The sequence below is a fragment of the Enemella evansiae genome, assembly GCF_002250705.1.
GTDB classification, from domain to species: domain Bacteria; phylum Actinomycetota; class Actinomycetes; order Propionibacteriales; family Propionibacteriaceae; genus Enemella; species Enemella evansiae.
Genome location: NZ_NMVP01000023.1, coordinates 1 through 115,343, shown reverse-complemented (window position 1 = coordinate 115,343; position 115,343 = coordinate 1). Strand labels below are relative to the sequence as shown.

Sequence of the window (115,343 nt, the reverse complement as noted above, 5' to 3'; positions counted from 1 at the left end):
TGACGCGGGCCGTCGACTTCTGCACCGCGCACGTCGAGGCGGGCGGGCTCCCATTCGTCGGTGTCGTGGTGAATGCGGACGGTGTGGCGATCTCGGGTTTCGGCGTGAACCGGGTCGCCGAGACCGGGGATCCGATGGCGCATGCCGAGGTCGTCGCGATCCGCGAGGCGATGGCCGGGTCGGATCTCACCACCCTGGCCGGTTGCACGTTGCTGGCGACCGGCGAACCGTGCGGGCTGTGTTACCGGTACGCGATCGAGCGCGGTATCGATGCGATCCTCGTCGCTATCGACCGCGACGAGGTCGCCGGGTTCGGCTTCGACTATCGCGCCAGCTATGCCGCCTTCGGCATCACCGAGGCGCAACGCGCCGACCTGTTCCACCCGCTGCGCGTCGCGCACGGTGACACCCCGTTCGCCCGCTACCTGCACCTGCGCCACCCCGCACATCCAACCCTGAAAGGAACATCGACATGAGTTGGCTCCACCTGGCCGTCGCGGTCGTCTTCGAAATCACCGTCGGCATCTCGGCCGGCAAGGCGAACGGCTTCAAGCATCTCGGGTGGACGATCGCGACCCTGGTCAGCGGCGCGATCGCCACGTTCTTCCTCAGTCTGGCGCTGCTCACCTTCGACGTCGGCGTCGGGTACGCCCTGTGGACCTCGCTGGCCGGGGTCGGGATCGTCGTCGTCGGCGCACTCTTCCTCGCCCAGAAACTCACCTGGCGCAAGGCCCTCGGCATCGCCATCGTCATCGCCGGCGTCGTCGGGCTCAACCTCGCCGGCGCCTGACCTGCCGGAATCACTGTTCAGAAAGGAAATGTATGAGCACCACATCCACACCCACCGCTACCGTCGAATCCGCGAGGAAGGGCCGCGCCTGGCTCGCGCTGCTGATCGCGGGCGCCTTCGAGGTCGGCTATGCCCTGTCGGTCAACGGCAGTGCCGGATTCACCAATCCGCTCTGGTCCGCCGTCGCTGTGGTGTTCTTCCTGTGCACGCTGTTCTTCCTCAGCGTTGCGCTGAAGCGGATCGACGTCGGCATCGGGTACGCCGTATGGGCCGGCATCGGCGCCATCGGCGCCGCCGTGTTCGGCCCGGTCTTCTTCGAGGAGACCCTCACCTGGGTGAAGGCGTTCTGGCTCGCCGTGATCATCGGCGGGGTCGTCTGGCTCAAGCTCGCCGACAGCCCGAAGCTCGAGGCGGCGTCGAGCTGAGCGCCCGCGGGGTCGCCGATCGGATCAGTTGGTCCGGTCGGCGAAGCCGGCTGGCAGGTCTGCGGGTGCGACGGAGATGAGCGAGTCGTCGTCGGCGCCCACTTCTTCGAAGAGCGTGATCCGCGCGAACTCGGGGACGACCCAGATCGGGTAGGTGGGGCCCTGGTCGCGAAGGGTGCGCATCTGGTCAAGGTGGTCGTTCTGGAAGACCACGGTCTTCGAGCCGTCCTCCTCGATCCAGTGGGGGAAGAAGATCGTGCCGTGTACGCGGTGCTTCTCCGGCATCACGTTCACCACGACACAGGTGCCGGTCGGTTCGTTCCAGGAGACCTTGTAGACACCGTCGTCGATCTGGGCGAGGTCGACCTGCTGGTCCTTCACCCATCGTCCGCCGACGATGCCGCTGTGGATGCGGTAGTCGATCGTCGTCGCGTTCTTCACATACATCTCGTACTGCCAGCCGTTGGCGTACCACGCGGAGCCGGCGCGCAGCACATGCCGAGACGAGCGGACCGGGAAGGACCCGGACGGGAAGCCGCAGCCAGAAAGGAAAGACGAGAAGGAGACAGATCAATGTCTGATCAGAACATCAATATCAAGCTGGATCGCGGTCCCGACAACCACGCCTGGACGGTTCTCGGCACGCTGCTCGCCTGCGGCGCGGCGGGCATGGTCGCCTGGGTCGTCAGCGCGGCCGGGATGCTCGACCTGGCCGCCACCGGCCTCACCTTCTTCACTCAGCTGCTCTCGATGATGTTTAAGGTCGGCCTGCTGGTCCTGCCGGAGAAGAAGAGCAGCGACTTCAGCGAGACCTCCGGCCTGCTCAAGACGGCCTGGCGCGAGTTCCAGGAGTTCCAGGCCAAGTCGCCGATCTGGCGTCTCGCGGTCCTGGCGCTGGGCTTCACCATCGTGTTCATGATCGCCCGCCTGGGCCTCAGCTTCGCACTGGGCGTCTTCGGGAACATCTGGATCGCCGGCGCGGCAGCGGCGCTTCTCGCCTCGCTCATCGTCGCGCCGAACCTCTTCAGCGGGTTCTTCTCGCGGCTCAAGTCGAAGAGCGGCGTGCAGATCAAGCCCCGCATCGACGACGAGCCGGAGTCCGGGAAGGAGGCGGCGTGATCATGAGCGCCACGACCAAGACCATGAGCACGGTCGCCGGCCTCGCGCTGGCGGCGGTGGCCCTCAGTGGCTGCGTCGTCGTCGAGCCCGCCCCGAGCGAGGCGGACGGCAAGCCGAAGGTCAGCGCTCCGGCCGACCCGGTGCCGACCGAGAAGCCCCAGCCCTCTGAGACGGCAACGCCCAGCGAGTCGCCGGAGCCGACCAAGAGCGGCGGCCCCATCGTCGACCTCGAGCCCGAGACCGGCACCAGCTACGTCAAGGCGATGAAGCCGGGAGGCCTGCTGTCCCCCAGCAAGGTGGTGGGTCCCTGGCTTTTCCAGTGGCACGTCGACGGCGACAAGGTCGTCTACAAGGAGGTCCTCTGCACTGGCACCGCCGCTCGAGAGGCGACCGCGACCCTCGAGGGCTCCGGCAAGGACCGGACCGTGCGCTGGGTGGACAACGGCGACGGCGAAGCTGACGATCCGTGGGTCGGAAATGCTCCCACGAAGACCACCCGCGCCGACGTGACCGACACGACGATGCGCGTCGGACTCCTCGACACCGCGACGACCGACGTCGCCGACGAGAAGTCGAAGTTCAAGCAGTACTGCATCGACTCCGGCGAGGACGTCGCCGGGTATTTCAAGTGACGATGCTCGAGCACGAGGTCGAAGCCCATCTGCGGGCGCGGTGCCGACAGATGGGCTTCCTCTGCATGAAGTTCACCAGCCCCGGCCGCGCCGGCGTCCCCGACCGGGTCGTCGTCACGCCCGCGGGCACCGTGTTCGTCGAGACCAAGCGGCCCGGCGGGAAGCTGCGCCGACTGCAGGAGGAGGTCACCGAGAAGATGCGGCGCGCGGGTGCCGAGGTCCACGTCGTCGACACTGTCGCCGGCGTCGACGAGCTGGTCGAGCGCCTGGCAGAGAGAAGGGCAGCAGCATGACCAGGTACGGCTACACGCGCACGTCCACCAAGGACAAGCAGGACGACGACCTCCAGCGCCGCGCGCTCGTCGAGGCAGGCGTCGACGAGAAGCACATCCATTCGGACCAGGTCTCCGGATCGAAGGCCGCGAGGACGCGCACGGGCTGGTCCGCGCTCGACGCCCTTCTCCAGGACGGCGACGAGCTCGTCGTGTGGCGCATCGACCGGATCGGGCGCTCCATGATCGACATCATCAACACCGTCCACGACCTGCTCGCCCGCGGCGTGAGCATCCGGTCCGTCTCCGATGGCATCGACCCCAGCACGCGCGAGGGCCGGATGCAACTCAACCTCATGGCGACGTTTGCCGAGTACGAGCGCGAGCTGATCCAGGAGCGCGTCCAGGCCGGCGTGGACGCTGCAAAGGCACGCGGCGTGAAGTTCGGCCGCCCGGCACCGGACGCAAAGATGGTCGCCAGGAACCTGAGGACCGTCCAGCACCTCATCGACGCGGAGGGCCTGGGCGTGGTCGAGGCGGCGAAGACCGTGGGCTGGTCGAAGGCCACCTACTACCGCCACCGGGCAGCGGCCGGTCCGTAGGAGCCCGTCGTCGGCTCCCCGTGCTAGAGTTGAGCCATCACGATCAGCCCGTTGCCGCAAGGCGCGGGCTGATTTTCTTTACCGGGAGGACGATGGTCGAGTACAGCAAGCCGTGGCTGCCGGTGGAAGGGCAGGTCGACCGACTGGTCGAGCACGGGCTCGATGTCGGCGATCGAGAGCATGCGGCTCGGGTGCTGGAGGCGATCGGCTACTACCGGCTCACCGGCTACCTGTACCCGTTCCGCGAGTCCGAGGAGCACGTCGATGACGACGGCCGGACCCGCATCCGCGTGCTCGGCGACTTCCGGCCGGGGACGCGCCTCGCGCACGCCGAGGAGATCATCGACTTCGACCGAGAGCTGCGCATGCTCGTCCTGGACGGCTTGGAGCGGGTCGAGGTCGCCGTGCGCATGCCCATGGGCTACGTGCTCGGTCGTTCGGCCGTCTTCGCCTACGAGGATCCCTCCCTCTTCATGACGGCCTTCACCGCCGACGGCACCGACGTCCGGGATCCGAAGCCGAGCAAGCACGTGCAGTGGCTGCAACGGGTCCGCGATCGGCAGGCCGGCTCCGACGAGCAGTTCGTCGAGCACTTCCGCACGAAGTACGACGACCGGATGCCGGTCTGGGCGCTCACGGAGATCCTGGAGCTCGGACACCTCTCCGTCCTCTACCGCGGGATGAACCAGAAAGACGCCGAGGAGGTCGCTCGGGCTTTCGGAGTCCCGGGCAAGAGGATGATGGCCAGCTGGCTCGCGAGCCTCAACTACGTCCGGAACGTCTCGGCCCACCACGCGCGGCTGTTCAACCGAAAGCTCCAGAACGCGCCGTCACGACCCAAGATCGGCCAGATCCCCGTGCTCGATCACCTCCGAGACTCCGAGAGCGCCAAGCAGGTTTACGGCACCTATAACGCTCTCGCCGTCATCGCCTACCTGCTGCCGTCGATCGAGGCCCGCTCGACCTGGTCGGCGCAGCTCGCATCGCTGCTCCGCAGGTTCCCGGCCACGGAGGCGCTCACGATCCAGTCCTTGGGCGCGCCCGAGGACTGGGCGTCGCTCGCTCTCTGGCAGTCCTGAATAGACGCGGTCTCAGGAACCCCGTCTCGGTCGGGCGCTCAACGAGACAGGGTTCTGAGACCGAGGCCCCCGCAAGACTGCGGGGGCCTCGGTCGCGTCCCGTCAAGGAGATGTCTACGAGACCGACGCAGCCGAGCCGGACGCGGAACCTCGTGTCGGGCCGGGGACGACCTTCGGGACCAGCCGGACGAAGATCACCATGGCGACCAGCTCGGCCAGGGTCTGGGTGACGACGACCAGCGGAGCGAGGTCGAACGCCGCGGGCAGGGCGAGCACCAGCGGCAGCACGACGAGCGAGTTCCGCGTCGCGCCGCTGAACACGACGGCCCTTCGTCCGGGCGCGTCCAGTCCGGCGATCCGGCCGGCCGCCGCGCCGATGGGCACCATGACGGCGGCGAAGAGGACGTAGACCGGGACGACGAGGAGCAGCGAGCCGAGCCGCGCGCTCACACCGGCGACCTGGGAGGCGACGACCACGGCGAGGGTGAGCATCATCAGCGGCACCATCGCGCCAAGGACGACCTCCTGCACGACCCGGCCCGCACGGGTGCGTAGGGCAGCGAACTGCGTGATGCCGGCAGCGGCCAGCGGCAGGACGATGAGCAGCGCGAACGCCTCGACGAACGGCGCGAGGTCGACGGCCTGGACGAACTCGGCCCCGACGAACAGCCACAGATAGAGCGGCAGGAACAGCATCTGCGCGAGCATCAGCAGCGGCGCTGCGGCCAGCAGCCGGTCCTTCGCACCGCCGGCGATGCCGGTGAACACGATGACGTAGTCCACGCACGGGGTCAGCAGCACGAACAGGACGCCGACCAGGAGCACCCGGTCGTGGGCGACGATCCTGGAGAGGGCGAGCACGACGACCGGGACGACGACGAAGTTCACCGCCATCACGGAGGCGAGGAACCGCCAGTCGCGCAGCGCCCGGCCGATCCTGGCGAACGGAACGCCGAGGAAGGTCGCGTAGAGCAGCAGGCCGAGAACCGGGCTGATCGCGGACTCCGCGGGGTGCGCGACGGCGGGTACGACGAGGCCGAGCGCCGCCCCGGCCGCGAGGGCGGCGAGGTACAGCGGCACCTGGTGCCGCTCCATCCACTCCGCTCCCGAACGCATGGCGTCCATTCTCCCGGACCTCCCGATTAGTCAGCAACTGCTGTATAGTTCAGTGCATGCTGACCATTGCTTCGCGCCTCGACGTTTTGAACCGGCTCGGCCGGGCGATGGCCGACCCGACGCGCTCCCGGATCCTGATGGCGCTGCTCGATGGCCCGAGCCACCCCGCCGTGCTGTCGCGCGAGCTGGGGCTGACGCGTTCGAACGTGTCGAACCACCTGTCCTGCCTGCGCGACTGCGGGATCATCGTCGCCGAGCCCGAGGGACGGCAGACCAGGTACGAGATCGCCGATCCGCACCTCGCGGCGGCGCTGACGGCGCTGGTGGAGGTCACGCTCGCGGTGGACGAGGACGCGCCGTGCATCGACCCGCACTGCTCGGTGCCCGGCTGCTGCGCCGCGAACGGCTCGGGGAACGCCTCGTGAGCGACGCCTGCGGCTGCGACGAGCCGACCACCAGCGCCGTCGAGGAGGTAGAGGAGACCGAGCGCCCGAGGTGGCGCGACCCGGGCTTGGCGGTGCCGATCCTCTCCGGGGTCGGGTTCGGCACCGGCCTGGTGCTGGAGTGGTCGGGGCTGCACGTCGCAGCGCTGGCCGCGTTCTGGGCGGGCCTACTGCTCGGCGCGTACACGTTCGTCCCCGGCGCGATCCGGAACCTGGTCGTCAAGCGGAAGCTCGGCATCGCGCTGCTGATGACGATCAGCGCCGTCGGCGCGGTGATCCTCGGCTACGTGGAGGAGGCCGCGGCGCTGGCGTTCCTCTACTCGATCGCCGAGGCCCTGGAGGACAAAGCGATGGACCGGGCCCGCGGCGGCCTGCGCGCGCTGCTGAAGCTCGTGCCGGAGACCGCGACCGTACTGCGCGACGGTGCCTCGGTCGAGGTCCCGGCGAAGGAGATCGCCGTCGGCGACGTGCTGCTGGTCCGCCCCGGTGAGCGGGTCGCGACCGACGGTGTGGTCCGCGCTGGCCGGTCGAGCCTGGACACCTCGGCGATCACCGGAGAGTCGATCCCCGTCGTGGTCGCCCCCGGCGAGGAGGTCTCCGCCGGCGCGATCAACACCACCGGCGTCCTGGAGGTCGAGGCGACCGCCGCGGGCACCGACAACTCGCTGACCACCATCGTGGAGCTGGTCGAGCAGGCCCAGGCCGAGAAGGGCGACCGGGCCCGCATCGCTGACCGGATCGCCCGGCCGCTGGTGCCCGGCGTGATGGTCCTCGCGGTGTTGGTCGGCGTGCTCGGTGCGCTGCTCGGCGACCCCGAGACCTGGATCACCCGCGCCCTGGTCGTGCTGGTCGCGGCCAGCCCGTGCGCGCTGGCGATCGCGGTGCCGGTCACCGTGGTGTCCGCGATCGGGGCGGCGACGAAGTTCGGCGTCGTCATCAAGAGCGGGGCCGCCTTCGAGCGCCTCGGCGGCATCCGCCACCTCGCCGTGGACAAGACCGGCACCCTGACCCGCAACCGGCCCGAGGTCACCGCCGTGGTCGCAGCCGACGCCTTCGACGAGGCGCAGGTGCTGGCTTGGGCCGCCGCCGTCGAGCAGCACTCGACGCACCCGCTCGCCGCCGCCATCGCCGCCGCAGGCCAGGGAGCCCCCGCCGCGCAGGACGTGACCGAGGAGGCCGGGCACGGTATCGGCGGCCTGGTCGACGGCCGCCGGGTGAGAGTGGGCAGCCCCCGCTGGATCGACGCGGGCCCGCTCAAGGCCCGGGTCGAGGACCTGGAGGCCGAGGGCCAGACCTGCGTGCTCGTCACGGTCGACGGCCAGCTGGCCGGGGCGCTCGGCGTCCGCGACGAGCTGCGCCCCGAGGTCCTCGACGTCGTGCGCACGCTGCAGGCCCAAGGCGTCGAGGTGAGCATGCTCACCGGCGACAACGCCCGCACCGCGCACGCGCTCGCGCAGCTCGCCGGGATCGGCGACGTGCACGCCGAGCTGCGCCCCGAGGACAAGGCCCGCATCGTCGCCCAGCTGGCGGAGAAGTCGCCCACGGCGATGATCGGCGACGGCATCAACGATGCCCCCGCCCTGGCCGGGGCGACCGTCGGCATTGCGATGGGCGCGACCGGCTCAGATGCCGCGATCGAGTCCGCCGATGTCGCCTTCACCGGCCACGACCTCGGCCTCATCCCGCAGGCGCTGCGCCACGCCCGCCGCGGCCGGGCGATCATGAACCAGAACATCGTGCTGTCCCTGGCCATCATCACCGTGCTGCTGCCGCTGGCCATCACCGGCGTGCTGGGCCTGGCCGCTGTCGTGCTCGTCCACGAGGTCGCCGAGGTCGTCGTCATCGCCAACGGGCTGCGCGCCGCGCGTGCCAAGCGTCCTGCGGCGGCTGCGTCGCGTGAGACGACGTCACCGGCAGCGGCAGCGGTCCGCGCGGGCAGAGACTGAGAGGAGTTGATCATGGAGATCACGCTGCAGTACTTCGACGGGTGCCCGAACTGGGAGGTCCTCGACCAGCTGCTTGCGAAGGTGCTCGACGGCCGACCAGACGTCCGGGTCGGCCATGAGCGGGTCGAGACCGCCGAGGACGCCGTACGCCTCGGGTTCCACGGCTCGCCGACCGTCCTTGTCGACGGCGTCGACCCCTTCGCCGACGAGCACGCGCCCGTCGGGCTCGCGTGCCGCGTCTACCGGACACCCGACGGCCTCGCCGGTTCGCCGACCGTCGACCAGCTGCACGCTGTCATCGGTGGAGCGCCGATGACAGCGGCGACGCGAGTCGAGTCGCCCGTCGGGCCACTGCCAGGATTGCCGATCGCCTGCGCGCTCACGCCCAGCGCGGGCAAGGAGCAGGTCCAGAGGTGGCGGGCGTTCGACGACGAGCATCTCCTCGCGGTCGAACGCGGCGAGACCAGACTGGTCGTGCACTACGCCAGAACCGACGACTCCGCGCAGCGGCTGCGCGACCTGGTCGCAGTCGAGAGTTCCTGCTGCTCGTTCGTGGACTGGCGGATCGACGACGACCACGACGATCTGCGTCTCGTCGTCACCGGCACCCCGGACGAGCTCGCCGCGCTCAGCGTCGGATAGCTCGGCGCGCCGCTTGCTCGGGCGCGTCACCGCACTGCGATGGGCTGTCATCGCCGGTTGCACGCTGAATCGAAGAGTGTCAATATAGAGGCATGTCTAATCAAGCGGCGACCGCTGCGCCTCCGGCGACCCGACGGCTCTCGACCCTGGACCGGTGGCTGCCCGCCTGGATCGGCCTGGCGATGGTCGCCGGCCTGCTCCTCGGCCGTCTTGTCCCCGGCCTGTCCGGCCTGCTGTCCCGACTCGAAGTCGGCGGGATCTCAGTGCCGATCGCGCTGGGACTGCTGGTGATGATGTACCCGGTGCTCGCAAAGGTCCGCTACGACCGGGTCGCCGCCGTCACCGGCGACAAGAAGCTGCTCATCTCCTCGCTGGTTCTGAACTGGCTCGTCGGACCCGCGGTCATGTTCGCCCTGGCCTGGGCCTTCCTGCCGGACCTGCCCGAGTACCGCACCGGCCTGATCATCGTCGGGGTCGCGCGGTGCATCGCGATGGTGGTGATCTGGAACGACCTCGCCTGCGGCGACCGCGAGGCCACCGCGGTGCTGGTGGCGATCAACTCGGTGTTCCAGGTCGTGATGTTCTCGGTGCTGGGCTGGTTCTACCTCGCCATGCTGCCCGGCTGGCTGGGCCTGGACACGCAGGGTCTGGACGTGTCCGTGGGCCAGATCGCGCTCAACGTCCTGGTCTTCCTCGGCGTCCCGCTCGTCGCCGGCTTCGCCTCCCGGTGGATCGGCGAGAAGCGCCGCGGCCGGGAGTGGTACGAGGAGAAGTTCCTGCCCCGGATCGGGCCCTGGGCGCTGTACGGGCTGCTGTTCACGATCGTGCTGCTGTTCGCGCTGCAGGGCGAGGCGATCACCTCCAACCCGCTCGACGTCGCCCGGATCGCGCTGCCTCTGCTGGCCTACTTCGCGATCATGTGGCTGGCCGGGATGCTGCTCGGCCGCGGCCTCGGCCTGGGCTACGCCCGGTCGACGACGCTGGCGTTCACCGCTGCGGGCAACAACTTCGAGCTCGCCATCGCCGTCGCCATCGGCACCTTCGGAGCCGCATCCGGGCAGGCTCTGGCCGGCGTCGTCGGCCCCCTCATCGAGGTGCCGGTGCTCGTCGGCCTCGTCTACGTCTCGCTCTGGGCGGCCCGCGCCTGGTTCCGCACCGACCCCTACGCCGAATCGAGCCCATCATGACCACTGCCGAAGTCGTCACCGACGCCGGGGCCTGCGCGCCGTCCGCGACGCACGCGATCGGCCAGGACGCCGCCGCGACCGTGGCCGGCGCGCTCAAGGCGCTCGCGGAGCCGCTGAGGCTGCGGATGCTCTCGGCGATCGCGACTGATCCCCGCGGCGAGTCGTGCGTGTGCGACCTCGCCGAGCTGGCCGACGTGTCCCAGCCCACCGTCTCCCACCACCTGAAGGTGCTCAAGGAGACCGGCCTGCTGCTGTCCGAGCGCCGCGGCACCTGGGTCTGGTACCGGATCGCCCCGGCGAGGCGGCGCGCCGTCGCCGCGCTGCTCGACGCATTCGCACCGGCCGCGGTCGCCGACGCCACCGAGCAGACCGTGCCCCGCGCCGCGGCGCTGCCTGACATGGACGGCCGGGTCACCCGCCTGGGCGAGGAACTGGCCGACGAAGCAACGAGCCTGGACCGCGACCTCGTGATCGCGATCGTGCGGGAGTCCTACGCGGGCCTCGCGCGCTCAGCCAAGCTGACCCAGCACATGATCCCGCTCACCGAGCGCTTCGCCCGCCAGCGCCTCGCCGACCTGACCCGGGACCGGGAGACCGGGGTGCCGCAGGTGCTGTTCGTGTGCGTGGCCAACGCCGGCCGCTCCCAGCTCGCCGCCGCGATCGTCAACCGGCTCGCGGACGGCAAGGTCATCGCCCGCTCCGCGGGCTCGAGCCCGGCTCCCGACGTGCACCCGCACGTCCGATCCCTCCTGACCGACATCGAGGGAGCGAAGGAGGCGGAGACGGCGTTCCCGAAGCCGCTCACCGACGACGCCGTCCGCGCCGCCGACGTGGTCGTCACCATGGGCTGCGGCGACGTGTGCCCGATCATCCCCGGCGTCCGCTACGAGGACTGGGCCGTCGGCGACCCCGCGCTGGCCTCGCCCGAGGGCGTCGAAGCGATCCGCGACGACATCGAGCGCCGCGTCCGCACGCTCATCGCCGCCCTCACCGACTGAAAGAAAACATCGAAAATGCCTGAACAGAATCCCTCCGCACCGAAGCCTTCCGTGCTCTTCGTGTGCGTCCACAACGCCGGCCGCTCCCAGATGGCCGCCGGCTTCCTGCGCCACCTGGCCGGTGACCGCATCGAGGTCAGATCGGCGGGCTCGACGCCCGCCGACCAGATCAACCCGGTCGCCGTCGAAGCGATGCTCGAGGAGGGCATCGACATCGCCGCCGAGCAGCCCAAGATCCTCACCACCGAAGCGGTGCAGGACTCCGACGTCGTGATCACCATGGGCTGCGGCGACACCTGCCCCTTCTACCCCGGCAAGCGCTACGAGGACTGGACCCTCGACGACCCCGCCGGCCAGGGAATCGACGCCGTACGCCCCATCCGCGACGAGATCCGCGCCCGCATCGAGAGGCTGGTCGACGAACTGCTCGCGCCCGCCGACGCCGAACAGGCGTCCGACCACGCGCCGTCGGTACTGTTCGTCTGCGTCAAGAACGGCGGGAAGTCGCAGATGGCCGCCGCCCTCATGCGCCAGATCGTCGGCGACGCCGTCGAGGTCCACTCCGCGGGCACAGCCCCCGGGTCGTCGCTCAACGCGCTATCCGCCGCCTCGGTCGCCGAGGTTGGCGCGAGCATGGCCGACGAGCACCCCAAGCCGATCGACCCCGCCCTGCTGCGCACCGTCGACCGCGTCATCGTCATCGGCGACGAGGCCGTCATCGAGCCCGCACAGGGGATGACCGGCACCATCGAGACGTGGACGATCGACGAGCCCTCGGGCCGCGGGATCGACGGCGAGGAGCGGATGCGCATGATCCGCGACGAACTGGCCGAGAAGGTCCGCTCCCTCGCCTCGGAGTTTGAACTGGTCGACTGACTGAGCTGCTTACTGAACCCGCGGCGACAGTCGAGCAGCTCGACGCCGCTTCTCGTCAGCGCGGCGCTGACCCTGCGCAAGGGCGACGCCCTCCCCGGCTAGCACAGGGAGGGACGATCGCATCAGCAGCAGTCGCATCCGCAACCGCAGTCGGGCGGGCAGGACGGGTCGTCGCAGCAGCACCCGTCGGCCCTGATCTCGAGAACAGTGTCGGTCAGCATGGTCATGTCACCTCCCCTCGACGCTCTGGAGCGCTTCGCCAGGCGGGCACCAGCTGGTGCCCGGCGCGGGCGGAGCGCAGTCCTCTCCGGGCAGCGCCGCAGCCATCTCCTGCATCTGGCGTCGCAGCGCCGCGAGAGCGGCGATCTCGGCATCGACCTCGGCGATCCTGCGGTGCAGGAGCTCAGCGGCAGGCTCGCAGGGGCACGAGCCCGTGTCCCTGATCGCGAGCAGGTCGGCAATCTCCTTCAGCCGCAGACCCAGTCGCTGGCAGCCCTGGATGAACAACAGCCGCTCGACCGCCGACCCCTCGTACTGTCGATAACCCGCCGCGGTCCGTGCCGGAGCGGGCAGCAGCCCTTCACGCTCGTAGAACCGCACGGTGTCCGACGACACCCCAGCGCTGGCGGCCAGTTCGGACACCCGCAGGCCGCGCCCGCCCTGCACGGCAGTGGCCCGGCCCGCCTGCCGCGTGGTGATGCTCATGCCTTGAGCGTAAACCTTGGACCTGACTCCAAAGTCAAGCCTCGGGGGCCCAGAAGCCGCACTCGAAACCGAGCCTCCCGATGGCTGCGCAGAGGTGGCCGCAGTCGCAGGCCCCCAGCGGTCGGTGATCGCGTTCACCTGCAGCAGCGTCTCGATTCCCGCGCCCGATCTCGGCACCGCGGCCAGGCGAGCGTGCTCGCAGTCACCGATCCGCGGGGCGAGCACCGGGAACGCGTAGTACAGCAGTCCCCAGGAGACGATCTCGGTCACGCACAGCGCCGCAAGCACCGTGCCCAGGGAAGGGCGCGTCGCAGACTCAGGCAACGGCGGCACCCCGCGCCTGCCTGGCGAGAGCGCCGACGACGTAGTCGGCGTCGCGGTGCACCCCGCGCAGCGTGTTGGAGGAGAACGAGCGCTGGAACTCCAGGCCGAGGAAGCCCACCCCGGACAGCCCGGTCGCCACGCCGCGCTCGTGCTTCGGCGACCCGGAGCCGTCGAGGACCCCGAGGGAGCGCAGGTACGGCAGGTGCGGCCGGTAGCCGGTCGCGAAGACCACCGCGTCGATCCGCTCCCGCGAGCCATCCGGCCACACCACACCGTCGGGGGTGAACGCGGTGAACATGGGCCGCTGGTCGGGCCGTCCGGCCTCCAGCGCCTTCTGGTACTTGCCGGCATCGATGACCGGGGTGCCGGTGACGAGCCGCTCGAGGACCGACGGCGGCAGGAGGTCGGCGCGGGAGACCCTCAGCCACCAGTGCAGATCCCTGCCGGCGATGACCTGGGGCGCGAACCGGACCCGGTCCCGCACCGCCAGCGAGGTCTTGGCGTGCTCGGCCAGCTCGTGGGCGACCTGGACCGCGGAGTTGCCCGCCCCGACGACCACGACCCGCTGACCGGAGAAGTCCTCCGGTGACCGGTAGCCGGCGACGTGCAAGACGCTGCCGCCGAAGGCCTCCAGGCCGGGCATCGTCGGCACGTGCGGGTTGCCGAACGAGCCCGACGCGGCGACCAGCGCGTCCCCGACCAGACCGCTGCCGTCGGCGAGGTCGACCGCGAACGAGGGACCGTCCGCGGCCACGTCGACGACCCGGGCACCGGTGCGGAACTCGACATCAAGACTGCGGGCGTAGCCACGGAGGTAGTCGACGACCTCGTCGCGGCCCGGGTAGCCGTCCGGATCCCCGGGGAACGAGTGGCCCGGGAAGGCGCTGAAGCGGCGCGGGGAGAACAGGTGCAGACTGTCGTAGTACCGGGGCCAGGACCCGACCGGCTCCTGCCCTGCCTCGAGGACCACCGGCTCCCAGCCCTTCTCCCGCCAGGCGCGGGCGGCGGCGAGCCCGGACTGCCCCCCGCCGACGATGATCAGTCGGCCGCGGCTCATCCCGCTGTCCTCGCACCGAGCTGGATCAGCTGCGGCGCGGGCGCGCAGCAGCCGCCCGACGACGCCGCCTCGGGCGCGTCGAACAGGCCCGACCCGCCGCACACCCCGGTGTCGGGCAGCTCCAGGTCCACCCGCGACGCCGCCTCGTGGTCGCCGGCGAGCTCGGCGACCACGCTACGGACCTGCTCATAGCCCGTCATCGCCAGGAACGTCGGTGCCCGGCCGTAGGACTTCGCCCCGACGATGTACAAGTCCGGCTCGGGGTGTTCGAGGTCGGCCGCACCCGTGGCCCGCATCGAGCCGCAGGAGTGGACATTCGGGTCGACCTCGGCGGCGAGCTTCGCCGGAGCCTGCAGCCGCACATCCAGGTCGAGGCGCACCTCGGACAGGAACGACAGGTCCGGGCGGAACCCGGTCGCGACCACCACCCGGTCAGCGGGAGCGAGCCGGCGGCCGTCCTCGGCCACCAGGACCGCCTGGCCGTCCTCGACGACGACTTCTTCGGTGCGAAACCCAGTGACCAGGTCGACGAGGCCGTCCTCGACGGCCCTCCTCGCCCGCTGCCCCAAGGCCCCGCGCTCGGGCAGCTCGTCGGCGACCCCGCCGCCGAAGGCGTTGCCGACCGCGCCGCGGCGCAGCGCCCAGGTCACCCGGGTGGCGGGTTCACGGCGCACGACCGTCGCCAGGTCCCCGATCACGGTCGCCGCCGAGTGGCCGCTGCCGACGACCACCACGTGCCGCCCCGCCAGCGACGCCGCCTCCTCGCGGCTCGGCGTGCGGTGGCCCAGCAGGCCCGCGTCGACCGCGGCGAGCTCGCCCAGCGCAGGCAGGCCGTCCGCGCCCGCTGAGCTCGGGGCCCGCCAGGTGCCCGAGGCATCGATCACCGCACGGGCCTCCAACCGCTCCTCGCCCTCGTCGGCGCGCCGGACGTGAACGACGAACGGCCGCTCGGCGCGACCCGCGTCGACCGAGAGATCGCGACCCTTCCTGCCCACCCCGACCACGCGCCAGCCGTACCGGACGCGGTCGCCCAGCGCCTGCGCGAGCGGGGCGAGATAGCCCTCGACCCACTGCGCGCCGGTCGGGTAGCCGGTCTCCGGCGCGGTCCAGCCGGACGACTCGAGCAGGCGGCGGGCCGCCGGGTCCACGAGCTCCGACCACTGCGAGAACAGGCGCACATGACCCCACTCCGCGACCGCCGAGGCCGGGCCGTCGCCCGACTCCAGGACCAGCGGCTTCAGCCCGCGCTCGAGCAGATGTGCGGCGGCGGCCAGACCCTGCGGACCGGCCCCGATGACGACGACGGGATTCACTTCAACCTCCACGTATTGACGTTCTTCGATGAGTCGAGCCTGCCTCACGTATCGACAGATGTCAATACGTGAGGCAGAATGGAGGCATGAGCACCACTCCCTCCCTTGAGGCCCCCGTCACGACCGACATCGCGCCCTGCTGCGTCCTCGGCGAAACGATCGACGACGCGGTCGCCCACGACCTGGCGAAGGTGTTCAAGGCCCTCGGCGACCCCACCCGGGTCAAGCTCATGGCGATGATCGCCGGCAGCAGCGACGGCGAGATGTGCGTATGCGACCTCACCGAGCCCGTCGGCCTCTCCCAGCCCACCGTCTCCCACCACATGAAGCTGCTCGTCGAGGCCGGGCTCGTCGAGCGCGAGCAGCGCGGGCGCTGGGCCTACTACCGACCCACCATCGACACCCTCGCATCCGCCGCCAAGGCCCTCATCGCCTGATGGGAATGTTGACGACCAGGCCCATGACGCCGGCTGACTGGCCCGCCGTCGAGGCGATCTACCGCGCGGGCATCGCGACCGGGCACGCCACCTTCGAGCCGCAGCCACCGCCGGACTGGGAAGCGTTCGCCGCCGGCAAGCGCCACGACCTCATGATCGTCGCCGTCGACGCCGACGACAGTGTGCTCGGCTGGGCCGCCGCCGGACCCGTCTCGGCCCGCCCCGTCTACCGGGGCGTGGTCGAGCACTCGGTCTACGTCGACCCTCTCGCGGCCGGGCGCGGAGTCGGGGCGCAGCTCCTCGGGGACTTCCTCGCCCTCACCGACCGCTCGGGCGTCTGGACGGTCCAGTCCTCGGTCTTCCCCGAGAACGCCGCCAGCCTGAAGCTTCACTGGCGCGCGGGTTTCAGGGTCGTCGGCCGGCGCGAGCGCATCGGGCTGATGCCGTGCGGGCCGCTCGCCGGCCAGTGGCGGGACACCGTGCTGATCGAGAGACGGACACTCCCGGTCATCGATTGAGCGTCTTCACTCGGGTTTATTCCGTCGGAACCGAACTGCTCGAATTAATTCGCCGACCCCGGTTCGGCCACGAAATGGCCGGCCAGCCCGTCGCAGACCAAGTCGTGTGCACAGAGCCTTGGATACGCTCGTCGGCCTCCGAGTCCAAGCGCTGATTCGGCGCGCTCCCGTAAAATCGAGGCATGGAGGGTGAGCCCGTGCGAGGCCGTCGAGTCGGGCGCTCGGGTCGCCGCGGAGATCGCCGTCCGCCGAGACCGGGAAATGCCGGCTCCAATCTGGACGGGACGAGGGGGACCGTGATGGACAGTGATCACCGCTCCGCGGCCGCGCCGCTGTGGTCGACTCCGCCCGAGGACCTCGCCCGGGCGATCGCCAAGCGTCCGGGCATGTACCTCGGCGGGGCATCGTACGAGCGCGCCATCGGCTTCCTCACAGGCGTGGCCAGCATCGCCTCCGCGCCGAGCTCATCAGCTTCTACCGGCGTTGCTCCCGAGGAGTTCAGTGCCGGGAGCACCTCCGATCTGCTAGTGCGCATCGCGGCTCTCCGCCGCGACCCGGACATCAACGAGCGCGAGGCGATCCTGGCACTCGAGCCACTGCTCGCAGAGACACTCGCTTCACTGCAGGAGTCGGACGGGGCCTAGCCTCGTCGCTGCTCGGTGAGCTACGGGAAGCGCTCCTCCCACGCCTGCTGGATGCGCTACGGCAGGCCGAGCTCCGTCCAGAGCCGCACGAGGCTGTCGCGGTCGACGTAGTCGCGCAGGTCGTCCTGGGTACGGGCCTCACGCAGGAAGATGCGGATCATCGAGCGCAGCCGGGCCTCGTCCGAGAGGTCGAACGGCCGCGAAGGATTCCACAGCAGACGGTTCAGCAGCTCGACGGTGCCGGTCGCCAGCCCGCGGAGGTCAACGAGCGAGTCAGGGAGCACGAACAACGACGAGAAGGGCACAGCGTCGGAAGAACTCGACCCGTCGGTGCCACTTCGCCTCCTGCACTTCGGTCCGCTGGCAAGCCATGCAGACTTTCTTCGGGGATCACGCCGCGGTCGGCGACCCCGGAAGCCGTTCTCGCGGTCGGCCAGCCGCAGGTTCCCCTATGCCGGATGAGCTCCTACTCGTCCGAGGCCATGCCGAGCTGCTCGCGCAGGCGCTGCGCCTCGGCCTCGATCTTCGCGAGCCGGGTCTCCGCCTTCCTGCGCTTCAAGCCCTCGTCCGGATCCGCGCCCGGAGCGGCCGGCGGCTCCTTCGGGACCAGCCACCCGACGCGCTGGTAGCCGGTGATGCGCCTGGCGTAGCGGCACGTGCGGCACTCCTGCTCCGGCTCGGGTCGTGGCCACCGCAGATCGAGCATCTTGCGGACGTGGTCGCGCTCCGGGCCCTCCTCGGGCCATCCCGTGTGCCCCTCGACGGACCACATGCTCTCGAAGTCGCTACGCATCTCGGCGGCGCGCTCCGCGGTGCACAGCCTCGGTCCGTGCTCAGGCTTCCACTCAACGTCTGCGATGACGTGATCGCAGACGTGCCCGCAGGAGAGCCGGACGCGCCAGAACGCCGAGGAGTGCGGCTCCGGGTTCCGCATCCTCGCCCAGGTCTCGGCGTCCACGCCCTCGTGCGGGCACTCCTCCGGGTCCGGCGGGAACTCCCTGATACGCGAGTCGATCCACTCGACGACGTCGCGGTAGGCCTTCTCCACTCCGCCGTGGTCGCCCGAACACCAGATCTCGCCGACGGGCAGAGGATGCCGGGTGATCGGGTCGAGCCAGGCGTGGCCGTCCGGGTAGTCGTCCGCGCCGCGCAAGAAGATCTCATGCACGCAGCCGCACTCCAGCTGCACTCGCCACCGGAACGCTTCCGTCGCCTCCGGGATGAAGAACGGCCAGAATTCGGGCTTGTACCGGCGACGGAGCGCCTCGACGTGCTCCTCGAAGTCCTGGAGCGCCTGCTTCCGGGGCCGGGCGCGTCCCGGCAGGCGCGCCAGGAGAGCGCCCCGCGTGGTGTCGACCGGGTCAGGCTCCACGTCGTTCTCGTTCACGATGCCGCCTCCGCCCGGGCGTCGACGTACGCCCGGTAGATCTCCTTGGGAATCATCCCGCGGTCGGCGAGCTCGAAGCCGTTCTCACGGGCCCACTTGCGGATCGCGGCTCGCTCCTCGGCGGTGGTCACGGGGATGTCGCGGTTCGGCTTCGGCGCTGCCTGCTCGGCGCGGCGGCCGGCGCTCAAGTAGGGCCGGAGCAGGTCGTCCAATTCGGCGCGCTCCGCCTCGGTGAGGTCGACGTCGCGTCGCTCCGAACCGAGGGCCAGCTGGACGGTGGCGGCACCGGGCTCGCCGGAAAGGTCGGAGACCGTGAGGTGCTTGGTGGCCATGAGGTGTCCTCTCGACAGTGGTCAGGGTCTTCGCCGGCCCGGACCCGCCCAGCCGCCAGCAGGCATCCCCTGCTCCTGTCCGATGCCGTTCATCCGAACTGCTCCTCGCAGTACTTGTCATGCTCCGCCTCGATGTCGGCGACCTCAGGCTGCCCCTCGCGGACGAACGACTTGTCGGATTCGAACTGGATGCGGTTCTCCGTAACGGTGAGGTGTGACTGGTTCACCAGATCACCGCCGTCGCCCCAAACGATCACGGTCCTGTCGTCGTCGAGCTCGCCGTGGCTGGTCGCGCCCTCGTCGGGCCCTTTGCACAGCTCGACCGTATAGGTCGCCTGGTTCCCGTCGATGACGAGCTTCTTGATCTTCCCGTGCGATCCGTCCGTGCCGTAGTAGGTGCCGTCAAGGCCGGACGCCGCCGCGGGAGCCGACGAAGAAGCGGATGAGGCGGAGGCCGAGGCCGAGGGTTCAGACGACCCTCAGCAGCCGGTGAGCGCCAGCAGCGCGGCCAATGCCAGCGCTGCCGAGGCGATCGCCGCAGGGCGAGCAGTCCTTCGTCTCAAGGAGGTTGGCATCATCAGCAGCTCATTCCAATCCACATCGGCTCGCCAACCAACCTACAGGAAGTCATAAGTACCTGGTACTGATCGCTTCCGTTCGCGAGCGTTGAGAGGTGGCGCACAAGGCACTCAAGAAGGTTCTCGGAGAGCAGGTCCGCGCCATTCGACTCGCACGGGGACTCACCCAGGAGCGGATCGCCGAGCAGCTCGGTGTGACCGTCCGCTACTACGCGGGCCTCGAGCGCGGCGAGCGGAACCTCTCGCTCTCATCGGTCGACGCACTGGCCGAGCAGCTCGGAGCAACGGTCACGCTGGCGTTCGACGACGTTTGAGGCCAGAGCCAGCCCACTTCAGTTGCGGTTCAATCCGTGCCTGCGGGTGTCGAGGGCGTTCTTGAAGTGGCTCTCGGCCTCGTCGATGACGCGTGTCGGCGTCGCCGGGTCGAGGACCCTCAAGATCGAGTAGCGGAAGCCGGTCGGATCGACGTTAGGCAGCTCGACGTTGCCGCCGTGGCCATTGGCCGCAAAGGCGCTCCAGCGCTGCCGGATGCTCTCAGCGCCGTCGGCCTTGCCGACGTACTGGCGGCCGTCGCGGGTGTCGGTGATGAGGTAGACGCCGACCACGGACGAGAGCGCTGTCCTCCATGCCGCGTACCTGTGCTCGCGCATCACCGCCTGCAGCTGCGGGCGGTCGAGGACGAGGCGGTCGAAGCCGGGGAACGGCACCGGCTGCGCGTCGGCGATCTCCATGACCGGGTAGCCGGCGGCCGTCGGGCCGTTGAGCCTCCAGGTGCGCGGAGACCTCCAGCCGATCACGAGCCGGTTCCTGAGGTCGGCGAGATGCTCGGAGGCGACCAGGTCGAAGGTGCGCAGAGCGCCGTCGTTCGAGACCTCGCCGCGGTTCTCCAGCACCGACCAGAGGCGAGCCCTGTCGCCGCCCTCGCGGATGAACACCACCCAGATCGGCGGAGGATCGACCGGGAAGATCCGCGGCTTCGCCGACTGCTGACTCGTGTACGCGAGGATCTCCTGGTCGGTCGAGTCCGCATGGATTCCGGGCAGGCCAGTGTCCTCGTGCTCGCGCACGAAGGCGTGGCGGATGGCATGGGCGTCCGCAGGGTCGATGCCGGCACTCCGGAGGATCGCGTCGAGTGTCAAGGGCATCGCAGGTTCCTGCTCTTCGAGGGGCTCAAGTGGGCAGTCCCAGCTTGTCGAAGAACGCCCTGTTGCGCTCAGTGGCCGCGTTGACCAGCCCGTCGAAGCTCATGACCTCGATGTAGGCCTTGGCGGCATTGTTGTAGCCGAAGTACCCGAGGCCGTCGTGGGTGGGACGCAGGTCGGAGATCTCGCACCGCTCGATCATCTTCTCCGTGAGGTCGGCGATGATGTAGCAGAACGCCGGCGGCTCCTGGGTCGGCGGGATCGGCCGGCCCGTCGCGGTCATCACGCCGCCGGCGCGGATCCGCTTCACGTAGTCGAGGCACTGCTGGATCGGGTTCTTGTCCTCGGTGGCGTCCTTGCGCATCGGGCGCTTGATCTCGACCACGACGATCGACGGCAGCGGTAGCTTCTGCCCCTCCGCGGCGAGCACCGGCGAATCGATGAGCCGTGTCGAGAGGACGTCGGGCTCCTTCGTCGACTCGGACCCGGTGACCGGCATGCTCTTGAGCGTCTTGTCCGATGCGAGGTAGTCGTGGAACGCCAGCCTCTCGTCGATGATCCACAGGTTCGATCCGTCGGAGGCGAGGTCGTTCGACTCCGTGCGCATCGGGACGATCAGCGAGTGGATCGCGTCCTCCCGGCTGTACTTCCCGTCCTGGTCGGCGCGGATCAGGCGACCGAGCAGGTCCAGGACCGTGCGGCGGCGCGAGACGTAAGCGGCCAGGTCGGACTGGTTGATCTCGCTGACCGTCGCGAGGTAGCCGGCGAGCCGCTCCGCGAAGTCGTCCGAGGGGTCTGCCTCGGCCTCCGCGAAGATCTCCTGCCCCTTCACGAACGCCTCGGACTCGATCTTCTGCAGATGCTTGTGGAGCTGCAGCTCGAGGTCCTGGTCCTTGACCGACGGGTCGACCGTGATGCCGCGCTCCTCGATCTTTGCCAGCACCGGCCGGTACCGCGGGGCCCGCTTCGCCACGTAGTCGTGGATCCGCTGCTTGCCCTGCTCGCGGGCTGACTCGAGCGGATCCTTGAGGATCTTGGCCACCTCCTCGAGCACGGCCTCGCGGATATCGTCCAGCGAGAGGTCGTCGACGAGCGGCTGACCGGGTATCCGGTCGCTGATGTCGAATGCGGTCCGGTCGGAGCGCACGCGCTCGTCGAGGAAGTCCGACGTCAGGTAGCACGCGTAGACGAACTCGCCGGAGGCCTCGTCCGCGAGCCTGCCGTGGAGCCCCGGCACCTTGCCGCTCAGGTTCTCCTCGATGACGACGCGGCTCGCCGCGCACCAGTGCAGGCGCGGGACGGAGTTCCGCGCGGTCGCCTTCAGCCGGAGGTTGAGCATGTCGAACTTCTGGCCCTTGACCTCGATCGTCGACGACGTCATCGCCGAGTCGACGAACTCGTCCATCAAGTCCGCCAGGGACACCGACTCGTCGTCGTCCGCGACCGTCACGACGGGGGCACCTCCGGGGCGGAGGAAGTACCAGATGCAGTGCTCGAAGATCTCTCGCGCGATCGCGTCGACGCCCTTCGGAGCGTTCTGCTGGAACGACTTCTTGAAGCCGTCGAGACTGATGACCGCTCCCGGGCGCGCGAAGCCGTCTGCGTCCCCATCGTGCTCGACCTCCTGAGCTACGGAGAACCTGAACTGGCGACCTCGGAGCTTCCCGTCGCCGTCCTCGTACGCGCTGCGGACGGACACCATGTCGAAGGCTTTCAGCCAGAGCAGTCGCCCCACGCCGCGGCAGCCGAGGTCGGCCTTGAAGTCGCTGTCCAGCGTCTCGAACGAGGACATGTTCTGCGGCGTGAATCCAACGCCGTCGTCCGAGACGGTGAACCCGATGATCGGCTTCATGGGGGCGCGCCCGGGGCCGGCAGGGCCGAAGTCGAACTCGGCCTGGGAGTCTCGGTGCACCCTCACGTCGATCCGTCCAGGATCGTCGGAGCCGGGCCGCGCGTCGATCGCCTGGATGCCGTTGACGATCGCCTCGAGGAGCGGCAGGAGGGCATGGCTCTTGGGCAGGCTCGTGTTCCGGACTCTGCCCGCCAGGGACGTCGTCAGCGCCATGATCCATCCCTTCCCCGCCGTCGAGGCGACCCTAGCGTCGGCCACCGACACGAACGGTGCGCAGGCGCGATCGGAGCTGCTCCCACGGTCAGCCGCCGTCCCGGAGCTCGAGCTTCAGACCGAGCGCCTGCGCGACCTTCGCGATGGTCGCAGTCGTCACGTCGTTGTTCGCCTCGACGCGCGCGATGGTCGGGCGCGACAGACCGGACTTCTCCCCGAGCTCCGCCTGCGACCATCCCTGCTTCTTCCGGGCCTCGCGGATCACGTCGCCGAAACCGTGCTGCTCCGGTTGGTCCATGCTCACTGGCGTTCCTTAGATCCTGGGTGAGGGTGGCGATTCAGGGCGGCGTCATGCGAAGGTGTCAGGCCATCGGCTTGACGCGCGACTCGATGAACTCGATCTCGGCATCGTCGAGGCCGTACTTCGCGTACAGCCGCTGATCGATCTCGGAGATCGACAGCGACCAGTCGATGTCAGAGTCCGTGGTGAAGTCCTGGTTCGGGACGTGTCGCCAGGTGTGCGCAGCGGTGTGCTGCGTCACCTTGAGGACTCCGAGCATCGCGCGAGCGAACTTCGACTTCACGTACTTCAGCAACGCCTCGGCCTCGGCCTCTGACGCAAAAGATCCGATGGTGAGGAACGTGCTGGTCACCGCCACTCCTGGACCGAGCACTGTCGGGTTGTTCAGCGCTACGCCGAAGAAGTCTGTTGTCGCTCCCGTCCCGTTCGCTTCAGGGAGGGCAACCTTAAAAGCATCAAACGATGAAGGGCCCGTGATGTATTCGCGGCGAAGCCACCGGGTTGTGCGCTTCCGCTCGTAGAGACCGAGCACTTCGACGTAGTCGTGCTCGTCAGAAGGCTTGTGCTCGTGGAAGAGGAACGGGAGCCGTCCGAAGGCGCTGGCGTCAAGCTTGTACGGATTGTCTTTCGACATCAGCGCCCGTGCACCAGGGTTCTCTGAGTGCATCTTGTCCGTGTAGCGATGCTGACGGTCGTTGGTGATGCCCAGGTTGGTGAGAGAGGAGTCGTCCGAGGCCTCGACCTTCAGCAGGATCGCGTTGAGTTCGGGGAACTTGGTGAAGAAGCCGATCGGGCCGAGCTCGCGCTCCGAATCACGGTAAGTGACGGCGATGCCACCCTTGATCGGGTCCGCGAGCCCCGGAAACAGGCGGTTCGAATCGGGTTCGAAGTGAGCCACGGTCAGGTGCTCATCAGCGAGCATCTTCTTGTTCCACGGCTTCGGCGTGAAGCCCGCGTTGGACAGGAATCGTGCCGGTGTGATGAGTACGACTTTGGTGCCGACTTCGTAGACCGCGTCCATGAACAGGTGGTAGATCGGCATATTGTGCGTTGATTCGCCGACCGAATCTTCTTGGTATGGCGGGTTGCCGATCACGACATCGAACTTCTTCACCATGGTCAGTCGCCTTCCGTCAGCATGTCGTCGACAATCTTCGCGCGCTGGGCGCTGGTCATCTTCGCGATGTTGCCCCACCGGAAGTGCCCGGAGGAACGCAGCCAGTCCTTGCGCTCCTCGACGCCGCCCGAGACGGCTTCGAGCGTGATCTCGTGGAAGATCCGGCTGTGGCTCATCTCAAACAGTTGCTTGGTCAGGATGTGTTTGAGCCGCTCCTTCGGATCCGGCATCCGGCTGGCCAACCCCGTCTCAAGACGGCGCACCAGCTCCATGAGGAAGAGACCCGCTGTGGAGAACAGATCAGCGAAGGTCTTCTCGGGGTCGGAGAAGATCCCAGGGTTCTCCTGCTCGAGGATGTCGACCATCATCTTGACCACGGGCTGTGGCGTGAAGACGAGCGAGGTCTTCTGCTGCGGGATGTAGGCGAAGATGTTCTCGGTCTGCGTGTCGTCGAAGTAGTCCGCCAAAGCTTCCTTCTTGTCGAGGAACTCTTGGATTGACTGATCGAATACGGCCTCGTCGAAGAGACCCGGGATCATCGTGACCGTGCCGTCTTGCTCGGTGACCTGCTGGCCATCGCGCAGGAGGCGGAACTCGACCTCACTGATGCCAGTGATCTCTTCGAACACGTCGTCGGGCGTGTAGTCGTCGAAGTTCGACAGCCGAGTGTCCCGGTCACCGTAGGCCATGAGGAACATCGGGATCGTGCGGGCGAAGCCGCGTAGGTGCGAGCGCGCGTCGTCCATAGTCTTATCGGCCCGCTTTTGCTCCTTCTTCTCCTCCTCCCGCTCGACCACCGTCCTGGTGATCGACTCGGACGTCTCCATCAAGATCTCGGCGACGCTGTCGTGGAAGGCTTTGTCCTGCTCGGCCTTCTTTGCCGCGATCGCTGAGGCTTCTGCTTCGGTCGGTGCCTCGGCCAGCTCGTCCTGGAGGTGCTTCGATGCGATTTCGTGCTCGACGCGCACACGCTCGTACTTCCGAGCGACCTCTGCTTCAGTGGCCTTCTCGTCGCGCTCAACCTGCTTCTTGGTCAGCCCATACTCGGTCTGCAGCTTCTCGCGGGTATCGCGGGCCTTCTCGGTCACGAGCTTAGCCAGCTTCTTGGCCACCTCAGCCGTGGAAGCACCCGGATCGGTCGGCGGGATGTCCTCGACCCGCCACACCGGAGCGCCGAGCTCGGCGACCTTCGGGTTGATGACAGTCTCCATGTCGACCTCGGCGTTGCCGTCCCGGTCCACGTTCGGCATCGGCTCGGGCAGCTCGAGATCCTTCTTCTTGAGCTTCCCCTGCTCGGCGGTCGGAAGCTTGTCGAGGATCTTCTTGACGTGGTCGGAGTACCGGAAGATCCCGGCGACGTTCGCGAACAGCAGGTTCGAGAGGAAGCCACGGCGCACGACTTCGCGGGCCTTGAACACCTTGGGGAACGTAAGGACCTGGGAAGCGTCCAGTTCGACCATTCTGCCCTCGGCGTCCTCGCCGATGACGGGAAAGAAGTTCAGGAGTGTCTTGATGTTCTCGCGGCGCACTCCCTCGTCGCCAGAGGGGTTCGGGCGGAGGTTGTTCGCGAACTCGTCGAAGATCGTGAGCGTGCGCTCTGGCGCGAAGTCGAAGATGTAGGCGTTCTTCTTTTGGTAGACCTGTCCGTCGCGCTCGAAGGTGCACGGATTCTGGGCGCGGAACGCCGCCTGCATGTACAGCGCAGGTGAAGTCACGTTGGAGAGCATCACGACGGCAGTCCACTCGGGGATCGTCACGCCGGTGGTGAGCTGGCCGACCGAGAGCGTGATCGTCCTGCCGCCGGTCTCTTCTGCCTCGGCAATGGCCTCGCGGACCTTGTCGAGGGACGCCTTCGACTGCACGAGGTCGCTGTCGTCGTCCGCACCGCGGCCGTCGCCGGCGGCCAGCACGACTGTGTACTCCTTGAACACCTCGTGCTTGTTCAGCATCCGCTGGAGAGCCTTCGCCGAGGCGACGCGGTCGAGCAGCCAGAAGGAGTGCCGGATCTCGTCACGAAGCTCAGGAGTCGAGAACGGGTACTTCTCGTTCACCGAGAGGCGGTCGAGAAACGTCTGGACGTCGGCTTCGTGCTCGAAGTATCCGTTGTCCTTGGTCCGGAAGAACTCTCCGAGGTCGAAGGCGTAGTCGATGTTCGCCTCGTCCTCGGCGATCGCGACGCCCTCAGCGAGGCGATCGCTGATCATCCGCGACACCTGGTAAGTGAGCAGGTTGAGCGTGGGCAGCGCCTCGTACGGGTTCTCCAACTCGGGGTCGTCCCACTCGGCGCGCGCGGTCTGCTCATCCTCATAGGTCCAGTTGAAGATCTGGTCCTGGTCGAACTTGCCAGCCGCGAGCGCCTTGAATGGCGTGCCCGACAGGTGCAGCGTCCGCCGACGCTTGATCTGGTCGAAGGCGACGTCGGTCTTGGTCGTGTCGACGCCCTCGTGCGCCTCGTCGATGACGAGCAGGTCCCACTCGAACTGCGCGATGTGCTTCAGCTTCTCGTGGCTGCCGCCGAAGTACACCGAGCCCTTGAGGTCCTGCAGGGAGAGGAACTCGACGATGCGCGGATCGTCGTCGTTCGTGTGCGAGACGTATGCCGACCACTGGTCGCGCGTCATCGTCGGGCGACCGTTGAGGGATGCCGACTCCGAGACGAACCGATAGGTCGTCTGGTGCCCAATGAAGCGCAGAAAGTCGTCGAGCCATGAATTCGCGATCGCGGGCCGGTTCGTGACGATGAGCACCCGGCGCGCGTCGAGTCGCCGCATGAGGTCGTAGGTGGTGAGGGTCTTGCCGAAGCGCGGCTTGGCGTTCCAGAGCACCTCGGTCTTGCCGGCTCCGAACGCCTCGAGAGCCTGCTCCACGGCCGCACTCTGCTCCGGACGAAGCTCGTAGTCCTATTCCAGGATGCCCGAAGCGTCGATCGAGAAATCGCCCGATGCGAAATCCAGAAAGTACTGCCGAGAGGTCTTCGGTGCGCCGTCGAACCGGTGCCACTCCGTGCGCTTCGGCCGCTCAGGCGTCGCCGGGACGCCGTCGCGTTTGATGCCGTGCTGCCTGAGGTAGGCGTGGAAGTCGTGGTCGGTGAACCGCCCGCCGTCAGGCGTCATGTATGTCGCCTTGAAGACCCAGTTGACCGTCTTGCTGATCGACAGCTGCGACGCCTGCTGGTCGATGCGCGCCTTCGCGCCGCCCTCCTGCTCGGTGTACCCGATCTTCTCCCAGCCCGCGTACTTCGGGATATCGGTCGTGGTCCACGAGTAGATCTGCGGTGTGATCTTCCGGAATGTGCTGATCTTCGGGCTAGACATCGGAGTTCGCCATCTTGTGGACGTGGCGGATCGGGCACGGCTCGTACGAGGCGTACACGCTGAAGTCAAAGGCTCCGACCTCGCGCAGCGCGTTAAAGGTGAACGGCTCTCTCTTGACCATCGATGGATCATTTGCTTGCCGGGTCCACCACGAGAACTCGATCTCCTCGCCGCCCGGCGTCCGCCCGGTGAGCGTGTTGCCGCGGACGATGTTCGTCGCGACGAGGAAGGTCGCGGCGCGATAGAGGTCAGTGCGAGGGCTGCAGCGCGTGCCGTGCGACTCGTGGAACTTCACGAACTCGTTGACGAGCGCCTCCTGCGCGTCTCGGTGGTTGTCCTCGAGCAGCTCGATCGCGTAGATCGAGGCAAGCGCGAACAAGGACTCGCGCGGCCAGACCGATGGGTCGAGCTGCCTCTCGATGGTGGCAAGCTTGCGCTGCACGATCGCGACCAGGAAGTTACCGTCGCCCGCCGCGGGTTCCAGGAACGTCTTGTCGACGAAGCCCTCTCCAGCCTCGAGATCGTCGCTGACGAGATCAAGCATCTGATCGACCATCGCGCGCGGTGTGAAGACCTCGCCGTACGTCTTGACGCGGTGCCGCGACTTCATGAAGAGGCGGTCTGCATCAGGGGAGCTCATGGTGATCGTCCGTCGGTAGGAGGTCAGCGGAACCGGGGCATCGTCGTACGGCGAGAGAGCGTCCTCGTCGACGTCGGATGCCGCGAAGGAGTTCGTGCTTCGGCGCGCCGCACGCATGGGGGCCATCGCCGGCGGAACTGCCGAGGGTGCGATTGCCGACTCGGCCATGTTCACCTGTTCCTTCTCGATCCGTACCCTGTATCAAGGACTTTACATCGCTTCGTGTATCAGGAACGTGGCATTTCGTCTCGTGTCAAGGGCCCGCTCGTTACGCAGCCGAGGCTCAGACGGTGCAGAGCGCGTGTATGAAGCCGATCGCCGACTCGACGCGGATGCGCAGCGCGTTGAGCTGGGTGATGGTGAACCGGCCGGCGTGGCCATGCGTCCCGTTGTTGAACTCGCGAAACAGCCCGAGGACGTTGTCCATGTCCTCCTCGACCAGGGTCTCGATCGATTCTTCCTCGATGCCCTTGCGCCTCAGGAGGAAGCCGACCTTGGCTCGCCGGGTTGGCACCCCCTTGTCCGTACGGTCACAGCTAGGCTCGACCTCCGCGACCCGGGAGTCTGGCGCTGCGCCATCAATCATCGCGATCAGCACCTCTCGGGCGCTGGTGCAGAAGTGGCGTGCGGCATCAGGGTTGCGCGGGCTAAGGGAGAACAGTGCTCCCGTCCATCGGTCGACCAGGTCCTGCCCAAACGTCGCGAGTTCGGTCTGCATGCTCGGGCTCCGCAGCTCGTCCTCGGTGGGGTCGTCCTCGGGCGTGCCGTCGCCCTCCATCGCGTTTAGAAAGTAGGCGCTGTTGGCCGCCTCCTCGCTTCCGAGGTCGATCAGCTCGCGTCCCGCCGGTGCGACCGGCCGTCCGGCCAGCCTGTCCTCGGTCTCGGCGTACGTCCGAGTGAGAGACTCGACTGACGCGCGATAGGTGACGAAGGTCGTCGCTGGGCGGGAGTTCAGGCGACGAATCTCCTGCTCGAGCCGTCGGCGCTGGTTCTCGACCCGGGCGTTGTGGGCGCGCGCCTTGGCGTTGTAGGCCCGCACGTCGCGGTTGTAGTCGTCGAAGGCCCTCTTAACCGCGGCATTGTTCCGCCGGGCCTCGCGGTTGTACTTGTCGATCGCCTGCTTCTGCTCGCGCTGCGCCTTGTTCACTGCGGCCTTGAACTGCGCGGGAGTCATCTTCCGGACCATGCCCTGAGTATGGCTACTGGCACCGACAGTTCCGGCCACAGTTGTCACGCCGGGCACACCGGTCATGTAGGTGATGGGCACTGTCGCTCAGCCCTCCTGGAGCCGCTGCGCCTCCGCCTCCAGTTCCCGAACTCTTGCCTCCAGCTCGGCCTTCGTCGGCTTCGCCGACCGCTTGGACTTCGCAGCCTCGGCGGCAGGTCCACGTGCGCTCGGCCCCTCGGCCTTCAGCCCGATGGCCTCGCCGTCGACGATGGTCGCGGGGTCGAGGCCGCACTCTGGACAGGCCCTCGCGCTCATGAACGCCGCGTGGAGGGTCTTGTGCGTGTAGTGCGCGGTCCGCTCCACGACGTGGCCGAAGTAGAGGCGGAGCCGCCACCTCATCAGTTGCTGGGGTGGCGTCGGTCGTCCGAGCAGCCGCGCGATCTCATCCCTCTGCGAGGGCGACATCGGCGGAGGCGGGCAGCACTTGCCGCAGTGAGTGGTCAGCGACCCCGAGACCGGGTGCCGATGAGAGCCGCAGGCGGGGTGGTCCCGCTTGTAGCGCTCTTGCTCGGCGTCATACCGGGCACGTTCCTCGTCGGTGAAGTACATCGTCCCCTTGGACTCCCAGTGCTCTTCGTCCCGATACGGCCGCCCGCAGCCAGGACACGGCTCCCCGGCGACGTATTGCTCCCAGGTCAGCGAGGGGACCTCACACCTGACCGCATCACGAATCTGCTCGCTCTGCCTCTGAGCCCACTCGGCCTTCTTGGTCGGCTCGAACGGAGCGTCCAGGTCCCCGCGCCGCTCGTAGTCCGTGATCTCCACCATGCATCGACGCTAACCCACCTCAAGGGACCGCCGTGGACGGCGGAAGTCGTGGTCGACGACCTGAATCTGCTAGGGCGCACCGGGCGCACCAGGTCAGATCGGTGTGGGAGCCGCCTCGTGTTTCCGCAGGTCGAGGGGGGCGCACAAGACGCACGCAACTCAACACGGATTACTACCAAGATTCATTATATCGCTACTAGTAGTCGAGGCACCTGCCGAGCCGCCGAGCAACGGAAGAGGCCGTCCCCACCTCGTGGAAACGGCCTCTGACCTGCGGTTTTGTGGAGCGTAGGGGAGTCGAACCCCTGACCCCCGCCTTGCAAAAGCGGTGCTCTACCAGCTGAGCTAACGCCCCGTATTGAGTTGTAGCAGCCTGCTTGCAAAGCAGGTGCGCTACCAATTGCGCCATAGCCCCAAGGCTGGTACCGCGCGGGCCGAAGATCAAGCGTACCGGCAAGGCGAAGGGGGCGCCACCGCGATGGTGACGCCCCCTCGGTTGCCGAAGCGGTGGCTCAGGCCTGGGAAACGGGCTGCGAGCCGTCCGGGTTGTCGTACTGGACGCCCTCCGGCTTGGACTCGCCGGCCAGGAGGACGAGCAGGATGATGCCGCCGACGAACGGGATCAGGCTCAACAGGTACATCCAGCCGGACTTGCCCGTGTCGTGCAGTCGGCGCACGGCGCTGGAGAGGCTCGGGATCAGGGTCGCGAGGGCCCAGAGCCCGTACAGCCCGATCAGTGCGGTCGCCATGCCCGGCGCCGTGTCACCGCTGCTTGCCGCGTTGGTGGTCATGATCGTCGCCGGCAGGTAGAGGACCAGGCCCACGATCACCTGCAGCAGGAACGGCCACCAGTACTCGGACTTCGAGGCGCGGCCGTAGAACTGCGCGTAGTTCTTGAAGTAGAGCTTGATCGCCTGGCCGAAGCCGACGCTCGGACGCGGCGCACCGGCACCCGCGGCGGCGCCGTAACCCGCACCGTAGGGCTGGGTCTCGGTGCCGTAACCACCGGCTCCGTAACCGCCCTGGTCGTAACCCTGCTGCTCGTAGCCGCTCTGCTGCTGGCCGTAGTCCTGCTGCCCGTACTCCTGCTGGCCGTAGGCCGCCTGCTGCTGGCCGTACTCGTTGGCCGACTGCTGGCCGTACTCGTTGGCCGAGGGCTGACCATAGCCACCGGACTGCTGGCCGTAATCGCTCTGGCCGTAACCACCGGACTGCTGCCCGTAGTCGGCGCCCTGCCCGTAACCGCCGGACTGGCCGTAGTCGCCCTGGCCGCTCTGCCCGTAGCCACCCTGCTGGGGGTACTGGCCCTCACCGCCCTGGCCCTGGCCGTAGCCGCCGCCCTGGCCGTAATTGTTGTTGCCGTAGCTCATTCTCTCCCCTTCATTGAGTGGCAGATGCCGCTGCGCTGACGAGCCTGCCGTATCCCAGGTTCCATTTCCACCGATTCGACCCCATCAGCCGGGCAACAATCCGGTGACAACTTCGCCGCCCAGTGAATCGCTCGGTCAGTCCACCGCCGGCTGAGTGCCGTCCGGGTTGTCATAGCGGACGCCCTCGGGCTTGGATTCCATGCAGCACATCACCAGCGGGGCGATCCAGCCGACGTAGGGCACCATCCCGATGAGCGTCATGAAACCGGAGAAACCGGCGTCGTGCAGGCGGCGTACCTGCAGCGCCAGCAGCGGGACGAACACCGCCAGCATGCCGACGAACATCACCAGCATGAGCACCACGCCCGGTCCCTCGGTACCCGATCCGGAGTTGCCGCCGATCGTCACCACCGCAACGACGGCAGCCGTGAACACCAGGTAGACCACGAGCAGGGCCAACTGCACCCACCAGTACTCCGACCGGGATGCCCGGCCATAGAAGTTGGCGTAGTTCTTGAACATCAGCCTGATCGCGGTGCCGAAACCGACCGAGGGTCGCGGCGGATGCGCCGCGTCGTAGGCGTACATCCCATAGCCCGGTCCGTACGCCCCCGGGGCCGGGTAGGGCTGCCCGTACGGCTGCTGCTGGTAACCCTGCTGCTGCGGCGCGTAGGGATCGTGGCCGATGTAGCCGCTCGGTTCGCTGGTCTGCTCCTGGCCGTACGCCGACTGCTGACCATAGCCCGACTGCCCATAACCGGACTGCCCATAACCGGACGGCTGCTGCCCGTGACCCGGCCCGTTCTGGTATCCGTTCGGGTCGTGACCCTGTCCGTAACCCTGCTGGCTCACGTCGACCTCTCTCATTCGGTACGCCAATGGCTGCGTCTGCGACCGTGGTCCAGTCTTTCACGGCAGGGGTCCGACAACGGTGCCGAACCTGCCCCCCACGCGGTTCCGCGGCAGGCCAGCCATGGATCGGCGACGTACCCTAGAGCCCATGTGGTCCCGCAGGGAGGTCATCGACTACTCGCTGCAGCGCCGGAACACCCTCTCGGCGCTGCGGTCGCGCGTGCGTACGCTCACCCCGAACGACGCCTGCGACGCCGACCCGATGTTGATCCGAGCCGCCCTGCACCACGGCGAAGAAGCCGACGACCCGTGCCCGATCTGCCGGCACCAGCCGATGGTCCACCTGAACTACGTGTTCGGTGACCAGCTCGGTCAGTACTCCGGCCGGATCAAGAACACCCACGAACTCGAAGCCATGCAGGACGAGTTCGGGGAGTTCAAGGTGTGCGTGGTCGAGGTCTGCACCGAGTGCGGGTGGAACCACATGATCCAGTCCTATCTGCTCGGGGACGGCCGCAAGCGTCGTCCACCGCGCCGCCAGCAAACCGTTGAGGATATCTATGGCTGAACCCGCCAAACGCTCTGCCAGCTCGAAGTCCACGGGTAGCAGCCCACGGAGGTCGAACCAGAAGCGCGGGGGCGGCGGTGCCAAGCCACGCAGCAGGGGCAGGACCATCGCGCTGCGCGTGCTCACCGGCGCCCTCGTGCTCGGCCTGGTCGGCGCGATCGCCGGCATCGTCGGCGTCGCCTGGGCGTACCAGCGCACCACCATCCCCGACCCGAACGCCGAGTTCCAGACCAACACCTCCTACGTCTACTTCAACGACGGGGAGACCAAGCTCGGCAATTTCATGATCCAGAACCGGCAGTCGATCGACTACGACAAGATGCCGGCCTCGATCAAGGACGCCGTGGTCGCCGCCGAGAACCGCACCTTCTGGACCGACGGCGGCATCTCGATCTCCGGGATGATCCGGGCGGCGTACACGATCGCCCGCGGCGGGGAGATGCAGGGCGGGTCGACGATCACCCAGCAGTACATCAAGATCCTCTACCTGAACTCTGAGCGCACCCTGAACCGCAAGTTCAAGGAGCTCTTCCTGGCCGTCAAGCTCGGCCGCGAGGTGCCCAAGGAGCAGATCCTGCAGGGCTACCTGAACACCATCTACTTCGGTCGCGGCGCCTACGGCATCCAGGCCGCCAGCCGGGCGTACTTCAACATCGACGCCGAGAAGCTGAGCGTCCCGCAGGCCGCGGTGCTGGCCAGCATCGTGAACAACCCCTCCGCCTTCGACCCGAGCGACCCCGACGACCAGCAGCGGCTGCTGGACCGCTACCGCTACACCCTCCAGGGGATGGCCGAGCTGGGGAAGATCTCCCAGGCGCAGGCCGCCGAATACGGCCAGCAGCTGCCGGAGTTCCCCGACGTGCCGAGCAACCAGCGGTACGCCGGGACGAACGGCTTCCTGCTCAAGATGGTCGAGCAGGAACTCGCCGCCAAGGGTCTCAGCCAGGCCGACATCGCCGGCGGCGGGCTGAAGATCGTGACCAGCTTCGACAAGGCCGCCCAGGACGCCGCCGTCGCGTCCGCGCAGAAATACACCCAGCAGGCCGCCAGCCGGGCCAGCAAGAAGCAGGACCCGAACAACCTGCACGCCACCATCGCCTCGGTCGACAACGCCTCCGGTGAGGTGCTGGCGCTCTACGGCGGCCCCGACTATCTGAAGAGCCAGAAGAACTGGGCGACCACGCCCCGCCAGACCGGCTCCACCTACAAGGCGTTCGCGCTGGCCGCCGGGCTGCGCGACGGGTTCAACCTCTACAGCACCTTCCAGGGCGACACGTTCACCCCGAAGGGCGACTCGGTGCCCTCCCGCAACGAGTTCTCGATGCAGTACGGGCCGGTGAACCTGATCGAGGCCACCGCGCAGTCGATCAACACCGCCTTCGTCGATCTGACCACCCAGCTCAGCGACCGCGGCCAGAGCAATGGCCCGGAGAAGGTGCTGAAGGCCGCCGAGGACGCCGGTGCCCCGCGCGGCGCCGGCTGGGATCCGGCCTCCAACCGGATCACCCTGGGCATCCCGGAGGTCAGCCCGCTGGCGATGGCGGGGGCGTACGCCACCTTCGCCAACGACGGCAAGCAGATCACCCCGCACGTCGTCCGCGAGGTCTTCGACGCCCAGGGCAACTCGATCTACAAGGCCGACACCGCCGGCAAGCAGGCCTTCGACACCGGTGTGGCCCGGGACGTCACCTACGCGCTGTCCAACGTGGTCGAGCAGGGCACCGGCCGCTCGGTCGGCACCCTGGACCGCCCGGTGGCCGGCAAGACCGGTACCGCCGGTGTCGAGGACGACGTGATCTCGTCCTGGTTCGTCGGCTACACCAAGCAGATCTCCACCGCGGTGATGTACGTCGCCGGGGACCAGGGCACCGGTGACCTCGACCCCTACGCCCGGCCCGGGGACCAGACCTTCTTCGGCGGCTCCTATCCGGCGATGACCTGGGCGGACTACATGAAGACCGCGACCAGGGGCCAGAAGGTGCTGGACTTCCCGAAGCCGGCCTTCGTGAACCGCAACAAGGCCCGCAACACCGCACCCACCAAGTCGAGCGCGGTGACCGCCCGGCCCACCCCGCAGGCCTCCAGCGCGGCCCCCTCGACGACCCGTCCGCCGGAGACCACGCGTCCGCCGGAGACCACCCAGCCGCCCACCACCACCCAGCCGCCGACCACGACGCGGCCGCCGGAGACCACCCGGCCGCCGGAGACCACCCGGCCGCCCGAGACCACCCGGCCGCCGACCACCCAGCAGCCGACCTTCGGGGGTGGCAACAACGGTGGTGGATCCGGCGGGTCCGGAGGCTCCGGGGGCTCCGGGAGCGGCGGTTCCGGCGGTGGCCAGCAGGGCCAGCGGGAGACCCAGGCGCCGTCACAATCGGCCCCCTTGGAGCAGATGGCCACGCCGTAACCCGATTCCCCCTAGTCTGGCTCCTGCGCACGCGCCCGCGTGCGCCCAGCCACCTGGTGTGGAACGGCGGAAAGGAGTGGCGTGGCACGGTCAGGCCCACCGACGACGGTCGAACCCTTCGGCCAACTCGTCACCCGATTCGTCGGCGGACCGCTCGGCCGGCACGCCCAGCTGATCTCGGGCACCGCCCGCAGGGCGTACTCCTGGTTCAACCCGGCGACCGTCGCACTGGCCGTCGCCACCTTCATGTGGGTGCTCACGGTGATCCGCCAGGACCCGTGCCGACAGACCGTGCCCGGGGTGCAGCCCAACGGCTTCATCGAGCAGTGCTATTCCGACATCCCGGCGCTGTTCCGCAGCCGCGGGCTGATGGACGGCAACACCCCCTACTTCGACACCGGCAACTACCAGGTGCTCGAGTACCCGGTGCTCACCGGAATGTTCATGGAGCTGATGCGGCTGATCACCGTCGCCCTCGGCGCCCCGGTCGGCCCGGGCCTCAACGAGCAGCAGGTGATCGACTCCACCAACCTCTACTACTCGGTGAACATGGTGGTGCTGTTCGCGCTGCTGGTCGTGCTGGTGCTCGCGCACATCGCCAGCACCCCCGGCCGCGGCTGGGACACCCTGATGATCGTCGCCTCCCCGTCGATCATCCTCACCGGGCTGATCAACTGGGACATGCTGCCGGTCGCGCTGACCACGCTCGGCCTGCTGTTCTGGCAGCGGAAGAAACCCGGCTGGGCCGGGGTCATGCTCGGCCTGTCGATGGCGGCCAAGTTGTACGCCGGCTTCCTGCTCGGGCCGCTGCTGCTGCTCTGCCTGCGGACCGGCAAGTGGCGCGAGTTCCTGCGTACCCTGATCTGGTTCCTGATCGCCTGGGTGGGTGCGAACCTGCCGGTGATGATCGGCGCCCCCGAACAGTGGATGGCGTTCTGGACCTTCAACTCCGACCGGGCCGGTGACTTCGGGTCGATCTGGTATCTGTTCGTGCTCGGTGAGAACCCGGTCGTCGACCTCAACCTGGTCTCCACCACCTTCTTCCTGATCGGCTGCGCCGCCCTCGGCGTACTGATCCTGCTCGCCCCGCAACGCCCCCGGATCGGCCAGGTGTCGTTCCTGGTGCTGATGGCGTTCCTGCTGACCAACAAGGTCTACTCGCCGCAGTACGTGCTGTGGGTGCTGCCGTTCCTGGCGATGTGCCGCCCCAAGTGGCGCGACTGGTTGATCTTCGGCGTCGGTGAGGCGCTCTATGTGATGGCCATCTGGGGCCATCTCGGGCAATACCTCAACCCGGCCGGCGGCGGCCCGGACAAGATCTTCTGGGCCGCCACCATCCTGCGGATGCTGACCCAGCTCTGGGTGGTCGGCATCGTGATCCGCGACATCCTGCAGCCGCGCTTCGACCTGGTCCGCAACGGATCCCTGCCCGGTGACCGCTCCGCCTACATCGACGACCCGACCGGTGGCGTGCTCGACGGCGCCGCGGACACCCCGTTCTGGTCGATGGTGCAGCGCCGCGGCAGCGAGGCGCTCGCCGGCGTCCGCTCGCTGATCCCGCCGCGTACCGTGCCGGGCACCCCGATCCCCGGCCTGCGGATCCGGATCGATCGCTGGGACTCCGCCGGGGCCCGGTGGACCGCCGCGGTCTGGGTGCTCAGCCGGGGCCTGCTGATCGCCGTCGCGCTGTTCGCGATGTCGGAGAGCGGGCGCACCTTCAGCCAGGTGCTGATGAACTGGGACGCCGAGCACTACGTCGGGCTGGCCCGGGACTGGTACCAGTACACCGGCAATCCCGAGATCGACAAGCGGATGGCCTTCTTCCCCGGCCTGCCCGCGCTGCTCAAGGCGGCGATGGTCGTCGGCATCCCGGGGGAGTACGCCGGGATGGCGATCTCGCTGGTGGCCTCCGTCTTCGCCGCCGCCGCGCTCTACCGGACGGGCGGCTTCTGGGCCGCCGCGCTCTGGCTGACCGCGCCCACCGCGATCTTCACGATGATGCCCTACACCGAGTCGCTGTTCTGCGCCTTCGCCTTCTGGGCCTGGGAACGCGCGCGCTCGGACAAGTGGTGGCAGGTCGCGATCCTGGCCTCGGCCGCCTGCTCGGTGCGGGTGTCGGGACTCTTCCTGATCGGCGCGCTCGGGATCATGATCCTGACCTGGAAATTCCCCAGGGGCACCAGTGTCCCCGAGCGGATCATCGGCTGGCTGCAGCGGGCGATGTATCTGCTGCCACCGGCCGGGGTGATGGTGCTCTACGCGGCGTACCTGAAGAAGCTCACCGGCTCCTGGATGATGTGGTACGAGGCGCAGGCGATGGGCTGGTCCCGCGGCTGGACCGCGCCGTGGCAGAGCGTGCGGACCACCTTCGATGTGATCCTCTCGACCCAGTACGACAACAGTCCCGGCTGGGATCTGGTGTTCAGCTTCGAAATTCTGTCGATGGCCTTCGGGCTGCTCGCGGTCGGTTTCCTGCTGCGCCGCCGGATGTGGGCCGAGGCCGCCTGGGTCGGCGTCCAGGTGCTGGCGTTCTCCACCTCCGAGTGGTTGTTCTCGGTCAACCGGGCGGTGCTGCTCTGGTTCCCGCTCTGGCTGATCGCCGCCGAGCTGATCGCCTGGAAGCCCGCCACCCGGCGCGGGGTGATCATCCACCGGGTGGTGCACATCTCCTGGATGATCGGCTCGGTGGTCATCATGATGTGGTGGGCGCGGATGTTCTATCTGGGGCAGTGGTCCAGTTAGACCTGGTCACCGCGATCCTGGAGGATCTGGCGGCGGCCGCGGACCCCGAACGCGCGGAATCCCTGCGGGCGTACCTGAAATCGGAGCTGCCCTGCCACGGCATCGGCAACGCTGCGGTCCGCCGGCTCGTGGCTGCCCGGGTACGCGGGGTGGCGCTGACGGTCGGGGAGTGGGAGGCGCTGATCCGCGCGCTCTGGGACCGGGCGAGCCATCGCGAGGAGCGGTTCGCGGCCCTGTCGGTGGCGCGGGCGCGGGAGTTCCGGGCGTACGCCGAACGGCCGGAATCGCTTGTGCTGTATGAATATCTGATCCGCACCGGGGCCTGGTGGGATCTGGTCGATGAGATCGCACACCTGGTCGAGGAGGTGCTCGTCGCGCATCCGGACGAGTCGGCGGGGGTGTTGCGGCGGTGGGCGGTCGATGACGATGTCTGGGTACGCCGGGTCGCGATCACCGCACAGCTGCACCGCGGCGCGCAGACCGATCTGGCGCTGTTGAGCGAGGCCATCGCCGGATCGGTGGACGACCCGGATTTCTTTGCCCGCAAGGCGATCGGCTGGGCGCTGCGGCAGTACGCCCGCACCGACCCGGACTGGGTGCGTGGCTATCTGGCGGCCCATCCGGAGCTGTCGCCGCTGTCGGTCCGCGAGGCCAGCAAGCACCTGTAGCGGCTGTTCACCGTGCACAAGCCGACCCGCGGAGTTGTCGCCTCGGCACATGGTTCCGCGGGCCGCCCCGCCAGCACACTGGCTGCACCGAACCGAGACGAGGGAGGCCGGCCCATGGCGCACGACTCGACGATCACCAGCCACGACGACGACAGCATCTGGATCACCCTGGCCCGCGGCGAACGGAACATGCTCGATGCCGAGCTGACCCGCTGGCTGGTCGATGCGATCCGGGAGGCCGACGGCGCCGAACCGGTCGCGATCGTGCTCACCGGCGCGGGCACCGCGTTCTGCGGAGGCGCCGACGGGCCCCACCTGCGCGAGACCGGCACCGCGCGCGAGTTCGCCGACGCCTGCATCGACCTCTTCGAACTGCTGAACGGCATGGGTACGCCGGTGATCGCGGCACTGAACGGGGACGCGCTGGCCGGCGGGTTCGCGCTGGCCTGCTCCACCGACATCACCCACGCCGTCGCCGATGCCCGGATCGGCACGATGGAGGCGACACTGGCTGGCTGGCCGTGGATCGCCCAGGCCCCGGCGGTCGCGCGGCTGCCGGCCAAGGCCGCCCTCACCAATCTGCTCACCGGCATCCCCTTCGACGCCGCCCGCGCCCGCGAGCTCGGCCTGGTCGATGAGGTGGTCGACCCCGCGCGGCTCACCGAACAGGTGCAGGAGACCGTCGAACTGCTGCGCCCCGGCAGGGCCGCCGCCCGGCGCGGCCGGCCGATGCTGCGCGGCATGCTCGCCCCGAATCTGGCGGCCGACCTGCGCGCCGGTGCCGAGGAGTTCGTGGTGGCCTTCGGCTGAGCACCGGGCCCGCCGGTCACTCGTCCTCGATGAGCACCCCGGGCATCCACTCCACGATCGTCAGGGCACATCGGATCCGGGTCTGGTCCCAGTCCCCGCCGAGCAGCTCCTCCAGCTGACGCAGCCGGTAGCTGACGGTGTTGCGGTGCATGTAGAGGGCCTGCGAGGCCGCGGCGACACTGCCGCGGCAGTCGATCCAGGCGGCCAGGGTCTCCCGCAGCTCGGCCGAGCGGGCATCGGTCCCGGCGATCGGGCCGAGGGTGCGGCGTACGAACGAGCGGGCCCGGTCGAAGTCACAGGTGAGCAGGGAGAGCAGCTCCACCTCGGGATAGGCGATCACCCGGCGGCTCGCCGACGGACCGTGCCGGGCCACCCGGGCGGCTGCGGTGGCCTCGGCGTGGGTGGCCGCGAAACCGCGGATGCCCGGCTGCGGCGTACCCACCGCCGCCCGCAGCGCTGCCGGCCAGCGCTCGCTGGCCAGCACCTCGCCCACCGGAACCCGCGGATCGCCCAACCACAGTTCCAGGGTGATGCCGTTGCCGGCGAGCAGATGGTCGGTGCTCTCGGTGGCCGTGCTGATCTCCCGCGCGATCGCGGGGAAGTCGAAGAGCCGCACCGCATCCAGATCGACGCCGTCGAACCAGAGCACGCAACCCACGTGCGGGAGCTCGAGGTCGTAGCCGAGCGCCTGGCTGGACTCGGCCACATCGCCCTGGCCGAGCTGCACCAGCCGTCGTGCCAGCCGGGCCCGCTGCTCGTCGGCATCGCCGAGCCAGGCGTCCTGCTGCCGGTGGTACTCCTCACCGATCCGGCCGATGAAGCTCGACCAGGCCGAGGTCACGTCCCGGGTCATCCGGCTGATCGCGGCGACCCGCTCGCTCTCCGGCACCAGTTGCGCGATCGCCTCCATCAGCTCCTGGATCAGGAATTCCTGACCCGCATGCATGTTGCGGACCACCTCGGGCAGCGGGATCTGGCTGCGCACATATGAGCCGACGTTCTCGATCGGTTCGAAGGAGGCGAACAGATGGCTCGGTTCCCCCGAGACCAGTGCGGCCAGGGTGTCCAAGGTGGTCGCCTCGGTCGCCCGCCGCAGGGTCTGCCGCTCCTCCTCCGAGCGCGAGCCCGGCCAGTCGGTCAGCGAATCGAGGATGTAGGTCGCCATCCGGGCGCCGACCTGGATGCCCCACGCGGTCGCCCGTTCCCCGATCACCCTGCTCACCCGGCGACGCACGCTGAGCGAGGTCACACCGAGCATCGTTCCGGTCGAATCGAGACGGTGCACCCAGTCGTGGGCAACGGCGGTGTTGCTCATGAGGTGAGCCTAAGGCCGCCATGACCCCCGACAAGCCCCGCGGACAAGGCATGTGCTGGGCGTACCAGCGGTTGTGCACCGGTACCAACTGTGAGCTGGGTCACCACTTCGGATGTGTACCGGCTCACAATCGGGGCCGTCGATGTCGTTCCGGCCGCCCATTCCGCTCGACCGGGTGGGCGCGGAGGGTGAGGGAATCCTCTGATTCACCTCACTGTCGACGGGAGTCACGCATGACCACCACCGTGAACGATGCCGGAACCGACACCACCGCGCCCGATGAGGAACTCATCGCCCGCGCCACCGGCCTCAAACAGGTGATCGCCGACGGAGCCGCCGAGGGCAGCGAACTGGGGCATGTGCCCGACCAGGTGATGCAGGCCATCCGCGATGCGGGGTTGCTGCGGCTGACGGTGCCGCGGCGCTACGGCGGTTTCGAGACCAACCAGCGCACCTTCACCGCGGTGCTCACCGAACTGGCCCGCGCCGACGGCTCGACCGGCTGGTCGGCGATGCTGCTGAACATCGGCAACTGGTTCGCCACCACCTTGAGCAAGCAGGCCCAGGATGATGTCTGGGGGACCGACCCGGATGCCACCACCTGCACCGTGCTCGCCCCGCAGGGCAAGGCGATGCGGACCGAGGGCGGCTACCGGGTCAGCGGGAAGTGGGGGTACGCCTCCGGCTCGTTCGCGGCGACGCACGGCCTGCACGGTGTCCTGGTCGAACAGCCCGACGGCAGCATGCGGCACGCGCTCGCGCTGATCTGCCCGGGCCAGTGGCGGATCGAGCGGTCCTGGAATCCGATCGGGATGCGCGCCACCGGCAGTGACACGGTGATCGTCACCGACGAGTTCGTCCCGGCCCACCGGATCCAATACTTCGACGACATGGTCGAGGGCCGGTACGCGACCGAGTTCCAGGCCACCGAACCGCGCTCCCGGGCCCCCTTCCTGCCGACCGGGACGATCATCTTCGCCGCGGTGCTGCTGGGGCTGGGCAAGGCCGCCTTCGAGCAGTCGGTGGAGCGGATGAAGAACAAGGGTGTCGTCGGCACGGCGTACACCCAGAGCAAGGAATCCCCGACCCACCAGATCTCCGTCGCCCGCGCCGCCGGCCTGATCGACGCCGCCGAACTGCTGATCCAGCGCTCCTGCTTCGACATCGACGACCATGCCCTGCACGGTGCGGGGCAGATGCCCGAGCTGAACCGCGCCCGGATCCGGCACGACACCGGCATGGTCGTCGAGCTGGTCACCGAGGCGGTGGACCTGCTGCTCAAGGCCGCCGGTTCCAGCGCCTATCTGGAGGGCACCCCGCTGAGCCGGGTCTTCTGCGACCTCGGCATGGGTGGCAGTCACGTGCACGCCACCCCCGGCATCGCCAACGACAACTACGGCAAGCTGCTGCTCGGTTCCAGCACGCCGATCCCCGCCCACGTCTGAGGCCGGTGCGATGACCGCCCTCGCGACCCGACCGATCAGCCATCCTGGAGGGGAATCCGTCGTGGAACCCGGAACCATGCGCCAGGTGCTCGGCCACTATCCGACCGGTGTCTCGGTCGTCACCGCGCTCGGCGCCGACCAGTGCCCCGTCGGGCTCACCATCGGCACCTTCAACTCGGTCTCCCTGGACCCGCCGCTGGTGGCGTTCTATCCGATGCGCAGCTCCCGCAGCTTCACCGAGATCCGCGCCCACGGGGCCTTCGTGGTCAACGTGCTCGGCTCCCGGCAGGACTACTACTGCCGGGCCTTCGCCCGGGACCGTGATCAGCGGTTCGCCGGCATCGACTGGACACCCGGCCGGTCCGGTGCCCCGGTGCTCACCGCGGCCGCGGCCTGGATCGACTGCACCATCGAGCGGATCGAGGAGGCCGGCGACCACTACTGGGTGCTGGGCCGGGTGCAGGCACTCGATATCGGCACCGGGGAGGAACCCCTGGTCTTCTTCAAGGGCGGTTACGGCCGGCCCAGCGACCTGTCCGATCCGCGCAGCCGTTGGCACGTGGATGTCGATCTACCGGAGGAATCATGACCACCGACACCACCGCGCCCACCCTGGCCCGGTCCGCCGAGCAGCTCGCCCGCCGGATCCGGTTGCGGGCGGTGCAGATGATCAGCCCGCACGGGTTCGGCTATCTGGGGCAGGCACTGTCCTCGGCCGAACAGCTCGCCGTGCTGCACAGCGGCCACCTGCGCCAGGGCATCGACCGATTCGTCGTCTCACCGGGGCACTACATCATCGGGGCGTACGCCGTCGCCCGCGAGACCGGCCGGTTGAGCGATGCCGACCTCGCCGACTACGGCAACGACGGTGCGCTGCTGGAATCCATCGGCACCGAGACCAGTCCCGCGGTCGACCTCACCTGCGGGTCGCTCTCCCAGGGCCTGTCCGGTGCGCTCGGGTTGGCCCTGGCCGACCGGTTGCACGGTTCCGAGGGCGACCGCAAGACCTATGTGCTGATCAGCGACGGCGAACTGGAAGAGGGCCAGACCTGGGAGGCGGCGATGTTCGCCGGACATCACCGGCTCGGTGATGTCGTGGTGCTGCTCGATGCCAACGACTCCCAGGTCGACGGACCGGTCAGCTCGATCACCACCGTGGAACCGATCGCGGACAAGTGGCGGGCGTTCGGGTGGTACGCCGAGGACGTCGACGGGCACTCGGTGGAACAGCTCGATACCGCGCTGAGGAGGGCCATCGACGACCCGCGGCCCGCGGTGGTGATCGCCCGCACCTCCACGGTGCACGGGCTGGACTGCCTGCCCGCCGACGCCGACGGCCACTTCATCAAACTGCCCGCCGACCTGGCCGCCCGGGCGCTCGCCGAACTGGAGGACGACGACGATGCATGAACCGCCCTATCCCACCGTGCTGAAACCCTACGGCCGGGCCCTGGTCGAGCTCGCCGCCAGGCGTCCGGAAATCCTTTGCCTGTCAGGGGATCTGACCCGCCAGTGCGAGGCGGACCTGTTCGCCGAGGCGTATCCGGATCGGTTCATCCTCGCCGGGATGGCCGAGGCGAACATGATGTCGATGGCCGGCGCGCTGGCCCGTGAGGGATTCCAACCCTGGGTGCACACCTTCGGGGTGTTCGCCACCCGCCGGCCCTTCGACCAGATCGTCAACTCGATCGCCTACCCGAACCTGCCGGTCCGGCTGATCGGGTTCATGCCCGGCGTCTCCACCCCCGGTGGGCCCAGCCATCAGGCCATCGAGGACGTCGCGATCATGCGCGCGCTGCCGAACATGACCGTCATCGATGTGGCCGACGCGGTCCAGATCGAACAGGTGGTGCCCGAGATCGCCGACCTGCCCGGTCCGGTCTATCTGCGGTTGAAGCGCGGTGAGATCCCGGTGATCTTCGACGACACGCACCGGCTGCGGGTCGGCCCGGTGCAACCGTTGCTCGACGGTTCCGAGCTGTGCCTGGTGACCAGCGGGATGATGCTGCCGGCGACCCTGGCCGCGGCCCGGGTGCTGCGCGAGCACGGGGTGGCCGCGGGGGTGGTCAATGCGCCCACCCTGAAACCCTTCGACGCTCCCGGTCTGCTGGCCGCGGTCGACGGGACGCGCGGGGTGATCAGCATCGAGAACCACACCATCGTCGGTGGACTCGGCAGCTGCGTCGCCGAAACCCTCGCCGAGGCCGGTGTCGGCGTACCGCTGCGCCGGATCGGGCTCGACGACACCTTCGCCGAGGGATCGAAGACCGCACCCTATCTGTTCGAGAAGTACGGACTGTCCAGTCAGCGGATCGTCAACACCGCTTGGGAACTGCTCGGTCTGGCCGGCGCCGCACCGACCGTCGTCCAACCCGAGACCGAGGCCGGCGAATACGCGCCGGTGTGAGAGGAGATCATCATGACCACCATCGCATCCCCGGGTGCCGTGCTCGGCGTGGACTGGGAGGAGCGCGTCGACTTCGCCCGGTTGCGCACCGAACGGCTGGCCCGGGCCAGGGCGGCACTGGAGGCGTCCGAGTTGGGCGCGTTGATCCTGTTCGACCAGAACAACATCCGCTACACCACCGCCACCCACATCGGAAACTGGGCGCGGGACAAGCTGTTCCGCTGTGTGCTGCTGATGCGCGATGCGGACCCGATCCTGTGGGACATCGGCTCGGCGGCGCGTCAGCACAAGATGCACGCCAGCTGGCTGCCGGAGAGCAGCTGGCAGGCCGGCATCTCGTCCTGGCGCGGATCGATCCCCGAGGACGTCGGGGTGGAGACCGGCAATGCGAAGCGATTGGCGGATCACCTGCGGGAGAAGGGATTGCACGGGGAGCCGATCGGCGTCGACGTGGTCGAGATCCCGGTGCTGCGGGCGCTGGAGGCCCAGGGTCTGCACATCGTCAACGGCCAGGAGCTGATGCAGCAGGCACGCAAGATCAAGACCGTGGACGAGATCGCGCTGCTGGACCACTCCGCCGGCATGGTCGATGCGGCCTACGACGAGCTGTATCGCAACCTGCACGTCGGGATGCGGGAGAACGAGGCCGTCGCACTGGTCAACAAGGTGCTCTATCTGGCCGGTTCGGAGGAGGTGGAGGCGGTCAACGCGATCTCCGGGGAGCGGTGCAGCCCGCATCCGCACGTGTTCAGCGATCGGGCCACCCGGCCCGGCGACACGGCGTACTTCGACATCATCCATTCCTTCAACGGTTACCGGACCTGCTACTACCGCACCCTGAACGTGGGCAGCTCGAATGCCGCGCAGCGCGACGCCTACCAGCGGGCCCGGGACGCGATCGACCAGGCGATCGCTGCGGTACGCCCCGGGGCGACCAGTCAGGATGTGGCGCTCGCGCTGCCGAGCGCCGCCGATCTCGGTTACTCCTCGGAGGAGGAGGCGTTCGGGCTGCAGTACTGCCACGGCGTCGGGTTGTCGGTGTGGGAGCAGCCGTTGATCAGCAGGTACCACTCGCTGGAGCATCCGGTGCCGATCGAGGAGGGCATGGTGTTCGCGCTGGAGACCTACTGGCCGACCAAGGACGGGGCCTCGGCCGCCCGGATCGAGGAGGAGGTGGTGGTCACCGCCGACGGTGCCAAGGTGATCACCCGCTTCCCCGCCGACGAGCTGCTGGTCGCCGGAACCCGTTACTGGAACGGCTTCAGCTTCAACACCGCCACGCTGGGTGAGCGGGCGCCAGGGCCCGCTCCGATGGTTGAGCGAGCGCCAGCGAGTCGAAACCATCCCACCGATGCCGAAGGAAGCGCGTGATGCTGGAACACTATGTGATCTTCAAACCCCTCCCGGGCAAGGAATCCGGCCTCGATACGGCCTGTGCCGAGCTGGCCGCCGGGTTCGCCGACGGGCTGCCGGGGCTGGTCGAGCTGAGCTGGGGGCGCAACACCAACCGCTCCGGGCTGGACCGCGGCTTCACCCATGGCTGCCTGGGTCGGTTCACCGACGCCGAGGCGTTCAAGCGTTACTGGGAGCATCCGGCCCATGCGCGGTTCATGGGCGTGTTGGGCGACCTGTGCGAGGACCGGTTCGCGATCGACTACGAATCCGAGCCGGGCGACTGACCATGGCTGTGCAGCCGTCGGCCGGAAACGCCCTGCAGGAACGGATCGAGCGGTCCCCGATGAACGGGTACCAGTGGATGATCGTCGGGCTGTGCCTGCTGCTGAATGCCCAGGACGGTTACGACGTCTCCGCTGTGGCGTACGCCTCCAGCGGGATCGCCGCCGAGTTCGGGCTGACCGGCACCCAGCTCGGGGTGGTGATCAGCACCGGGTTGATCGGCATCGTGGTCGGTTCGTTCCTGCTCTCCCCGCTGGCCGATCGGATCGGCCGCAAGCCCACCGTGCTCGTCGGGCTGGCGCTGACGGCGGTCGGGATGGCCGGCGGTGCGCTCGCGCAATCGGTGACCCAGTTGACATTCTGGCGCCTGGTGACCGGTATCGGGGTGGGTGGGGTGACCGCCTGTATCAACGTGATCGCCAGCGAGTATTCAAATCCGCGGATGCGTGGGCTGGGCATCGGTCTCTACACCGCCGGTTTCGGGGTGGGCGCGACGCTCGGTGGGGTCGGTGCCGCGGCGCTGCTGAACGGTGTCGGTTGGCGCGGGATCTTCGTCGTCGGGGCGATCAACTCGATCGTGGTGATGGTGGTGATCGCGGCCCTGCTGCCCGAATCGGCCGCTCATCTGATCTCGGCCCGGCCGCGGAATGCGCTGGCCCGGTTGAACCGGATCGCGGCCCGGCTCGGGCAACCCGCACTGGTGGAACTCCCGGTGCGCGCTGCCGAGCGGCGGGCCGGGCTCGGCCGGCAGGTCGCCGAGATCTTCGGGCCGGTGCTGCGGGCGCGCTCGCTGCTGTTGTGGGCGGGGTTCTTCACCGCGATGTTCGCGTTCTATCTGCTCACCGGTTGGACACCGCGGCTGGTGGTGCTGGCCGGCGGCACCCCGTCGCACAGCGCGGTGGTCGGTCTGGTGCTGTCCATCGGTGGTGCGATCGGGGCCGTCGCCTTCGGCGCGATCGCGGTACGGACGGGGGTGGAGCGGTTGGTGGTCGGTTACGCGCTGGGCGGGGTGCTGGCGTTCGTCGGGCTCGGTGCCACCGTGGGTCTGCTGCCGGCCGGCCTGGTCGTGGCATTCCTGGCCGGGTTGCTCTGCAACGGTGCGATCGTCGGGCTGTTCACGCTGGCACCGGGGCTCTATCCCGCCGAGATCCGGGCCACCGGGGTCGGCTGGGCGAACGGGGTCGGCCGCACCGGCTCGATCCTCGCGCCGCTGACCGTCGGCGTGCTGGTGGATGCGGGCTGGACGGTGTTCGCGGTGTACGCCTTCGCCGCGGTCTTCCTGCTGGGGTTGGCGATCGTCGCGGCGGCGTACCGGAGGGTGGATCGCCTGGCGGGCCGCACTCCGGCACCCCAGCTGCGATCCATCGAATCCTGAGTGCACTCCGCGCTCCCTGGAGGGGGAGGCGGTTGCACCCAGGGTTCGATGGATCGCGGTTCGCCGCGGGTCGGCTCAGCGCTGTACCGCGAGCTTGCCGGCCAGGCCGATCATCGCCACGCCGCCACCGGCCTGCAGGGCCTGCAGCCGGCGTGGGCGGCGCTGGAACCAGTTGCGCAGGGTGCCGGCGGCGCACACCCAGACGGTCTCGATCAGCATCTGCGCCAGGGCGCCGGCCAAGCCGATGATCAGCATCTGCAGCGCCGGATTGCCCAGCACCGGGTCGACGAACTGGGGCAGGATCGCCATCAGCGAGGCGATGCTCTTCGGGTTCGCGACGCCCACCAGGAAGCCCTGGCGGACCGCGGTCGCCCGCCGTGCCGGCGTCTCACCCGGTGTCGTCTCCAGCAGCTGAGCGCCTGCGGCGTGGGCCGAGCGGATCGACTGGATTCCCAACCACAGCAGGTAACCCGCGCCGGCGTACTTCACGATCAGGAACAGCTTCGCCGAGGTGGCCACGATCGCCCCGAGCCCGGTGAGCACCAAGGTCAGCAGCACCAGCCCACCGAGCGCGTTGCCGAGCACGATCCACATCGCCGACCGCCGACCCCGGGTGATCGCCCGGCTGGTCTCCAACAGCACCGACGGGCCGGGGATGGCCGACAACAGGGCGGAGAGCAGCAGGAAGCCACCGACCAGGGCAGGGTTCACGAGCATGCGGTCACGCTACGCCGCAGAGCGGCCGTTCGACCGGTGGTTCAGTCAGTGGCGACCGGGCGGACCAGGTTGCGCATCAGCGCCTTGAGGTCATCGGTGCCGGCGGTGGGGGTGGTTCGGCCGAGCAGTTTGTCGAAGTTGGCGGCATCGTGCACGGCATGCAGCAGGCCGATCGCCTGCCTGGCCGGAACGCTGAGGCGTACCCCACGACGCTGGAGGCCCTCCTCGATCAGGTTCGCGAAGAGTCCGCCCATCTCCTCCTCGAGCTGGTTGAACATCGCGGCGAACTCCGGGTTGCGGGCGGCGTGCAGGCGCAGCTCGAGCTGCAGCAGTTGGGCATTGCGATCGCTCGGCTGGATCGCGACGAAGGTGTCCATCGCGTCGTCGATCAGCTCGTCCATCGGCCGCTCGTCGGTGTCGAGTACGCGGGCGATCGCCTCCTCGGCGGCGAGCAGGTGCTGTTGCCCGAGATCACGCATCAGTGCCGCGCAGAGATCTTCCTTGGACTCGAAGTTGCTGTAGAAGGCGCCCCGGGTGAAGCCCGCGAGCTCGGAGATCTCCTCGACGCTGGCCGCGTTCACCCCGCGGTCGGCGAACACCTCGACGGCCGCGTCCATCAGCCTGCGGCGGGTCTGGGCGCGGCGGGCGCTGACCCTGGGTTCGTCGGTGGTGGTCATCTCTCCTGCAATCTCTTGGGGCCGATCCGACCGTATCTCGCGAGGGGACCGGCCATAACTCCTGACGAAGTCGGATTTGCGTACACTACTGTATCGGATACAGTCCTGTATCGCATACACATCTGTATCGAAAGGTGTCGGGGTGTCCTCCTTCCTCTACGGTCTGGGCCACGCGTGCTTCCGGTTGCGGCGGCGCGTGCTGGTCGGCTGGCTGGCGGCGCTGGTGGTGCTGGTCGGGCTCGGCGGCGCCACGATGGGCAAGTTCTCCGACCAGTTCGACATCCCGGGCGCCCCGGCGGCCGAGGCGCTGACCCAGCTCCGGCAGACCTTCCCCGAGGTGGCCGGTGTCCGCGCCACGGTGCTGGTGATCGCCCCACCCGGCGACACCGTCGACAATCCGCAGGTGCGCCAGGGCATCGAGCGCGGAATCGACGTGCTCACACAGAATTCAAACCTGGTGGACAACGCCACCTCACCCTTCGACGAGTTCATCAAGGGGATGGTGAACCCCGACCGCAGCGCCGCGATGATCAACGTCTCGCTGAAGCGCACCGACGCCAGCGAGATCACCGACGCCGAACGCGAACACCTGCAGGAGCAGGCGGCCGAGATCCAGCAGCTGATGCCACCGGGCAGCACCGTCGCGATGGGCGGCGAGGCGTTCTCGATCGAGGTGCCGAAGCTCTCCGCGGTGGAGGCCGTCGGCGTCGGCCTGGCGCTGATCGTGCTGATCCTCACCTTCGGCAGCGTGGTCGCCGGGTTCGTACCGATCGCGACCGCGCTGATCGGCGTACTCGTCTCGATGGCGCCGATGCTGTTCGCGACCCGCTTCACCTCACTCAGCAGCACCACCCCGATGCTCGCGCTGATGCTCGGCCTGGCCGTCGGCATCGACTATGCGCTGTTCATCATCTCCCGGCACCGCGACCAGCTCGGCCGCGGCATGCCGGTCGAGGAGTCCGCGGCCCGCTCGGTCGCCACCGCCGGCTCGGCGGTCGTCTTCGCCGGACTGACCGTGGTGATCGCGCTCGTCGGGCTGACCCTGTCCGGGATCCCGTTCCTCGGCGCGATGGGCATCTTCGCCGCGATCACCGTCGCCTTCCAGGTGCTGGTCGCGCTCACCCTGGTACCGGCCTTCCTCGGCTTCCTCGGTGAACGGCTGCGGCCCCGGCACGCCCGCGGCGAGATCGACCACGAGGCGTTGGCCGCCCGGCAGCAGCGCGGCATCTGGGCCCGCTGGGTACGCCTGGTCACCCGCGCCCCGATCGTCACCATCGTGCTCGTGCTGGTCGCGCTCGGCGCACTGTCCGTTCCGGCCAAGGACATGCGGCTGTCCCTGCCGAACTCCGGTCAGCACGCGGCGACCGCCCCGGACCGGATCACCTACGATCTGATCGAGCAGAAGTTCGGACCCGGCTACAACGGCCCGCTGATCGTCACCGCCGACATCATCCAGTCCACCGACCCGCTCGGCCTGGTCGACGACCTGAAGCGCGAGATCGAGCAGCTGCCCGGCGTCGCCTCGGTACCGGTGGCCACCCCGAATCCGAACGCCGACACCGCATTCATCCAGGTGATCCCGACCGGCGGGCCGACCGATGAGTCCACCAAACAGCTCGTGCAGACCCTGCGCGACAACCAGGACCAGTGGCAGCAGCGCTACGGCACCGAGACCGCGGTCACCGGTATCACCGCCATCCAGATCGACATCACCGACCGGTTGGCCGCCGCGCTGCTCCCCTTCGGCATCTTCGTCGTCGGCTTCTCGCTGATCCTGCTGACCATGGTGTTCCGCTCGATCGCGGTCCCGATCAAGGCCACCATCGGCTATCTGCTCTCGGTCGGCGTCGCCTTCGGTGCCACCGCGATGGTGTTCAGCTACGGTTGGGGCAAGGACCTGATCAATCTCGAGAAGCCGATGCCGGTGATCTCGTTCTATCCGATCCTGCTGATGGGCATCCTGTTCGGGCTCGCGATGGACTACGAGGTCTTCCTGGTCTCCCGGATGCGCGAGGACTACGTCCACGGCGATCCCCGCAATCCCAACCGGGCAAGGCATGCCATCGAAACCGGCTTCATCGGCTCGGCCAAGGTGGTGACCGCCGCCGCGGTCATCATGTTCGCGGTCTTCGCCTTCTTCGTACCCAACGGCGAGGGACCGATCAAACCGATCGCCTTCGGCCTCGCGGTCGGCGTCGCGGTGGACGCCTTCATCGTCCGGATGACCCTGGTACCGGCGGTGCTCGCGCTGCTCGGCGATCGCGCGTGGTGGCTGCCGCGCTGGCTGGATCGGCGGCTGCCGTCCTTCGACGTCGAGGGCGAGGCGCTGGAGCACATGCTGGCGCTGCGCGACTGGCCCCATCCCGGCAGCACCGATGTGGTGCGCACCGAGGGTTACGGGGTACGCGACCACCACGGTCCGATCGCCGCACCGGCCGATCTGCATCTGGCGCCCGGGCAGGTGCTGGTGCTGGAGGGCGAACCGGAGGTGCGCACCCCGACGCTGTTCGGCCTGGCCGGCCGGGTCCGGGCGGTCGACGGCCGGATCAAGGTGGCCGGTCTGGTGCTGCCCGAGCAGGCCGGTGGCGTACGCCGCAAGGTCGCCTTCGTCGAGGGCCGGCATGGCACCGTACGAAACGACCTGACCGCCGCCCTGCGGGACCGGCAGGTCGAGCTGATCATCGTCGACGGCGCCGACGCGGTCGGTGACCACGACGAGCGCGCCGCCATCGCCAGCCTGATCGAAGAGGTCGGTGATGGGCAGCGCCGCCCCGGGGTGATCCTCGGGGTCGCCGACATCGACGTCGTCGCCGACCTGGCCCCGCGCGGCTTCGACGCCTTCACCCTGGCCCCACCCGCTGCGGCCGAACCCGCAGAACTCGTTCCCAGCAACGGAAAGCAGGAGCTTTGATGCGTACGCGCACCTTCGATCTGGAACGTGCCGGCACCGATCGTCCGGTTCGCCTGTGGTCCATCATCGGGGTGCTGCTGGTGCCGATCCTGGTGGCGCTCGGTTTCCTCGGCGCCACCTGGAACTCGCAGAGCCGGCTGCACCGCGTCGAGGCCGCGGTCGTGAACAACGACGAGATGGTCGAGGTGAACGGGCAGCCGGTCCCGCTCGGCCGTCAGCTCGCCGCCGGGCTGACCGAGCGCCGCGACGACAACTTCCGCTGGGTGCTGGCCGACCAGGCCGGGGCGAAGGCCGGGCTGGAATCCGGCCGGTATGCCGCGGTGGTGACCATCCCGAAGGAGTTCTCGGCCAACGCCACCTCCTATGCCCGTGACGCCGATCGGGCGCAGCAGGCCCGGATCACGGTGCAGACCTCCACCTCGGCCGGGGTCGCCGATGCCGGGGTCGCCCAGGTGATCGCCGAGACCGCCCGCGGCCAGTTGAACACCACCCTCACCGAGACCTACCTGGACAACGTCTACATCGGTTTCAACCAGTCCGGGGAACAGTTCAAGACCCTCGCCGACGGCACCGCCCGGCTCGCCGATGGTGGCGCCGGGTTGGCCGACGGCCTCGACCAGTCCCGGGACGGCAGCAAGCAGCTCGCCGACGGGCAGCGCTCGCTCGCCGAGGGGGTCGGCCAGACCGGTACCGGGGCCGGGCAGCTCGCCGACGGCCTGGCCGCCGCCCACGCCGGCGGCCAGCAGCTGAAGACCGGCGCCGCCCGTGCGGCCGACGGGGCGGGCCAACTCGCCGCCAACGGCCCGCAGCTCGCCAACGGGGCCAGCCAGCTCGCGACGGGTCTGGAGCAGGCCGGGACCGCCGGCCAGCAGCTGAAGACCGGCGCCAACCAGGCGGCCGACGGGGCCGCCCAGCTCGCCCCGGCCGGGCCGCAGATCGCCGCCGGGGTCGATCAGGTCGCCACCGGCATCGAGCAGCAGGCGGCCGGCGCGCCCGAGGCGAAGGCCGGTCTGGAACAGCTGCGGGCCGGTGGCCAGCCACTCACCGACGGCTTCGGCAGGATCAACGATGGGTTGCAGCAGCTCAAGCAGAACACCCCCGCCGTGCAGGACGGCGCGGTCGGATTGGCCGACGGTGCCGCGGGCCTCGGCACCGGGGCCGCCGAGCTCGCCGACGGCACCTCGAAGTCGGTGGACGGCACCGCCAGACTCGTCGACGGCGTCGACGACTTCACCGGCGGACTCGACGAACTGGCCGGTGGCGCCCGCAGCTACAGCACCGGGGTGAACCAGTACGTGGACGGCACCAAGCAGTTCGCCGGTGGCGTCGACCAGTACGCCTCCGCGGTGCAGACCTACGACCAGGGTCTGCAGCAGTTCCTGACCGCGATCTCCAGCGGCGCCTACGACCAGATGAGCGATACCGAGAAGGCGGCCCTGCGCAAGCAGGCCGGCACCCTGTCGGCCGGCTCCACCCAGCTCGTCCAGGGCGGCCGGACGCTCACCGCCGGCGGTGACCGACTCGTGGAGAGCGGTGCGCAGCTCCCGGCCGGCGGCAGGCAACTCGCCGACGGCGCCGACCGGTTGAGCGGCGCCGCGGCCCCGCTGCGGGCCGGGGTGCAGGAGCTGCGGCCCGGTGTGAGCGAACTGCAGCAGGGCGCTGCGGCGTACCAGCAGGGCGTCGCGAAGTATCGCACCGGTGCGACCGCCTACCGGGACGGCAGCGCGGCCTACTTCGCCGGGGTGACCGGCGCCGCCGACGGTGCCGCGCAGTTCGCGCCCGGGCTGACCGGCTACGTCGCCGGGGTGAACCAGGTCGTCGACCGGACCCTGCCGCAGCTCGAGGGCCTGCCCACCCAGGCCGCCCAGCTCCGCGAGCTGGCCGACGGGACGAAGCGGTACACCGACGGGGTCTCCCAGCTGGCGCCGGGTCTGCGGCAGCTCTCCGACGGGGTCGGCCAGTACGTGGACGGCATCGGGTCCGCGGCCGCCGGCGCCCGCCAGCTCGCCGACGGCACCACGCAGTACACCGATGGGGTGGCGCAGCTGGCGCCGGGTCTGCGGCAGCTCTCCGACGGGGTCGGGCAGTACGTGGACGGCATCGGGACCGCGGCGACCGGCGCCCGCCAGCTCGCCGACGGGGTGAACACCGGCCTGAAGCCCGGTGCCGACCAGCTCGCCACCGGCGGGGCCCAGCTCAGCGACGGGCTCGCCCAGGCGGCCGATGGCGGCCGCCAGCTCGCCAACGGGCAGCGGGAGCTGGCCAACGGGGTCGCCGAGGGTGCGGACAAGGTGCCCAGCTATTCCCCGGCCGAGCGGGACAACCTCAAGCAGGTCGTCGCCCAGCCGGTCGCCGGCAACGGCACCCCGGAGCTGGTCGCGCAGGCCACCGCCACCTCGCTGCTGATGGTGCTGGCGCTCTGGCTCGGCGGTCTGGCCACCTATCTGGTGGTCCGCGCGGTCTCCGCGCGGGTGCTCACCTCGCGCCGGCCGACCTGGCAGCTCGTCGGGCTGGCACTGGCGCCGGGGGTGGCGATCGCCGCCGTGCAGGCGCTCGCGCTCACCGCGGTCGGGCAGCTCGTGCTCGGCCTCTCCGCGGGCCAGACCTTCGGCGTACTGCTGCTGATGCTGCTCGGTGGGGCGACGTTCGCGGTGCTGAACCATGCACTGGCGGCCTGGTGGGGCGGCTTCGGCCGGCTCGTCTCGGTGGTCATGGTGACGCTCGTCGCCGCGGCCGGGATGACCTCGGCGGTGCCGGCGTTCTTCGACACCGTGACCCCGTTCCTGCCGCTCACCCCGGTGCTGCAGGGCATCCGGACGATCATGACCGACGGCACCGGACTGGCCGACGCGGTCGGGATGACGATGCTCTGGCTGGTGATCGGGTTGGCCGCCTCCGCGCTCGCGGTGGCCCGGAGCCGGGTGGCGCCGGTGCTGGTGCCACGTACGAGGACGGCCTGAGCGACCTGGCCGCCTTCATCTCGACACGCTGACCCGGCTCCGCTCCGCTGCGCCGGGTCAGCTACTCGATGAGCGTGGTCACAGGCGGCGGGCGACCTGGTAGCCGTTCTCGTCGAAGACCTTCTCATAGCGGGTACCGGGGTGGATCTGGCCGCCGTAGCTGACGACGTCGATCGGGCCGCTCCAGCCGCCACCGATGGTGTCGACGACCAGATAGTCCTCGACCGGGTTGCCGTCCTGGCCGATGTAGTAGACGTCGCGCCGGGAGGTCAGATAGGCCATCAGCGAGACGTCGGTGCCGACGGTCACCTCGGCCGGTACCAGCTGCAGCACCTTCTGCGCCGACTCCTGCCGACCGTCGGTCTTCCACTGCTCGGGGTTGCGCAGCTCGAACAGCGGCAACTGGTTGAAGATCGCCAGCGCGAAGGTGAGCACCACCACTGCGCCGTGCCGGGCGTACGCCCTGAGGAACGGCACCCCCGACTCCCGCAGCTTCGCGATCCCGTCGACCGCGCCGGCGTACGCGATCGGCATCAGCATCAGTGAGTAGTGCCAGGTCTGGCCCCAGTGGCCCTCGTTGTTGGACAGGAACCGCCAGGCCAGCGTCGGCAGCACCAGCCAGGCCAGCGAGGAGCGGAGCAGGAAGAACCCGGTGCAGGCGAGCAGCAGCAGCACCGTCGCCATCTTCTTGTCGTTGGTGAGGATCTCGGCGAGGTTGCCGAACGGGTCGGCGAGCACCTGGCTCATATCGAGGTACTTGTCGTAGTCGTACTGGCTGTTCGGGTTCAGCGCGGGCAGGAAGACCTTGGTGGTGAGGACGAACATCACCAGGCCCCAGGCGGCGACCGCGCCACCGAGGATCCAGCGCTTCGAGCGCCAGGCCAGCACCAGGCCGAAGACGAGGACGGTCAGCCCCAGGTCCTCTTTGACGAAGACCAGCAGGCTGCCCCAGATCGCCGCGGTCAGCCAGGACTTCCGCAGCAGCGCCCACAGTGCGATCGCCAGGATCGGCGCACCCATCGCGACCTCGTGGAACTGCACCACCACCGCCTGCTGGACGCCCCAGCAGATGGCGTACGCCAGCCCGATCAGCCAGCCGGCCGCGGCGCCGAGCTGCTCGTGGGCGGTCTTGGCGATGAAGAACACCGAGATCGCGACCAGCAGCGCCTGCAGCAGCAACAGCGTGTACGCCGAGGGGAAGACCGCATAGATCGGCGCCAGCAGCGCCAGGATCGGGTGGAAGTGATCGCCGAGGATGTTGTAGTCCGCGCCCTTGATGTGCACGATCGGCGGCTGCAGCCGGGCGTACTGCTGCACCACCTGGGTGAAGATGCCCAGGTCCCACGACGGCGATTCGTAGCGGCGCCACTGCAGCGTGGAGAGCAGGGTGTAGACGGCGAAGGCGCCGACGGCCAGCCAGCCCGCGCTGAGCGGCTGGGCGCCCACTCGCTGCCGTATCCGGTCGATCATCCCCGCGTCCTCCCACACCCCGACCGGTCCTCCGGTCCCGCTGAGTAAAGCAAAGTCGGCGGTCACCGCCCAAACCAGTACTTTCGTCTGGCGCCGTTCGATCTCTGTTCCCGCCGGCCACCGCTTTCACTACGTTGGCCGGACCCCAGCCCCACAGGAGAACAGATGCGCCCATCACCCCAGCCACCGGCACACCGCCGTGCCACCCGGATCGCCGCCGGCCTGACCGGCTCGGCCCTGCTGCTCGTCACCGGCGCCGTGGCCACCGCGCCCGCGGCGCCGGCCGCCCCGCCCAGCCGGAGCGAACCCCAGGTCGCCGATCTGGTCGACGCCAAGCTGCGCAACCAGCAGCTCGCCTGGAAGACCTGCAAGTTCCCCGACCTGCCCAAGGCGACCGCCGACCGGCTGCTGGCGACCCCGGGCCTGCAGTGCGCCACCGTCACCGTGCCGCGGGACTGGTACCGCGCCAAGGACGGGAACACCATCACCGTCGAGATCTCCCGGGTCAGGGCCAAGGATCCGGCCAAACGCCGCGGCATCATGCTGATCAATCCCGGCGGGCCCGGCGGCTCGGGGCTCGGCTGGTCGGCCGCCATGCAGCAGCGCTCGCCCGATGTCGGCGCGGTCTACGACACCATCGGTTTCGACCCGCGCGGCGTCGGCCAGTCCACCCGACTGGTCTGCACCTACGACGCGAACGCCAGCACCCAGGCCGAGGCGGCGAAGAAGTACGCCGACGGCTGCCTGAACAACCCGCTGACGCCGTTCATCACCACCCGCCAGACGAATCTGGACATGGACTTCATCCGGCACCTGCTCGGGGAGCCGAAGATGAACTACATCGGCTACTCCTACGGGACCTGGCTCGGGGGTTCGTACGCCGCCACCTTCCCCTCGAAGACCGACCGGTTCATCCTCGACTCCTCGGTGGACATGTCCACCGGCACCCTGGAGCGCACCTGGGATCTGCAGCCCGGCACCCGGGACCGGCAGTTCCAGGACATGATGCTGCCCTACCTGGCCCGTCACAACGACAAGTACAAGATGGGCACCACCTCGATGGAGGCCCGGACCAAGTTCGAGGCCGCCGGTGGTTTCGACAACTACTTCAACCTGCTGTTCGGTGCGAACACCGTCATCCAGGCGATGTACTCCACCGATCAGTACGAGGCGGCCGGCGCGATCCTGTCCGCGCTGTCGAACCGGACCACCGGGACCGAGCGGGAGGACTTCCGGCTGCCCTACGGCACCAAGGCGCAGCAGCGGGTGCCGGTGGCACTCGCCGAGGTGCGGGAAAACCTTGCCAGGATGGACATCTCGGCCGATGCCCGGCAGATCGCGAACGCCAACCTCGACCAGGCGCTCGGTGAATACCGCACCGCCAGCAAGGCGGTCGCCGAGGGTACGCCGAACCTCAAGCAGGAGGACGGCGCGTTCGAGGCGATCCGTTGCCAGGACGGCCAGTGGACCACCGACCTGAACGTGTGGGAGCAGAAGCTCACCGACGGTTTCAAGCGGGCGCCGCTGACCGGGATGCTGCAGTCGATCCCGGCGTGCGCGTTCTGGCCGGCGCAGGAGAAGGGCTTCCCCGAGCTGAAGGACAAGGACATCCCCGGGGTGCTGTTCCTGCAGTCGGAGTTCGATGCCGCCACCGCCTATGAGGGTGCGGAGGCGTCGATGAAGAAGTTCAAGAAGTCCAGGTCGGTGCTGATCGACAACGAGGGATCGCACGGTGTCTTCCCCTACGGCACCGAATGCGTGGACAAGCCGGCGCTGACCTGGCTGGTCGACGGGCAGCTGCCGGCCAGGCGCAGCACCGGCTGTGTCGGCGTTCCGCTGCCCGGTGAGATCTACACCTACAACGTGGGTGGCACGATCAACCCGGCCGGCAAGATGAAGGGCTTCAAGATGGAGTCCGAGGAACTGAAGCAGGCCAACGAACTGGTGGCCCAGCTGCGCCGCGAGGCGGGCATCCCCGATGTGCCGGGCGATGACGCCACCACGGCACAGGCCAGTGCCGCGGCCCTGCCGAAGCGCTGAATCTGAAACGGCGGCTCGTGATTCCGGAGCTGAGCGACCACGAGCTGACGCAGGCTCTGGGGCGTACGCCGGGTCGCCGCGAGCGGCAGGCAGCAGGTGAGGTCATCTGGTTCGATGACGACCGGGTGCTGCTGGCCGATCTCGCGGTGCCCGGCGCCGGCGCCGGGGCGGTGTTCGACGGGTTGCTCGATGCCGCGGCGCGGGTCGGGCACCTGACGATGGTGCTCGACGAGCCGCCGGTCCGCGTGATCGTGGTGGACGGTGCGCTGCCCGGCTCCCGGCAGGCCGTCGCCGCCGACGGCCGGGCGGTGCTGACCCTGGTGCTGCCCCGCGGATTCCCTGCCGGGGCAGAGATCGCGGCCGCTCGATTGCTGGCCGATCGGCTTCAGTGAGCGACCCGGCGCACCAGGATCCGCGTCCGGTCGGTGTCCGGGTCGGGGACGTGGGAGGCGTGTACGCCGAAGACCTCGCGCACGCTGTCCGGGGTGAGCGCCGCCGCCGGGGGCCCGACCCGGACGGCCCGCCCGGCGTCGAGCACCAGCACCGTGTCGGCGTACGCCGCCGCCAGATCCAGTGAATGCAGCGCCGCGAGCACCGTGCACCCGGAGGCGCGGGCCAGGTCGAGTACCAGCAACTGGTGCCGCGGGTCGAGGTGGTTGGTGGGTTCGTCGAGCACCAGCACCTCCGGCTCGGCGGCCAGGGCGCGGGCGAGCAGCACCCGCTGACGCTCGCCGCCGGACAGGGTGACCAGCGGCCGATCCAACAGAGCAAGACATTCCGCACGCTCGGCCGCCCGATGCACGGCGGTCCGGTCGGGTTCGGTGAGTCGGCCGAAGGTGCCCAGATGGGCGGCGCGGCCGAGGGTGATCAGCTCGGCTGCGGTGAGACCGGCGCCGGCGGCGTCGTTCTGGGTGAGTACGCCGACCCGGCGGGCCCGGGCGCGCGGGGAGAGCGCGGTGATCGGGGTATCGCCGAGCAGGGCGCGCCCGGCGGTCGGGCTGATCACGCCGTAGAGGGTGCCGAGCAGGGTCGACTTGCCGCTGCCGTTCGGGCCGACGACCGCGCCGAAGCCGCCACTGTCGACCTGCCAGGAGACCTCCCGCAGCACCGGGCGGCGGCCCCGGGCGGCATCGATCCGGTCGAAGCTGACGGTGGTCATCGCGGGTCAACCACCTGGCGGCGGATCGCCAGCACGAAGGCGGGGACGCCGACGACGGCGGTGAGGATGCCGATCGGGACCTCGGTGGGGGCGAGCACGGTGCGCGCGGCGGTGTCGGCCCAGACCAGCAGCAGGGCCCCGAGCAGTGCGGCGCAGGGCACCAGCCGGCGATGATCGGCGCCGACGAGCAGCCGGCCGACATTGGGCACCACCAGCCCGACGAACCCGATCGCGCCGCTCACCGAGACCGCGGCCCCGGTCAAGCTCGGCGTGGGCGACAAGATCGTCGGTACCGCGGCCCCCGACTTCAAGAAGGCCTTCGCCGGCAACCCCATCGAGCAGCAACTCAATGCCGTTCCGGTGATCGATCCCGGTCGCGGCAACCAGGAGGCCGTGCTGGCCGCGCGGCCCGAGCTGGTCACCGGGATCTCCCCCTTCGAGCTCGGCGGCTTCGACGGTACGCCGACCCCGGAAATCCTGCAGCAGAACGGAATCGACTCCTACGTCTCCTGCGATCCCGCGAACCAGGCCGTGACCGGCATCGAGCAGACCTACGACTACGTCCGCGAGCTCGCCACCTTGGCCTTCGGGGGATGACTCATCGATCCCATCGAGGGCTGTGGGGTCGGGGCTGTTGCCGGTTTGCTGGTATCGGCGCAGCCAGCGCCGAGCAGGGCCAGGGAGGAGAGCAGGACGATCGGGGGGAGCATGCGAAGCGTTGACACGGCCGGAACTCTACATCGTGTAGAACTGGGGTCTGGTCGTCGACGGCGTGAGCTTGGCTACACGGGGTACGCCGGCTGAGCGAGGAGCGCAGCGACGAGTCGAAGCCAACTCTGAATCGTCCTGGGTTTTGTTCCGCCTTGTTTGGGAGGATGGATCATGCCCCGTCAATTTCCGCCGGAGTTCCGGCAGCGAGCGTTGCGGATGCTTGAGGGCGCGTTGCCTGAGCACGAGACCGAGTATGCGGCGATCCGGCACGTGGGCGCGAAGCTCGGCGTGGGCCCGGAAACGCTACGCAAGTGGCGTCGCCGCGCTGAGGTCGATGCCGGCACGCGCCCCGGCGTGACCAGCGACGAGCTCGCGGAGATCAAACGCTTGAAGCGGGAGAACGCTGAGCTGCGCCGCGCGAACGAGATCCTGAAGGCAGCGTCCGCGTTTTTCGCAGCGGAACTCGACCGCCCCACGACGAGATGATCCGGTTCGTTGACATGTTCCGGGATCGTTTCGGGGTCGAGGCCATCTGTCGCACGATCAGTGCGACAGACAGTGGGTTCCTCACCGCCCGCGGGTACCGGGCCAGCAAGACCCGCACCCCGTCCGCCAGGACGCTGCACGACCAGCTGTTGGTGCCCGAGATTGTCCGCTTGCACGGTGAGAACTACGCCGTCTACGGGGTGCGGAAGATGCACGCTCTGATGCGCCGGCAAGGGTGGGAGATCGGCCGCGACCAGACGGGACGGTTGATGCGGCTGGCCGGAGTGCGCGGGGTGAAGCGATCCAAGAAGGTGTTCACCACCACGCCCGACCCTGCCCTGGAACGGCCCACGGACCTCGTAAACCGCCGGTTCACTGCGGATGCCCCGCGCCGACTCTGGGTCGCCGACATCACGTACGTCGCGACGTGGTCCGGGTTCGCGTACGTCGCGTTCGTTGACGTGTTCTCTCGTCGCATCGTGGGCTGGAACGTCGCGGCGACGTTGCGAGCCGACATCCTGCCGCTCCAGGCGCTCGAGATGGCCGCCTGGAGTGCTGGAGGGAACCTCGACGGGCTGGTCCATCACGCCGATCACGGGTCGAACTACATGTCGCTGGTCTACACAGATCGCATCGTCGAGCTTGGTGCGAAACCGTCGACCGGGACCGTCGGTGACAGCTACGACAACGCCCTCGCGGAGGCCGTGAACGGGCTCTACAAGACCGAACTGATCCGCCGCCAAGGCCCCTGGCGCACGGTCGAGCAAGTCGAGATCGCGACCCTCGAATACGTGTGGTGGTGGAACAACCAGCGGCTGCACGGCGAGCTCGACCTCCGCACCCCAGCCGAAGTCGAGGCGGCGTACTACGCTGACCACGAATCATCCGGGCTGGCAATCGCCAGCCACGGAAAACCCTAGGAACAAAACCCAGGGCGATTCAAACCAAGGAAATCCTGCCAACCCGCTTGATGGGGCTCACTCGATGGGACTCACTTGACTCTCCGACGTCCCACTGAAAATCTGAGAAGGTTGGAAGTTCACCAGCACGATGATTGGAGACTCACCATGAAGGCTGTGGTCTATCAGGGACCTCGCGATGTCGCGGTCACGGATGTTCCGGACGCGAAGATCGAGCGACCCACCGACGTACTGGTCAAGGTTACGACCACCAACATCTGCGGCTCGGACCTGCACATGTATGAGGGGCGGACCTCTTTCGAAAAGGGCCGGACGTTCGGTCACGAGAACATGGGCGAGGTGGTTGAGGTCGGTCAGGGCGTGGAGAAGGTCAAGGTGGGCGACCGGGTCGTCCTGCCGTTCAATATCTCGTGCGGGTTCTGCAAGAACTGCGAGCGCGGGCTCACGAATTACTGCCTGACGACGCAGCCGGAGCCGTCGTTCGCCGGTGCGGCCTACGGGTTCGCAGACATGGGCCCGTACGGCGGCGGGCAGGCGGAGCTGCTCCGGGTGCCCTTCGGCGACCACAACGCGCTGCGTCTGGGTGAGGACGCGCAGGAGAAGGAGAACGACTACGTCATGCTCTCCGACATCTTCCCAACCGGTTACCACGCCACCGAGATGGCTGGCGTGATCCCGGGCGACAGCGTCGTGATCGCCGGGGCCGGACCGGTGGGGCTGATGGCTGCCCTGTCCGCGACGATCAAGGGCGCCTCGAAGGTGATGGTGGTCGATCGCCACCCCGACCGGCTCGCGCTGGCCGAGCAGATCGGGGCGATCGCCATCGACGACTCCAAGACCGATCCTGTGCAGGCTGTGTTGGACGAGACGATGGGGCTCGGTGCCGACCGTGGCTGCGAGTGCGTGGGCTATCAGGCACACGATCCTCAGGGCAACGAAGACACTGCTGCCACGCTGAACATGCTTATCAACGCGGTTCGTTTCACCGGCGGGATCGGCACCGTCGGCGTGTTCATTCCTCAGGATCCGGGGGCCAAGAGCGACTTGGCCAAGCAGGGCAAGGCAGCAATCGACTTCGGCATGCATTGGTTCAAGGGGCAGACCATGGGAACCGGTCAAGCCCCGGTCAAGCGATACAACCGCCGGCTGCGGGATCTGATTGCGGCTGACAAGGCGAAGCCGTCCTGGATCGTCTCCCACGAGATCTCGCTGGAGCAGGCTGCCGACGCCTACAGGAACTTCGACGCCAGGTCTGAGGGTTGGACCAAGGTCGTCATCAAGCCCGGGATGTCGAGCGGAAAGAAGGCGAACTAATATGGCAGCGGATCTCCAGGGCAGGAGGGTCGCGATTCTCGCCGCGGACGGGGTCGAGCGCGTCGAACTTGAGCAGCCCCGAGAGGCACTGGACCGGGCCGGCGCTCGGACCGAGGTCCTCTCGATCCACGACGGCGAGATCAAGGCCCGTGAGAATGACCTGGATGAAGCGGGCGCGTTCACTGTCGACGGGCTGGTCGCCGACGCCTCGGTGGGCGACTACGACGCCCTGCTGCTGCCCGGCGGCACGGTGAACCCCGACCAGCTCCGGGTCGACAAGGACGCCGTTTCCTTCGTCCGCGACTTCGTCGAGAGCGGCAAGCCAGTGGCGGCGATCTGTCACGGGCCGTGGACGTTGATCGAGGCCGGCGTGGTTACCGGTCGTACCCTGACGTCGTTCCCGAGCATTCGCACGGACCTGCGCAACGCCGGCGCCGACGTCGTCGACCAAGACGTGGTGGTCGACAAAAATCTCATCACCAGCCGTTCGCCGGAGGACCTGTCTGCGTTCTCCGACGCAATAGTGACCCAACTCGCGGGCACCCCGAAACAGGAAGAGGAGAAGTCATGAGTGTGACCAAGGGACTGCTGGTCAGGTTTGACGCGTTGCCCGGGAAGGAGGACGACGTGAGGGAGTTCCTTGACAGCGGTCGTGCGCTTGTCGAGGAAGAGCAGGCGACCACCGCGTGGTTCGCGATCCGCCTCGGGCCGTCCTCGTTCGGGATCTTCGACGTATTCCCCGATGACGCCGGACGTGACGCCCACCTGTCCGGCCCCGTAGCGGTAGCTCTTGGCGAGCAGACCGGCACGTTGTTCTCCGAACCCACGATCGAGAAGCTCGACGTACTGGCCTCCAAGCTCCCCGCCTGACACCACAGACCGGGAGTACTGGCCATAGAGGAGGGGGTCGCTGCTCACGCCAACTTCGGGCTTGCCCAGCCCGCTGACGGCGTCGCAGCGGCCCCTTCTCTTGTGCCTATCGCATGTCCCAACAGATAGACAAGGGAACCTCGTTGACGAAACCTGACAACAGCGTCGCCACGACGCGATCACCCGAGGTAGCAGTGATCGGGGGAGGGATCGTCGGCCTGTCCACGGCGTACGCGCTGCGAGAGCAAGGTGTACCGGTGCGCCTGTACGAGGCCGGTCTGCCCGGCACGGGTCAGTCCGCAGGCGAGTCGCGGATCTTCCGGCATGCTCACGACGACCCGCGGCTCGCGGCGTTCGCGCGAGAGAGCCGCGGCGTATGGGATGAGTGGGCTGACCACTTCGGCGTCGAGCTGATCTCATCAGACGGTGTCGTGGCGATCGGCGACAGCGCACTGGCACGGCTCCGTGTGCTCGACCAGGTCGGCGGCGTGCAAGCGCACGAGCTCGATCCAGCCGGGGTCGCCCAGCGAATGCCGCTGCTTGCGGAGTACTCGGGGCCAGCGGTGCTCGACGAGTCCGGCGGCGCGATCCGCACCCGTGCCGCGATCAGGGCGCTCGTCGGTGCCCTCGGAGACGCCGTCACCACCGGAGAAGTGATCTCCATCGAACCCCGCACCAATGGGACGGTCGAGGTGCGCAGCGTCACCGACCGGGCTGCCTACTCCAAGGTGGTCGTGTGCGCCGGCCGCGAAACCGCCCGCCTGGCACGCAGCATCGGCCTGTCGCTGCCGGTTCGCCTCGCCGCACACGTACGCCTGACCTTCGACGTGAAAGCCACCGCCCCGGCACGAGTCGCGTGCCTGCAGGACAGCAGCGGCGTCTTCGGCGAAGTCGGCGTCTACGCGACGCCACTACCGGGCAACAGCAGTTACTCCGTCGGACTCAGCGAGACCGTCGGCGTCCGCAACGACGGAACCTTCATCGACCCTGCGGCCATTCGATCACTGGACGAACGCGCACGCGACTACGTGGCACGGGCGCTGCCCGGCCTCCACCCAGAGCCGCGCGACTTCCTCCACTGCTGGGTGACCGACCTCCCGTGGAGTGAGGACGGCGTGGCCGTGTGGGAGGCAGGCTCTGTCTTCTTCGTGGCCGGGCACAATTTGTTCAAGCAGGCACCATCGCTGGGCCGCGCCCTCGCCCGGGCTGCGACCGGCGGCGGTCTCTCCGCCGAGCTCACGCCCGAAGCGCGCCTCGGCGAGGCCCAGGACTAGCTGATGTGACCCACGGGTGCCGCCCTCAGCCAGCTGGGGTGAATCATGCGGCCCCCCGGAGTGAGCGGATCTACCCGACACGCTTCGAATGGCTGCTCGTGCCGCCCAAAAGCGGGCTTTGCCGCGATCCGGCTGCACGGCACGGTGTACGGCGGTGCGGGTCAGCTCGGCCACCCGCGAGGGTCTGGCCGTCGTCCGGCATTCGCCCCTGCGGCGCGGGCGGCGCGGTGCCGTAGAGGAGATCGCCCCGATCGCCGCCCCACTGGACCGAGCCGCACGGAACATCCGGGTTCTGGTGCGCCGCATGGCGACGGCGATCCGGTGGCAGGACCCGGTGGGGACCGTCCTCTGAATCCCACTGTGAGTGGTGTACGCAAGCATCAAGGTCGGCGAGTGGGTGAGTGGCAGGACCCCTAGGAGTGATCCACGACTTGTGAGAGTCGGTGTTCATCGGTGGGTGCAGCTAGCTGTACTCGGCCGGGAGGTTGGTGACACTGCTGGTCGGTTGTTGACGTGAGGAAGACCTCCGGGTGCGGTGGTGAGTGTCTACGTCATCGACCGGCCGGAGGTCTTCATGTCCCACCGTAACGCCCGCCTCAACGAACGAGGCCGTCAACTGCTCATCGAGCGGGTCTGTGAACAGGGCTGGGCCGTCGCCCACGCCGCCAAGGCCCAAGGGGTGTCGCGGCAGTGCGCACACCGCTGGATCAACCGCTACCGGGCCCAGGGCGTGGCCGGTCTTCGGGATCGGTCCTCACGCCCGCACCACTGCCCGAACCAGACCCCGGCCGAGGTCGAGGACGCCATCGTGGCTGCCCGCCGCACCGAACGCCGAGGCCAGGACTGGCTCGGCCCCGAGCTCGGCGTCCCAGCCCGGACCGTGTCCCGGGTGTTGCGCCGCCACCAGATGCCCTACCTGCGCGAGTGTGACCCGCTCACCGGGGAGGTCATCCGCGCCTCGAAGAGCACCGCGGTCCGCTACGAACGCGAGCGGCCCGGGGAGCTGGTCCATGTGGATGTGAAGAAGATCGGCAAGATCCCCGACGGTGGGGGCTGGAAGGCCCACGGCCGCGGAGCCCGGCCCCGCACGACCAAGATCGGCTACGACTACGTCCACTCGATGGTCGATGACCACTCCCGGCTCGCGTACTCCGAGATCCTGCCCGACGAGAAAGGCCCCACCTGCGCAGGATTCCTGCAACGAGCCGCCGCGTTCTTCACCACCCAAGGGATTCCCCGAATCGAACGGGTCCTCACCGACAACCACCTCTCCTACCGCCGATCCCACGCGGTGGCCGAGGTCATCGCAGCGCTGAGGGCCCGACACCTGTTCATCACACCCCACTGCCCCTGGCAAAACGGCAAGGTCGAACGGTTCAACCGGACCCTGGCCACCGAGTGGGCCTACCGCCAGGTCTTCACCTCCAACACCGAACGCACCAACGCCCTTGCGCCCTGGCTCGAGTTCTACAACACTCGACGACGCCACACAGCACTCAACGGCCTCCCACCAATCAGCCGTCTGTAACCAACCTCCCGGCCGAGTACACCTAGGATCACGGTCGTGACGTGGCTCGAGTTCGATTCCCTGGTCAATGCCCGCGATGTCGGTGGTACGCCGACCACCGACGGCGGTCAGATCCGCCCGAATCGCCTGCTCCGCAGCGATAATCTGCAGGACCTCACCCCGGCCGACGTCGACCGGTTGATCGAGCTCGGGCTGACCGATGTGATCGATCTGCGCTCGGCGTACGAGGTGCACCACACCGGTGACGGGCCGTTGGTCGGTGACCCGCGGGTCCGGATCCACCACTACTCGTTCATCCCCGAGCGCTACGACGCCCGCGATCAGAACGACCCCGAGGATGTGCTGCCGGACAACACCGACGGGGCCGGTCAGGAGCTCCCCGGGGACGCGCTGCCGTTCGCCGGCAAGAAGCCGACAGTCACCGTCGATGACGCGTTCGCCTCCACCTATCTGTCCTTCCTCGCCGAACGACCCGAGTCGGTGCTCGCCGCGCTCCGCGCGATCGCCAACGCCGAGGGCGCCGCGCTGGTGCACTGCGCCGCCGGCAAGGACCGCACCGGTACCACGGTGGCGCTGGCGCTGCTGTTGGCCGGCGCCGAGGAGGACGCGGTGATCGCCGACTACGCCGCCTCCTCCGAGCGGATGCCGCAGATCATCGAACGACTGCTCGGCTCCGACACCTATCGGGAAAACCTCGACGGCCGCGACATCGACTCCCACCTCACCAAGCCCGAGACGATGCGCGCCTTCCTGGCGTACGCCGACCGCGAGCACGGCGGGATCGAGCCGATGCTGGAAAGCCTGGGCTGGACGGCCGCGGACACCGCGAAGCTACGGGGCAAGCTGTGCGACTGACCCGCGTACGGTCCTCGAGTAGGCCGCTTGCGGCCGTGTCGAGAGGACGTGGTCCCGGCAGAGCCCGGCGTGGCGGTGGCCTCATCTCGACACGCAACCCCGGCGCCGCTTCGCTCTGCCGGGGTTGCTACTCGATGAGCGTCTCGGGTGGCTTCGACTCGCTCGTTCCTCGCTCGCTCAGCCAGCGTCGGGGGTCACCACGTGATCGAAAGTGGCGATGGTGTTGCGTACTTCGACCGGGATCTCTTCGCCGACCTGAGGCGGCTCGACCTTGGCGGGGACGAAGACGAGCGAGGACTGCATGTGCGGGGGTTCGACGAACCAGCGCTTGGCGCCGCCGATGGTGTAGGGGGAGAGCGCCAGGCCGGCCGCCTCCAGGCCGCCGGTGGCGAAGGAGATCGCCCGCTGGCGGACGTTCTTGGCCACGCTCGGCGCCTCCAGGCCGATCCCGTTCGCGGTACCGCCGGAGACCACCACGACATAGCCGTCGGTGACCGTGGGCCGCTGCCAGTAGCCGATCCGCTGGCCCCGCTTCACCGGGTGCACGTCCAGCACGGTCGCGGTCACCCGCAGCGCCGCCGGATCACCCAGCCACAACCGGGTACCGATCCGCAGCCGGGTCTGCCCCTCACCGAGCTCGGCCGCCAGCGCCAGATAGTCGGCGTCGTCGAGATGGGAGAACCAGATCGGCGCCGGCGCCACATCGCGCGCCATCCGCGCCAGGGTCTCCGCCTCGGTGCGGTTGCCACGGTAGCCGGAGCCGTTCGCGGCCATCGGCAGATGCACCGTCCAGCCCTCGAGCTGGAGGAAGTCCTGCCAGGCCTGGACGGCCTGCAGGTGTTCGCTGGGCAGGCCGTGGCGGTGCATGCTGGTCAGCACCTCGACGAGTACCCGCGGGCGCTCGCCCCCGAGGTTGGCCAGCACCTCCAGATCGGTGAGCCGGGAGACGGTCACGATCACCCTCGGATCGCGGGCCTGCTCGACCGCATGCGGATCGTTCGGCTCCCAGGGCAGCAGGATCACGATGTCGCCGGCGAAATGCTCCTTGATCGCCGCGGCCTCGGTGGGGGTACCGACGGCCAGGGTGTCCAGGCCGAGTGCGGTCGCCTCGGCCGCCAGGCGCTGCAGGCCGAAGCCGTAGCCATTGCCCTTCGCGACCGGGACCAGTCCCGGAATCCGTTCGGTGAGGCCACGGGCGTACGCCCGCCAGCGGTCGGCGTCGATGGTCAGCGTCAGTCCGGTCACGGACCTCACGTTACCGGGGCGCCCTCGCCGGTGGCGGTGCCCAACCTTCCACCGCGGGTTGACATCAGGGGGTGCAGAAATGTCGACCAGTGGCTAAGCTCGCCGGCAAGTGTGCCTTTGGGGGTGGGCACCTTACGGACCGCCCCCGGGCCGGTCGAAAGGCTCCACCATGCGTCACCCCCAGCGCAGACGGACCACCAAGCTCCACCCGGTGGTTGCGTGGTTGGTGCTTGCGTCATCCCTCGTGATGCCCGGCCTGCTGCCGATCCCGAGCACCCCCGCCTACGCCGCGCCCGGTCCGGACGGGCAGGACCCGGTTGCCTGTCTGAACACCGTCGCCCTCGTCAACGGCGGCTTCGAGCAACCGGTGCTCACGAGCAGCAACGCGCAGCTCCCGCAGACCTCGGTGCCCGGTTGGTCCACCACCGCCAGCGACAAGCTGATCGAGCTCTGGCGGACCGGATTCCTGGGTGTGCCGTCCTCTTCGGGCAGCCAGTTCGCCGAGCTGAACGCGACCCAGCCCTCCACGCTCTACCAGGACATCGCGACCACGCCCGGCCAGACCCTCTACTACAGCCTCGACCACCGCGGCCGGCAGGGCACCGACACGATGGCGCTCGATCTCGGCGCTCCCGGCGCCACGCCGAACTTCACCCGCCAGATGACGGACGGGAACACCGCCTGGGGCAAGTACACCGGCACCTATGTCGTGCCCGCCGGGCAGACCACCACCCGCTTCGCGTTCCGGGCCGTCTCCTCCTCGGGCGGGACGTTGTCGGTCGGCAACTTCCTCGACAACATCAGCTTCGGTACCGGCGCCTGCCTGGTCACCACCAAGACGCAGACCAACATCAGCCGGACCTCCGGCCCCGCACAGGTCGGGGACATCATGGAGTACACGGTGACCACCACCAACCAGGGTGGGTCCCCGGCGACCGGCAGCGTGATCACCGATCAGATCCCGACCAACACCGCCTACGTCCCGGGGACGCTGTCGGTCACCGCGAGCCCCACCGCCGGCCAGACCGGTACCAAGACCGACGCCGTCGACGGCGACGTCGGCAGTTACGCGAACAATGCCGTCCGGTTCAACGTCGGCGAGGGTGCCACCGGCACGAGCGGCGGGATCATCGAGCCCGGAGCGGCGGTCACGACCAAGTTCCGCGCCAGGATTCTGCCCACCGGGGCCGAGCAGACGATCACCAACCAGGCCTCGGTGGCGTACACCGACCGGGATGGCAGCGCCAAGACCTCGTTGTCCGGCCGCGTCAGTACCCCCGTCGCACCGGCCGCCGACCTGGCGATCAGCAAGACCTCAACGCCCACCACCCAGACCGCGGGCAGCAACGTCACCTACAACGTGACCGTCACCAACAACGGCCCGAGCACGGCCACCGGCGTCCAGTTCGTCGACACGCTCCCCGCAGGGACCACCTATGTCTCCTCGGCGCCACCCGCGGGGACGAGTTGTTCGGTGTCCGGCAGATACGTGACCTGTGTGGTGGGCTCGCTCGCGAACGGGGCGAGCGTCACCGTGCCGATCACGACGACGATCTCGCCGGATGTGACGACGGCCCAGGTGAACACCGCGACAGTGAGTTCGACCACGTCCGACTACAACAGCACCAATGACACCGCGACCGTGCAGACCGGGGTGACCACCGCCGCCGATGTCAGCCTGACCAAGACCGCGAGCCCGACCACCGTCGCACCCGGCAACAACGTCACCTACACCCTGACCGCCGCCAATGCCGGGCCCTCGGTGGCCAGCGCGGTCAAGATCACCGACGTGCTGCCGACCGGGATGAGCTATGTCTCGGCCACCGCGCCCGCGGGCACCACCTGCACCGAGTCCAGCGGCACCATCACCTGTCAGGCCAACTCGCTGGCGGTCGGGGCGAGCATCCCGATCACCATCGTCGCCAAGGTCGCGGCGAGTACGCCGAGCGGCCAGTTGGTCAACACCGGCCGGGTCTCCAGCACCACCACCGACCCGAACGCGGCCAACAACACCGCCAGCGCCACCGTCACGATCGCCCCGCAGGCGGACCTGCAGGTCGTCAAGACCGTGCTCACCAATCCGGTGGTGGCCGGACAGCAGGTCCGGTTCAGCATCAAGATCACCAACAACGGCCCCTCCGATGCCGCCAACGTGACGCTGAACGACCCGTCGACCACCGGGTTGACGTTCGTGTCCTCAACCACCAGCCAGGGCAGTTGCTCCGGTACCGGCACGGTGACCTGCCAGATCGGCACCATCGCCGCCGGCGCCTCGGTCACCGTGACCACCACCTATCTGGTCGCCGCCGACCGGCAGGCCGCGATGACCAACACCGCCACCGCGACCTCCGACACCGCGGACCCGAACCAGGGCAACAACACCGGTTCGGTGACCGTGACCCCGACCACCAGCGCGGATCTGCAGCTCAGCAAGACCCAGAGCCCGGCCCAGTTCAACTACGGCGATGCCATCACCTACAACCTCTCGGTGCTGAACAACGGGCCCTCGACGGCCCGGAATGCGGTGATCACCGACACCCTGCCGGACGGGGTGACCTTCGTCTCGGCGAGCAGCGGCTGCACGATCAACGGGCGGACCGTCACCTGCCAGGTCGGCGACCTGGCACCCCAGCAGACCGCCTCGGTCAGCATCCGGGTGCAGACCCCGGCCGGCGGCTCCGGTCCGCTCACCAACACCGCACAGGTGTCCTCCAGCACCCCGGACCCGGTGCCGGGCAACAACACCTCCACCTACACCGCGAGCGGCGGCCAGCAGGCCGACCTGTCGATCGTCAAGACCACCAGCGGCAACGGCACCCTGGTCGCGGGGGAACAGGTCACCTACACCCTGCAGGTCACCAACAACGGGCCGTCCGCGGCCACCGGCGTACGGGTCACCGACACCCTGCCGAGCGGGGTCAGCTTCGTCTCCAGCAGTTCCCCCTGCAGCACCTCCGGGCAGACGGTAACCTGCACCATCAGCAATCTTGAGCCCGGCAGCACCACGATCACCATCGTCGGCCGGGTCGCCGCCGATGCCCGCGGTACCTCCAGCAACACCGCCACGGTCACCGCGACCACCCCCGACGATCCGACCTCGAGCAACAACACCTCCACCTCGACCAGCACCGTCACCGGTCGGGCCGACGTCTTCGTCACCCTCACTCCCGACACCCAGACGGTGAATGCCGGCGCGGAGGCCACCTTCCAGCTGGTGATCGGCAACAACGGTCCCTCGACCGCGCAGAACGTGGTCGTCACCGGGCAGGTGCCGCCGGGGATGACCCCGGTCGCCGGCTCCGCCGGCGGCGCCTGCGTCGTCACCGGCACCACCGTCACCTGCAACGTCGGAACGCTGCAGCCGGGCCAGACGCTGCCGCCGATCACCCTGCGGGCGCTGGTCGACAACTCGGTACCGCCGGGTACGACCATCACCGCCACCGCCCAGGTGCAGACCTCGACCACCGATACCAATGCAGCCAACAACACCAGCTCGGCGCGGGTGGTCGTCGCCGCCCAGGCGGACATCGCGCTGGCCAAGACGGTCAGCCCCTCGCCGCTGGTCGCCGGCGGCACGGCCAGCTACGTGATCACCGCGACCAACAACGGTCCCTCCGATGCCAGCAACCTGGTGGTCACCGATCAGCTCCCGAGCTCCTTCCGGATCGCTTCGGCAACCATCGCCGGCCAGCCCTGCACCGTCACCGGCCAGACGGTGAGTTGTAGCCGCCCGGTGATCGCCGCCAAGGACGTGGTGCGGATCACCGTGACCGGCACCGTCGATTCCAACGCCACCGGCAGCCTGCGCAATGTGGCCACCGCCACCACCGAGACCCCCGATCCGAACACCGCGAACAACACCGCCGAGGTGACCGCCGACATCAGCCAGTCCGCCGACCTGCGGATCCGCAAGGAAGCGCCGCAGCGGGTGGTGGCCGGCAGCACCATCGCGTACAAGGTCATCGTCGCCAACGCCGGCCCGTCCGATGCCGCCGCGGTGGTGCTCACCGATCCCTTCCCGGCGCAGGTGCGCCCCGTCGGTGTCAGCGATCCGGCCTGCCAGCTCACCGGCCAGGATCTGCGCTGCGACTTCGGCACGGTGGCGGCCGGCACCTCGCGTACCGTCGTCGTCGAGGCCGTGGCCGATCCGGCGGTCGAAGCCGGTTCGACAATCACGAACACCGCCTCGGTCAGCTCGACCACCCCGGGTGCGGGAACCCGGCAGTCGACGGTGAACAGCACCGTCGACAGCGTCGCCGACGTGTCGATGGTCAAGCGTTCGGCCAGTACGCCGATCGCCGGCGGTCTGATGCGCTACGAGCTGACCGTCACCAACAACGGCCCGTCGACGGCCCGCGGCGTCATCGCCACCGACCCGACCCCGGCCGGCACCAGCTATATCGACGCCGTGCCCAGCTCCGGCTCCTGCTCCGACCCGACCCAGAGTCCGGACATGACCTGTGTCCTCGGTGACATGGCCCCCGGTCAGTCGATCACCATCCTGGTCCGCTACCAGCTCGATCCGCAGAGCACCGGCCAGACACTGACCAACACCGCCCGGGTCGCGACCACCACCACCGACCCGAACTCCGACAACAACAGCTCGACGACCACCGACCAGATCGGTGAGGCCGCGAAGCTGACCATCAACAAGGAACTCACCAGCGGGCCGGTGGTCGCCGGCGGCACCGCCACCTATCGGATCACCGTCGGCAACGATGGCCCGTCGGTGGCCCGCGGGGTGCGGGTGACCGATACCATCCAGGCCCCGGCCGAATACGTGTCCGCGACCGCGGACGGCGGCGGGACCTGTACGCCCAGCGGTACGCCGACGACGCTCACCTGCGACTTCGCCAGCGTCGGGGTCGGGGCCGGCGAGGTGCGCACGATCACCCTGACCGTGCGGATCCCCGCCGACACCCCCGACGGCACCCAGATCGCGAACTCCGCGACCGCGACCTCGCAGACCCCGTCCGACCCGGCCACCGACGACGCCACCGGAACCGTCGGCAGCAGCGCCGATGTCTCGGTCACCAAAACCCTGCTGACCGCCAACCCGGTCGCCGGCGCGCCGATCTCCTGGCAGGTCACGGTCCGTAACGCCGGACCCTCCACCGCCCGCGCGATCACGTTGAGCGACCCGGCCCCGGCCGGCGTCCGGATCACCGGCGGTACGCCCGATGCGGGCACCTGCGCGGTCAACCCGCAGGGCGGTCTCGACTGCCGGCTCGGCGATCTCGCCCCCGGCGACGGCAACCAGATCACCGTCCGGGTGGACGGCGTGGTCAACCCCGACTTCAGCGGCGACCTGACCAACCGGGCCACCGCGACCAGCACCACCCCGGATCCCAACACCGAGAGCAACTCCGGCGCCGTCACCAAACCCGTCGGCGGCAGCGCGGACCTGGCGCTGACCAAGACCCCGACCAGCCCGCGGGCCACCGCCGGCGGCGCGATCGGCTGGACCGTGACCGTGACGAACAACGGCCCCTCCGATGCCACCGGCGTACAGATCAAGGACGCCGTCCCGGCCGGTGTCCAGAACCCGACCGCCAGCATCAACGGCACCGCCTGCACGCTGACCGACGGCACCTTCACCTGCCCGGCGGACCGGATCGCCGCCGGCGGCACGGCCACGATGACGATCACAGGCACCGTCGATCCGAACGCGACCGGCCAGATCGCCAACACCGCGTCGGTGACCGCGACCACCCCCGACCCGGACCCGAGCAACAACGAGGCCACCTCGAGCGTGCCGCTGGATGCCGCCGCCGACCTGTCGGTGACCAAGACCGGCCCGGCCACCGCGACCGCCGGTACCTCGATCAGCTGGACCGTGACCGCCCGCAACGCCGGCCCGTCGGTGGCCCGCGCGGTCGTCATCTCCGACCCGCTCCCGGCCGGTGTCAACGGCGCGACCGCGACCTTCAACGGCAACGCGTGCGCGGTCGAGAACGGTGCGCTGACCTGCCGGGTGGGTGACCTGGCGCCCAGCGCGACCGCCGAGATCACCGTCACCGGTACCATCGACCAGGGCCGCACCGAACCGGTCACCAACACCGCCACGGTCGCCTCGCAGACCGGTGACCCCAACGGCGCCGACAACACCGCCACGACGACCACCGAGGTGACCAGCAGTGCGAACCTGTCGATCACCAAGGTCGCCGACACCGACTCCTTCACCGCGGGCCGGCCGGTCGGCTGGACGCTGACCGTCCGCAACGACGGCCCGTCGGCCGCGGTCGGCGTACAGGTCACCGACCAGTTGCCGGCCGGTCTGGTCAACCCGACCGCGACCCTGCCCGACGGCACCTCGTGCGAGATCACCGGCGGTACGGTGACCTGCCCGATCGGCGTCCTCGGTACCGGTGAGGTACGCCAGCTCCGGATCACCGGCACCCTGGCCGCCGACTACGCCGGTGCCGACCTCACCAACGCCGCCCAGGTCTCCTCGCAGACCCCCGAGGGCGACGGCGCCGACAACTCGACCAGCACCACCACCCCGGTCGCCGCCGCCGCCGATCTCGAGGTGGACAAGAAGATCGTCGGCCCGGTGGTCGCCGGGGCGCCGATCACCTTCGAGGTGACCCTCACCAACAACGGGCCCTCGGTGGCGCGGAACGCACGCCTGACCGACCCGGTCCCCACCCAGATCAGCGGGATCACCGTCGACGACCCCGCCTGCACCGTCACCGGCCAGGACGTGGCCTGCGGCTTCGGCGACCTGGCCGTCGGCGCCAGCCGGACGATCCGGATCACCGGCACCGTCAGCCAGAGCTTCGACGACCGATTCCGTAACACCGCCACCGCGACCAGCGACACCCGCGACCCGATCGAGCAGAACAACACCGGCGCCGCCGACGGCGTCGTCGGCGAGTCCGCCGACCTGCAGGTCGCCAAGACCGGCCCCGCGCAGGTGACCGCCGGTTCGCCGATCATCTGGACCATCGAGGTCCGCAACGCCGGGCCCTCGACCGCGCGTGCGGTCAGCGTCAACGACCAGCTGCCCGCCGGGTTGACCAACGGCCAGCTGCTGCTGCCGAACGGGCAACCCTGCCCGGACCCGACCAACTGTGCGATCGGTGACCTGGGCCCGGGCCAGGCGGCCACCCTGACCGTCACCGGCACGGTGGCGCCCGACTACAGCGCGACGACGATCAGCAACTCCGTCGGTGTCGCCACCCCGACCGCCGATCCCGACGGCGGCAACAACAACGACACCTCCACCGTCGCGGTGAACCGGGACGCGAACCTGTCCATCGCCAAGACCCTGACCAGCGGGCCGCTCGTCCCGGGCACCCAGGAGACCTACTCGATCACCGTCCGCAACGCCGGCCCCTCGGCCGCCGACGCGGCGACGGTCGCCGACCGGCTGCCCGCCGGGCTGACGGTCGTCGGTCAGCCGACCACCACCGCCGGTACCTGCACCGTCGAGGGCCAGCAAGTCGACTGCGCGCTCGGCAACCTGGCGCCGAACGCCACCGCGACGATCGGGGTCACCGTCCAGGTCGATCCGAACCTGACCGGTCAGGTGGTGAACGTCGCCTCGGTGACCAGCACCACGCCCGACGGCGACACCGCCGACAACTCCGCCACGAGCACCGAGCCGACCGCGCCGTCGGCGGACGTGTCGGTGACCAAGACGCTGCTCACCCAGAATCCGGTGGCCGGTGCCCCGATCGCCTGGGAGGTCGTCGTTCGTAACGCCGGTCCGTCGACCGCCCGCGCGATCACCCTCGAGGATCCGGCCCCGGCGGGTGCCCGGATCACCGGTGGTACGCCGGATGCGGGCAGCTGCGCGGTCGACGCCGCCGGCGCGCTGTCATGCCAGCTCGGCGACATCGCCCCCGGCGCGCAGGTGCGGGTCCGCGTCGCCGGTGTGGTCAACTCCGACTTCACCGGGGACCTGACCAACCGCGCGACCGCGACCGGCACCACCTCGGATCCGAACGGTGACAACAACTCCGACGATGCCACCGCACCCGTCGCGAACAGCGCCGACCTGGCGCTGACCAAGACCGCGACCACCGAGCGGGTCACCGCGGGCGGTCCGATCGGCTGGACGGTGACCGTCACCAACAACGGGCCCTCGGATGCCACCGGTGTCCGGATCACCGACCGGCTGCCCGCCGGGGTGCGCAACCCGACGGTGACGATCAACGGCAGCCCGTGCGCACTGGCCGATGGGGCGTACACCTGCCCCGTGGATCGGATCGCGCCCGGCGGCACCGCGACCGTGACGATCGCCGGCACCGTCGACCCGGCCGCGACCGGTGAGATCGCCAATACCGCTTCGGTGACGGCGACCACCCCGGACCCGAACCAGGGCAACAACTCCGGCACCGCCACCGTGCCGGTGGACACCACCGCCGATGTGTCGGTGACCAAGACCGGCCCGGCGACCGCCACCGCCGGTACGACGATCAGCTGGACCGTGACCGCCCGCAACGCCGGCCCCTCGGTCGCCCGCGCGGTCGTCGTGACCGATCAGATCCCGGCCGGTGTCAACGGCGCCGCCGCATCGGTGAACGGGAACCAGTGTGCCGTCCAGAACGGTGCGCTGACCTGCCCGCTCGGTGACCTGGCGCCCGGTGCGACGGTCGAGGTGACCGTCACCGGCACCGTCGACCAGGCGCGTACCGAACCGGTGGTGAACACCGCCACCGTCGCCTCGCAGACCACCGACCCGAACGGTGCCGACAACACCGCGACGACGACGACCGAGGTCACCGCCAGCGCGGATGTGTCGATCACCAAGCCGGCGGACTCGCCGACCTTCACCGCCGGCCAGCCGGTCGGCTGGACGATCACCGTCCGCAACGACGGGCCGTCGACGGCGACCGCGGTCCAGGTCACCGACCAGCTGCCGGCCGGACTGAACAACCCGACCGCCCGGATCGGCGATGTCGACTGCCAGATCGCCGAGGGTACGGTGACCTGCCCGATCGGCACCCTCGACACCGGTGAGGTACGCCAGATCCGGATCACCGGCACGCTGGCCGCCGACTACGCCGGTACCGGCGTGACCAACGGCGCGCAGATCACCTCCCAGACCCCCGATCCGGACGCCGGCGACAACACGACCAGCATCACCACCCCGGTCGCCACCTCCGCGGATCTCGAAGTGGACAAGAAGATCGTGGGGACCGTGGTCGCCGGTGCACCGATCACCTTCGAGGTGACCGTCACCAACAACGGGCCCTCGGTGGCCCGCGCGGTCACGCTGACCGATCCGGTGCCGAGCCAGATCACCGGCGTCGCGGCCTACGACCCGGCCTGCACCGTCGCCGGGCAGGACGTCTCCTGCGGTCTCGGTGACCTCGCGGTCGGCGCCAGCCGGACGATCCGGATCACCGGCACGGTCAGCCAGAGCTTCAGCGATCGGTTCACCAACACCGCCACCGCGACCAGCACCACGCCCGATCCGAACGAGCAGAACAACTCCGGCTCCGCCGACGGCACGGTCGGTGAATCGGCCGATGTCCAGATCACCAAGACCGGTCCGGCCCAGGTGACCGCCGGGTCGCCGGTGTCCTGGACGATCGAGGTACGCAACGCCGGACCCTCGACCGCGCGTACCGTCACCGTCGCCGATCAGTTGCCGGCCGGCCTGGTCGGTGGCCGGGTGCTGCTGCCGAACGGCCAGCCCTGCGCCGATCCGAGCAACTGCGCGATCGGGGACCTGACGCCCGGACAGACGGTCACGCTGACCGTCACCGGCACCATCGCCCCGGACTACGCCGACACCACGATCCGCAACTCCGCGTCGGCCTCCACGCCGACCGCCGATCCCGACGGCGGCAACAACGACGCCACCTCGGTCGTCACCGTGAACCGGGACGCGAACCTGTCGATCAGCAAGGCCCTGACCACCGGGCCGCTGGTGCCCGGCACCCAGGAGAGCTACACGATCACGGTCCGGAACGCCGGCCCGTCCACCGCGACCGGCGCGCTGGTCACCGACCACCTGCCCGATGGCCTGACCGTCGTCGGCCAGCCCACCGCCTCCGCCGGCACCTGCACCGTGACCGGGCAGCAGGTGAGCTGTGACCTGGGCACCGTCGCCCCGAACGCCACGGTCGCCATCCAGGTCGCGGTCCAGGTCGATCCGAACCTGACCGGTGACGTGGTCAACGTCGCCTCGGTCACCGGGACGACCCCGGACGGCAACACCGGCGACAATTCCGCCACCAGCACCGAGCCGACCGCCCCGGCGGCCGATCTGTCGGTGACCAAGACCCTGCTCACCGAGAATCCGGTCGCGGGCGCGCCGGTCAGCTGGCAGATCACGATCCGCAATGCCGGCCCGTCGACCGCCCGCGGGATCACCCTCGACGATCCGGCCCCGACAGGGGTCACGATCACCGGCGGTACGCCGGATGCGGGCAGCTGCGCGGTCAACGCCGCCGGTGCGCTGGAGTGTCAGCTCGGGGATCTGGCGCCCGACAACGCGATCACCGTCCGGGTGGACGGTACCGTCGGCGCCGGCTTCACCGGTCAGCTGACCAACCGGGCCACCACCACCAGCACCACCGCCGATCCGAACCCAGGCAACAACTCCGGCGACGCCACCTCCCCGGTCGGCGGCAGCGCCGATCTGGCGCTGACCAAGACCGCGACCGCCGAGCGGGCCACCGCCGGCGGCCCGATCGGCTGGACGGTGACCGTCACCAACAACGGCCCCTCCGATGCCACCGATGTCCGGATCACCGACGCCGTACCGGCCGGGGTGACCGGCGCTTCGGTCAGCCTGAACGGGGTCCCCTGCCCGGTCGCGGACGGGACGTTCACCTGCTCCATCGCCCGGGTCCCGGCCCGCGGCACGGTCACGGTGCAGGTCACCGGCACCGTCGATCCGGGTGTCACCGGTGAACTGGTGAACACCGCGGAGGTGTCCGCGGGAACCAATGACCCTGACTCGGGCAACAACACCGGCACCTCCACCGTGCCGATCGACACCACCGCGAACGTGTCGGTGACCAAGACCGGCCCGGCCACCGCCACCGCTGGTACCTCGGTCAGCTGGACCGTGACGGCCCGCAACGCCGGACCGTCGGTCGCCCGCGCGGTCCTGGTCTCCGATCAGATCCCGGCCGGTATCAGCGGCGCGACCGCCACCGTGAACGGCGCCCAGTGCGCGATCGCGGACGGGGCGCTGACCTGCCCGCTCGGTGACCTGGCGCCGGGCGCGAGCGTCGAGATCACCGTCACCGGCACCATCGATCAGGGCCGCACCGAGCCGGTCGTGAACACCGCCACCGTCGGTTCGCAGACCACCGATCCGAACGGTGACGACAACACCGCGACGACGACCACCGAGGTGACCAGCAGCGCGAACCTGTCGGTCAGCAAGGTCGCCGACGCCGGCACCTTCACCGCCGGCCAGGCGGCCGGTTGGACGATCACGGCCCGCAACAACGGGCCGTCGACCGCGGTCGGCGTACAACTCACCGACCAGCTGCCCGCCGGTCTGGTGAACCCGACCGCGACCCTGTCCGACGGCACCGCCTGCCAGATCGCCGGCGGCACGGTGACCTGCCCGATCGGCACCCTCGCCACCGGCGACTCCCGCCAGCTCCGGATCACCGGCACGCTGGCCGCCGACTACGCCGGCGCCGAGGTGGCCAACACCGCCCGGATCGAATCGCAGACCCCGGATCCGACCCCCGATGACAACACCTCGACCGCCACCACCCCGGCCGCCGCCTCCGCGGATCTCGAGGTGGATAAGAAGATCGTCGGGTCCGTGGTCGCGGGTGCGCCGATCACCTTCGAGGTGACCGTCACCAACAACGGGCCCTCGCTGGCCCGCGCGGTCACGCTCACCGACCCGGTGCCCAGCCAGGTCGGCGGGATCACCGTCGACGACCCGGCCTGCACCGTTACCGGTCGGGACGTCAGCTGTGGCTTCGGTGACCTGGCCGTCGGGGCCAGCCGGACGATCCGGATCACCGGCACCGTCGGGCAGAACTTCGACACCGGGTTCACCAACACCTCCACCGCCACCAGCGCCACCCCGGATCCGATCCAGCAGAACAACTCCGGGTCCGCCGACGGCACGGTCGGCGAATCGGCCGATGTCCAGGTGACCAAGACCGGTCCCGCCGAGGTGGTCGCCGGTGCGCCGGTGACCTGGACGATCGAGGTACGCAACGCCGGGCCCTCGACCGCGCGTACCGTCAGCGTCGCCGACCAGCTGCCGGCCGGCCTGGTCGACGGCCGGGTCGTGCTGCCGAACGGGCAGCCCTGCGCCGATCCGGCCAACTGCGCGATCGGTGACCTCACCCCGGGCCAGACGGTCACCCTGACCGTCACCGGCACCGTGGCCCCGGACTACGCCGGTACCGCGATCCGCAACTCGGTGGGCATCTCCAGCCCGACCGCGGATCCCGACGGCGGCAACAACAACGACACCTCGACGGTCGCGGTCACCCGCAACGCCGATCTGTCCATCGCCAAGCAGCTGACCACCGGACCGCTGGTGCCGGGCACCGAGGAGCGCTACACGATCACCGTGCGCAACGGTGGGCCGTCGACCGCCGAGGGGGTCACGGTCGCCGACCGGCTGCCGGCCGGGCTGAGCGTCGTCGGCGAGCCGACCGCCTCCGCCGGCCAGTGCACGATGACCGGGCAGCAGCTCGACTGCGCGCTCGGCACCATCGCACCGAACGCCACGGTCACCATCGAGGTCACCGTCCGGGTCGATGCGAACCTGACCGGTGACGTGGTCAACGTCGCCTCGGTCACCGGCACCACGCCGGACGGCAATACCGGCGACAACTCGGCCACCAGCACCGAGCCGACCACCCCGCAGGCCGATCTGACGATCACCAAGACCGGCTCCGCAACCGTCGTGGCGGGCCAGCCGATCAGCTGGACGCTGCGGGTGCAGAACGCCGGCCCGTCGTTCGCGACCGGCGTGACGGTCCGCGACGAGCTGCCCGCGGGCCTGACCGGCGCCACCGTGCGCACCGATCAGGGCCAGTGCCGCATCGATGCCGGCGGCCCGAGCGGGACCGTCAACTGCGATCTCGGCACGGTCGGGGTCGGCGACGACGTCACCATCACCGTGATGGTCGACGCCGGCGTCTCGGCGGCGTACACCGGCCAGCAGCTGGTGAACACCGCCACCGTCACCTCGCCGACCCCCGAGCCCAACCCGGGCGGCGACGACGGCCGCAGCGACGACGCGACCACCACCGTCACCCGCGACGCGGACCTGTCGATCACCAAGACCCACGACCCCGGCGCCGCGGTCATCCCCGGCGCGCCCGGGCCCGAGGGGCTGGCGACCTGGACGCTGATCGTCACCAACGACGGCCCGTCCACCGCCCGCAATACGACGGTCACCGACAGCCTGCCCGCCGGGCTGAGCGATGTGACGTTCCAGACCCCGGACGGGGTGGCGTGTACGCCGACCGGCGCGTGTGCGCTCGGTGAGCTGCAGCCCGGACAGACCGTCCGGATCACCGTCAGCGGCCGGCTGCCCGCCGACTATGCGGACCAGCAGGTGATCAACCGCGCGAGTGTCGGCTCCGAGGACCCCGACGGTGAGGGCAGCGACAACACCTCCACCGACGCGATCCCGGTCAGCCCGAGCAGCGATGTCCAGGTGACCAAGACCGGGCCCGCGCAGGTCGTCGCCGGCACCCAGATCGCCTGGGAACTCCGGGTGGCCAACAACGGTCCCTCGACCGCCACCGGGGTCGTGCTCACCGACCGGATCCCGGCCGGGCTCGGCAACCCGCAGGTCACCGCACCCGCGGGGATGACCTGCGCGATCACCGACGGGCTGCTCACCTGCCGGGCGAACGGCCCGCTGGCCCCGGGTGATGCGAACGCGCTGACCGTGCGGCTGACCGCCGACGTGCCGGCCGACCGGCTGGAGCCGATCACCAACACCGCCGAGGTGACCAGCGGCAGCTTCGACGGCACCGGTGACAACAACACCGCCACCACGACCACCGAGGTGACCGGCAGCGCCGATCTGTCGGTGGCCAAGGCGATCAACACCGAGGTGGTCAAGAACGGCAGGGTGACCGCCGGCCAGCCGGTCGCCTGGACGATCACCGTCCGCAACGACGGCCCCTCGGTCGCCCGCACGGTGACCCTCACCGATCTGGCACCGGCCGCGGTCCGGGACCTGACCCTGACCAGCTCGCAGGGCACCTGCACCGCCAACCGGTGCGACCTCGGCGACCTGGCCCCGGGCCGCACGGTGACCATCCAGGTGCGCGGCACCCTCGACCCGGACGCCACCGGCACCCTGGTCAACACCGCCGAGGTGGGCTCGCCGACCAGCGATCCCGATCCGGGTGACAACCGCGACGACGCCGACCCGATCACGATCGGGCGGAGCGCCGATCTGTCGATCACCAAGACGGCCGATCCCTCACCGGCGGTGCCGGGTGCGCAGTTGCGGTACACGCTGACGGTCCGCAATGCCGGCCCGTCCACCGCCCAGCAGGCGACCGTCACCGACGTCCTGCCGACCGGCCTGCAGAACCCGCAGGTCGACGACCAGCGCTGCACGATCACCGGCGGTGTACTCGACTGCGACCTGGGTACGGTGCCGGCCGGCGTCAGCCAGGTGATCACCGTGACCGGGACGGTCGCGGTCGATCAGCAGGGCGATCTCAGCAACACCGCCTCGGTGAGCTCGCCCGATCCGGATCCGAACCCGGGCAACAACAGCAGCAACGTCGGCACGCCGACCGCGCCGGCGAATCTGTCGATCACCAAGACCGCCAGCGCCGCCCAGGTCAACCCCGGCGGGGACCTGACCTGGACGCTGACGGTGCGCAACGCCGGCCCGGGCCCGGCGCGCCGGGTGGCGGTCACCGACACCCTGCCGGCCGGGGTCGAGGTCACCTCGGTCACGCCCAGCACGGGGACCTGCACCCCGGTCCAGGGCCAGGTGCTGACCTGTGATCCGGGCGTCATCGCCGCCGACGGCACGATGACGATCACGATCGCCGCGAAGGTGTCCGAGCGGGCCCTCGGTGCGCTGACCAACTCGGCCACCGTGACCTCGCCGGATGATCCGAACCCGGGCGACAACACCGCCCAGGTGACCACGCCGGTGGTCGCCACCGCCGATCTGAGCGTCACCAAGAAGGTCGTCTCCGGCGGTACGGTCGCCGGCGAGCCGGCCGGCTGGGAGCTCACCGTCCGCAACGACGGCCCGGCCGCCGCGGTCGGCGTACGCCTGCACGACACGCTGCCGGCCGGGGTGACCAACCCGACCCTCGGCCCGGTACCGGACGGGGTGACCTGTGCGATCACCGGGAACGCGGTCGACTGCACCGCCGCCCAGCTGGCCGCCGGGACGGACTTCACCGTGACGGTGAACGCGACCGTCGCCCCGGCCACGCGCGGTGAGCTGAGCAATGCCGCCTCGGTGACCAGCGACACCCGCGACCCGGATCCGGCCGACAACACCGGTACCACCACCAGCACCGTGACCGGGAAGAGCAACGTCGCGGTCACCAAGACCGCCTCGAGTGGAGCGGTCACGGTCGGTGACCAGGTGCGCTACACGATCACCGCGACCGGGTCCGGTCCGTCGACCGCGACCGGGGTGACGGTGACCGAGCAGCTGCCGGGTGGGGCCACGGTGCTGGAGGCACGGACCGGCACCGGGCGGTACCAGCAGGGCACCTGGACGATCGGTGACCTGGCGCCGGGCCAGACCGCGACCCTGGAACTGGTGGTACGCCTGGACCGGGCCGGGCAGGCCGCCAACTCGGTCCGGATCGCCGCGGTGGAGGATCCCGCCGGGGACGACAACTCCGCGACCGCGACGGTGACGGTCAACGACAAGCCGGTACCGCCGACCAACCCGCCGACGACCCAGCCGCCGACGAATCCGGGTCAGCCGCCGACGACCCAGCCGCCGGGGCCGGGGCAGCCACCCACGGGTCCGGGCCAGCCGCCGTACCCGCTGCCCCCGGGTCAGCCCGGTCAGCCGCCGATGCCGAACACCGGTAACGACTGGGAGCTGTGGCAGCTGCTGCTGGCCTTCGGGATGCTGCCCGCGGGCGTGGCGCTGATCGCGATCGGTCGCCGGCGCCGCCGGCGCGGGTAGGCCCTCCGGCGATCCAGCGAACCCAAACTGCATCCCCCTTGCCCTCCAGGGATAGGGAGATGCACCCAGGATTCGCTGGATCGCGGCTGGGTCAGCGCGGTCAGGGGTCAGCGCGGTCAGCGGTCAGCGCAGGCCGGCGACGATCCGGTCCAGGGTGAGCCGGGTGAGCTCGGCGTCGTACTCGGGCTGGTCCACCTCGGTGAACAGGTGGCCCTCCCCGGGCGCGACGAACCGCTCGTACCGCGCGCCGGAGGCTTCGACCATTTCCCCGTACGCCACCGCGTCGGCGTCGGCGACCCACGGGTCGCCCGCGAGCTGATGGACCTGGACGGCCACCCCGGGCCACACCTTGTCCGGGAGGTTCGGGTTCACCCGGCCGATCTGCGCCGCCAGGCGTACCCCCGGATTGCGGGCGGCGATGTGCTGGGTGAAGCTCGCGCCGAGCGAGCAGCCCATCACCAGGGCACCGTCGACGTCGAACTCCGGCAGCCGCGCGAACAGCTCCCAGTAACCGATCTCGTCGCGGTAGACGAGCCCGTCCGCGGCGTCGTGGAAGGTCCGGCCGTCATAGAAATCGGGGAGGGTGACCTCGAGGCCGCGCTCCCGCAGCCCGGCGGCGAGCCCCCGCATGCCTTCGGTCAGCCCGTACGCCGAGTGCAGCAGCAGCGCGCGCCCGGTGCTCATCGGCGGGCGTCCTTGGCGAGTCGGCGCAGCGCGTTCACCTGCCGGCCGCCGAGGCGGCCGACGGCGCCGACGATCCGGCCGGGGTTGCGGACCAGGCTCTTGCCCAGCCCCAGCAGCGCGCCGCGGTTCACATAGGCGTCGAAAGCCCGGTAGAGCGGCTTGTTGATCGGCAGATCCCATTCGCCGAGATATTCGACGGCGCGGCCCCCGGTACCGACCTTGAACTGGATCAGCCCCAGGTGCGGGTCGTCGGTCTCCAGACCCTCGGTGATGCCGCGCAGGTCGTAGATCGTCGCGCCGGCATCGAGCGCGTCGGTGATCATCCGCCACTGGATCGCGTTCGATCCGCGGACCTCCCGCTTGTGCGAGGTGGAGGCGCCGTAGGAGTACCAGGCGTGCCGACCGACGCGGACCCAGGTGGTCGCGGCGACCAGATCACCCTCGTGCTCGGCCAGGTAGAGCCGGATCCGGTCACCCTCGGCGCCGAGCGCGTCCCACATCGTCTCGAAGTAGCTCAGCGGCCGCGGAGTGAAGTGATCGCGTTCGGCGGTCTCGGTGTAGATCCGATGGAACCGGGCCAGATCCTCGCGACCGCCGCGGCGTACCTGCACCCCCGCCTTCTCGGCCTTCTTGATGTTGCGCCGCCAGAGCTGGTTCATCCCCTTCAACAGCTCGTCGGCGGTCTTCGGCGTACCGTCGGCCTGCGCCAGCGGCAGCCAGAAGTTGAACCGCGGCTGCCCGGCGGCGAACCCGGCGCTCTCCGGCTTCGGCGGCAGCCAACCCAGATGCCGCAGCTCGTTGTGCACCCGGGTCGCGGTCAGGCTGGTCTCGTCCGGGGTGGCCTCGCTGAGCGTGCGGATCTCGGGGTCGGCGATCGCGGCCTTGATGGTGTCGGCATTCCAGGCGCGGGCCACGACCGTCGGTCCGATGCGTACGCCGAAGGCGCCCTGATTGCGGCAGTGCCGCACGAGCGCCGGCAGCAGCTCCGCCAGGTCGGCGGTCTCCCAGTCCAGCACCGGGCCTTCGGGGAGGTACGCCAGGTAGCGCTGCAGCTTCGGCACCTGCCGGTAGAGCACCAGCGCCACCCCGACCAGCCGGTTCTCGCCATCGAAGAAGCCCAGTGATTCCGAACCCCACTCCGACTTCACCTTCGCCCACGCCGGGGTCTGCAGGAAGCTGGCGGAGGGGCGGGAGTCGATGAACTCGAGATGCTTGCTCGCCGGGATGGTCCGTACCTGGATCGTCACGGCCCCGAATGTACAGGTTGCGGATTGTGTGGGTGAGGATCGCGTCGGGAGGCGAGCGTCAAGCGGCGCGTCCCTGCGACTGGGCCGAAGAGCGGGGTGATGGCGCGCCGCGCGCGAGCCGACAATCAGGCCGACATCAGCGGCCATACACCGTGCCCGGTTGGCCCTGCATGGTCTGCCAGCCGCCGGCGTGCGGTTCGAGGCGCTGCTGCACCCACTGCTGGCTGTTCCGGATCAGGGTCACCAGGTCGTCGTGCTGGGCGAGCAGTTCCGGGCTGAGCGGCTGGCGGCGCCGCTGCTGCTCATCGAGCCGGTCGCGGACGAAGGCGAGCTCGGTGACGTTGTCCCGGAAGGCCCGCAGCCGCTGTTTCTCCTCCGGGCCCTGGGCGTTGGCGCTGCGCAGCTGCTCCTTGCGGCCGCGGAGGTTGCCGAGCCAGCCGGCCTCGGTGGGGGTGATCCAGCCGGCGTGCACCATCGCCGGCAGCTGCTGGCGGACCACCTTGCCCTCGCGGCGGCTGGAGCGTACGCCGATCACGATCAGGAAGACCAGCGCGGGGAAGGCGACGAACACCAGGGCCAGGAAGTAGGCGCCGGTGCCGAAGAAGGTGGAGCCGTTGTGGATGGCGTGCAGCGCGACCGCCCCGCACCAGCCGAGGAACGGCCAGATGACGCGCATCGCCCCGGAGGAGTTCATCCCCTTCCACAGCCCGATCGCGGTCATCGAGACGTAGATCGAGTGTGAGAACGCGCCCAGCCCGAGCCGGATCCCGGCCAGCGTCAGCGCCTCGCCGACGCTGTTCTGCCCGGCGATGTACATCATGTCCTCGACGAAGGAGAAGCCGATGCCGATGAAGCCGGCGTACACCAGGGCATCGGTGAGGCTGTTGAACTCGGCCCGGCCGCGGCGGCTGGCGAGCAGGATCAGCACCAGGAAGAGGCCCTTGGAGGTCTCCTCGGTGAGCGGGGCGGCGATCACGGCGCTGAAGAAGTCGCCGCTGCCGAGGGGTTCGACGAAGGCGCTCAGGATGAGCACCAGCACCAGGGACACCCCACCGCCCCAGAAGAATGCCGCCACCAGCAGGTGCGGTGGTTCGGGTTCCCAGCGGTCCAGCCAGAGCAGCAGCAGGATGCCGATGCTGGACAGGGTCGCGCTCAGCACGATCGCGAGCACCGCGATGCCCTTGTTGCCCATCACCGTGGCCAGCACGAAGAATCCCATCACCAGCGAACCCAGGATGATGGTGATGATCGGCAGCGCCAGCACCTGCTTCTTGCGCAGGACGGGCCTGGTCCGCGGCATCGGCGGCGGATACGGTCCGGGCCCGAACTGTCCGGGCTGCTGATACGGCATGGGCTGGGTCATGGGCAACATCGTAGGGCCGGATCGGGGTCAAGTATTCGCAATTGCGAACTGCATTGCTGTTGTGACTGTCGGCGCGGTGAGCAATAATGAATTCATACCGCCCGTCTCCTTCGTGGGACGGGTTTATTCATGTCGCCTGCTGGTTACCATGGTGCCGGCTTGTGCAGGCCGCCCACCGACGCGGGCAGTTGGGATCCGTAGAGGTCGGCTGGCGTCAGCTGGTACCACCAATGACCACCCACCCCATCGGTCGGCGCACCGGTGAGCGCCCCCGCCGGGTAACCCTTCGTGGGGTTGATCGTGCCGATCGGCACTCGCCGCCGGGACTCGCGGACCGGGAATTCGAGGTCACTGTCGTTGCTGATGACGATCGCCGCATCGACGTTCTGCTGGAGGACATCAAGCAGGAGGTGTGATGCGACGTTGACGTCGCTGCCCTTCTCTTCCCGGCGCGCGACGGAGACCATGAAGGTCGCATCCGGGACCTCGGCCGAGGTGGTCGCATCCTTGATCATCACCGGCCAGCCTGCGTGGGTGAGTATCGGTCGCCTGCGCTTGTTCGCCGTGGCCAGGGGCGCGGTCGCGACCCGGGACACGTAGCTGCCGAAGGGTATCTCATCCACAGAACCCGAGGCCACCAGGGCACGTAGGTAGATCTCTTGTTCGCGGGGTCCGGCGGCGCCGGGGTTGCTCGCATCGGCGCGAATCCGAGCGGTGCAATAGACGACCCTCAATGAGCTTGCGGGTTGCCAGCCCGAGTTGGCGGCGATGATCCCGGCGGCCAGGCCGCGCAGGTCCAGCCAACGCCAGCCGGGGTGTCCGCCGCCGCCAACCAGATGTTTGCCGCCGTAGTAGAGATTGAACCCGTCGACATAGACCCCGACACGCATGGATGCTCGCTTTCAACCCCGGTCGCCAGGGTGGACCGTGTGGCGAACGTAGCGGGATGGGCTGACACTCGGCTCAGGTGGTCATCTCGATGAGTCGAAGGCCGGAGACGGGGCTTCGACTCGCTGACGCTCGCTCAGCCGACGTGGGGTCAGCCGGGTTGACCGAGCAGGCGGTAGCCGTGACCGGGTTCGGTGATCAGGTACGCCGGGTGGCTGGGGTCGGGTTCGAGCTTGCGGCGCAGGGTGGCCAGATAGACGCGCAGGTACTGGGTCTCGTGCTCGTATCCCGGCCCCCAGACCTCGGCGAGGATCTGCGACTGGGCGACCAGCGCGCCGGCGTTGCGGGCCAGCAGCTCCAGGATCCGCCACTCGGTCGGGGTGAGCTTCACCTCCGCACCGTCCACGGTGACCACGGTGCGGGCCAGATCGATCCGGATCGGCCCGGCGGTCACCGCGCGGACCGCATCATCACCGCCACCACCGCGGCGCAGCCCGGCCCGGATCCGGGCCAGCAGCTCGTTCATCGCGAACGGCTTGGTCACATAGTCGTCGGCGCCGGCGTCCAGCGCCTCCACCTTGTCGTCGCTGGTGTGCCGGGCCGAGAGCACCAGGATCGGTACCGCCGACCAGCCGCGGATCCCCGCGATCACCTCCAGCCCGTCGCCGTCGGGCAGCCCGAGATCGAGCAGCACCAGATCCACCTGGTGCTCGGTGACCGCCTCCAGCGCCGCTTTCGCGCCGCCGGCGGTGAGCACCGTGAACCCGCGGGCACGCAGGTTGATCTCCATCGCCTTGACCAGGCTCGGTTCGTCGTCGACGACCAGGATGGTGGGGCGTTCGCTCATGCGTCCGAGCCTGCCACCGAACCTGCGACCGAGCCGGCCACCGGGAAGCTGAGCACCATGGTCAACCCACCGCCAGGGGTGTCCTCGGCCTCCAGCCCGGCCCCGACCGCCCGCGCGAACCCGGTCACCACGGCCAGCCCCAGGCCGAGCCCCTGACCGGCCGGGGCGTCGCCGAGCCGCTGGAAGGGCTGGAACATCTGCTCCCGTCGCCCCGCCGGTACCCCGGGGCCGTTGTCGCTGACCCGCAGCTCCACCCGCTCCGGCTCGTCCGCCGCGCCACCGCCGACCAGGCCGGCGCTGAGGCGTACCGGTCGATCCGCGGGCTGATGCCGCAGCGCGTTGTCGACCAGATTCGCCACCATCCGCTCGGCCAGCCCGGGATCGGTGTGCAGCAGCGGCAACCCGGGCTCCTGGGTCAGTTGCACCCGCTCCCGCGGGACCGGCAGCAGCACCGGCCGGACCACCTCATCGAGCAGCACCGCCCGCTGCTGGACCGCCATCGTGCCGGTCTGCAACCGGGTCATGTCGAGCAGGTTGCCGATCAGCCGGCCGAGCCGATCGGCGTTGTCGTCGACCATCTGCAGCAGGGTGGCGCGGTCCTCGGCGGCCAGCTCGACATCCCCGGCGAGCAGCGAGGACGAGGATGCCTTGATCGCCGCCAGCGGGGTCCGCAGATCGTGGGAGACCGCCGCCAGCAGGGCGGTCTGGAAGGCGTTCCGGTCGGCGAGCTCACCGGCCTCGGCGGCCTGTTCGGCGAGCCCGGCGCGTTCCAGTTCGTTCAGCACCTGTACGCCGAAGGCGGCCAGTACGCGCTGGTCGGCGACGCTGAGCGTCCGCCCGTGCACGGCGAGCTCCCGGTCCTCCCCGAGAGCCAGCACCGAATCCGGATCACCCGGGGCGGTCCCGGACTGCTCCACCACCCGCCAGGGCGCGTTGCCGTGCTCCCGGCTGCGCAGCTGCACCCCGGACAACCGGAAGGTGCTGGCCACCTGGTCCAGCACATCGCGGACGGTGAGCTGCTCGCCGAGGGTCTGCGAGGTCAGCCAGAGCAGCGTGTCGGCCTCGGCGCGGGCCTCGGCACCCCGCCGGGTACGAGCGGCGGCCCGGTCCACCACGGTGGCCACCGCGACCCCGACCAGCACGAAGATCACCAGGGCGGCGATGTTGTCGGGGTCGGCGATGGTGAAGGTGTGCACCGGTGGGGTGAAGAACCAGTTCGCCAGCAGCGAGGACAGGATCGCGGTGAGCACCGCCGCCAGCAGCCCGCCGACCAACGCCACCACCACCGTGCTGGCCAGGAATGCCAGCAGCGACAGCTGGCCGATCTGCTCGTGCGGGAACAGCGACAGCAGGACGGTGAGCAGCGCCGGCAGCAGCAGGGCCAGCACCATCCCGGTCGCCCGGCGTGCCCCGGACAGCGGACTGGGGCGTACCCACCGATTGCCACGGCCGACCCAGTCGTGGCTGACGATGTGCACGTCGATGTCGCCGGAGCCCTCGATGATCCGCTGGCTGACCGGAGTGCCGAAGAGCCGCTGCCAGGGCCGGCGGCGGGTCTGCCCGACGACGATCTGGGTGGCGTTGACCGAGCGGGCGTGTTCGAGCACCGCCTCGGCCGGGTCCTCACCGGTGACGGTCTGGAAACTGCCGGACAGGTCCTCGGCCAGCCGTTGCTGGGCGGCCAGCGCCGACTGGTCGCGGTCCACGAGCCCGTCGGAGCGGGCCACATAGACCGCGACCAGCTCGCCGCCGACGCCGCGGCTGGCGATCCGGGCGCCGCGGCGCAGCAGGACCGCACCCTCGGGGCCGCCGGAGAGCGCGACCAGCACCCGCTCCCGGGTCGCCCAGGGCGAGTCGATGGCGTGGTGCCGGCGATAGGCGGCCAACCCGGCGTCCACCCGGTCGGCGAGCCAGAGCAGCGCCAGCTCGCGCAGCGCGGCCAGGTTGCCGGGCCGGAAGTAGTTGCGCAGCGCCTGGTCGACCTTCTCCGGGGCGTAGACGTTGCCGTGCGCCATCCGCCGCCGCAGCGCCTCCGGGGCCATGTCCACCAGCTCGATCTGGCCGGCGGCGCGGACCACCGCATCGGGCACGGTCTCCCGCTGCCGGACCCCGGTGATCTGCGCGACCACGTCGTTCAACGATTCCAGGTGCTGCACGTTGACGGTGGTGATCACATCGATCCCGGCATCGAGCAGCTCGGCGATGTCGGCACAGCGCCGCTCGTTGCGGCTGCCGGGGACATTGGTGTGTGCGAGCTCGTCGACCAGCGCGACCTGCGGGCGCCGGGCCAGCACCGCGTCCAGATCCATCTCGGTGAACCCGGCGCCGCGATGGATGAGGGTGCGTGGCGGGATCACCTCCAACCCCTCGAGCTGGGCGGCGGTCTGCGGGCGGCCATGGGTCTGCACCACGCCGACGACCACATCGGTGCCGCGGCGGGCGCGGCGGCGGCCCTCGTTCAGCATCGCGTAGGTCTTGCCGACTCCGGGTGCGGCGCCGAGCAGCACCCGCAGCTCGCCGCGGCGGGGGACGGGGCGAGCGGGGGTGCTGCGATCCGGGGTGGTGCTCACGCGACCAGTGTGGCGCTCACCCGCGCGCCAGCGCGAGATTGACCTCGGAGACGTTCACCCGCGGCTGGCCGAGGAAGCCGAGCATCGGCGCGCGGCTGCCCTCGGCGATCGCGTTGCGCACGGTGGCGGCGGGTACGCCGCGGGCGGTCGCGATCCGGTTCACCTGCAGCTCGGCGTACGCAGGGGAGATGTCGGGGTCCAGTCCGGAGGAGGAGGCGGTGACCGCGTCGGCGGGCACGTGGTCGGGGGGTACGCCGTTGGCGCGGGCGATATCGGCGCGGCGTTGGTCGATGCCGGTGACCAACTCCTCGCTGTTCGGGCCGAGGTTGCTGCCGGCGGAGTACAGGCCGTTGTAACCCGGGTCGTTCTCGTTCTCGGCATCCTTGGCCTCGCTGGGCCGCGGCTGCAGCCATTCGGCACCGGTGAACTGCTGGCCGAGGACGGTGGAGACCGAGCGGCCGTCGACGGTCTGCAGCGACCCGTTGGCCTGGTGGGGGAAGGCCAGCTGGGCGATACCGGTCATCAGCAGCGGGTACGCCAGGCCGAGCAGCACGGTGAAGACGAGCACCGCGCGCAGCCCGGGGAGCAGTTGGCGAATCATCTGGGACATTTTTTTCCTTGTTTCTAAGGGAATCGGTCACATACCGGGCAGGAACTGGACCAGCAGATCGATCAGCTTGATGCCGACGAACGGTGCCACCAGCCCGCCCAGCCCGAAGACGAACAGGTTGCGCTGCAGCAGCTTCGCCGCCGACATCGGCCGGTGTGCGACCCCGCGCAGGGCGAGCGGGATCAGCGCCACGATCACCAGTGCGTTGAAGATCACCGCCGAGAGGATCGCCGAGTTCGGTGAGTGCAGCCGCATCAGGTTGATCGCCTGCAGGCCGGGGAAGGTGCCGACGAACAGCGCGGGGATGATCGCGAAATACTTCGCCACATCGTTGGCGATCGAGAAGGTGGTCAGCGCACCGCGGGTCATCAGCAACTGCTTGCCGATCTCGACGACCTCGATCAGCTTGGTCGGATCGGAATCCAGGTCGACCATGTTGCCGGCCTCCTTGGCCGCCGAGGTGCCGGTGTTCATCGCCACCCCGACATCGGCGCGGGCCAGGGCCGGGGCGTCGTTGGTGCCGTCCCCGGCCATCGCGACCAGCGCACCGCCGGCCTGCTCGCGGGTGATCAGCGCGACCTTGTCCTCCGGTTTCGCCTCGGCGAGGAAGTCGTCCACGCCGGCCTCTTCGGCGATCGCGCGGGCGGTGGTGGCATTGTCACCGGTGATCATCACCGTCCGGATTCCCATCGCACGCAGGGAATCGAAGCGTTCGGCGATGCCGTCCTTGACCACATCGGCGAGCTCGATCACCCCCAGCACCCGGGCGCCACGGTGGCTGTCGTGCTGGGCGACCACCAACGGGGTGGCGCCGCGGGCCGACACCTCCTCGACGATCTGTTCCACCTCGTCGGAGGAGTGGCCGCCCTGTTCGCGGGTCCAGGTCAGGCAGGCACCGGCGGCGCCCTTGCGGATCCGCTGACCCACCGAATCCGCAGCGGGGGCGAGATCGACACCGCTCATCCGCGTCTCGGCGGAGAACGGCAGCACCTCGGTGTCCGGGTCGTTGCCGGCCTCGACGTGGCGGGTCAGCGCCGAATACTGCTCGGTGGCCAGGGTGACGATCGAGCGGCCCTCGGGGGTCTCGTCGGCCAGCGAGGAGAGCAGCGCGGCCTTGGCGAGCACCTCGCGGCCCTGGCCGTCGACCGGGTGGAAGTCGACGGCGCGGCGGTTGCCGTGGGTGATGGTGCCGGTCTTGTCCAGCAGCAGCACCGAGACATCACCGGCGGCCTCCACGGCGCGCCCGGACATCGCCAGCACATTGCGCTGCACCAGCCGGTCCATGCCGGCGATCCCGATCGCGGACAGCAGCGCACCGATGGTGGTCGGGATCAGGCAGACCAGCAGCGCGACCAGCACGATCACCTGCACCTGCGCCTCGGAATAGATCGCCAACGGCTGCAGGGTGACCACGGCCAGCAGGAAGATGATCGTCAGCGCCGACAGCAGGATGTTCAGCGAGATCTCGTTCGGCGTCTTCTGCCGGGCCGCGCCCTCGACCAGCGAGATCATCCGGTCCAGGAAGGACTGGCCGGGTTGCTGGGTGATCCGGACCACGATCCGGTCCGACAGCACCGTGGTACCGCCGGTGACCGCGCTCCGGTCACCACCGGCCTCCCGGATCACCGGGGCCGATTCGCCGGTGATCGCGGACTCGTCGACGCTGGCCACGCCCTCGACGACGTCGCCGTCACCGGGGATGATCTGGCCGGCCTCGACCACGACGGTGTCCCCGCGGACCAGGTCGGTGCCGGGCACCTCGGTCTCGAAGCCGTCGGTGATCCGGCGGGCCATCGTCTCGGTACGCGCGGCGCGCAGGCTGGCGGCCTGGGCCTTGCCGCGGCCCTCGGCGACGGCCTCGGCCAGGTTGGCGAAGACGATCGTCGCCCACAGCCAGATCACCAGCGCGATCGCGAACACCGAGGGGTGCAGGATCGCCAGCACGGTGCTCAGCAGCGAGCCGACCCAGACCACGAACATCACCGGGGAGCGCCACTGGTGGGCCGGGGTGAGGCGGCGCAACGCGGTCGGGAACGCGGCCAGGATCTGCTGGCCGAGCCGGCCCTGCTGCTTGGCCGGGGCCGGGCGCTCGGGAGTGTGGGGTTGCAGGTCGGTGTCGGGTTCCTGGGTCAGGGTGTTCACGAGAGGGCCTCCGCGATCGGGCCCAGGGAGAGGGCCGGGAAGAAGGTGAGCCCGGCGACGATCAGCACGACGGCGGTCACCATGCCGACGAACAGCGGGCCGTGGGTGGGCAGGGTGCCGGCCGAGACGGGGATCTTCTGCTGGCGGGCCAGCGCCCCGGCCAGGCCGAGGGTGCAGGCGATCGGCAGGAATCGGCCGATCAGCATCGCCAGACCCAGTGCGATGTTCAGCAGCGGCGTACCCGCGGACAGGCCGGCGAAGGCGGAGCCGTTGTTGTTGGCCGCCGAAGCGAAGCCGTAGAGCATCTCCGAGAGGCCGTGCGAACCGGAGTTGGTCAGCGAGCCCAGTCCGGAGCTGGTGGAGATCGCGATCGAGGCACCGACCAGCAACGCGAACGGCATCGCCAGGATCGCCAGTGCCACCAGGGTGATCTCGCGCTGGCCGATCTTCTTGCCGAGATATTCCGGGGTACGCCCGACCATCAGTCCGCCGATGAACACGGTCAGCACCGCGAGCATCAGGATGCCGTAGAGGCCGGTGCCGACACCACCGGGGGAGACCTCGCCGAGCATCATGTTCAGCATCGCCATCCCGCCGCCGGCGGCGGTGAACGAGTCGTGCATCGAGTTCACCGCACCGGTCGAGGTGCCGGTGGTGGAGGCGGCGTAGAGGGCCGATGCCCACTCGCCGAAGCGCTGCTCCTTGCCCTCCATCGCGGCAGCGGCGGTGGCGGGGGCGGCGCCGCGGCCGGTGACCTCGCTGGCGGTGATCACGACCACCGAAGTCAGCCAGAGCGTGGCCTGCACCCCGACGATCGCCAACCCCTGGCGGCGATCGCCGACCATCCGGCCGAAGGCGTACGGCAGCGAGAACGGGATCACCAGCATCGCCCACATCGACAGCAGATTCGTTGCCGGGTTGGGATTCTCGAAGGGATGGGAGGCGTTGGCGTTGAAGAAACCGCCACCGTTGGTGCCGAGCTGCTTGATGGCCTCCTGGGAGGCGACCGGGCCACCGGGGATGGTCTGGGTGCCGCCACCGAGTGCGTCGACCAGGTGCGGGGCGGCCAGGTTCTGGATCGCGCCGCCGGCGACGAACAGCAGCGTCACCAGCACCGCCAGCGGCAGCAGCACCCGGAGCGTGATCCGGGTCAGGTCGACCCAGAAGTTGCCGATCTCATCGGCCCGGGTGCGGGCGAAGCCGCGGACCAGGGCGAATGCGACCGCGATACCGGTGGCGGCGGAGACGAAGTTCTGCACCGCCAGGCCGGCCATCTGGACCAGGTGCCCGGCCGCGGAATCGCCGGAATACCACTGCCAGTTGGTGTTCGTGACGAAGGAGATGGCGGTGTTGAACGCGCCGGTCGGGTCGAATCCCGCACGGCCCAGGCCGAGCGGCAGGAACTGCTGCAGCCGCAGCAGGGCGTAGAGGACGAGTACGCCGGCCAGCGAGAAGGCCAGCACCGCAAGGAGATAATGCCGCCAGGACTGTTCGCGCCTCGGGTCGACGCCGATGGCACGGTAGATGGCGCGCTCGGCGCGCAGGTCCCTCTCACCGGTCGCGGTGCCGTGCAGCAGGCGGCCGAGCGGGACGTGGCAGGCGGCGAGCAGGCCGATCAGCAGGCCGGCCTGCAACAGGCCGGCGGTCGTGGCGCCCATCAGAACTTCTCCGGCCGCAGCAGGGTGTAGCCGAGGTAGCCGAGCAGGCCGACGGCGAGCACCAGGGCGATCAGGTTCTCGATCAGCATCATCGCGTGGCCCCCCGCAGGGCGAGCAGGGACACGGCGGCGAAGAAGGCCACCAGGATCAGTACGCAGGCGATATCCAGCACGCCTCCATGGAACGCCCGCGGGGCGCGTGCGTCCGCCGCTTTGACGCAATCTTTGCGCCCCGCGGCCGGACCTTGACGCCCTCCTTACGTTCATCGAGTAGCGGACATGCGGAGCGAAGCGGAGCAATGGCCGCGTGTCGAGATGAACCCCCACGCCCGGTCGATCTCGTCAGGGAGAGTGCACGGTGTTTCGCTCCGGAACTGTGCCGTCGGACCAAAGAGTTCGGGCGGGCTTGGGTTCATCGCGACACGCTCGCTGCGCGAGCTATTCGATGAACGTGGGTCAGAGGTGTTCGAGCTGGGCGGTACCGGCGGAGAACTCGGCGATGGCTAGTTCGATGGTGGGCAGGTCGGTATCGAGCTGGGAGATCTTGTACGCCAGGCCGATGGGGGAGCAGAGCAGCCGCGGTTCGGCCTCGTCGGTGACCACGAAGCGGACCTCATCCCAGGCGTACTGCTTGCCGCGGGGGAAGACCGCGCCCTCGTCGTCGATCGCGAAAGCCAACGGTGGTTGGGAATGCGCGGCCTTGCTGCGGCGGCGGTGGTCCCATCCCGCGTACATGCCATAGAGACCGGAGAAGATCACCACCGCGGCGAAGAACAGCGACCAGCCCCGCGGATCGCGGACCAGCAGCACCACCCCGACGACAGCGATCACCAACCCGGGAACGAGCAACAATGCCGAACCGATCGGACCGGTCCAGAACCGGCGGTACGCCTGCTGGCCATCGGGGTTGATCCCGACCACGAGTTGAGTCATCGGCGGCGGTAGATCTCCGCATCCAGCCGGTGCGGATCGACCTCCAGCAGCTTCCGGTCCCAATCCGCCAGATCGGCGGCCAGGGCGTACGTCTCGTTGAGGAAGGCGAGCAGAGTCCGTTCGGGATCCTGGCTCTGCCGCACCTCGGCATAGGGCAGGATCCATTCGCCCATCGACTCGTCGTAGCTGCCGACACTGACTTTGCCCTCGGCGTACCCCTTGGGCACCGGATAGGTGTAGGCGTAGAACGAGCCCTCCGCGGAGCCACCGGACCAGAAGCCGGCGCTGGCGTTCTCGCGGGACTCGGCCTCCGCCATCACCCACGGCGGGCAGGCCGGCGGCCCGGCGCCCTCGTGCCTGGGTGCGCCGCGGCCCGAGTAGCGCACGCAGGACAGGTCCATCGAGCCCCAGAAGAGCTGGACCGGGCTGTCCTTGCCGGCGAATCCGGCCCGCCATTCCTCGAAGACCCGGTTGGCCGCGAGCAGTTGCCGCCACCAGGTGTGCACCGCATCCGGGTCGTAGGACTTGTGCTCGGTGTCCTCGGCGAAGGGGACCGCCGGCGCCACCTCGTTCGGGCTGGGCACGATGACGCATTCGAGCTGCAGCGCCTGCAGCGCGTCCATGGTGGCGGCATAGAAGTCGGCCACCGTGCGCGGCTTCAGCTCGACCGTCCCGCTGGTCCCCGCGGTGGAGCGCAACACCAGTTGATGATCGAGGAAGTCGAACTCGGCGTCGAAACCCTGGCTGCCCTGATGCATCAACCGGGTCCGCAGGCCGCGGGGGCTGACGGTGTAGGTGACGTTCCACCAGTGGTTGATCAACGGCGTGGAGACCATCTCGATCTTCCCGACGATCTGCAGCCACATGTGCAGCGTCTCCCGGGTGTCGGTCCAGCTGTCGACCTCGAGTGCCGGCCAGTCGTTGCTCATGGTGAACCCCCTCGCGGATCGCACGCCGATCCGCTCTCCAACTTAGTGGTACGCGGTGGTCAGTGCCCGCCGGACGCCGTCCGGATCCTCCAGCGGCGCGAGGTGGCCTGCCTCGGCCAGCAGCGTCAGCTCGGGTACGCCGGGCAGGGCGTCCCGCAGCCGATGAGCCTGCTCCACCGGGATCCACGGGTCCCGCTCACCCCAGCCGATGGCGACCGGGCAGCGGACCGCGCCGAGCCGCTCGACCAGTGGCCGGGTCTGCTCGGGGGAGAGCTGTGCGATCTGCCGATAGAACGCCGGGCGGCCCGCCTCGCTGAGCCAGGGCTCGGTCAGCCCGGCCAGCACCGGTTCGGGCAGTTCCCGGTGCGCCGCCCCGGCGATGTATTCGCGCACCAGCGCCCGATGCAGGTTCGGTGGAAGCTGGGCAAAGACCGCGGCGTGCTCGGCGACCAGCCGGAAGAAGGGCGACCCCCACGGGTCCAGCGTGACCACGTCCCAGAGCCGCAGCTCGGCGTACTCCCGGTCGTGCAGCAGATGCGCCCCGAGCGCCACCGCACCGCCGATGTCATGGGCCAGCAGGTGCGGCCGGTCCAGTCCCCAGTGCTCCAGCAGGGCCGCCAGTCGGCGCATCTGTGCCGCCAGATCGACCGGCACCTCCGCGCTCATCACCGAGCGCCCGTACCCCGGCATGTCCCACAGGAACACCCGCCAGCCCGCCGCGGCGGCCTCGGCGGCCACCCCGGCCCAGACCCGCGCCGACCAGGGCGTGCCGTGGCAGATCACCAGCTCGCCGGGCACCGGGCCGGCGCCGGGTTCGAGCCGATAGGTGGCGACCGGCACCCCGTCGAGCTGCACAAGATCGGGCTCGGGCAGGGCGGGAAGCGCTGACAATGGGCTGGGAGCGGGCATGGTGATCACGGTAGGTCAACCGATGACCATCCGGATCGCCAGCACCGCGATCAGGCAGGCCGAGGCGGTCCCGGTGATCCGGCGGCCGCGGCGCCCGGTCAGCAACCGGCCCAGCGTGCTGCCGGCGCCGGCCAGCAGCAGTTGCCAGCTCGCGGTCGCCAGCACGATGCCCAGCAGCCGCGCCGCGATCTGGCCCGGGCCGGTCACGGTGCCCGTGGCGCCGAGCATGGCCGCGGTGAAATAGACCACCGGCCACGGGTTCATCGCGGTCAGCGACAGATAGGTCAGATAGGACCGCCGCCGCGAGGTCTGCTGCCGCCCGGTGTTGGTGACCGGGGCCGACCGGAATGACCGCACCGCGATGTGGAGCGCCATCAGCAGCAGGATGGCGGCCGCGACGACGCGCAGTCCCGGCGCCCAGGGGTGCAGAGCCGCGGCCAGCGCGGCCCCGCCCAGGGTCGCCGCCACGGCGTACCCGGTGTCCGCGGTGACCGCGCCGGCCGCCGCTGCCGCTCCGTTGCCGAACGACGTCCGGGCGGTGTGTTCGATCATCAGCACCGCGACCCCACCCAGCGGGATCGCGAGACCGTAGCCGACCCAGAGGCCGGTGAGAAAGGACTCCAGCACCACACCAGCGTCACCGGTCAGACCGTTCGGGTCCATCGAATGTTTCCGAACGGTACCGTGTGGCAGATGGACATGGTTGATCCGCGGCTGCACACCCTGCGCGTGCTCCGGTCCGAGGGCACCGTCACCGCGACCGCCGCCGCCCTGCACCTCACCCCGTCGACCGTCTCCCAACAACTGCAACACCTTGCCGCCGATCTGCGGCTCACCCTGCTGGAGCCCCAGGGTCGCCGGGTACGCCTCACCGCGGCTGCGCACGCCCTGCTGCGGCACGCCGACGATCTCGCGGCCCGCTGGGCCCGCGCCGAGGGTGACCTCGACGCCTACCGGTCCGGGAGTGCCGGCCACCTGCGGATCTCCTCGATCGCCACCGGGCTGGCCTCGATCGTGCTCCCCGCGGTCGACCGGCTCGCGGCGGCGTACCCGGGAATGACCTTCGAACTGCGCGAGGACGCCCACCAGGACCGCAGCCGACTGCTGCTCGCCGGCCGGATCGACATCGCGGTCCTGATCCCGGCGCCGCAGGAACCCGGCGCCGGCAGCGACGTGGTCGAGAGCCGGGTGCTGGCCGAGGAACCGCTGGACCTGATCGTGCCCGCGTCCCATCGCTGCGCCACGCGTTCGGCGGTGGCCCTCGCCGAGCTGGCCGAGGAGACCTGGATCGCAGCCGGTGATCCCGCCGACCAGCAGTTGGTGCTCCGCGCGGCCTGCGCATCGGCGGGATTCACTCCGCGGCTCGCGCACGACGCACTCGAGTGGCGGGCGGTCGCGGCGCTGGTCGCACACGGTCACGGGATCGCGCTGCTGCCGCGCCACACCCCGGTCGACGGCGAGCTGCGCCGGCTCCGGATCGGCGGATCGGTGCGGCCGAGCCGAACCATCGTCGCGCAGGTCCGGCGGGGCACCAGCAGGCAGCCGACGATCGAACAGGGGCTCGCCGCACTCGCAGCGGCGGCCCGACGCCTCGAACGCCCGAGAAGCCTGGAACGCCCATGAAACTAGGCCCTCCGAGCATCTCGACACCATCGGGGTAGCTACCAGCGGCTACCGATGAGGCGTTAGGTTTGGCAGCGACCGACCGGGTGATCCTCGGCGGTCGACGGACAACTTCGGGCAGTGCTGCCGTGGACCAACCGGGTGCGGTGCATTGTCACCGATGTGCGGCGACCCCGCACCCGAGGAGAGGAAGAGTGGTGACCGAAGGCAATGCGGTCCGACCGCCACAGTCCGGGGATTCCCCGGACACCGTGCAGCTGCTGACCCCGGAGGGAGAGCGGGTCAGTCATCCCGATTTCTCCTTCGACGGCAGCGACGAACAGATCGCCGGATTCCTGCGTGACATGGTGCTGACCCGGCGGATCGACGCCGAGGCGACCGCCCTGCAGCGACAGGGCGAACTGGGATTGTGGGCACCCTGCCTGGGCCAGGAGGCCGCACAGGTCGGCTCCGGGCGCGCCGCCCGCAGCCAGGACGCGATCTTCCCGACCTACCGCGAACACGGCGTCGCCTGGGTCCGTGGCGTGGACCCGGTCCGGTTGACCGCGTTGTTCCGCGGCGTCGACATGGGCGGCTGGGCCGGCAACGAGGGCCACTTCCATCTCTACACCGTGGTGATCGGCTCGCAGACCCTGCACGCGGTCGGCTACGGCATGGGCATCGCCAACGACGGCCTGGTCGGCAACCGCGACCCCGAGCGGGACGCCGCGGTGATCGCCTACTTCGGCGACGGCGCGACCAGCCAGGGCGATGTCAACGAGGCGTTCATCTTCGCCTCCTCCTACAACGCGCCGGTGGTCTTCTTCTGCCAGAACAACCAGTGGGCGATCTCGGAGCCGATCGCGCGGCAGTCCCGGATCCCGCTCTACCAGCGGGCACACGGTTTCGGCTTCCCCGGCCTGCGGGTGGACGGCAACGACGTGCTCGCGGTCTACGCGGTCACCAGCTGGGCGATGGACCGGGCCCGCAACGGTGAGGGGCCCTCGTTCATCGAGGCGTTCACCTATCGGATGGGGGCGCACACCACCTCCGACGATCCGACCAAATATCGGCTCGCCAACGAGTTGGAGACCTGGAAGCTGAAGGACCCGATCGAGCGCGTCCGGGCGTACCTGCTGCGCAAGGGTGCGGTGGACAAGAAGTTCTTCGACGACCTCGATGCCGAGGCCGACGATCTGGCCGCCGATCTGCGGCAACGCACGCTGTCGTTGGAGAATCCGGAACTGGGTGACATGTTCGAGTTGGCGTACGCCGACCAGACCAACTACCTGCGCGGTCAGCAGGAGCGCTACCGGGCGTACGCCGAATCGTTCGAACTGGACGCCTCCGGCGTGGGCGAGGAGGCGTGATGAGCGACGAGGGCCAGGCGCCGGCGAAGGCGCAGAAGATGACGCTCGGCAAGGCGCTGAACGCCGGCATGCGCAAGGCCCTGGAGGCCGACCCGAAGGTCGTGCTCTGCGGCGAGGACATCGGCAAGCTCGGCGGCGTCTTCCGGATCACCGAGGGCCTGCAGAAGGACTTCGGCGAGCACCGCGTGATCGACTCCCCGCTGGCCGAGTCCGGCATCGTCGGCACCGCGGTGGGGATGGCGCTGCGCGGTTACCGGCCGGTGGTGGAGATCCAGTTCGACGGCTTCGTGTTCCCCGCCTACGACCAGATCGTCACCCAGGTCGCCAAGATGCACTACCGCTCCGGCGGGCTGCTGCCGATGCCGATCGTGATCCGGATTCCCTTCGGTGGTGGGATCGGCGCGGTCGAGCACCACTCCGAGTCACCGGAGGCGTACTTCTCGCACACCCCCGGGCTCAAGGTCGTCTCCTGCGCCACCCCGCAGGACGCCTACTGGATGATCCAGCAGGCGATCGCCTCCGACGACCCGATCATCTTCATGGAGCCGAAGCGGCGCTACCACGACAAGGGCGAGGTCGATCCGTCGATCCCGCCGATCCCGCTGCACCAGGCTCAGGTGGTCCGCTCCGGCACCGACCTGACGCTGCTCACCTACGGCCCGATGGTGAAGACCAGCCTGGCCGCAGCGGCCGCGGCCGCGGAGGAGGGCACCTCGATCGAGGTCGTCGATCTGCGCACCCTGAGCCCGCTGGACATGACCACGATCATCGGTTCGGTCCGCCGGACCGGGCGCGCGATGGTGGTGCACGAGGCCCAGGTCTCGCTCGGCATGGGCGCCGAGCTCGCCGCCCGGCTGAGTGAGCAGTGCTTCTTCGAACTGGAGGCACCGGTGGTCCGCGTCGGCGGCTACGACATCCCCTACCCGCCGAGCCGGATCGAGGAGGAGTACCTGCCCGACCTGGACCGGATCCTCGATGGCGTCGACCGCGTGATGGAGTACTGATGAAGGTTTTCAAGCTCACCGACCCCGGTGAGGGACTGACCGAGGCCGAGATCGTCACCTGGCGCGTCGCCGAGGGTGACACGGTGAAGATCAACGACATCGTCGTCGAGGTGGAGACCTCGAAATCCCTTGTGGAGTTGCCGATCCCGTGGGCCGGTACGGTCGCGAAGATCATGGTGCCGGCCGGCGAGACGGTCGACGTCGGTACGCCGATCATCCAGATCGACGACGGCTCCGGGGACGAGGCGCCGGCCGAACCGGGTGCCGGGCAGACCGAGGACAAGGCCCGGGGTGACGGGGAGCAGAAGCGTACGCCGAACCTGGTCGGTTATGGCGCGGTCGAGGGCAGCACCACTCGCCGGGCCCGTAAGGGACGTGGCCAGCGGACCGATCCGGCGACCGCCGAGGCCACCGCGGCCGCGCACGAGCAGGTCACCGGCACCTTCGAGATGAAGGAGCCGGTCAGCCGCCGGGCCGATGTCCGCGAACCCCTGAGCGGAAACCTGGAGGGTCTGCCGCGCGCCGGTGAGCTGCCCTCCCCGGGCCACCCGGCCCGGCTGTCGACACTGGACGAGGCGCCGGCGGACAGCGGCGACGGTCGGCCGCTGGCCAAGCCGCCGGTCCGCAAGCTCGCGCGGGATCTCGGCGTCGACCTGAGCCGGGTGAACGGTTCGGGAGAGGGCGGTGTGATCACCCGCGAGGACGTCCAGCAGGCGGGTGCCGGCGGTGGTGCGGCGCAGCCGCAGCCGGCCGCGGCCGCTGGTGGCATACCGAGCGAGCGTCGGGTGCCGATCAAGGGCGTCCGGAAGATGACCGCGGAGGCGATGGTGTCCTCGGCGTTCACCGCACCGCATGCCACCGAATGGGTCACCTGCGATGTCACCGCGACCATGGAGCTGCTCGACAAACTCAAGCAGCACAGGGATTTCCGCGAGGTACGCCTGTCGCCGCTGTTGCTCGTCGCGCGTGCCGCGCTGCTCGCGGTGGGCCGCAATCCGGAGCTGAACACCTCCTGGGACGAGGCCGCCCAGGAGATCGTCTACCACCCGCAGATCAACCTGGGGATCGCCGCGGCCACCCCGCGCGGTCTGGTGGTGCCCAACATCAAGGGCGCCGACCGGATGTCGATGGGTGAGCTCGCCGAGGCGCTCAACGAGCTGGTCTCGGTCGCCAAACAGGGCCGCAGTCAGCCGGCCGACCTGTCCGGGGGCACCTTCACGATCACCAACATCGGCACCTTTGGCATCGACGGCGGCACCCCGATCCTGAACCCGGGGGAGGCCGGAATCCTTGCCGTGGGAGCGATCCAGCGCCGACCGTGGGTGGTCGGCAGCGGCGCCGAGGAGCGGATCGAACCGCGCTGGGTGACCACCCTGGCGGTCTCCTTCGACCACCGGCTGGTGGACGGCGAGCAGGGCTCGAAGTTCCTCGCCGACGTGGCCCGGATCGTCAGCGATCCCGGGATGGCGCTGCTGTTCTGACGAGCTGTCGAAGCCGCCGAGCCGGCGGGCGTACCGGCTGGTCCGCGAAGACCACCGGTACGCCCGGGTGAGGCTCAGTCGTTGTTCTGCTCGGCGCGCAGCGCCGCGGTGTCCTGCTGGGTGCGGACGGTGGCCAGCACGAACTCCAGGGCCATCCGCAGCCCGATGATCCAGAAGGCCAGCGGGATCAGCCCGATGATCAGCCCGAGCAGGGCGAGCACCACCGACCCACCGCCCCCGCCGCCACCGTAGGGGTTGAGCGCGCTCATGAAGTTGCCGAGCACGAGGATCTGCGCGGGGCCGCTGAGCCAACCCAGCACACCCAGCACGATGCCGAGGATGTAGAGGATCTTGGCCAGCGCAGGGGTGGCGTACTCGGTGAAGCTGAAGTCGAACAGGGTGCTGAACAGGCCCTTGGACTGGGAGCCCTGGCCGACCTGCACGGTCTGCAGTCCGCCGGACTGCGGCGGCGCCTGCTGGCTCTGCTGGGCGGTCCAGGCGCCCTGCTCCGCCTGCTGGCCGGACTGCTGCTGGCCGGGTTGTTGCTGGCCGGGGTCGTAGCCCTGGTTCGTGTCGTAGCCGTAGGCCGCGGAGGCCTGCGAACCGGGGTAGCCGGCGGACGGCTGGGAACCCGGGTACGCCTGGGAGCCGGGATAACCGGCGGAGGGCTGGGAGCCGGGATAGCCCGCGGAGGGTTGGGAGGCGGGCTGATCGGTGGGGTGGGGCGAGAAGCCTTGTTCCTGGGGGTTGGACCAGGGGTTCTGTTCACCCTCGCCCGAGCCCCAGCCCTGGGGGTTGTTCTGCTGGCCGGACTGGCCGTACTGGTCATAGGACATGCCCCGCATTCTGCCCCGAGCCGCGGGTCAGGCGGTGGAGCTGTGCGGCGGGCCGCTGCGATTCACCGCAATCGGTGGGTGGCGACCGGGGTCGAGGTGGCATCACCTGCCGTAGAAATTCAGGTCACCTCGAGTCTGAGAATTTCTTTCTGAATTGCTGGCACGGGTTTCGGGATGGCGATATATTGCACGTGCTGGCCCACAAGGGGACCTGGGCCAGAGAGGGGAAGACATGTACGGGGACATTGTCATCGACCCATCGTCGGTGGGCTTCAGACGAAGTCATCATTTCAGGCGCAGCAGGCGACGAAGCTGAGTTGTCCGGACGGGGAATCCGGTCAGAGTCAGTCGCCCAGTTGGTGATGCCGGTTGCTGCCGCAACCTCCACCTGGCTGACGGATCCGCCACAGCATCGTCGCTGAGACGAATCCACACGCACTCTGCCCGCCCGTCCTTCTGATCGGCGCAGCGCCCCAGGGCGCGGTCCGGTGGTCGACATCACGCTTTTCCGCATGCACTGAATTGTGCTGCTGCGGCGATGTGATTGCCGTTTTCGAGTTGGTTCCAGCTGCGCTGAATCATGCCCTGTCACAGGTCGAATTTTCGCAATCAAAAATCAGAAGGGTAAGTGCAGATAATGCCTGACCATAAAAACCACGGAACCCCCAGATCGCGTTCCCTGATCGCCATGTCGGTGATCGGGCTCGTGACTGCCGGGGTTGGAGCGGTCGCGGCGAACGCGGCTGGCACAACGCCCACGCCCGGTGCGGCAGCGACGACGCCGAGCGCCCAGGGCAAGCCCACCGCGACGCAGAAGCCCACTCAGACCAGCAAGCCCACTGCTGAGGCGCCCGGCAAGCCGACCAAGTCGCCCAAGCCGACCAAGACGACGACCACGTCGAAGCCGACGACGACCACGACGACCACGTCGACGCCGACCGCGACCCGCAGCCCCGGCAACAACGGTCAGCTGCAGCAGATCTACTGCAACAAGCTGGGCAACTCGGGCAAGTACAAGTATTCGATCGGCGGCCAGTCGACCGAGCACGAGTACCCCACCGGCCAGTACGCCCAGAGCGAGGCCGAGGCCACCGCGATGCTCGGTGACGCGAACGTCTACTGCCCGACGATCGTGAACCCGCCGACCGCGACGCCGACCACCTCGCCGAAGCCGACCGCGTCGCCCACGCCGACCACGTCGCCGAAGCCGACCGCATCGCCCACGCCGACCACGTCGCCGAAGCCCACGGCATCGCCCACGCCGACGATGACCCCGCCGATGACGCCGAAGCCGACCGCGACGCCGACCCAGCCGGGCAAGCTGAAGCAGGTCTACTGCAACAAGCTGGGCAACTCCGGCAAGTGGCGCTTCCAGATCGGTGGCCCGTCGACCGAGCACGAGATCCCGCTCGGCATCTGGGTGCACGACCAGACCAAGGTGGAGGACCTGAACCTGGGTGATCCCAACGTCGTCTGCCCGGCCCTGGTGAAGCCGCCGACCGCGACCCCGACGCCGACCAAGCCGGTCACGCCGACCCCGACGATGACCCCGACCAAGCCGGTCACGCCGACGCCGACCATGACGCCGACCAAGCCGGGTCACACCCCGACGCCGTGCCCGCCCGGTGAGCACCCGGTCCACCCGGGTCACCCGGGACACCCGGGGACGCCGGAGAACCCGTGCCCGCCCGGTGACCACCCGGCACATCCGGCCCACCCGGCACACCCGGACCACCCGGGGACGCCCGGTCAGCCGGGGATGCCGGAGACCGCCGGTGGCCTGTCCAGCACCGGTGTCTGAGTAGCACCAGCCCGAACGCCAACGGCGCTCCCTCCGCGTGGAGGGAGCGCCGTTGCCGTTGCCGGGGCCGCGAGTTCAGTCGCCGAACTGGGCCAGCAGGGCCTCCACCGAATCCTTGCCGAGCTGGTTGGCGGCCAGCGGGCTGTCCCCGGTCAGCAGGTTCCGGTCACGGGTGGTGGCACCACTCATGTCGTCGTTGACGACCTCGATCCCGTCCTTGCGCAGCGTCTCCCCGAGCTTCCACGGCATCGGGCCGGGCAGGTACCCGATCTCCAGGTTCGCGCCGAAGTCGAGCGAATCGGGGAAGGCCTCGATCCGATAGCCGGCGAACGGGTTGCTGTCCCTGTCGATCCCGGCGGCCAGCAGCGCCGCGGGCCCGTGGCAGAGCGTGATGATCAACCGGTCGTTGGTCAGGAAGTATTCCAGCGCGGCCTGCACGTCGGTGCTGAACGGGATGACGTTCATCGCACCGTGGCCACCCGGGACGAAGATCGCGGCGTAGTCGTCGAGACCGCCGGCGATCACCTCCGACAACGTCAGCGGCGACTTGAACTTCTCCTTGGTCGCCTCCCAGGTCTCGTTGACCGCGTCATCGGCGTCGGGGTACGCCCACCACTCGAACTTCCCGGGCCCGCCGTCGATGGTGGCGACGTCGATCCCGTAACCAGCCTTGGCGATGTGGTGGATCGGCAGCAGCGTCTCGACCGGATGATTGCCGGTGGAGAAGAACTTCTCATTGGTCATCAGCATGTAGCGTTCCTCGGTCGCGATGACCAAGACCTTCCAGCGCCCGCCGGTGTAGGTGTCCTCGGTGCCCAGACCGTCGAAGTCCGTCTTGTCCGCGGTGTACTGGGACAGCGAGTAGGGGCTCGGGAAGTACGCGTCGTTCTCGGCCGGATCCGGCGTCGGCTTGCGATCCTGGCTGCTCGTGGAGTCGGTCATCTGCAATCCTCTCTGGCGTTGTAGCGCTCGACCGTAGCAATGCCCCCGCGCGACGCAGATATGCAGACGGCGCCCCCTCCGGGTGGAGAGGGCGCCGTCGGTTCGGGGTGTGCGGTGGGTCAGCCGCGCATCCCGGTCCGGCTGTTGTAGACGATCACACCGCCCTGGTAGGACTGGCGGCATTCCCAGGCGTCGCCGTTGGGGGCGCACTGCTCGTCCCAGACCGGGTAGCCGAAGCGGCCGGTCTCCCAGCCGTTGCCGGCCCAGTAGTCGCGGATCAGGCCCCAGGACTGGTGGGCGCCGGAGGCGGGGCTCCAGTAGATCGAGCCGCCCTGGAAGCGCTGGGCGCAACCGCCGTCGCGCAGACCGCAGAACTCCCCGCCGAGCGGGTAGCCGAGCTGACCGGTCTCCCAGCCCAGGTCGGCGTACTTCTGCCCGATCGCACCCCACACCGGGCTGGCACCGGTGCCGGGCGTCCAGTAGATGTAGCCACCGGAGAACCGTTGCCCGCAGCCGCCGTCGCGGAGTCCGCAGAACTCGTCGCTGGTCGGGTAACCCAGCGGGCTGTTCTCCCAGCGGAGGTCCGCGTACCGCTGTCCGATCGCGCCCCAGACCGGGTGGGCCCCGGTTGCCGGGGTCCAATAGATCAACCCGCCGGAGAACCGCTGGGCGCAGCCGCCGTCGCGGAGCCCGCAGAACTCGTCGCTGATCGGGTAGCCCAGCGTGCTGGTCTCCCAACCGAGTTGGGCGTACTTCTTGCCGATCTCACCCCAGACGGCGTACGCCCCGGTGGCGGGCGACCAATAGAGCATGCCGCCCTGGAACGCCTGCCCGCAGCCTCCGCCGCGGAGCCCGCAGAACTCATCGGAGGTCGGGTAACCCAGCGTGCTGGTCTCCCAGCCGAGTTGGGCGTACTTCTTGCCGATCTCGCCCCAGACCGGATGCGCCCCGCTGCTCGGTGACCAGTAGCCGAGGCCACCGGTGAAGGCCTGTACGCAGCCGCCGTCGCGCAGATCACAGCGGGTGGTGGCCCGATCGCGCGGGGTGTCACCCAGCTTGCCTGCCAGCCCGCCGTTGGCGGTCCAGGACCGGCTGATCGCCAGCGGGCCGGTCTGCTGCACCTGCTGGTTGTCGGTGACCCGGACGTAGTCGACGAGCATCGTCGCGTCCGAACCGCTGTTCGCGTCGAACGGGCCGCCGAAGTTGCCGCCGACCGCGACGTTGAGGATCAGGTAGTTCGCCTTGTCCGCCCGCCAGTCGCTGCCCATGTTGGCCCGCGTCACCTCGTGGTGCAGCTGACCGTCGATGAAGAACTGCAGCGTGTCGGGGGTCCACTCGACCGCGACGGTGTGGAAGCCGGCACCGAGCGGGGCGCCCACATCGGTCCACTTCGGGATCGAGCGGAAATTGTCCCAGGACGGCCCGCCGAAGACGTTGGAGAGAGTGGAGTTCCGATTCCACGAAGCGCCCTCGAAGATGTCGATCTCGCCCGAGTCCGGCCACGGGTTGGTGGCGTTGTCGCTGCCCAGCGACCAGAACGCCGGCCACATCCCGGTGCCCTGCGGCACCTTGATCCGGGCCTCGGCGCGGCCGTAGGTGAACTGGAATTTGTCCCTGGTGACCAATCGGGCCGAGGTCCACTGGGTCTCCCAGTAGTTCGAGTTGCCCGCATCGTCGCCGTACTGCATGGTCGCGCCCGGTTGCTCGTACTTGGCCTGGATCGCCAGGTTCCCCTGCCCGTCGACCCACGAGTTGTGCCGGCTGTCGGTGTAGAACTGCTTCTCCCAGTTGCCCCAGCCCTGGAAGCCGCGGCCGACCTCGTAACCCCAGACCGTCGGGTCGGGGGCGGAGCCGGCCGGGCCGTCGAACTCCTGGCTCAGCGTGCCGACCCGCGGTGCGGATGCCCGCGCCGCCGTGCGCGCGGCCGTCGGCGTCGGTGTCGCCGCTGGTGTGGGTGTCGCCGTCCGGGTCGGTGTCGCCGTCCGGGTCGGTGTGGGTTTCGCGGTCGCCGTCCTCGGTGTCCCGGTCGGTGTCGGTGTCGGTGCCCCGTACGCCGGCGTGCTCAACGCCAGACCGAGTGTTGCGGCCAGCAGACCGCCGAGCATGCTCCGTTGCCATGACTGCATCGTCGGACTCCCCGTGTCCTGTGTCCCCGTGTCGGCGCGCCCCGAACAGTGCGCCAAGACGTAGTCGACCACCTGGTGAGCGGCCGATAAGAGCAGTTGCGAGGAACAGTTGCCGGTTCGTTATCTCCGGGTACGCCAACGGCGCCCCCTCCGGGTGGAGAGGGCGCCGTCGGTTCGGGGTGTGCGGTGGGTCAGCCGCGCATCCCGGTCCGGCTGTTGTAGGTGATCACACCGCCCTGGTAGGACTGGCGGCATTCCCAGGCGTCGCCGTTGGGGGCGCACTGCTCGTCCCAGACCGGGTAGCCGAAGCGGCCGGTCTCCCAGCCGTTGCCGGCCCAGTAGTCGCGGATCAGGCCCCAGGACTGGTGGGCGCCGGAGGCGGGGCTCCAGTAGATCGAGCCGCCCTGGAAGCGCTGGGCGCAACCGCCGTCGCGGAGTCCGCAGAACTCCCCGCCGAGCGGGTAGCCGAGCTGACCGGTCTCCCAGCCCAGGTCGGCGTACTTCTGCCCGATCGCTCCCCAGACCGGGGCCGGTCCGGACGCCGGCGACCAGTAGATCAGGCCGCCGGTGAAGCGCTGGGCGCAACCACCGTCGCGGAGTCCGCAGAACTCATCGGAGGTGGGGTAACCGAGCTTGCTGGTCTCCCAGCGCACGTCGGCGTACGCCACCGAGATCGCACCCCAGACCGGGTACGCGCCGGTTGCCGGGGTCCAGTAGATGAGCCCGCCCTCGAAGCGCTGGGCACAGCCGCCGTCGCGCAGCCCGCAGAACTCATCGCTCGTCGGGTAGCCCAGCTTGCCGGTCTCCCAGCCGGTCGCGGCCCACTTGTCGCGGATCGCGCCCTTCACCACGTGCTCACCGGTGTTCGGCGAGGAATAGACCGAACCGTTCTCGAAGTGCTGACCGCAGCCGCCGTCGCGCAGCCCGCAGAACTTGTTGCCGATCGGCTTGCCGAGCGGACCGTACGCCGGCTGCAGGGTGACCGGGACGTAGGCGGTGGTGTTGGTCGGGCTGGCGACCAGCTTCAGGATCGCCGGGCCGGCCGGCATTCCCGCGGGCAGGGTCACCGTCAGCTCACCCTGGCCGTTGCTGATCGCGGCCTCACCGACCTGCTGGTCGTTGATGGTCGCGACCACCCTGGTGTTCGGCTGCGGCGGGGCGGTGGTGCCGTTGACGGTCATGTCGATGGTGTCCGGGGCGACCGTGCTCGGTACGCCGAGTCTGAAGGTCGTCGCCTTCCCCTCCTCGAGCACGTCGGCCTTCGGGGTCATCGACACCGACTGGCGGGCGTAGCTCGGCGACAGCGGGGTGTTCTTCTTCACCCAGTCGACGAACGCCTCCAGGTCCACCCGGCCGGAGTCCCTGGTGTTGGTGCCCTTGCCGAGCTCGAAGAAGTTGTCGCCGCCGGCGATCAGGAAGGAGCCGGAACCGACGGTGTACTTCGCGGCCGGATCCACTGCCTTGCCGTTGATCGCGATCGAGGTGATCCGATCGCCCTCGGCGCGGGAGGCGTCGTAGGTGTAGCTGACGTTCCGCGACAGTCCGAGCTGCAGGTAGGGCCGCGACGGCACGTTGCCGGCGGCATCGCGCTGCCACTGCTGCTCCAGCACCGTCTTCAGCTGGGCACCGGTGATCTCGGTGGTCATCAGCGAGTTGGCGAACGGCAGGATCGAGGCGGCCTCCTCGTAGGTGATCTCGCCGGCGTTGATGTCGGCGCGGGTGCCACCGGGGTTCTGCATGCCGATGAAGTTCGGGTTGCCTGCCGACAGCTGGTCATAGAACATCTGCGCGACGGTGTCGCTCATCACCGACTCGCGGTTGCGGCTCGCGCCGGCCTCGCGGGCGATCGGCGCGGTGGCCTCACCGACGACCTGGGAGCCGACAACCTTCGCCTGGGCGAGCGCCTCGTCCAGGATCGTCTTCACCTGCCGGGCCCGCTCATAGGTGGCCGTGGCGGTGGCGGAGGTCATCGTCGACTTGATGTTGGTTACCGAATAGCAGCCGACCTGCTTGGTCGCCGGGTCGAAGCCGAGTTCGATCTTGCCGATGTTGGTGGCGTACGAACCGGTCTGGATGACCGGACGGGTGACACCGGTCATCCCGGGGACCGGGGCCTGGTAGGCGTAGGTCTGGTGGGTGTGGCCGTTCAGGATCGCCGACACCCGCGAATCGGTGCCGTTGATGATCCGGTCGAACGCCGGCGCCGACGGCGGGGCGGTCGTCGGTTCGGTGGTCGAACCCGGGGAACCCTCGTGGAAGGAGGCGATCACCAGGTCGGCCTCACCATTGGCCGGGTTGCCGTCCTTGAGCTGGGCGACCTGGGCGTTCACCGCGTCCACCGGATCGGTGACCTTCCAGCCCTCCATCCCGGCGGGGGAGACCAGCGAGCCGAGATCCCCGGTGACCGCGCCGACGACGGCGACCTTCAGGCCGGCCTTGTCGAAGATCGTGTAGGGCTGGGCGATCGGCTGACCGGTGCTGGTGCTGACGATGTTCGCGGCGGTGTAGGGGAACTTCGCCCGCGGAACGATCCGGTCGGTGAAGTCCTTGGCGCCCTTGTCGAACTCGTGGTTGCCGACCGCGCTGCCGTCGACGCCGGCCGCGTTCAGGATGTCGATCGTCGGATTGTCGTCCTGCGAGGCGGAGGTGAACAGCGAACCGCCGACCGAGTCGCCGGCGCCGTAGAGGATCGTGTTGGCGTCGCCGCCGGCCTCGGCGCGCAGCTTCTCGATGTCACCGAAGAAGCCGACGGTGTCCGGGTTGCTCTGGGCCAGTCGGCCGTGGAAGTCGTTGAAGCCGAGCAGCGTCAGCTTGCTCTCGTTGACGCACTGTGCCGCCGGGGTCGCCTTGACCTTCGCCGGCGTACGCGACGGCGTGGCGCTCGCGGTCGTGCTCGCGGTCGGGGACTGCGCGGACGAGGACTGGGCGGACGGGGTGGGCGTGGGGGTGCGCGTCGTCGAGGGTGACGGGGTGGGCGTCGGGGCGGCGTACGCCGTCGCAACCGGCCCGGCAACGAGGCCGAGGGCGCACGCCGTGGCGGCGGCTCCCCGGAACCAGCCAGGAATCTGCATGACTCTCCTAGTCAGAATGGGCAGAGCGAACTCAGGGCAGGGCGAACCCGGTGCCCCGAACCACCCAAATGCCTCGGCCAACCCGGCCGCAACCGATGTCGACGATTGTTGGCGGAATGTTTCCTTTGCCCGGAACCCGTCCACAGCCGTTGGACAGGGCAGGGACAGTGGGTGGGCAGGTATGCGGGGGAGAGTCGTCCTCGACCGAGTGACAGTCAGGAGACACCGATGACGAACAGCCCAGAACCGAAGCAGACCCCCGCCGGCCCGGCGTACCAGGGACGACTGCTCGACCGGCCCGGCGAGGAGGTCATCGACCAGGGCGCGGCCTTCGACATCCGGACCGTGCTGAGTCGCCGCGGGATGCTGGGGCTGCTGGGCGCCGGCGGGGTGGCGGCGCTGGCGGCGTGCACGACCGGCGTCGGTGCGACCACGGAGTCGGCCGCGGCGACCTCCGGTACCGCGGTGGGAGAGATCCCGGAGGAGACGAACGGGCCGTACCCAGCGGACGGCACCACAGACCTGAACATCCTCCGGCAGTCAGGGATCGAGCGCAGCGACATCCGCACCAACCTGGGCGGCGGAACACCCGTGGCCGGCGTACCGCTGACCTTCACGTTCACGCTCACCGACATGGCGAAGGGCAACGTGCCGTTCGCGGGCGCGGCGGTCTATCTGTGGCACTGCGACGCGCAGGGGGCTATTCGATGTACACCGACGGGGTCGAGAACGAGACCTGGCTGCGCGGCATCCAGGTCGCCGACGACCAGGGTCGGGTCACCTTCACCACGATCGTGCCCGGCTGCTATCAGGGGCGGTGGACGCACTTCCACTTCGAGGTCTTCGGCGACCTGGCCTCGGCGACCGATGTGCAGAATGCGATCGCCACCTCACAGGTCGCCTTCCCGGCGGACATGCTCACGGCCGTGTACGCGGACGGCCGCTATCCCAACTCGGCAAGGAATCTGGACCGGGTCGGCACCCAGCCGGCCGACGACCGCCTCTTCGGCGACGGTGACGTCAACCTGCAGCTCCCGACGATGACTGGGGATGTGGCCTCGGGGTACGCCGGGTCGCTGCCGGTCGCCATCGACACCACGACCGCCCCGGGCGGTGGCGGGATGGGTGGCCGCCCACCGCGGTGACTGTCCTGCTCACGTTCATCGAGTAGCTCGCGCAGCGAGCGGTTGCCCACGTTCATCGAGTAGCTCGCGCAGCGTGCAGTTGCCCACGTTCATCGAGTAGCTCGCGCAGCGAGCGGTTGCTCACGTTCATCGAGTAGCTCGCGCAGCGAGCGACGGTCCTATAGATCGTCAAGTGGTCATGAGGTCGGTTTTGAGGTTTCGGTAGATGGTGCGGGCGAGGTGGCGTTTGAGGCATCGGATGGTTTCGGCGCGGGTCTTGTGTTCGCTGGTGCGTCGGTGGAAGTAGGCCTGGGTGTCGGGGTCGCGGCGCAGCCGGCCGATGATGACCA

94 protein-coding genes, 1 tRNA gene, 2 pseudogenes and 1 other annotated feature (1 of these 98 running past the window's edge) are annotated in these 115,343 nt (G+C 69.3%); of the genes and pseudogenes, 50 read left to right on the top strand and 47 right to left on the bottom strand.

Going from position 1 to position 115,343, the window contains the following annotated elements; genetic code table 11:
* The 3 genes in view from BI335_RS12630 to BI335_RS12620 are tightly spaced (at most 32 nt apart) and all read left to right on the top strand, a layout consistent with a single transcriptional unit that may run on beyond the window.
* A protein-coding gene (locus BI335_RS12630) for a deaminase (RefSeq protein WP_208109245.1) crosses the window boundary here: on the top strand, positions 1-476 show its 3' portion. 19 nt of this gene lie to the left of the window's left edge; only the last 476 of its 495 coding nucleotides appear in the window; its start codon lies off the left edge, out of view; its stop codon occupies positions 474-476.
* Positions 473-790: a DMT family transporter gene (locus tag BI335_RS12625; protein WP_094404353.1), complete on the top strand. Its 318-nt coding sequence runs from the start codon at positions 473-475 to the stop codon at positions 788-790. Before BI335_RS12630 ends, BI335_RS12625 begins: the two co-directional genes overlap by 4 nt.
* Before the next feature lie 32 nt (positions 791-822).
* Positions 823-1,215: a DMT family transporter gene (locus BI335_RS12620; RefSeq protein ID WP_094404354.1), complete on the top strand. Its 393-nt coding sequence runs from the start codon at positions 823-825 to the stop codon at positions 1,213-1,215.
* 24 nt (positions 1,216-1,239) lie between these two features.
* On the opposite strand, the gene BI335_RS12615 is transcribed toward BI335_RS12620, so the two are convergent.
* Positions 1,240-1,710 carry a phenolic acid decarboxylase gene (locus BI335_RS12615; RefSeq protein WP_229117617.1) on the bottom strand — a complete coding sequence of 157 codons (471 nt, stop codon included), beginning with the start codon at positions 1,708-1,710 and terminating at the stop codon, positions 1,240-1,242.
* A 78-nt stretch (positions 1,711-1,788) separates the two neighbouring features.
* On the opposite strand from BI335_RS12615, the gene BI335_RS12610 reads away from it, so the two are divergent.
* From BI335_RS12610 to BI335_RS12595, 5 genes are all read left to right on the top strand, one after another.
* Positions 1,789-2,334: a hypothetical protein gene (locus tag BI335_RS12610; RefSeq protein ID WP_094404355.1), complete on the top strand. Its 546-nt coding sequence runs from the start codon at positions 1,789-1,791 to the stop codon at positions 2,332-2,334.
* Positions 2,331-2,966: a hypothetical protein gene (locus BI335_RS22030; protein WP_229119576.1), complete on the top strand. Its 636-nt coding sequence runs from the start codon at positions 2,331-2,333 to the stop codon at positions 2,964-2,966. The genes BI335_RS12610 and BI335_RS22030 overlap by 4 nt, the downstream gene beginning before the upstream one ends.
* A gap of 2 nt (positions 2,967-2,968) precedes the next feature.
* Complete coding sequence (locus BI335_RS22025; protein WP_229117670.1) at positions 2,969-3,259, top strand: VRR-NUC domain-containing protein; 291 nt, start codon at positions 2,969-2,971, stop codon at positions 3,257-3,259.
* Positions 3,256-3,840, top strand: a complete 585-nt coding sequence (locus BI335_RS12600) for a recombinase family protein (protein ID WP_094404357.1) — start codon at positions 3,256-3,258, stop codon at positions 3,838-3,840. Before BI335_RS22025 ends, BI335_RS12600 begins: the two co-directional genes overlap by 4 nt.
* Positions 3,841-3,932: 92 nt before the next feature.
* Positions 3,933-4,919 (top strand): Abi family protein, encoded by a 987-nt coding sequence (locus tag BI335_RS12595; RefSeq protein WP_094404358.1) that lies wholly within the window; start codon positions 3,933-3,935, stop codon positions 4,917-4,919.
* A gap of 114 nt (positions 4,920-5,033) precedes the next feature.
* Here the strand turns inward: BI335_RS12595 and BI335_RS12590 are convergent, their stop codons facing one another.
* The gene (locus BI335_RS12590; RefSeq protein ID WP_094404698.1) at positions 5,034-6,035 is read right to left on the bottom strand and encodes an arsenic resistance protein; all 1,002 of its coding nucleotides are present in this window, start codon (positions 6,033-6,035) and stop codon (positions 5,034-5,036) included.
* Positions 6,036-6,091: 56 nt separating this feature from the next.
* Here BI335_RS12590 and cmtR point away from each other — a divergent pair, with 56 nt between their 5' ends.
* From cmtR to BI335_RS22000, 7 genes and pseudogenes are all read left to right on the top strand, one after another.
* On the top strand, positions 6,092-6,460 hold the full coding sequence (cmtR, locus tag BI335_RS12585; protein ID WP_094404359.1) for a Cd(II)/Pb(II)-sensing metalloregulatory transcriptional regulator CmtR: 369 nt from the start codon (positions 6,092-6,094) through the stop codon (positions 6,458-6,460).
* Positions 6,457-8,424, top strand: coding sequence for a heavy metal translocating P-type ATPase (locus BI335_RS12580; RefSeq protein WP_094404699.1), 1,968 nt, complete (start codon positions 6,457-6,459; stop codon positions 8,422-8,424). Before cmtR ends, BI335_RS12580 begins: the two co-directional genes overlap by 4 nt.
* Positions 8,425-8,436: 12 nt before the next feature.
* Positions 8,437-9,066 (top strand): hypothetical protein, encoded by a 630-nt coding sequence (locus BI335_RS22020; RefSeq protein ID WP_208109246.1) that lies wholly within the window; start codon positions 8,437-8,439, stop codon positions 9,064-9,066.
* Between the two features lie 92 nt (positions 9,067-9,158).
* Positions 9,159-10,253, top strand: coding sequence for an ACR3 family arsenite efflux transporter (gene arsB, locus BI335_RS12570; RefSeq protein ID WP_094404360.1), 1,095 nt, complete (start codon positions 9,159-9,161; stop codon positions 10,251-10,253).
* Positions 10,250-11,251, top strand: a complete 1,002-nt coding sequence (locus BI335_RS22295; RefSeq protein WP_094404361.1) for a metalloregulator ArsR/SmtB family transcription factor — start codon at positions 10,250-10,252, stop codon at positions 11,249-11,251. Before arsB ends, BI335_RS22295 begins: the two co-directional genes overlap by 4 nt.
* 15 nt (positions 11,252-11,266) lie before the next feature.
* Positions 11,267-11,677 (top strand): annotated as a pseudogene (locus BI335_RS22005) (arsenate reductase ArsC); the annotation flags it as partial.
* A complete protein-coding gene (locus tag BI335_RS22000; RefSeq protein ID WP_267489868.1) occupies positions 11,654-12,127 on the top strand; it encodes an arsenate-mycothiol transferase ArsC in 474 nt (157 codons plus the stop codon). The pseudogene BI335_RS22005 and the gene BI335_RS22000, both read left to right, overlap by 24 nt.
* A 228-nt stretch (positions 12,128-12,355) precedes the next feature.
* Here BI335_RS22000 and BI335_RS12555 read toward each other — a convergent pair whose 3' ends face one another.
* The 3 genes from BI335_RS12555 to BI335_RS12545 form a co-directional block, all read right to left on the bottom strand.
* Positions 12,356-12,832, bottom strand: a complete 477-nt coding sequence (locus BI335_RS12555) for a heavy metal-responsive transcriptional regulator (RefSeq protein WP_094404700.1) — start codon at positions 12,830-12,832, stop codon at positions 12,356-12,358.
* 316 nt (positions 12,833-13,148) lie between these two features.
* The gene (locus BI335_RS12550; protein WP_094404363.1) at positions 13,149-14,213 is read right to left on the bottom strand and encodes a flavin-containing monooxygenase; all 1,065 of its coding nucleotides are present in this window, start codon (positions 14,211-14,213) and stop codon (positions 13,149-13,151) included.
* Positions 14,210-15,526 carry an NAD(P)-binding domain-containing protein gene (locus BI335_RS12545; RefSeq protein WP_208109247.1) on the bottom strand — a complete coding sequence of 439 codons (1,317 nt, stop codon included), beginning with the start codon at positions 15,524-15,526 and terminating at the stop codon, positions 14,210-14,212. The genes BI335_RS12550 and BI335_RS12545 overlap by 4 nt, the downstream gene beginning before the upstream one ends.
* Before the next feature lie 86 nt (positions 15,527-15,612).
* On the opposite strand from BI335_RS12545, the gene BI335_RS12540 reads away from it, so the two are divergent.
* The 3 genes from BI335_RS12540 to BI335_RS12530 all read left to right on the top strand — a co-directional run bounded on the left by BI335_RS12540 (position 15,613) and on the right by BI335_RS12530 (position 17,125).
* Positions 15,613-15,963: an ArsR/SmtB family transcription factor gene (locus BI335_RS12540; RefSeq protein ID WP_094404365.1), complete on the top strand. Its 351-nt coding sequence runs from the start codon at positions 15,613-15,615 to the stop codon at positions 15,961-15,963.
* A gap of 23 nt (positions 15,964-15,986) precedes the next feature.
* Positions 15,987-16,481: a GNAT family N-acetyltransferase gene (locus BI335_RS12535; RefSeq protein ID WP_094404366.1), complete on the top strand. Its 495-nt coding sequence runs from the start codon at positions 15,987-15,989 to the stop codon at positions 16,479-16,481.
* A gap of 299 nt (positions 16,482-16,780) precedes the next feature.
* The gene (locus tag BI335_RS12530; RefSeq protein WP_094404367.1) at positions 16,781-17,125 is read left to right on the top strand and encodes a hypothetical protein; all 345 of its coding nucleotides are present in this window, start codon (positions 16,781-16,783) and stop codon (positions 17,123-17,125) included.
* A 56-nt stretch (positions 17,126-17,181) separates the two neighbouring features.
* Here BI335_RS12530 and BI335_RS12525 read toward each other — a convergent pair whose 3' ends face one another.
* The 4 genes from BI335_RS12525 to BI335_RS21480 all read right to left on the bottom strand — a co-directional run bounded on the left by BI335_RS12525 (position 17,182) and on the right by BI335_RS21480 (position 19,101).
* Positions 17,182-17,430 (bottom strand): hypothetical protein, encoded by a 249-nt coding sequence (locus BI335_RS12525; RefSeq protein WP_094404368.1) that lies wholly within the window; start codon positions 17,428-17,430, stop codon positions 17,182-17,184.
* A gap of 161 nt (positions 17,431-17,591) precedes the next feature.
* Positions 17,592-18,512 carry a hypothetical protein gene (locus BI335_RS12520; protein ID WP_094404369.1) on the bottom strand — a complete coding sequence of 307 codons (921 nt, stop codon included), beginning with the start codon at positions 18,510-18,512 and terminating at the stop codon, positions 17,592-17,594.
* Positions 18,509-18,844 (bottom strand): Lsr2 dimerization domain-containing protein, encoded by a 336-nt coding sequence (locus BI335_RS12515; protein WP_094404370.1) that lies wholly within the window; start codon positions 18,842-18,844, stop codon positions 18,509-18,511. The genes BI335_RS12520 and BI335_RS12515 overlap by 4 nt, the downstream gene beginning before the upstream one ends.
* Positions 18,845-18,933: 89 nt before the next feature.
* Positions 18,934-19,101, bottom strand: a complete 168-nt coding sequence (locus tag BI335_RS21480; protein ID WP_166646793.1) for a hypothetical protein — start codon at positions 19,099-19,101, stop codon at positions 18,934-18,936.
* 416 nt (positions 19,102-19,517) lie between these two features.
* Here BI335_RS21480 and BI335_RS12510 point away from each other — a divergent pair, with 416 nt between their 5' ends.
* Positions 19,518-19,736 (top strand): helix-turn-helix domain-containing protein, encoded by a 219-nt coding sequence (locus BI335_RS12510; protein ID WP_094404371.1) that lies wholly within the window; start codon positions 19,518-19,520, stop codon positions 19,734-19,736.
* Positions 19,737-19,754: 18 nt separating this feature from the next.
* Here the strand turns inward: BI335_RS12510 and BI335_RS12505 are convergent, their stop codons facing one another.
* The 12 genes and pseudogenes from BI335_RS12505 to BI335_RS21990 form a co-directional block, all read right to left on the bottom strand.
* Positions 19,755-20,567: a GIY-YIG nuclease family protein gene (locus BI335_RS12505; protein WP_094404372.1), complete on the bottom strand. Its 813-nt coding sequence runs from the start codon at positions 20,565-20,567 to the stop codon at positions 19,755-19,757.
* A 25-nt stretch (positions 20,568-20,592) separates the two neighbouring features.
* Positions 20,593-22,629: an ATP-binding protein gene (locus tag BI335_RS12500; protein ID WP_094404373.1), complete on the bottom strand. Its 2,037-nt coding sequence runs from the start codon at positions 22,627-22,629 to the stop codon at positions 20,593-20,595.
* Positions 22,630-22,717: 88 nt separating this feature from the next.
* A complete protein-coding gene (locus tag BI335_RS12495) occupies positions 22,718-22,927 on the bottom strand; it encodes a helix-turn-helix domain-containing protein (RefSeq protein ID WP_094404374.1) in 210 nt (69 codons plus the stop codon).
* Positions 22,928-22,991: 64 nt separating this feature from the next.
* Positions 22,992-24,047 carry an Eco57I restriction-modification methylase domain-containing protein gene (locus BI335_RS12490; protein ID WP_094404375.1) on the bottom strand — a complete coding sequence of 352 codons (1,056 nt, stop codon included), beginning with the start codon at positions 24,045-24,047 and terminating at the stop codon, positions 22,992-22,994.
* A gap of 2 nt (positions 24,048-24,049) precedes the next feature.
* Positions 24,050-26,932: pseudogene (locus BI335_RS12485) on the bottom strand (DEAD/DEAH box helicase); the annotation flags it as partial.
* 15 nt (positions 26,933-26,947) lie between these two features.
* Complete coding sequence (locus tag BI335_RS21995; RefSeq protein ID WP_208109250.1) at positions 26,948-27,361, bottom strand: hypothetical protein; 414 nt, start codon at positions 27,359-27,361, stop codon at positions 26,948-26,950.
* Positions 27,354-28,175 carry a DNA methyltransferase family protein gene (locus tag BI335_RS12480; protein WP_094431308.1) on the bottom strand — a complete coding sequence of 274 codons (822 nt, stop codon included), beginning with the start codon at positions 28,173-28,175 and terminating at the stop codon, positions 27,354-27,356. The genes BI335_RS21995 and BI335_RS12480 overlap by 8 nt, the downstream gene beginning before the upstream one ends.
* Positions 28,176-28,284: 109 nt before the next feature.
* Positions 28,285-29,187, bottom strand: a complete 903-nt coding sequence (locus BI335_RS12475) for a pPIWI-associating nuclease domain-containing protein (protein ID WP_208109251.1) — start codon at positions 29,185-29,187, stop codon at positions 28,285-28,287.
* Positions 29,188-29,274: 87 nt separating this feature from the next.
* A complete protein-coding gene (locus BI335_RS12470) occupies positions 29,275-29,997 on the bottom strand; it encodes a hypothetical protein (protein WP_094404378.1) in 723 nt (240 codons plus the stop codon).
* 282 nt (positions 29,998-30,279) lie between these two features.
* Positions 30,280-30,352, bottom strand: a tRNA-Ala gene (locus BI335_RS12465).
* A 157-nt stretch (positions 30,353-30,509) separates the two neighbouring features.
* Complete coding sequence (locus BI335_RS12460; protein ID WP_094402299.1) at positions 30,510-31,367, bottom strand: DUF805 domain-containing protein; 858 nt, start codon at positions 31,365-31,367, stop codon at positions 30,510-30,512.
* 135 nt (positions 31,368-31,502) lie between these two features.
* Positions 31,503-32,234: a DUF805 domain-containing protein gene (locus tag BI335_RS21990; RefSeq protein ID WP_208109252.1), complete on the bottom strand. Its 732-nt coding sequence runs from the start codon at positions 32,232-32,234 to the stop codon at positions 31,503-31,505.
* Between the two features lie 133 nt (positions 32,235-32,367).
* Here BI335_RS21990 and BI335_RS12450 point away from each other — a divergent pair, with 133 nt between their 5' ends.
* From BI335_RS12450 to BI335_RS12430, 5 genes are all read left to right on the top strand, one after another.
* Entirely contained in the window at positions 32,368-32,787 is a 420-nt protein-coding gene (locus BI335_RS12450; RefSeq protein WP_094356775.1) for a DUF5318 family protein, read from the top strand.
* Positions 32,780-35,194, top strand: a complete 2,415-nt coding sequence (locus BI335_RS12445) for a transglycosylase domain-containing protein (protein WP_094402301.1) — start codon at positions 32,780-32,782, stop codon at positions 35,192-35,194. The genes BI335_RS12450 and BI335_RS12445 overlap by 8 nt, the downstream gene beginning before the upstream one ends.
* Before the next feature lie 81 nt (positions 35,195-35,275).
* Positions 35,276-37,936 carry a glycosyltransferase 87 family protein gene (locus BI335_RS12440; RefSeq protein ID WP_094404379.1) on the top strand — a complete coding sequence of 887 codons (2,661 nt, stop codon included), beginning with the start codon at positions 35,276-35,278 and terminating at the stop codon, positions 37,934-37,936.
* The gene (locus BI335_RS12435) at positions 37,924-38,604 is read left to right on the top strand and encodes a DNA alkylation repair protein (RefSeq protein WP_094431306.1); all 681 of its coding nucleotides are present in this window, start codon (positions 37,924-37,926) and stop codon (positions 38,602-38,604) included. Before BI335_RS12440 ends, BI335_RS12435 begins: the two co-directional genes overlap by 13 nt.
* 114 nt (positions 38,605-38,718) lie before the next feature.
* Positions 38,719-39,414: an enoyl-CoA hydratase/isomerase family protein gene (locus BI335_RS12430; protein WP_094404380.1), complete on the top strand. Its 696-nt coding sequence runs from the start codon at positions 38,719-38,721 to the stop codon at positions 39,412-39,414.
* 16 nt (positions 39,415-39,430) lie between these two features.
* On the opposite strand, the gene BI335_RS12425 is transcribed toward BI335_RS12430, so the two are convergent.
* On the bottom strand, positions 39,431-40,729 hold the full coding sequence (locus tag BI335_RS12425) for a PucR family transcriptional regulator (protein ID WP_094356770.1): 1,299 nt from the start codon (positions 40,727-40,729) through the stop codon (positions 39,431-39,433).
* 233 nt (positions 40,730-40,962) lie between these two features.
* Between BI335_RS12425 and BI335_RS12420 the strand changes: the two genes are divergently transcribed.
* The 7 genes from BI335_RS12420 (at position 40,963) to BI335_RS12390 (ending at position 47,633) form a co-directional block, all read left to right on the top strand.
* On the top strand, positions 40,963-42,174 hold the full coding sequence (locus BI335_RS12420; RefSeq protein WP_172421887.1) for an acyl-CoA dehydrogenase family protein: 1,212 nt from the start codon (positions 40,963-40,965) through the stop codon (positions 42,172-42,174).
* Between the two features lie 61 nt (positions 42,175-42,235).
* Complete coding sequence (locus BI335_RS12415) at positions 42,236-42,763, top strand: flavin reductase family protein (protein ID WP_208109253.1); 528 nt, start codon at positions 42,236-42,238, stop codon at positions 42,761-42,763.
* Positions 42,760-43,584: a 1-deoxy-D-xylulose-5-phosphate synthase N-terminal domain-containing protein gene (locus tag BI335_RS12410; protein ID WP_094402313.1), complete on the top strand. Its 825-nt coding sequence runs from the start codon at positions 42,760-42,762 to the stop codon at positions 43,582-43,584. The genes BI335_RS12415 and BI335_RS12410 overlap by 4 nt, the downstream gene beginning before the upstream one ends.
* Positions 43,577-44,581, top strand: a complete 1,005-nt coding sequence (locus BI335_RS12405; RefSeq protein WP_094431300.1) for a transketolase family protein — start codon at positions 43,577-43,579, stop codon at positions 44,579-44,581. The genes BI335_RS12410 and BI335_RS12405 overlap by 8 nt, the downstream gene beginning before the upstream one ends.
* Before the next feature lie 12 nt (positions 44,582-44,593).
* Positions 44,594-45,952, top strand: coding sequence for a M24 family metallopeptidase (locus tag BI335_RS12400; RefSeq protein ID WP_094431298.1), 1,359 nt, complete (start codon positions 44,594-44,596; stop codon positions 45,950-45,952).
* Entirely contained in the window at positions 45,952-46,260 is a 309-nt protein-coding gene (locus tag BI335_RS12395) for a Dabb family protein (protein ID WP_094431296.1), read from the top strand. Before BI335_RS12400 ends, BI335_RS12395 begins: the two co-directional genes overlap by 1 nt.
* Before the next feature lie 2 nt (positions 46,261-46,262).
* Positions 46,263-47,633: an MFS transporter gene (locus BI335_RS12390; protein ID WP_094431294.1), complete on the top strand. Its 1,371-nt coding sequence runs from the start codon at positions 46,263-46,265 to the stop codon at positions 47,631-47,633.
* A gap of 75 nt (positions 47,634-47,708) precedes the next feature.
* On the opposite strand, the gene BI335_RS12385 is transcribed toward BI335_RS12390, so the two are convergent.
* Positions 47,709-48,350, bottom strand: coding sequence for a LysE family translocator (locus BI335_RS12385; RefSeq protein ID WP_094404386.1), 642 nt, complete (start codon positions 48,348-48,350; stop codon positions 47,709-47,711).
* Between the two features lie 41 nt (positions 48,351-48,391).
* Positions 48,392-49,027, bottom strand: coding sequence for a TetR/AcrR family transcriptional regulator (locus tag BI335_RS22375; RefSeq protein ID WP_094404387.1), 636 nt, complete (start codon positions 49,025-49,027; stop codon positions 48,392-48,394).
* A 142-nt stretch (positions 49,028-49,169) separates the two neighbouring features.
* Here BI335_RS22375 and BI335_RS12375 point away from each other — a divergent pair, with 142 nt between their 5' ends.
* Positions 49,170-51,938, top strand: coding sequence for an MMPL family transporter (locus tag BI335_RS12375; RefSeq protein ID WP_094404388.1), 2,769 nt, complete (start codon positions 49,170-49,172; stop codon positions 51,936-51,938).
* Entirely contained in the window at positions 51,938-54,898 is a 2,961-nt protein-coding gene (locus BI335_RS12370; RefSeq protein ID WP_094404389.1) for a YhgE/Pip domain-containing protein, read from the top strand. Before BI335_RS12375 ends, BI335_RS12370 begins: the two co-directional genes overlap by 1 nt.
* Before the next feature lie 78 nt (positions 54,899-54,976).
* Here the strand turns inward: BI335_RS12370 and BI335_RS12365 are convergent, their stop codons facing one another.
* On the bottom strand, positions 54,977-56,368 hold the full coding sequence (locus BI335_RS12365) for a DUF2079 domain-containing protein (protein WP_094431291.1): 1,392 nt from the start codon (positions 56,366-56,368) through the stop codon (positions 54,977-54,979).
* A 165-nt stretch (positions 56,369-56,533) separates the two neighbouring features.
* Between BI335_RS12365 and BI335_RS12360 the strand changes: the two genes are divergently transcribed.
* Positions 56,534-58,408, top strand: a complete 1,875-nt coding sequence (locus tag BI335_RS12360) for an alpha/beta hydrolase (RefSeq protein WP_094431288.1) — start codon at positions 56,534-56,536, stop codon at positions 58,406-58,408.
* Between the two features lie 17 nt (positions 58,409-58,425).
* Positions 58,426-58,800 carry a hypothetical protein gene (locus BI335_RS12355; RefSeq protein ID WP_094431286.1) on the top strand — a complete coding sequence of 125 codons (375 nt, stop codon included), beginning with the start codon at positions 58,426-58,428 and terminating at the stop codon, positions 58,798-58,800.
* On the opposite strand, the gene BI335_RS12350 is transcribed toward BI335_RS12355, so the two are convergent.
* Positions 58,794-59,567, bottom strand: coding sequence for an ABC transporter ATP-binding protein (locus BI335_RS12350; protein ID WP_094431284.1), 774 nt, complete (start codon positions 59,565-59,567; stop codon positions 58,794-58,796). The two genes, BI335_RS12355 and BI335_RS12350, sit on opposite strands and share 7 nt — an antisense overlap.
* Complete coding sequence (locus tag BI335_RS12345) at positions 59,564-59,776, bottom strand: iron chelate uptake ABC transporter family permease subunit (RefSeq protein ID WP_324252833.1); 213 nt, start codon at positions 59,774-59,776, stop codon at positions 59,564-59,566. Before BI335_RS12345 ends, BI335_RS12350 begins: the two co-directional genes overlap by 4 nt.
* Here BI335_RS12345 and BI335_RS21980 point away from each other — a divergent pair.
* From BI335_RS21980 to BI335_RS12300, 8 genes are all read left to right on the top strand, one after another.
* On the top strand, positions 59,769-60,164 hold the full coding sequence (locus tag BI335_RS21980; RefSeq protein WP_229119585.1) for a TroA family protein: 396 nt from the start codon (positions 59,769-59,771) through the stop codon (positions 60,162-60,164). The two genes, BI335_RS12345 and BI335_RS21980, sit on opposite strands and share 8 nt — an antisense overlap.
* A 285-nt stretch (positions 60,165-60,449) precedes the next feature.
* Positions 60,450-61,684, top strand: a protein-coding gene (locus BI335_RS12335) for an IS3 family transposase (protein ID WP_411266757.1) whose coding sequence is annotated in 2 segments (ribosomal slippage) — positions 60,450-60,729 and positions 60,729-61,684 — 1,236 coding nt in all. Because the reading frame shifts where the segments join, the coding sequence is not laid out codon by codon here.
* Positions 60,722-60,846 (top strand) — a sequence feature (AL1L pseudoknot). It overlaps the preceding gene by 125 nt.
* 147 nt (positions 61,685-61,831) lie before the next feature.
* The gene (locus BI335_RS12330) at positions 61,832-62,998 is read left to right on the top strand and encodes a glutathione-independent formaldehyde dehydrogenase (RefSeq protein WP_094404396.1); all 1,167 of its coding nucleotides are present in this window, start codon (positions 61,832-61,834) and stop codon (positions 62,996-62,998) included.
* Position 62,999: 1 nt separating this feature from the next.
* Positions 63,000-63,569 carry a type 1 glutamine amidotransferase domain-containing protein gene (locus tag BI335_RS12325; protein WP_094404397.1) on the top strand — a complete coding sequence of 190 codons (570 nt, stop codon included), beginning with the start codon at positions 63,000-63,002 and terminating at the stop codon, positions 63,567-63,569.
* Positions 63,566-63,868 carry a putative quinol monooxygenase gene (locus tag BI335_RS12320; RefSeq protein WP_094404398.1) on the top strand — a complete coding sequence of 101 codons (303 nt, stop codon included), beginning with the start codon at positions 63,566-63,568 and terminating at the stop codon, positions 63,866-63,868. Before BI335_RS12325 ends, BI335_RS12320 begins: the two co-directional genes overlap by 4 nt.
* 143 nt (positions 63,869-64,011) lie before the next feature.
* A complete protein-coding gene (locus BI335_RS12315; RefSeq protein WP_172421886.1) occupies positions 64,012-65,142 on the top strand; it encodes an NAD(P)/FAD-dependent oxidoreductase in 1,131 nt (376 codons plus the stop codon).
* Between the two features lie 574 nt (positions 65,143-65,716).
* Entirely contained in the window at positions 65,717-66,670 is a 954-nt protein-coding gene (locus BI335_RS12305) for an IS481 family transposase (RefSeq protein ID WP_094431508.1), read from the top strand.
* A gap of 36 nt (positions 66,671-66,706) precedes the next feature.
* Positions 66,707-67,525 (top strand): tyrosine-protein phosphatase, encoded by an 819-nt coding sequence (locus BI335_RS12300; protein ID WP_094431276.1) that lies wholly within the window; start codon positions 66,707-66,709, stop codon positions 67,523-67,525.
* A gap of 177 nt (positions 67,526-67,702) precedes the next feature.
* Here BI335_RS12300 and BI335_RS12295 read toward each other — a convergent pair whose 3' ends face one another.
* A complete protein-coding gene (locus BI335_RS12295) occupies positions 67,703-68,770 on the bottom strand; it encodes an alanine racemase (protein ID WP_229119575.1) in 1,068 nt (355 codons plus the stop codon).
* A gap of 247 nt (positions 68,771-69,017) precedes the next feature.
* Between BI335_RS12295 and BI335_RS12290 the strand changes: the two genes are divergently transcribed.
* The gene (locus BI335_RS12290) at positions 69,018-84,857 is read left to right on the top strand and encodes a DUF7507 domain-containing protein (protein WP_172421884.1); all 15,840 of its coding nucleotides are present in this window, start codon (positions 69,018-69,020) and stop codon (positions 84,855-84,857) included.
* 123 nt (positions 84,858-84,980) lie between these two features.
* Here BI335_RS12290 and BI335_RS12285 read toward each other — a convergent pair whose 3' ends face one another.
* The 14 genes from BI335_RS12285 to BI335_RS12220 form a co-directional block, all read right to left on the bottom strand.
* A complete protein-coding gene (locus BI335_RS12285; protein WP_094431272.1) occupies positions 84,981-85,541 on the bottom strand; it encodes a dienelactone hydrolase family protein in 561 nt (186 codons plus the stop codon).
* Positions 85,538-86,788, bottom strand: a complete 1,251-nt coding sequence (locus tag BI335_RS12280) for a lipid II:glycine glycyltransferase FemX (RefSeq protein WP_172421883.1) — start codon at positions 86,786-86,788, stop codon at positions 85,538-85,540. Before BI335_RS12280 ends, BI335_RS12285 begins: the two co-directional genes overlap by 4 nt.
* Before the next feature lie 136 nt (positions 86,789-86,924).
* Positions 86,925-88,151, bottom strand: coding sequence for a PrsW family intramembrane metalloprotease (locus tag BI335_RS12275; protein ID WP_172421880.1), 1,227 nt, complete (start codon positions 88,149-88,151; stop codon positions 86,925-86,927).
* Between the two features lie 143 nt (positions 88,152-88,294).
* Positions 88,295-89,041, bottom strand: a complete 747-nt coding sequence (locus BI335_RS12270; RefSeq protein ID WP_094431266.1) for a PIN domain-containing protein — start codon at positions 89,039-89,041, stop codon at positions 88,295-88,297.
* 149 nt (positions 89,042-89,190) lie between these two features.
* Entirely contained in the window at positions 89,191-89,886 is a 696-nt protein-coding gene (locus tag BI335_RS12265) for a response regulator (protein WP_094431264.1), read from the bottom strand.
* Positions 89,883-92,456 (bottom strand): DUF4118 domain-containing protein, encoded by a 2,574-nt coding sequence (locus BI335_RS12260; protein ID WP_229119574.1) that lies wholly within the window; start codon positions 92,454-92,456, stop codon positions 89,883-89,885. Before BI335_RS12260 ends, BI335_RS12265 begins: the two co-directional genes overlap by 4 nt.
* Before the next feature lie 16 nt (positions 92,457-92,472).
* Positions 92,473-93,066 carry a potassium-transporting ATPase subunit KdpC gene (kdpC, locus tag BI335_RS12255; protein ID WP_094431262.1) on the bottom strand — a complete coding sequence of 198 codons (594 nt, stop codon included), beginning with the start codon at positions 93,064-93,066 and terminating at the stop codon, positions 92,473-92,475.
* 27 nt (positions 93,067-93,093) lie between these two features.
* Entirely contained in the window at positions 93,094-95,199 is a 2,106-nt protein-coding gene (gene kdpB / locus BI335_RS12250) for a potassium-transporting ATPase subunit KdpB (protein ID WP_179251281.1), read from the bottom strand.
* Positions 95,200-95,204: 5 nt separating this feature from the next.
* Positions 95,205-96,866, bottom strand: a complete 1,662-nt coding sequence (gene kdpA, locus BI335_RS12245; RefSeq protein WP_094431260.1) for a potassium-transporting ATPase subunit KdpA — start codon at positions 96,864-96,866, stop codon at positions 95,205-95,207.
* Positions 96,866-96,958, bottom strand: coding sequence for a K(+)-transporting ATPase subunit F (kdpF, locus tag BI335_RS21130; protein ID WP_208109258.1), 93 nt, complete (start codon positions 96,956-96,958; stop codon positions 96,866-96,868). Before kdpF ends, kdpA begins: the two co-directional genes overlap by 1 nt.
* Positions 96,959-97,321: 363 nt before the next feature.
* A complete protein-coding gene (locus BI335_RS12235) occupies positions 97,322-97,798 on the bottom strand; it encodes a hypothetical protein (RefSeq protein ID WP_144009122.1) in 477 nt (158 codons plus the stop codon).
* Positions 97,795-98,727 (bottom strand): DUF5996 family protein, encoded by a 933-nt coding sequence (locus BI335_RS12230; protein ID WP_094431255.1) that lies wholly within the window; start codon positions 98,725-98,727, stop codon positions 97,795-97,797. Before BI335_RS12230 ends, BI335_RS12235 begins: the two co-directional genes overlap by 4 nt.
* A 42-nt stretch (positions 98,728-98,769) precedes the next feature.
* Positions 98,770-99,636 carry an alpha/beta fold hydrolase gene (locus BI335_RS12225; RefSeq protein WP_094431504.1) on the bottom strand — a complete coding sequence of 289 codons (867 nt, stop codon included), beginning with the start codon at positions 99,634-99,636 and terminating at the stop codon, positions 98,770-98,772.
* A gap of 15 nt (positions 99,637-99,651) precedes the next feature.
* Positions 99,652-100,299 carry a LysE family transporter gene (locus tag BI335_RS12220; protein ID WP_094431253.1) on the bottom strand — a complete coding sequence of 216 codons (648 nt, stop codon included), beginning with the start codon at positions 100,297-100,299 and terminating at the stop codon, positions 99,652-99,654.
* 30 nt (positions 100,300-100,329) lie between these two features.
* On the opposite strand from BI335_RS12220, the gene BI335_RS12215 reads away from it, so the two are divergent.
* The 4 genes from BI335_RS12215 to BI335_RS12200 all read left to right on the top strand — a co-directional run bounded on the left by BI335_RS12215 (position 100,330) and on the right by BI335_RS12200 (position 105,093).
* Entirely contained in the window at positions 100,330-101,259 is a 930-nt protein-coding gene (locus tag BI335_RS12215; protein ID WP_208109261.1) for a LysR family transcriptional regulator, read from the top strand.
* Between the two features lie 197 nt (positions 101,260-101,456).
* Entirely contained in the window at positions 101,457-102,608 is a 1,152-nt protein-coding gene (pdhA, locus tag BI335_RS12210; RefSeq protein WP_229117624.1) for a pyruvate dehydrogenase (acetyl-transferring) E1 component subunit alpha, read from the top strand.
* Complete coding sequence (locus tag BI335_RS12205; protein WP_208109262.1) at positions 102,608-103,612, top strand: alpha-ketoacid dehydrogenase subunit beta; 1,005 nt, start codon at positions 102,608-102,610, stop codon at positions 103,610-103,612. The genes pdhA and BI335_RS12205 overlap by 1 nt, the downstream gene beginning before the upstream one ends.
* Positions 103,612-105,093, top strand: coding sequence for a dihydrolipoamide acetyltransferase family protein (locus BI335_RS12200; protein ID WP_094431251.1), 1,482 nt, complete (start codon positions 103,612-103,614; stop codon positions 105,091-105,093). Before BI335_RS12205 ends, BI335_RS12200 begins: the two co-directional genes overlap by 1 nt.
* A gap of 74 nt (positions 105,094-105,167) precedes the next feature.
* On the opposite strand, the gene BI335_RS12195 is transcribed toward BI335_RS12200, so the two are convergent.
* Positions 105,168-105,929: a DUF4282 domain-containing protein gene (locus BI335_RS12195; RefSeq protein WP_094431249.1), complete on the bottom strand. Its 762-nt coding sequence runs from the start codon at positions 105,927-105,929 to the stop codon at positions 105,168-105,170.
* Positions 105,930-106,635: 706 nt separating this feature from the next.
* Between BI335_RS12195 and BI335_RS21475 the strand changes: the two genes are divergently transcribed.
* Positions 106,636-107,730, top strand: coding sequence for a hypothetical protein (locus BI335_RS21475; protein ID WP_166646780.1), 1,095 nt, complete (start codon positions 106,636-106,638; stop codon positions 107,728-107,730).
* A 75-nt stretch (positions 107,731-107,805) separates the two neighbouring features.
* Here BI335_RS21475 and hchA read toward each other — a convergent pair whose 3' ends face one another.
* The 4 genes from hchA to BI335_RS21975 form a co-directional block, all read right to left on the bottom strand.
* Complete coding sequence (gene hchA / locus BI335_RS12180) at positions 107,806-108,672, bottom strand: glyoxalase III HchA (RefSeq protein ID WP_094402378.1); 867 nt, start codon at positions 108,670-108,672, stop codon at positions 107,806-107,808.
* A 119-nt stretch (positions 108,673-108,791) separates the two neighbouring features.
* The gene (locus BI335_RS12175; protein ID WP_166646797.1) at positions 108,792-110,798 is read right to left on the bottom strand and encodes a family 16 glycosylhydrolase; all 2,007 of its coding nucleotides are present in this window, start codon (positions 110,796-110,798) and stop codon (positions 108,792-108,794) included.
* 191 nt (positions 110,799-110,989) lie between these two features.
* Positions 110,990-113,869, bottom strand: coding sequence for a 5'-nucleotidase C-terminal domain-containing protein (locus tag BI335_RS12165; RefSeq protein ID WP_094431245.1), 2,880 nt, complete (start codon positions 113,867-113,869; stop codon positions 110,990-110,992).
* Between the two features lie 215 nt (positions 113,870-114,084).
* A complete protein-coding gene (locus BI335_RS21975) occupies positions 114,085-114,384 on the bottom strand; it encodes a hypothetical protein (protein ID WP_229117625.1) in 300 nt (99 codons plus the stop codon).
* Positions 114,385-114,576: 192 nt separating this feature from the next.
* On the opposite strand from BI335_RS21975, the gene BI335_RS21970 reads away from it, so the two are divergent.
* Positions 114,577-115,014: a peptidase associated/transthyretin-like domain-containing protein gene (locus BI335_RS21970; RefSeq protein ID WP_229117626.1), complete on the top strand. Its 438-nt coding sequence runs from the start codon at positions 114,577-114,579 to the stop codon at positions 115,012-115,014.
* Positions 115,015-115,343 lie beyond the last annotated feature (329 nt).

Excerpts from the sequence above, each read along its gene's own strand:
- BI335_RS12625 (WP_094404353.1), top strand. The coding sequence starts at position 473 with ATGAGTTGGCTCCACCTGGCCGTCGCGGTCGTCTTCGAAATCACCGTC.
- BI335_RS12620 (WP_094404354.1), top strand. The coding sequence starts at position 823 with ATGAGCACCACATCCACACCCACCGCTACCGTCGAATCCGCGAGGAAG.
- BI335_RS12610 (WP_094404355.1), top strand. The coding sequence starts at position 1,789 with ATGTCTGATCAGAACATCAATATCAAGCTGGATCGCGGTCCCGACAAC.
- BI335_RS22025 (WP_229117670.1), top strand. The coding sequence starts at position 2,969 with ATGCTCGAGCACGAGGTCGAAGCCCATCTGCGGGCGCGGTGCCGACAG.
- BI335_RS12600 (WP_094404357.1), top strand. The coding sequence starts at position 3,256 with ATGACCAGGTACGGCTACACGCGCACGTCCACCAAGGACAAGCAGGAC.
- BI335_RS12595 (WP_094404358.1), top strand. The coding sequence starts at position 3,933 with ATGGTCGAGTACAGCAAGCCGTGGCTGCCGGTGGAAGGGCAGGTCGAC.
- BI335_RS12590 (WP_094404698.1), bottom strand. The coding sequence starts at position 6,035 with ATGCGTTCGGGAGCGGAGTGGATGGAGCGGCACCAGGTGCCGCTGTAC.
- cmtR (WP_094404359.1), top strand. The coding sequence starts at position 6,092 with ATGCTGACCATTGCTTCGCGCCTCGACGTTTTGAACCGGCTCGGCCGG.
- BI335_RS22020 (WP_208109246.1), top strand. The coding sequence starts at position 8,437 with ATGGAGATCACGCTGCAGTACTTCGACGGGTGCCCGAACTGGGAGGTC.
- arsB (WP_094404360.1), top strand. The coding sequence starts at position 9,159 with ATGTCTAATCAAGCGGCGACCGCTGCGCCTCCGGCGACCCGACGGCTC.
- BI335_RS22295 (WP_094404361.1), top strand. The coding sequence starts at position 10,250 with ATGACCACTGCCGAAGTCGTCACCGACGCCGGGGCCTGCGCGCCGTCC.
- BI335_RS12555 (WP_094404700.1), bottom strand. The coding sequence starts at position 12,832 with ATGAGCATCACCACGCGGCAGGCGGGCCGGGCCACTGCCGTGCAGGGC.
- BI335_RS12550 (WP_094404363.1), bottom strand. The coding sequence starts at position 14,213 with ATGAGCCGCGGCCGACTGATCATCGTCGGCGGGGGGCAGTCCGGGCTC.
- BI335_RS12540 (WP_094404365.1), top strand. The coding sequence starts at position 15,613 with ATGAGCACCACTCCCTCCCTTGAGGCCCCCGTCACGACCGACATCGCG.
- BI335_RS12535 (WP_094404366.1), top strand. The coding sequence starts at position 15,987 with ATGACGCCGGCTGACTGGCCCGCCGTCGAGGCGATCTACCGCGCGGGC.
- BI335_RS12530 (WP_094404367.1), top strand. The coding sequence starts at position 16,781 with ATGGACAGTGATCACCGCTCCGCGGCCGCGCCGCTGTGGTCGACTCCG.
- BI335_RS12515 (WP_094404370.1), bottom strand. The coding sequence starts at position 18,844 with ATGGCCACCAAGCACCTCACGGTCTCCGACCTTTCCGGCGAGCCCGGT.
- BI335_RS12505 (WP_094404372.1), bottom strand. The coding sequence starts at position 20,567 with ATGCCCTTGACACTCGACGCGATCCTCCGGAGTGCCGGCATCGACCCT.
- BI335_RS12500 (WP_094404373.1), bottom strand. The coding sequence starts at position 22,629 with ATGGCGCTGACGACGTCCCTGGCGGGCAGAGTCCGGAACACGAGCCTG.
- BI335_RS12495 (WP_094404374.1), bottom strand. The coding sequence starts at position 22,927 with ATGGACCAACCGGAGCAGCACGGTTTCGGCGACGTGATCCGCGAGGCC.
- BI335_RS12490 (WP_094404375.1), bottom strand. The coding sequence starts at position 24,047 with ATGGTGAAGAAGTTCGATGTCGTGATCGGCAACCCGCCATACCAAGAA.
- BI335_RS21995 (WP_208109250.1), bottom strand. The coding sequence starts at position 27,361 with ATGTCTAGCCCGAAGATCAGCACATTCCGGAAGATCACACCGCAGATC.
- BI335_RS12475 (WP_208109251.1), bottom strand. The coding sequence starts at position 29,187 with ATGGTCCGGAAGATGACTCCCGCGCAGTTCAAGGCCGCAGTGAACAAG.
- BI335_RS12470 (WP_094404378.1), bottom strand. The coding sequence starts at position 29,997 with ATGGTGGAGATCACGGACTACGAGCGGCGCGGGGACCTGGACGCTCCG.
- BI335_RS12460 (WP_094402299.1), bottom strand. The coding sequence starts at position 31,367 with ATGAGCTACGGCAACAACAATTACGGCCAGGGCGGCGGCTACGGCCAG.
- BI335_RS21990 (WP_208109252.1), bottom strand. The coding sequence starts at position 32,234 with ATGAGAGAGGTCGACGTGAGCCAGCAGGGTTACGGACAGGGTCACGAC.
- BI335_RS12450 (WP_094356775.1), top strand. The coding sequence starts at position 32,368 with ATGTGGTCCCGCAGGGAGGTCATCGACTACTCGCTGCAGCGCCGGAAC.
- BI335_RS12445 (WP_094402301.1), top strand. The coding sequence starts at position 32,780 with ATGGCTGAACCCGCCAAACGCTCTGCCAGCTCGAAGTCCACGGGTAGC.
- BI335_RS12430 (WP_094404380.1), top strand. The coding sequence starts at position 38,719 with ATGGCGCACGACTCGACGATCACCAGCCACGACGACGACAGCATCTGG.
- BI335_RS12425 (WP_094356770.1), bottom strand. The coding sequence starts at position 40,729 with ATGAGCAACACCGCCGTTGCCCACGACTGGGTGCACCGTCTCGATTCG.
- BI335_RS12420 (WP_172421887.1), top strand. The coding sequence starts at position 40,963 with ATGACCACCACCGTGAACGATGCCGGAACCGACACCACCGCGCCCGAT.
- BI335_RS12410 (WP_094402313.1), top strand. The coding sequence starts at position 42,760 with ATGACCACCGACACCACCGCGCCCACCCTGGCCCGGTCCGCCGAGCAG.
- BI335_RS12405 (WP_094431300.1), top strand. The coding sequence starts at position 43,577 with ATGCATGAACCGCCCTATCCCACCGTGCTGAAACCCTACGGCCGGGCC.
- BI335_RS12400 (WP_094431298.1), top strand. The coding sequence starts at position 44,594 with ATGACCACCATCGCATCCCCGGGTGCCGTGCTCGGCGTGGACTGGGAG.
- BI335_RS12395 (WP_094431296.1), top strand. The coding sequence starts at position 45,952 with ATGCTGGAACACTATGTGATCTTCAAACCCCTCCCGGGCAAGGAATCC.
- BI335_RS12390 (WP_094431294.1), top strand. The coding sequence starts at position 46,263 with ATGGCTGTGCAGCCGTCGGCCGGAAACGCCCTGCAGGAACGGATCGAG.
- BI335_RS12385 (WP_094404386.1), bottom strand. The coding sequence starts at position 48,350 with ATGCTCGTGAACCCTGCCCTGGTCGGTGGCTTCCTGCTGCTCTCCGCC.
- BI335_RS22375 (WP_094404387.1), bottom strand. The coding sequence starts at position 49,027 with ATGACCACCACCGACGAACCCAGGGTCAGCGCCCGCCGCGCCCAGACC.
- BI335_RS12370 (WP_094404389.1), top strand. The coding sequence starts at position 51,938 with ATGCGTACGCGCACCTTCGATCTGGAACGTGCCGGCACCGATCGTCCG.
- BI335_RS12365 (WP_094431291.1), bottom strand. The coding sequence starts at position 56,368 with ATGATCGACCGGATACGGCAGCGAGTGGGCGCCCAGCCGCTCAGCGCG.
- BI335_RS12360 (WP_094431288.1), top strand. The coding sequence starts at position 56,534 with ATGCGCCCATCACCCCAGCCACCGGCACACCGCCGTGCCACCCGGATC.
- BI335_RS12350 (WP_094431284.1), bottom strand. The coding sequence starts at position 59,567 with ATGACCACCGTCAGCTTCGACCGGATCGATGCCGCCCGGGGCCGCCGC.
- BI335_RS12330 (WP_094404396.1), top strand. The coding sequence starts at position 61,832 with ATGAAGGCTGTGGTCTATCAGGGACCTCGCGATGTCGCGGTCACGGAT.
- BI335_RS12325 (WP_094404397.1), top strand. The coding sequence starts at position 63,000 with ATGGCAGCGGATCTCCAGGGCAGGAGGGTCGCGATTCTCGCCGCGGAC.
- BI335_RS12320 (WP_094404398.1), top strand. The coding sequence starts at position 63,566 with ATGAGTGTGACCAAGGGACTGCTGGTCAGGTTTGACGCGTTGCCCGGG.
- BI335_RS12305 (WP_094431508.1), top strand. The coding sequence starts at position 65,717 with ATGTCCCACCGTAACGCCCGCCTCAACGAACGAGGCCGTCAACTGCTC.
- BI335_RS12290 (WP_172421884.1), top strand. The coding sequence starts at position 69,018 with ATGCCCGGCCTGCTGCCGATCCCGAGCACCCCCGCCTACGCCGCGCCC.
- BI335_RS12285 (WP_094431272.1), bottom strand. The coding sequence starts at position 85,541 with ATGAGCACCGGGCGCGCGCTGCTGCTGCACTCGGCGTACGGGCTGACC.
- BI335_RS12275 (WP_172421880.1), bottom strand. The coding sequence starts at position 88,151 with ATGACCCAGCCCATGCCGTATCAGCAGCCCGGACAGTTCGGGCCCGGA.
- BI335_RS12270 (WP_094431266.1), bottom strand. The coding sequence starts at position 89,041 with ATGCGTGTCGGGGTCTATGTCGACGGGTTCAATCTCTACTACGGCGGC.
- BI335_RS12265 (WP_094431264.1), bottom strand. The coding sequence starts at position 89,886 with ATGAGCGAACGCCCCACCATCCTGGTCGTCGACGACGAACCGAGCCTG.
- kdpC (WP_094431262.1), bottom strand. The coding sequence starts at position 93,066 with ATGTCCCAGATGATTCGCCAACTGCTCCCCGGGCTGCGCGCGGTGCTC.
- kdpA (WP_094431260.1), bottom strand. The coding sequence starts at position 96,866 with ATGGGCGCCACGACCGCCGGCCTGTTGCAGGCCGGCCTGCTGATCGGC.
- kdpF (WP_208109258.1), bottom strand. The coding sequence starts at position 96,958 with ATGATGCTGATCGAGAACCTGATCGCCCTGGTGCTCGCCGTCGGCCTG.
- BI335_RS12235 (WP_144009122.1), bottom strand. The coding sequence starts at position 97,798 with ATGACTCAACTCGTGGTCGGGATCAACCCCGATGGCCAGCAGGCGTAC.
- BI335_RS12230 (WP_094431255.1), bottom strand. The coding sequence starts at position 98,727 with ATGAGCAACGACTGGCCGGCACTCGAGGTCGACAGCTGGACCGACACC.
- BI335_RS12225 (WP_094431504.1), bottom strand. The coding sequence starts at position 99,636 with ATGCCCGCTCCCAGCCCATTGTCAGCGCTTCCCGCCCTGCCCGAGCCC.
- BI335_RS12220 (WP_094431253.1), bottom strand. The coding sequence starts at position 100,299 with ATGGACCCGAACGGTCTGACCGGTGACGCTGGTGTGGTGCTGGAGTCC.
- BI335_RS12215 (WP_208109261.1), top strand. The coding sequence starts at position 100,330 with ATGGACATGGTTGATCCGCGGCTGCACACCCTGCGCGTGCTCCGGTCC.
- BI335_RS12205 (WP_208109262.1), top strand. The coding sequence starts at position 102,608 with ATGAGCGACGAGGGCCAGGCGCCGGCGAAGGCGCAGAAGATGACGCTC.
- BI335_RS12200 (WP_094431251.1), top strand. The coding sequence starts at position 103,612 with ATGAAGGTTTTCAAGCTCACCGACCCCGGTGAGGGACTGACCGAGGCC.
- BI335_RS12195 (WP_094431249.1), bottom strand. The coding sequence starts at position 105,929 with ATGTCCTATGACCAGTACGGCCAGTCCGGCCAGCAGAACAACCCCCAG.
- hchA (WP_094402378.1), bottom strand. The coding sequence starts at position 108,672 with ATGACCGACTCCACGAGCAGCCAGGATCGCAAGCCGACGCCGGATCCG.
- BI335_RS12175 (WP_166646797.1), bottom strand. The coding sequence starts at position 110,798 with ATGCAGTCATGGCAACGGAGCATGCTCGGCGGTCTGCTGGCCGCAACA.
- BI335_RS12165 (WP_094431245.1), bottom strand. The coding sequence starts at position 113,869 with ATGCAGATTCCTGGCTGGTTCCGGGGAGCCGCCGCCACGGCGTGCGCC.
- BI335_RS21970 (WP_229117626.1), top strand. The coding sequence starts at position 114,577 with ATGTACACCGACGGGGTCGAGAACGAGACCTGGCTGCGCGGCATCCAG.